This is a genomic window from Listeria weihenstephanensis, assembly GCF_003534205.1.
GTDB lineage: Bacteria > Bacillota > Bacilli > Lactobacillales > Listeriaceae > Listeria_A > Listeria_A weihenstephanensis.
The window spans coordinates 2,338,221-2,453,563 of sequence record NZ_CP011102.1 but is presented as its reverse complement, the minus strand read 5'-3'; the positions used below and the strand labels follow the sequence as shown (position 1 = coordinate 2,453,563).

The window sequence follows — 115,343 nt, the reverse complement described above, 5'->3', positions numbered from 1 at the left end:
GTTCACACCAGTTATCAACTACCCTGAGGTTGCCATTTTAGGTGTAGGTCGTATCGCAGAAAAAGCAATCGTTAAAGACGGTGAAATCGTAGCAGCACCAGTACTTGCTCTATCACTAAGCTTCGACCACCGCGTAATCGACGGCGCAACAGCTCAAAAGGCTATGAACAATATCAAGCGGTTATTAAATGACCCAGAACTTTTACTAATGGAGGCGTAAAAAAATGGTAGTAGGCGATTTTCCAGAAGAAAGAGACACCATCGTAATCGGTGCAGGACCCGGCGGATATGTTGCGGCAATTCGCGCAGCACAATTAGGACAAAAAGTAACAATTATCGAGAAAGAACATTACGGCGGCGTTTGTTTAAACGTTGGTTGTATCCCTTCCAAAGCTTTGATCACAGTTGGTCACCGCTTTGCTGAAGCGAAACATTCCGATAACATGGGTATCACAGCAGATGGCGTGAACCTAGACTTCACAAAAGCGCAAGAATGGAAAGGTTCTGTCGTTAGTAAATTAACAACAGGCGTAAAAGGCTTGCTTAAAAAGAATAAAGTGGAAATGTTAGAAGGAGAAGCTTTCTTCGTTGATGAGCACTCCTTGCGAGTTATCCACCCAGAATCAGCGCAAACTTATACGTTCAACAATGTCATTATCGCAACTGGTTCTCGTCCAATCGAGATTCCAGGATTCAAATTTGGCAAACGTGTTCTTAGCTCAACAGGCGCGCTAGCTCTTACAGAAGTACCGAAAAAACTTGTCGTAATCGGCGGTGGTTACATCGGTACGGAACTTGGTGGCGCATTTGCTAACCTTGGAACAGAGTTAACAATTCTTGAAGGCGGACCAGAAATCTTGCCAACGTACGAAAAAGATATGATTTCCCTTGTAAAACGCAACCTTAAAGGTAAAGGCGTGGAAATCGTAACAAAAGCTTTGGCGAAATCTGCCGAAGAAACTGAAAACGGCGTAAAAGTAACGTACGAAGCTGACGGCGAAACAAAAACCGTTGAAGCAGACTACGTATTAGTAACAGTAGGTCGTCGTCCAAATACAGACGATATCGGCTTAGAACAACTAGGCGTGAAATTAAGCGAACGTGGTTTGATCGAAGTTGACAAACAAGGGCGCACAAATATTTCTAACGTTTTTGCTATCGGCGACATCGTTCCTGGTGTTCCACTTGCCCACAAAGCAAGCTACGAAGCAAAAGTTGCCGCTGAAGCAATCGCTGGCGAAGCATCTGAAAATGACTACACAGCTCTACCAGCAGTGGTTTTCAGTGATCCGGAATTAGCAACAGTTGGTTTGACAGAAAAAGAAGCAAAAGAAAAAGGCTTCGACGTAAAAGCTGCTAAATTCCCATTTGGCGGTAATGGTCGTGCCCTATCCCTTGACGCTCCAGAAGGTTTCGTACGTCTCGTAACACGTAAAGAAGACGGACTTATCCTAGGCGCTCAAGTTGCTGGAATGAACGCATCCGATATCATCTCTGAAATCGGACTTGCAATCGAAACAGGCGTAACAGCGGAAGACATCGCGCTTACTATTCACGCTCACCCATCATTAGGCGAGTTAACAATGGAAGCCGCAGAGTTAGCGCTAGGCCGCCCAATCCATATGTAAACAGTTATATATTCCTGATAAATCGGCGACAAGCGTTCGCATTCAGGAGATTCAGCGGACTTCCGGTTCTCACGTACAGTCGTACGCTCCGCTTTGTTGAGATTCTTTGAAGCAAAGCGAAGTAGAACCTCAATATGCAAAGGAATGTAATGAGTTTGCCACCCTTTGTTCCACTGAATCTCCTGACTACAAACGCTTTCGCTCGATTTGTTGGAAGCGGAATGTACGTCTTACCCAGTTGAGGGTTTGGCGTTCTTTTGTTTGATGCAATTAACTATTGTGAAATCAAAAACAAAGTAGTATGATATAAATATAAAAAACTAAAGAATCCAGGTGTAAAATTGAAGAAACAGATGGAAAAAATTATCTTCGGTGTTGTCTATAGCTTCTCAGCGATTTTCTTTCTCGGTTTTATTGTTAACATTGTTCACGGTTTTATCATTCATATGCATGAGACCGACAGTTGGCGTGCAGTTTTGCGAATTTTAGCTAGTCCAGTAACAGATCCAGCCATTTTTCAAGTTCACATAGCAAATCCAGTGTGGTCCATGTTCCTAGCGATTATTATCTGTTACGTGATGCCAGCATTTTTCTGCGTTTCTACCTATTTCTTGAAGAAAGATTATCTTGAAACACACGAAAATAGCCGCTTTATTCATTAAAAAGGGCTTTTGTGTGATTTTACATAGTAAAAGGAGTAGAATGAGAAAGAAGACTTTAGTGTGACACAAAATACGACAGGTGGTTAGCTGAAAAAATGGGGACAACGAAGCGAGCGCTCTTTTGGGTGGCGTATGTTATATCAGGAATTTGCTTTGTACTGACGATTATAGCCTTTATTATTGGCTTCATTCACCACATGCACGATACAGGTGGCATCAAATCAGTCATACAAATTCTCGAAACACCAATCACTGGTTTTATTAAACTGACCAATGATAATATCCAAAAATCTGTGTTGGAAGTCATTTTACTGTGTATTGTTAGTTATGTTTTACCAACATTCTTCTGCATCGCAACACACTATTTACGAAAAAATAAACGTCTAGCCTTAGAGAACGACGAGGACTAGCGAGCAAAAGCATTGATTCTGCTAAAACGGAGTCGATGCTTTTTTTAAAGGCACAATATTTCTATCGCTATAGGATTCATGATAAAATAAAGAAGGACACATCAGAGAATAGGAGGCGTGCATATATGGCTACAGATCATAAGAAAATTGCTATTATTGGAACGAATAAGCTAAGTACAAACTATGCTTTCGCACTTATGAATCAACAACAAAATGTAGAGGTTTGCTTTGTGGCTGAGAAAAAAGCATTACCGCTAAAAGATCTGCATTATGGCGCTTACTTCAAGCCTAAAACACAACTTACAACCGGAAACTTCACGGAATGTCGCAACGCAACGATGATTGTTTTTACACATGACCCATTCGTCGCAACGGAGGATATGCAACAAGCTTCATCTGTAGTTCGCAAATACGTGAATCAGTGGATGGAATCAGGTTTTCAAGGGATTTGCGTCGTTGCGACACCGCAAAGTGAAATCGTCGCGCATTGGATTATGAAATTCTCAGGACTTGCCGAAGAGAAGATTATCGCGCTTGGGACGATGCTTGATACAGCCTATTTACGATCGGAGCTAGGTCGTCATTTTCAAGTGAATGCTAGAAATGCGCATGCCTATATGATTGGTAGTACCCTGGAGCTTGGTGTACCCGTTTGGAGCCGCGCTTATATTGGTGGCCGGCCGATCATGAGTTACATCATGGAAAATCCCGAGCGTTATTCTTTTGAAAAATTGGAGCCGATCACCAAACAAATACGCGAGTTGCCAAGTGAAGCACTAGCGGAAGATCGCTTGTTTGATTATAGCATCGCACTTGGGCTCGTCGAACTAACAACGACCATTTTACATGATGAGAATATTATTTTAACCGTGGGCGTGTATGTAGAAAAGCAATTTGGTATGGAGGCTGGGTTCATGAGTGTACCAGCCATTATCGGTGCTACCGGCGTTAAATCGATTGTTCCGCTAACGCTCTCAGACAACGAGCAAAAACAGCTGGGAGTTGTCGTGGCATCACTCGAAAAAGCGGCACAAGCAGGTTTACCAAACGAAGGAGGAAAGACACGTGGAGTATAGTTATCCGATCAACTTAGATTGGTCAACAGATGAGATGGCAACAGTTATTAACTTTTACCAAGCGGTTGAGAAAGCCTATGAAACAGGTATCGAAGCCGCAGAAATAAAAGCAAAATATAATGATTTTAAGCAAGTCGTGCGTTCGATTGGCGAAGAAAAAAGCCTCGGTAAAGAGTTTGAAAAAGCGAGTGGCTATTCGGCATATCGGGTCATGCAACTCGTGAAAAATGCAACGACAAGTAAAATCAAAATGCAACCCTAGGAGGAATTAGAAAATGGATATTAGTGAAATTATAGCAGGAAATGTAGGAACAGAAGCAGGAATTCATATTGGGAAAAGCGACGCACCGGTAAAAGTGATCACGTTTGTGAATGTACGGTGCCCATTTTGCCGCGAATGGCATGAGAAATCACGTGATATTTTAACGCGTTACTTGGAATCGGGGCGCATCGAATTAATCGTGAAACCATTCGACAAAGAAAAAGAATCATTGCAGCGCGGTAACGTATTCCATCATTATTTAGATTATTCGGCGCCAGAACAAACGCTTGAAATTCTGGATGAAATATACGCAAGACAAGATCTTTGGGGCTCTCTAACATTGGAAGAAGTCGCTAATTTCGCACAAGATGAAATCGGCCTTTCTGAGCAAGATAACAAGGAACAAGCGGAGAAAATTATTGCAGAAGCAAACGCTGCGAATATCCGCCTGGTACCAACCGTTATTATCGGCGAGCATATCTTTGACGAACATATTTCAGCGGAAGAGTTGGAACAGTTGATCTTAGAAGAAGCCGGAAAAGAATAAAACAAGTCTGGGACATAACCCAGATAAATCGGCGGCAAGCGCTCGCATTCAGGGAGTTTGGCGGACTTCCGGTTCTCACATACACGAGTATGCTCCGCTTCCGGCTTCCACCAAACTCCCTGAATACAAGCGCTTTCGCTCGATTTGTGTAAAGCAAAATTTTTCGTCTTACCCTAAAAAAGGGTGAGGCGATTTTGCTTTATCTTGAGTTTTGTCCCAGTCTCGTTTTGTGTGTATCCTATTTTTCATAACTAGTCGCAATGGAAACACCGTCTAGCGGATCGGCAAATTGACTCACAGAATAAACGGTTTTCTGATTCTGCCAGCGAATGCTGTTTCCATCTGCTCTATTCGGCTCAGCTTCCAATTTTACAGCGCCTAATTGGTGCGGAATCGGCAACGTTTCTTTCTCTAGTTTCGCGACCACTTTTTTAGCAAGATCAATCGAAACCTCCGGATCCGCGCTTGTCGTATTACGAACGCCTAAACTATAGCGACCTTCCGCCCAATTTAGAAAAGTAGAGCCCGCGCCAGCATCGGAATAGCCTGTGATGCCCGAACCGAGGTCAACGCCATTAACCCCAGTATTGACGTTATTCAAATGCCCCGTTGCCTCGCCAGCTTCCTCTTCGGTTTCGTAGTTCTGCCCAGAAACGGTGGCGATTGGCGTGGCTTTAGATGTATCCTTTAAGTCTGGACTATTCACAGAAGTTGGTTGCTTCGTTTCGTAAAATACAACGTCATATTTGTTGTCAGTAGATGTCGTCGCAGCACTGAGATAATGTTTATCAGAAGAAAGGGGAATACTCGTTGGTAATATAACGACAACATTAGAATCAAGCTTCGATTGCACCGTGGCTAAAACATCTTTTTGCGGCAATGCGTCCACCTGTGAAGTATCATCCTTACTTTTCGTCTCGGCTTTATCCATCGTTTTACCATAGTTATTATTACTGCTACCATATGAATTTGTTTTATCCGAAGTATCACTGACGCAACTTGCAAGAAGCACCACACTAAAAACGGCAGGAATGATCATCCATTTAAGATTCATCACTTTTCACCTCTTTGCTAAGCTTTTCCCGATTTTCACATAAAAAAACCACCTTCCATAAAAGAAAGTGGTTGGAGTTCAGAAAAATTTTCGCTTCCAAAAAACAAATCCGAGTAGGCTGGCAATCCCAAAGGAAATACCGATTACTAAAACCCAAGCCATTGTTGCACCTGAGAGGGGTAACTCGACGTTCATTCCGTAAAAACTAAACACCATTGTCGGTATCGTCAAGATGATCGTAAACGACGTCAGAAATTTCATCACGATATTCATGTTGTTCGAAATAATCGAGGCATAAGCGCCCATCATCCCGCTCAAAATATTCGAGTGAACTTCCGCCATCTCAATACCCTGCTGATTTTCAATGATAACGTCTTCCAGCAGATCTTGGTCTTCCTCATACATCTTCACAATATGTTGGCGCATCATTTTATCAAGCACCAGCTTATTTGATTTAAGGGCGGTCAAGAAGTAAACCAAGCTTTTCTCAATCCCCATCAAATCATAGAGTTGCTTATTTTTCATCGATTCATGTAGCTCTTTTTCGATATCATCCGTTTGGCGACTCATCCGTTTCAAATGACGGATAAATTGCGTGGAGATCGTATATAAAATTTGTAAGGCAAAACGCGTCTTCATATGCGTATGGAAGCCTCGAATGCGGTTTTTAATGAAAGACTGGACAATCGACGAATCAATCGAGCAAACCGTCACGAAATAATCTTTCGTCATAATAATCCCGAGTGGAATCGTTTCAAAAGAAGCATAGTGAATATCATCTTCATCCACGATCGGAAAGTCACAAATAATCAGAACGGCATCGTTATCGTCATCCCGCTCAATCCGCGCACTTTCATCTTTATCTAGTGGATCTTCCAAGAACTCAAGTGGAATATCGTATAGCTCCGAAATCTGGTTAATTTCCTCCGATGACGGCACCACAATATTAATCCAACAATTGCGCTCAGGTGTCTCTAGTTCTTCCAACTTACCCGCTGGATTCGACTTGAAAATTTGATGCATGGCGATTCCTCCTTTTTCTCAGGATTCAGCCATATGGAGTGCAGGTGCAAGCCATGTAGACGAATCCTCTCGTATTCTCTGATGCGGATCTGGTTCACTCGGCGCGATACTCGTTTTCATGGTGCTCAACTCCTTTTTCTCAAATAATCACAACTTCATCATTATACAGAGGTTTTACGCGTTTGTACATGCCAATTCATTAAATTTCTTGCATTTCAAAACTCATCTTATAAAGTGGTAACAATAAATCAACAGTGTTTTCGAGTTCTTTTGTAAATTGAGCATCATTTTTCAATGCCGCATCGCCTGGTTTAAAAATACGACCGACCATAAATTCGCCCTTCTTCACATCGCGGAATCTTTCCAGCACCTTGGTTACATCCGTATCTTGAATGAGACTTGTCGGTTTTTCGGTATGATCAGGCGAGATCGAGAAGTTTGCCGGCAAATTTTCTAATTGATCGAGATTTTCCAAGAAATTATGCACGACGATTTGGCGATTTTCCGTTTCGTATATAAAAGCAAGCCAGATAAAGACGTACTCATCCCAAATCCCAACTTGAAAATGAGGATGCTTCTTATATCCACGCTTATTATTTGCTACCGCGAGCCACGTACTATCAGGCGGATTTACCGAACGGCGCGCGTGACGAGCAATATGAAGGAACATTTCGTCGCCTGTTTTTGCGCTTAAATAAGTAGCAAGACCTTCACCAATCTCACGAAACTTCGGTTGAATCTGCGTTTGAATCGCCTCCATCCGATTTTCCAGACCAGGCGCTTGCATTGCTTTAAAATCTTTTTCAGTAAAAGTCATTCTGATTCCTCGCTTTCGTAAAAATAGACGTTAGTTTCATTATAACGTAAAACCGATCTTAGAGGCTGAATTTAGCTTGAATTTATGATAAGCTTGGAAAAATAGGAATGACACGAAGGAGTGAAGGCGAAGATGGTACTTGAGAAAATAGATCAACTAGCGCGAGAATGGTTAGAAGAAGCTGGAAATCGAATTTTTATGGCACTTGAACAAACGAATATTGAGGTAGAAGCAAAGTCGGATCGCAATGATTTAGTGACGAATGTGGACAAATCGACAGAACGTTATTTTGCGGAAAAAATTGCGGAACACTTTCCTGATCACCGTTTGCTAGGCGAAGAGGGGTATGGCGAAGAAATCACGAGTTTAGAAGGTGTCATTTGGGTGCTCGATCCCATTGATGGCACGGTGAATTTCGTGGAACAGAAGCGGAATTTTGCGATCTCGCTTGGCATTTATAAAGAAGGTATCGGCGAACTGGCGTACATTTACGATATCATTGGCGGGGAGTTTTACTTTGCGAAACGTGGCGAAGGAGCTTTCGTAAACGATGTGGAAATTCCAAAGCTTAGCGCAGATAAGAAGCTCGAGGATGCGCTCGTGATTATCAACACAGCCGCGATGCACAAATTCCCACAAACGCTGGCAATAATTAAAGAAGCGCGTGGATTGAGACTTTACGGTGCCGCGACGCTAGAATATATGGCGGTAGCAACAGGAAGAGCGGACGCCTACATTAGCGCCAATTTAGCACCATGGGATATCGGAGCAGGAAAAATCATCGCCGAAGAGGTTGGCGCGATTGTGACACGTGTGGATGGGACTCCAATGACTATTACAGAAAAAGGAGCCTCCTTTGTTGCAAGCCCAGGCGTTCATGCAGAGATTTTGCGCGATTATTTGGGTAAATAAGCCACTTTACAATAAATTGGATAAAAATTGTTCGGATGGAAGTGGTTATATAGCGCGTAGGCGTAAAGGTTCAGCAGCACATGCAAACCGTTGAGCCAACCCATTTCGTTCAAACGCTTCCAACAAAAAGATTCATTTTTTGGAATAAAAATCGTGCTAAACCGAAGAAAATGTGCTATAATTGGAAAGTTGATTAAAACTAAACGATCCAGAAACGGGGAAAATGAACTAATTTTCCTCTTTCTTTTGGCTCTGGTAGCTAAGTCGTATTACCATATAAGAAGAGCGCTTGACTTTAGTTAGGCCATTTTTGAGCAACTGAGCAAGGTTTCACATGCCAGTTTCGAGAAGGTAATTTAATATTAGGAGGAAATATTTTGAAATTAAGAGAAGATATTCGTAACGTAGCAATTATCGCCCACGTTGACCATGGTAAAACAACTTTGGTGGACCAACTTTTACGTAAGTCAGGAACATTCAACGATCATGAGCAGGTAGCTGAGCGTGCGATGGATAGCAACGCCATTGAAAAAGAGCGTGGCATTACAATTCTTGCGAAAAATACTGCCATCAATCATAATGGTGTGCATATCAATATTTTAGATACTCCCGGACATGCCGATTTCGGTGGGGAAGTAGAACGTATTATGAAAATGGTTGACGGTGTTGTCTTAGTCGTTGATGCGTATGAAGGTACAATGCCACAAACGCGTTTCGTATTGAAAAAAGCACTAGAGCAACATTTAACACCACTTGTAGTAGTAAACAAAATTGACCGCCCATCAGCGCGTCCAGCAGAAGTTGTAGATGAAGTTTTAGAATTATTCATCGAACTTGGTGCAGACGAAGATCAATTGGAATTCCCAGTTGTATACGCTGCGGCAGTTAACGGAACTAGTTCATTAAGCGATAAAGTAGAAGATCAAACAGAAACAATGGACCCGATTTTTGATCTAATCATCAATAACGTACCAGCGCCTGTGGATAACAGCGACGAGCCTTTGCAATTCCAAGTATCTTTACTTGATTACAATGACTACGTTGGTCGTATCGGTATCGGTCGTATCTTCCGTGGAACAATGGAAGTTGGTCAATCGGTTGCCTTGATGAAACTAGACGGTAGCGTGAAGAAATTCCGCGTAACCAAAATGTTCGGTTTCTTAGGTCTTAAACGCGTTGAAATTACACATGCAAAAGCCGGCGATCTAGTTGCCGTTTCCGGAATGGAAGATATCTTCGTTGGGGAAACAGTAACACCAGACGATCATCAAGAAGCCCTGCCAATTTTGCGTATTGATGAACCTACTTTGCAAATGACTTTCGTAACGAACAACAGTCCGTTCGCTGGTCGTGAAGGTAAACACGTAACAAGTCGTAAAATTGAAGAACGTTTACTATCTGAGTTACAAACAGATGTAAGTTTACGTATTGATCCAACTTCTTCACCAGACGCTTGGGTTGTATCTGGCCGTGGTGAGTTGCATCTATCAATTTTGATTGAAAACATGCGTCGTCAAGGGTACGAATTACAAGTATCTAAACCAGAAGTTATCATCCGCGAAATTGATGGCGTGAAATGTGAGCCAATGGAACGCGTACAAATTGATACTCCTGAAGAATATGTTGGTAGCATCATGGAATCTATCGGTTTGCGAAAAGGTGAAATGGCTGATATGGTCAATGACGGTTCAGGTCAAGTTCGCTTGATTTTCCTAGTACCATCACGTGGACTTATCGGTTACACAACCGAATTCCTATCGATGACTCGTGGTTACGGTATCCTAAACCACACATTCGATTCTTACCAACCAATGCAAAAAGGTCGTGTCGGTGGACGTAGCCGTGGTGTTCTTGTATCGATGGAAACTGGTAAATCAACTACTTACGGAACAATGCAAGTAGAAGATCGCGGTACTATCTTTATCGAACCAGGTACTGATATTTATGAAGGTATGATCGTTGGGGAAAACAACCGTGACGGCGATATCGCAGTAAATATCGTAAAAGCGAAACAAATGACAAATATTCGTTCAGCGAATAAAGACCAAACAAACGTTATCAAAAAACCTCGTACATTAACACTTGAAGAATCACTAGAATTCCTAAATGATGACGAGTATTGTGAAGTAACACCTGAAAGCATTCGTTTGCGTAAGAAAATCTTGAACAAAAACGAACGTGAAAAAGCAGCAAAACGTACAAAAGTTTCTGAGTAATATCATCTTAAGCCGTCCTTCATTGGGCGGCTCAGCGTGTCGACAAACACTCATTTTCGTCGTTAAAAGCTCTGTTCCGATGCTCAGGTACAGTCGTACATTCCGCTTCGGTACTCGCTTTTGCCTAGAAACTAAGCATTTGTCAACACGCTGAAGTTTAGCGGAGTACCATTTTAAGCCGTCCTTTATTGGGCGGTTTTTTCAATTCCCTAAAATATTACAGAATAAAATATTTTGTAACATGATTGTAATATGACGGTTTTTTTGGTATACTTGTAGGTAAGAAACAAGGTAAGAAAAGGAGGGATTTACATGAAGAAATTACTGATGGTAGGCACAATGAGTGTAATGATGTTAGGACTAGCAGCGTGCGGTTCAGAGGCAGATTCGAAGAGCGCTGAATCAGACAAAGCAACACCAACAACCGAAGAAAAACAAGTGCAAAAAGAAGAGGTAAAACAAGAAGCAAAGCAAGATGTAAATTCTGATGACTCGACAACAAAAAAAGAAGATATAGCAAAAGATGAAGAAGCAACCAAAAATACAGAAACAACAACAGATGCACCAGACACTAAGAAAGAGACAGTAACTGTAAAACCAAAAACGGAAACACCGAAAACAGAAGAGAAGACAACTGTGGAACAAAAACCCGCAGCAACCACGACGGCAGGGTTTTCTTTGACGCCAGAAGGCTTTAAACAATCAGCAGTTGCACCGAAAACAGGCGGAACAGTGGCACTCATTAATTTGAATACGCAACCTCAAACAGCCGATTTTGGCCCGCTGAAAGTAACCGTGAAACAATACAAAGTGGAAAGTGTCACAGGCGCTAACAAGAAAATGGATCCATACAGCCCAGAATCATATTTAGCGAATCAGGATGGCTTCGTTGTAACAGCAGATGTCATTATCGAAAATACGACAACGAGCAACATCAATTATTTAGCAGAACGAATTCAAATTAACGGCGGTGGCGTTTCCAAAGGGGCTAGCTTAGAAAACTTCGTGCCAACAGCCTATCAATTATCAGGTTCTACAGCATCACAAACGACCTTCCCAGCCAAATCAAAACGAGAAGGTGCGATAACGTATATGCTAAATAAAGAGAATTACTACACACTTGTACACTTAACAAAATTAGTCGTTCCAAACCCAAATGACTTTGCAGAAAAGCCGTTACAAACGAAAACAAACAAGGCGATTGATTTAGATTTTATTATCACCGAATAGGAAAAACCGGCTAAATCACAATTTAGCCGGTTTTTCGATGAAACTTTTTGTTTTTGGTTTATGGTATTCAAACTTACCAGAATTGATTCGAGCTACCGTTTTTTCAGCAATACGACCTTCACATTCAGGGCAAAGATACATTCGAATGGGCTTATTGCGTAGTTGTTTCGTTTTAAATTTCCTATCATCTAGTTCATCAATTGTTTCACATAAAATACATTGTGCCTTCATTGCGTTCACCTCGTGATTTTATTATAGCATGAAAAAAATGAAAGATAAACATTGGTATATCTACGGGAGGTTTTAGAAATGGTGAGAGAGAAAAAAGCGGGACATAAAGAGATGGTACTTACATTATTGGCATCAGTAGTAGCTTTTTTAGCGTTGGTATTTGTTCAGCAAGCGGTTTATTGGTTTGATAATTTTTACTTGGCGTTTGGCATTGCGTTTGTTCTGATTATTGGTTACGTTATCATGACGATGATTGCCTTTTTCAGATCGTTCAAGAGGCATTTTCAGTTTTTTGACATGATTATTATCTATTTTTCTATCCCGCTGAGCCTATGTTTCCTCGTTTTCATGTATCTAATGACTGTCATGTGGCTATCTTAAAAAATGTTAGGATATCAGGTTACAAGGCGAAAAAATTGTGATATACTTAAGAGGATAAAATTCGCAATATTATAGTTTTAGTGAAATAGATTAATTAAGCGCATACTGGTGTGCTTTGAATGGGGGTTCTGTGATGACAAAAGAGCAAATAGATCACAGAGAAGAGGCAATCACTCTTCTTAAAGAAGATGCGAAAAGAATTTTACAGTTAATTAAAGTGCAGATGGATAACTTAACTTTACCTCAATGTCCAGCATACGAAGAAGTCTTGGATACACAAATGTATGGGTTATCACGTGAGATAAACTTTGCTGTAAGACTGGGTTTAATTGATCAAGCAGAAGGCAAGAGCTTACTTAGCACACTCGAGAAAGAACTATCCGTATTACATGAATTATCGACAAGCAAATAGATAAAAGACCAGCGTGATGCATGCGTTGGTTTTTTTATTCGCATTTGTAATAGTTGAATTGTGATGCCATGTTTACGTTTAGGATTTCTTTTCAAGTCGATTTCATTTATAATGGGTAATATAATAAAGTAGGGACCTTGTAAACGAAGAGGCTCGAAATGATTGGAAGATGTATATGTTTAAAAAAATGTTGAAATCCTATGACTATCCTCTTTTGGCGGTATACATCATTGTATGTCTCTTTGGATTGATCATGGTGTACAGTTCCAGTATGTTTGTGGCGATAAATAAAGGCTATGATCCAGCCATATTTTACAATTCACAACTAAAAAATTGGATTATATCGCTCGTATTAATGGTTGGTTTTGCGGTATTTCCGTACAAGATTTTCCGAAATAATAAAGTTTTGATGCTAATTATGTTCGGCTCGGTAGCCTTGTTAGTGCTCGTTTTGATCTTTGGTGATGAAGCGAATAACGCGCAAAGTTGGTTAGTACTTGGACCAATTCGGATTCAACCGTCGGAGTTTATCAAGGTATCGATGATTGTTTATATGGCTGCCATTTATTCGAAAAAACAACGCTATATTGATGATTTTAATCGAGGCGTTTTACCACCAATCTTATTTTTAGTATTCATTTGTTTTCTGATTTTGTTACAGCCGGATATCGGAACAGCTGCGATTGTCTTTTTGACAGGTTGTGGGATTATTATGGCGTCAGGAATGCGACTGAAGACGATTTTAAAAATTGTCGGATTGGGTGTTTTGATTTTAGCGGTTTTGTGCGTTGTTGTATTCTTATTGCCAGAAGATGTTCGATCTAAACTGATTACGGAGAAGCGGATTGGGCGGATTACAAGTTTTCAAAATCCATTTACCGATCATGGTGCTAGTGGGTATCAGCTTGTGAATTCGTTCTATGCGATTGGTTCGGGTGGTTTCTTTGGGCAAGGTCTTGGTGAAAGTGTGCAGAAATTGGGATATTTGCCAGAAGCCTACACGGATTTTATTAGCGCGATTATCGCGGAGGAGCTTGGCTTTTTCGGGATTTTGATAACGGTTGGAGGAATTTTCTTTATCGTGTTACGTTCGATCACGAATGGGATGCGCTCAAATGATTCTTTCGGTTCACTGCTTTGTTATGGAACCGCCACGCTGATTGGGATTCAGGCTTTTATCAATCTAGGCGGTGCATCAGGAATGATCCCGCTGACCGGGGTGACGCTACCGTTTACTAGTTTTGGAGGCTCGTCGCTGATGTCGATGTCGATTTTGGTCGGGATTGTCTTGAATGTGTCGATGATGAATAAGTTTCAGAAGAATTACGGGTCGGAAAAGGATTTGGAAAAACCACCAAAACAAAAAATATAATAGTTAAAACTGGGAGGACGAGCTGTGAAATAGGGCTCGTTTTTCTTATAGTTGATAGTGGTTCAGAGGGGGAGATTATTGTTGCTGTAACTGGCTTTGACGATGACAAAACTAATAAATACAAAAAAATCAGCGAAAACAATTTACATTCGGGGTACTTTAATACTATAATTGACTGATATACCGTTTTTCTCCATGACGGTAAATAAGTTTAGCAGCTATGTGTATATAAAATTTTAGGTAGTGTAGGTTAGGAGGAAAAAAAATGAACAACATTAAAAAGGTATTAGTAGCCAATCGTGGCGAGATCGCGATTCGTGTACTTCGTGCGTGTACCGAGTTAAACATTAAGACAGTAGCGATCTATTCGCAAGAGGACACGGCGGCGTTTCACCGTTATAAAGCGGATGAGGCTTATCTCGTAGGGGAAGGTAAGAAACCAATCGATGCATATCTTGATATCGATAACATTATCGAAATTGCTAAAATAGCAAATGTTGATGCGATACATCCTGGTTATGGCTTTTTGTCGGAAAATATTGACTTTGCCAAGCGCTGTGAAAAAGAGGGTATCATTTTTGTAGGACCTAAATCGAAACACCTAGATATGTTTGGCGATAAGATTAAAGCGAAAGAACAAGCTTTACTTGCCGGCATTCCAGTTATCCCAGGTAGTAACGGACCTGTTGCGTCACCTGAGGAAGTAGCTGCTTTTGGAGAAGAACATGGTTATCCGTTGATGGTAAAAGCTTCTCTTGGTGGGGGCGGACGTGGTATGCGTGTCGTTCAAGGACCAGCAGATGTGAAGGAAGCGTTTGAGCGCGCCGGATCAGAAGCGAAGGCTGCTTTTGGTAATGATGAAGTGTACGTGGAGAAATGTGTTGTCAAACCGAAACATATTGAAGTGCAGATTTTAGGGGATTCTCACGGCAATATCGTCCATTTATTTGAACGTGATTGCTCTGTACAACGTCGTCATCAAAAAGTAGTGGAAGTAGCACCGTGTAACGCGATTACATCGGAATTACGTGAGCGTATTTGTGATGCTGCCGTGAAATTAATGAAAAATGTTAATTATTTGAATGCTGGAACGGTCGAATTTTTAGTTGCTGGCGAAGATTTTTATTTCATTGAAGTAAATCCGCGTGTTCAAGTAGAGCACACGATTACGGAGATGATTACGGGGATTGATATTGTTCAGTCGCAACTGTTTATCGCTGATGGCTGTGCGATGCATGACCAAATCGTTGGAATTCCGCAACAAGAAGATATTCGTATCAATGGTTCGGCGATTCAATGTCGGATTACGACGGAAGATCCTTTGAACAACTTTATGCCAGATACTGGTCGTATTAATACATACCGCTCAACTGGTGGTTTTGGGGTGCGTCTGGATGCTGGTAACGGTTTCCAAGGTACGGTTGTAACGCCGTTTTATGATTCTTTACTTGTAAAATTATGTACGTGGGGCATGACGTTTGAACAAGCGTGCCGCAAAATGATTCGTAACTTAATCGAGTTCCGGATTCGTGGCGTGAAAACGAATATTCCGTTCTTGCTAAACGTGGTACAACATCCTGATTTCATTAGTGGAAACTACAATACATCGTTTATCGATACGACGCCTGAATTGTTTGATTTCCCGAAAGTGCGTGACCGTGGTACGAAGACGTTGCGTTATATCAGTAACGTGACGGTGAACGGCTTCCCAGGTATTAAACATCGCGAGAAACTGGTCTATGATGATCTGCGAATTCCGAAGATTCCTTTCGACGCAAAAATCGAACCAGGAACGAAACAAATTTTGGATGCAAAAGGTCCTGCGGGAATCGTGGAATGGGTTAAATCGCAAAATGAGGTATTGTTGACTGATACAACATTGCGTGACGCGCATCAATCGTTGTTGGCGACGCGTGTTCGTTCGAAAGATATTTTCCAAATTGCCGATCCAATGGCGCATTTATTGCCGAACATGTTCTCCTTTGAAATGTGGGGCGGGGCAACGTTTGATACGGCTTACCGCTTCTTGAACGAGGATCCGTGGGTGCGTCTGGAAACGTTGCGTAAACAAATTCCAAACGTGATGTTCCAAATGTTGTTACGTGGAGCGAATGCTGTTGGTTACAAGAACTATCCGGATAACGTGATTCGCGAGTTCGTGAAGCAGTCTGCGCAAAGTGGCGTTGACGTGTTCCGTATTTTTGATAGCTTGAACTGGTTGAAAGGCATGGAAGTGTCGATTGAAGCGGTTCGTGATGCTGGTAAAGTTGTCGAAGCTGCGATTTGTTACACAGGCGATATTGAAGATGCCACACGTACGAAATATAACGTGGATTATTACAAAGATATGGCGAAAGAACTTGTGGCGCAAGGAACGGATATCTTGGCGATTAAAGATATGGCTGGACTTTTGAAACCGCAAGCGGCGTATCGTCTTGTAAGCGAACTGAAGGAAACGATCGATGTGCCGATTCATTTACACACGCATGATACGAGTGGTAACGGGATTTATACGTATGCTGCGGCGGTTAGTGCGGGCGTGGATATTGTCGACGTATCGTCAAGCGCGATGAGTGGCGCGACGTCTCAACCGAGCATGACTGGTCTTTATTACGGTCTTGAAAACGGGAAACGTCAAGCGATTCTTAATGCGCACAATTCGCAAATCGTTAACCACTATTGGGAAGATGTTCGTAAATATTATAAAGACTTTGATAACGCGCTGAACTCACCGCAAACCGAGGTTTATATTCACGAGATGCCAGGTGGTCAATATACGAATTTGCAACAACAGGCAAAAGCAGTAGGTCTTGGCGATCGCTGGGACGAAGTGAAAGACACGTACGCGACGGTAAACGAGATGTTTGGCGATATCGTGAAAGTAACTCCATCATCGAAAGTTGTCGGTGATATGGCGCTGTTCATGGTGCAAAACGATCTTTCGGAACAAGATGTCTTCGATAAAGGTGAAACGCTCGATTTCCCTGACTCGATCATTGAGTTCTTTATGGGCGAGATTGGCCAACCTTATGGCGGATTCCCAGAAAAACTGCAAAAACTTGTCTTGAAGGGCCGCACGCCTTTGACAGAACGTCCGGGAGCTTTGATGGAGCCTGTTGATTTTGAGGCAGTTCGCGCTGAACTTGCTGAGAAAATGACGACGGGAGCTCCGACAGACCACGATGTGATGTCTTATATTCTATATCCGAAAGTATTCCTTGAGTACTTGACGATGATTGAGAAATATGGTGACGTGACAGTGCTTGATACGCCGACCTTCTTTAAAGGCATGCGTTTAGGCGAGACGGTTGAAGTAGAGCTTGAAAAAGGTAAAACACTGATTATCAAGTTAAACTCTATTGGTGAGCCAATTGCTGATGGTACACGCGTGATCTACTTCGAATTAAACGGTCAACCGCGTGAAATCTCCGTGCAAGACTTTAACGTTCAATCGACAGTTGTGACGCGTCGCAAGATTGATACGACAAATCCAGAACATGTCGGCGCAACAATGACCGGTTCCGTGATTAAGATTGTCGCTGAGAAAGGCCAAGAAGTGAAGAAAGGCGATCCACTTATAATCACCGAAGCTATGAAGATGGAAACAACAATCCAAGCTCCATTCGACGGCAAAGTCAACGCGATTTTTGTCACAGACGGCGATGTGATTGAGTCAGCAGATCTATTAATGGAAGTAGGAAGAATTTGAAAAGCTGAAACGGCCCGTTCAGCTCCGAAAAAAACTGGAGCGGCCACAGGAAAAATCCTCACTTGATTTTTTTGGAGGGCGTGAAGTTTTCGAGGAGTTGGCCGTTGGAGGCTAGATCCGAAGGCACGAAACATGAGAAAAAGTCGGGATATCCAAACGCCCGACTTTTTCCATTTTTGAAAGGGAGAAGAATGATGAATTTAAAAAAAATAATCTCGATATTTAGCTTAGCCTTCATCCTTGTTTTAGCAGGCTGTGGTGCGCAAATGACATCTGAAAAAACAGCACAAAATCCAGAATACATAGCAAGCGACGCGACTGGTGCCAAAATTGAACTAGATGCGAAACCGAAAAAAATCGTCTCACTTATCCCGAGCAACACCGAAATCCTATACCGTCTTGGCGTTGGCGAAAACGTTGTTGGAGTCACATCGAGCGATGATTATCCAGCAGAAGTCAAAAACGTCCCGATTGTTGCGACGACAGAAATCAACGTTGAGAAAATTATCGGCATGAAGCCCGACTTAGTTCTCGGACACGCCTCCATGATGAGCTATAATAAAGATGCCTACGACCAAATCAAAAAAGCAAACATCCCGCTGTTCGTTGTGGCAGACGCGCAAGACTTCGATGCGGCCTACAAAACCTTCACACAAATCGGCGACCTAACCGGCAAAACAAAAGAAGCGGAGAAGCTGATATCGTCTATGAAAGCAACCGATAAATCAAGTCGCAAGGAAGCCGCAAAGAAAGTGCAAACAAAAGCAAAAGTCTGGCTTGAAATCAGTCCAGATCTCTACACAGCAGGCAAAGATACATTCATCAACGAAATGCTCACTAACATCGAAGCAACAAACATCGTCTCCGAAACAGGCTATCCGCAATACAGCGAGGAACAAGTCATAAAAGCCGCACCCGATGTCATCATTACAATCTATCCAAACGCCAAACAAGAAATTGCGAAGCGTTCCGCGTGGAAAAACATCCCGGCCGTTAAAAATAATCGCATCTATGAGGTCGATCCATCCATTGTCAGCCGACCAGGACCACGCCTTATCGAAGGACAAGAAGCCTTATTTAATGCAATCTATCCGACGAATAGATATATTTTGAATGAAACTATTGCTGATTTTTCTTTTTAAGTCGATTTTTTCTGCTATAATATATAAGATAGGCATATAGATTAAGTTTGGGATATAGCTATGATGAATTGGCGATATGAATTCTGCTTGTGGTTCTGTTTGAAACATAGGCTAGATGGAACCTATGGTATATCATTAGGGGTTCTTTGTTGTATTGGGAATTTCGCCTATCCCTGACTACTTAAATTATGAGAGTGAGTCGATTGAAATTGAGAAAAATAAAAGAATTAATTACTAATTTTAGAAGAGCGCATAAGGAATTGTACAGTATTATGATGTATATTATAATGGGTGGTTTTACTACGCTTGTGAATATTGTATCATTTTGGTTGTGTAACGATATTTTAGGGATTAATTATGTTGTCTCAAATACGGTAGCCTGGATATTATCGGTTATATTTGCTTACGTGACAAATAAGCGATTTGTTTTTGATAGTTATACACCAACATGGAGAGACCGAGTACGTGAAGCCACTTCATTTTTTGGTTTTCGTTTTTTGACATATTTAGTTGATATAGCAGTTATGATATTATTAATAAGTGGCTTAGGAATTGCTCCACTTTGGGCGAAAATTTGGACAAATATCATTGTTCTTATTTTAAATTATATATTTAGTAAATGGATTATATTTAAAATAAGAAATTAGAATAGATGAATAGACAGACGGATAGACTAAAGAAATTTTAAACAATTCAAGGATCTTACTTTACAAATGCCGGCTTTTGAGGTAATTTAACATAAGGTGAGTTTAAAAGTATTTACACTTACCACAAAATATAAAGAAATCGACTTACATTTATGGAAGAATCGACGGAAAGCACCCAGAAAAATCAGCTAGACAAGTAATTAAACATCAAGATGTAGCTTTTTCTAAGGAAACGAGGAGTGGGGCCTATACGTTATATGAAAGTGATTATCGGTTGCTGACTTCAAGTTAACCGTATTATTATTTCAGAAAGAAGTGTTTTTGTGAAACAAGTATTAGAAGTCCTAAAAGAACAATTTAAGTACGCGCCAATGATTTTTCGAATTGCGCGTTATGAAGATAAAGCCACCTACCAAAGCCATTACCTTGGGCTTGCGTGGCAAATTTTAAATCCATTAATTCAGATTGCAATTTATTATTTTGTATTTGGATTTGCGATGAGTGGTAATTCTGGAGTAGCAGGAGCAAGCTATATAGAATGGATGCTAGCTGGTATTATACCATGGTTTTTCATTAGCGCAGTCATTTTACAAGGAGCAAATAGCATATACAATAAGATTCATATGGTTTCAAAAATGAAATTTCCAATGAGTGTAATGCCAAATATAACAATCGTCTCTAATTTGACGAGTTATTTCACAATGATGGTAATCTTTTTCATTCTTCTATTTGTCAAAGGCGCACCAGTTACGATGTATTGGGCTCAATTTTTCTATTATTTCGTGGCGATGATAGCATTCTTATTCAGTGTCACATTATTGAATGCCACAATCAGTGTACTAGTTCGTGATTATTATGTGATGTTACAATCTGTCATGCGTGTTTTATTTTACGTTTCGGGAGTAGTTTGGAATTTAAATACCAAACTACCAGAATGGGTTGTTGACCTTTTAAAACTAAATCCCTTAGTATACATTATAAACGGCTTTCGAGATAGTTTTGTTGGGAATAAAGGGTTTTGGCAAGAACCTTCCTATACAGTTTATTTTTGGCTTGTAACACTAGTTTGCCTTTATGTGGGATCTGTATTACACATGAAATTCCGCGAACGTTTCGTGGATTATTTATAGGAGGTAAGGGCAAATGAGAAAAAATATAAAAGTAGCATTTAAACATGTATCAAAAGAATACGACCTATATCAAAATAAATCAGACAAAATCAAAAGTTTGTTCTTGCCTAAGAGCAAGCAATTACAGTCTTTTTGGGCTTTGCGTGATGTTAATTTTGATATCCATGATGGTGAAACAGTGGGATTGATCGGGATTAATGGATCAGGGAAGTCTACTATTTCAAATATAATGTGTGGTGTTGTTCCACCAACGCAGGGCGAGGTTGTTATAAAAGGTGAGACTTCTTTGATTGCGATAGCGGTGGGGTTAAAAGGGCCACTTACTGGTTATGAAAATATACGCCTAAAACTGTTGATGCATGGCTTTAAAACTTCTGAAATTGAGACAGTGTTACCTGGAATAGTTGAATTTGCAGATATTGGTGATTTTATGAATCAACCTATTCAAAACTATTCTAGCGGTATGCGTTCGCGATTAGGATTTGCTATCTCTGTCCATACAGATCCAGATATCTTGGTTATTGATGAAGCTTTGTCAGTTGGGGACTCTACTTTTTACAAAAAATGTGTTGATAAGATTACAGAATTTAAAGAAGCTGGTAGAACGATAGTATTTGTGAGTCATTCATTGGGGCAAATGAAAGGCCTATGCGATCGCATTATTTGGATGCATTATGGTCAAGTTCGAGAAGTTGGTGAGGCTCAAGAAGTTGCTGATAAATATGATGAATTCGTACGCTGGTTTAATAGTCAATCTAAATCATATAAAAAAGAATATCAAAATGACTACAAACGCAATCAAAAGTTACCACAAAAAGTAATATATCCAAATCCTAACGCCAACAAGTATAAGCTTAGTTGGTTTGACAAAATTGCACTTACAGTTATAATAGCGATGATGATATTTTTTGGCTACTGCATTGGAACTGGACAGTCTGTGTTAGGAATGTTTCAGGCAGGCAACGACGGACAGCATGTTATAACACAAGCACTTAATACTGCACCGAATAATCAATTTGATAAAAAATAAGTAAAGAGCTGTCGTATGTTTTCGGCAGCTCTTTACTTATGTGTAGGTTTATTTTAAAGAAGTGATATAAATAAGCTCTTTCAGAAAGTCTTTGTAATAGGTAGATTCAAAATGAGAAAAGGAGTGGCCAAAAGGGTAATAGAAATCTCCAATATATGGTTTTTTGGAAAAATCGATAACCCTAGCTTCTGGTAGTTGAGATAAGAAATAATTATTCAGACGATCCCAAAAATAGTTATTCCTCTCAATAGCCATCTTATTTGGATATTGAGTTACAACTCTATTCTTATCGTAATAAGAAGTTGTAAAGCCACCTAAATTTAAAATAATATGATCTGCGGGAATTATCTCGGTTAGTTTTTCAATAAATAAGTCAGCATAGTTTTTCCATTCATTAAAGAAAGCCTCATTATCAATATGGTCTATAATTCGTTCATAGGATAAATCATTTAATAACTGGCTCTGCTCAATAACATAAGAAAGCGTTATTGCCGATTTAGAATCTAACCAAATAACAGGTCTAACAGCATCAGGATATAAATCTATCAAGAAGTAGTCAGAGTTAGAATTTTTGAGATTGGTAAAGAAATCTTTTTTCACATCTTCTGCAACTGTCGTTTTTTCATTAGGAGACATGTCATCATATTTTTTTAAATTGATCGCACTATATGTTTCTGTCATAACACTAATGATTGATGAATGAAATTGAGTAAAGCTACACTCAAAGAACAATTTATAATCTGGATTAAAAAATGGAGAAGAATTGAAAGCATTACGACTAAAACATGTGCCCATGACGGCGACTTTTATAGGTTTTTCACCAATTTGAGGCGCAGCGATTGTATAACAAGAAAGCTTATTTGAGTTGTTCTTCTTTACTTTAGCTTTAAATTTTTTGTTATCTATTTCGAAATACTCCGTGTCGCTCAGGCTAATTTCATTGGATACCTCAATAGGCACATCAGGCATATCATTAGAACGAACATAAAAATCCCATACTGTGTTAGCTTTATTCAAAGGCCCCGAAAGAAAATCTTTTTTATTGATACTAGCAGTATATTTAGCAAGCCCTTTTTTCAGTAACCAAGATTGTTCGACAGTTGACTCAAACATGTTAGCCTTTTTATCCTGCCTTTTAGCTACCAAAAAAGGAACTGTCAAATTGCTATTTAGCCTCAAATGAAAGCGAAGGCTCGTATTATCTTCGTCAAATTTAGTTAGCGTAGCATGTCCTTGACGAGCTTTTTTTAAGTAAAAGGAAAGTCTGTTGGATCCTGTAACATAAGAGCGCAGTGAAGCCCATAGAGGAGACTGTATGCTGGCTTCTGATGGGATAGATAGCTTCAAATCAGGAGTTATTGATAGAAAAGCAGGAATACTTTGCTTTAGCTTCAGTGGCGAGATTTCAATAACTGCATCCAACACATTTGTATCATCAACTATGAATTCAGCTGATAAGGAACTAAGTGGAATAGAAAAAGTTAATTTATTATTATTTACAGTACCTAGTTGAAACATTTGCTTTTGTTCGTGGAATAAATAGAAACTTGCTGTAGGACGACGTTTTAACAGTAACGAACCAGTAAACAAGTTATCGGGAATAGCTGGTTGAATTTGCAATGTTCCAGATAAGCTCGTATCATCTAGTGAAAAGCTTGTCACAGAAGCGCTTACTTCTAGAGGAATACTATGGAATGTGAGAATTCCTTCTGGGAAGGTAAATTGGTATTGATACAAGGAGTTGCTGGGCCGGAATGGTTCGTTAGTGACAGGACCGTCAGTCACTAGATTTATATATGGGAAATCTGTATTAACTTTGAATCGCCACAACGTTTCTCGATCTGGGATAGAGAGCATCGCGATATCGTCTAGGTGGAATCGCGCTGTGAATTGATCACCATGTTGCTCAAAAGGTATTTGTAATTTTTTTTCAGGATGTTTATACTCACGAACCTCGGTGTAATAAGCCTGAATACTATGGATGTTGCCCTCGGTAGTCCCAGATATTTCCCACATATCATTATTTGTTAGCTGGATATTATTTATAAAATATTTCATCTGTATCTCCTTAAAAAAAGTTTTCATAATACTTGTTCTCTATATCCTATAGTTTAGCATAAAATAGAGAAACTCTCTAAAAAAAGATATTCCTTTCAAAAAGATTCTCATAAACACAAACCATTCATACATGTGGATAATACTAGTTTATATGTAATTTGTAATAATGCTGTAACCATGCTCCAACAAAATTTTGTTAGAATAAAGGATGGTGGAAAATTTAAAGGAGTGATGAAAAAATAATGGTAAACAAAAGCTGGATGAAAATCTTAATGGTTTCCGTTTTGATTACACCCACGTATTTTTTAGCAGAACAAATAGGCTCGTCTTCAGATGATTTAGTTAAAGCAGCAGCTTATAGCCCGATTAATGAAGTTAACGAGGTCTCCAATAATCCTGGCATGCTTAGAGCAAGTGTTTCACCTGTAGACCAACAAGCCTTTATTAATGAGGTGGTCCCTTATGCGCAGTCAACACAAGAGAAATATAAGGTCTTGTCCAGTATTACATTGGCACAAGCAATCTTAGAATCGGGATGGGGTAAAAGTCAACTGGCTGTCCAAGGTAATAACTTATTCGGTATTAAAGGTAAATATTTAGGACAATCAGTTATTATGCCAACACAAGAATTTGTAAATGGACAGATGGTTACAGTGAATGCAGAATTCCGCAAATACCCAACAAAAGCAGAATCAATAACTGATCATGCTTTACTTTTCGTTAATGGATTATCTTGGAGTAAGGATCATTATAAGAAAGTTGTGGATGCAAAAGATTATATTGAAGCTGCTAATGAATTACAAAAAGCTGGCTATGCAACTGATCCTAACTATGCATTAAAGCTTATACAAGTTGTAGAGAGTAATAATTTAGCAAAATACGATGTAATTTACGACAAAGTTACATCTCAAAAAACAATTTCTGAAAGAGCAGCAGTAACAACCACAAGCGGTCACACAGTATGGTCAAAGCCTTATAAAGTAGAGGGTGTAGGTTACGTTGATACTGCTGGGAATTATGCAGGGAAAGTAGTTGATTTAGTTTCGACAGCGACAACAGCTAGAGGAACGTATCATCAGTTTAAGTATGCTGGGAAAATGACGGGTTGGCTGGATGCGAGAGCTTTTACTATTTATGATAAACTAGAGTATGATAAGTCATTTGTTTCTAGAGCGACAGTAACAAGTCCTGTAGGAAACGGAATATGGTCAAAACCTTATAATCTAGAAGGCAGAGTATCTACCGGTGCGGGAACTACCTATGCAAATCAAGAAGTAAAGATAGAGCGTGAAGCTAAAACCGCTCACGGGGTCTATTACCAATTTAGTACCAATGGAAAAGTGATAGGTTGGATGGATAAAAAGGCATTTACATTGCACCCTTATGATTCCATTATTTCGAGTAAGCAAGTGAGCCTAGATGGTCAGATTACAAGTGATGTCGGAAATGCAATTTGGACGAAAGCATACAAATTAGAAGGCACCACACTTGTTGCCCCAGCATCGACTTATCGTAATAAAGATGTGACTATTAATCAAGAAGTGCAAACGCAACATGGCACGTACTATAGAATAAGCATTAATGGTAAATTTATTGGTTGGATTGATCAGAAAGCTATCACATTATATGATAAAGCATCTTATAATAAAGCTGTGACATTTGATGCGAATATAAATAAAACAAGTGGTCACGCTGTCTGGACACAACCGTATCGGACCATAGGGACTACACTAGTCTCGAGTGCTAGTAATTATGCTGGTAAGGATGTTCAGATAATCAGAGAGGCAAAAACGCCAAAAGGAGTCTATTACCAGTTTAAGTCAAACAACAAAGTGATAGGTTGGATGGATCAAAGAGCCTTTTTACCATATGATAAAATACTAACAAATATCAAAATAGATAAGGAAGCTACTATTGAGAATGTTACTGCTAATAGTATCTGGTCACACCCCTATTTTTCAGTAGGTACGAAATATATAGCTGGTGCAAGTGCATATCAGAATAAGACTGTAAAACTTATTCGAGAAGCAAAAACAGCTAAAGGTACGTACTATCAATTCAGTATAGATGGAAAAGTGATAGGTTGGTTAGATCAAAAAGCCTTTAAATTCTATAATAAATTAGAATCTGATATAGTATTTAAAGCTTCTGGGAAAATAACGAATGTTACTGGAAATGCAGTTTGGTCAAAACCATACCAACTTCAAGGAACTACACTTGTTAGTGCGGCATCAGTATATCAAAATAAACAAGTGAGTATACTAAGAAAAGCGAAGACAGATAGAAGCATTTATTATCAATTTAGTGTAAATGGAAAAGTAATAGGCTGGTTAGATCAAAAGGCTTTTACAAACGTTAAGTAAAAAAAGTAGCATGACATATCCACAACAAGGATAGTTATGCTACTTTTTTTCTATAGATCAATCCTAGGAAAAGGAATTTTTCTTACTAAAGCATATTTCCTCTTACAGCTATTGATAAAGTATTATAAATAAGATATGCTGTATACATTGGAATTTTTATCATAATTAATAGTTAGGAGTTTTAGAAAATGAAAAAGCCATTTTTAACCATCGTTGTTCCTTGTTATAATGAGGAAGAGGTTTTAGAAGAAACATCATTGCAATTAATGGGGATTGTGGAATCATTAGTAGTAAGTGAGTCGATCAGCAGTGATAGCCAAATTATGTTTGTAGATGACGGGAGTAAAGACAGAACGTGGGAACTTATAGATAGTTACTCACAATCAAATAAAAATATATCTGGAGTGAAGCTTAGTCGTAACTATGGGCATCAAGGTGCATTGTTGGCGGGATTAACAGAAGCATACAAGATATCAGATTGCGTTGTTTCAATTGATGCAGATTTGCAAGATGATGTTCATGCAATCATTGAATTTATGGAGAAGTATCATGAAGGGTTTGATGTTGTTTATGGAGTACGTGATAAACGTGAGACTGATACATTCTTTAAAAGAAATTCCGCATTGGCATTTTATAATATCATGAGTAAGTTAGGTGTTAATATGGTTCCTAATCATGCAGACTATAGATTGCTTAGCAAACGGGCATTGGCAGAATTTTTGAGATACAAAGAAGAGAATATGTTTATTCGCGGTATAGTACCTTTGCTGGGCTTTAAATCTACAAAAGTATACTATAATCGAAATGAACGTTTTGCTGGGGAATCTAAGTATCCGTTGAAAAAAATGATACTTTTTGCTGTAGATGGCATAACTTCATTTAGTATAGCGCCTATCAGATTACTGCTTGTTGTCGGTGTAGTGATGTTTTTAGTTGGTATAGGACTAGGTATTTATGCAATTGTGCAAAAAGTGGTAGACCAGGTAGTTCCTGGTTGGACATCTCTTATGATTTCGCTTTGGATGATTGGTGGAGTTCAACTAATAGGCATAGGTGTTTTAGGAGAATATGTTGGAAAAATATTCAAACAAGTCAAAGCAAGACCTCGTTTTACGATTGAAGAAAATGTTTTCGCGAGTAAGTTTGAGAATAATAAAACTAACTAAAGTAGGGAGCAAAGAAAGTGAAAAATAGGTTAGCTTATATTTTTTATGGATTTTTTATACTTATTTTTGGATACCTACTTGTCATGAGTACATTAAAACCATTTGATATCAGTTTTAATAATGCTGGAACATTGATATTACTTACTGCTGTTGCCCTATTGATTTTAGTTGGTATTTTCCAATTTACCGGTAAATTAAATCGAAAGGGAGATACTTTTATAACAATATCCCTAGTGTTAGCAATCATAATGAGTCAAGTATATGTTATTAGCTCGTTACATATGGATGCTTTTGCTGATGGCTACGTTATAAAAGGTGAGGCTCTAAAAATGCTTGCCAATGGGGGGCATGCTACTGGACAAAACTATTTTATGATGTATCCCAATAATATATTCATAACGATAGTTAGATATTGGTTGTATCATATTGGTGATATTATAGGAATTACAAACACGTATATATTGGAAAATATATTTATTTTTGTTTGCATGAACATAACCATCTTTACACTGTTTTGGATTGTTTTAAAGGAACTTGGTCGTAAGTTTGCGAATATTTTTCTACTTATTATTCTGTTCTGTGTACCGTTATTAGGCTATGTATTGTATTTTTACACAGATACAATTGTGTTGCCCTTTACTGCGCTGATCTTGTTATTTTACTATTTGTATACGAAAAATAATAAATGGTGGTATTTTATATTTATTGGTTTTTTATTTGTTGTTGGATATCATGTAAAACCAAACATTATTATTTTATTGCCAGCAATGTTTATTCATCTGTGCTTTATATCTAATTGGCGAAAGATTATTTTGAATATGGCTATACTTGTCGTATGCTTTTTAAGTTTGAATACTGTTTTTACCCCTTTAGCTGAGCGCTATGGATTTGAGAAGAATGACGCTGTAGAGTTCCCTCAGACTCATTGGGTCATGATGGGATTAGGGGAACCTGCTGGTCGTTATAATAGGGATGATGTCGCTTATACAATGCAGTTTAAGTCAAAGGCGGAGAAACAAGAGGCAAATATTAATGTAATAAAAGAGAGATTAATTACCTATGGTCCTATTCGAACGCTAAAGCTATACAATAATAAAGAGTTGAATACTTGGACAGATGGTACAAGGGCTTATAGTTGGTATATCAATTCAGCTATCAATTATCCAACTACTTATGACTATTTGTTTGGTGACAAAAGAGTTTTCGCTGAGGTAGCATCGCAAATATTTCATACGGTTAACCTGTTACTAATTTGTTTATCTGCGCTAAGGTTCTATAGGAAGCGAGAGTATGATATCTCGTTCTTTATCAATATTTCATTGATAGGTGTGTGGCTATTCCATATACTATGGGAGGCAAATCAACGCTATATTCTCTTCATTACACCATTGATGATTGTATCTTCTTTATTTGGATTTAAACTACTGATCGAATTATTTTATACAGATAAGCTAATATTAAAAAATAAAATTCGAAAACCTTTCTTAATACTAAGTTTTGTTGTGTTTTTGCTTTGCACAAGTTTGCTGGCCTTTGGTGGGAAAGTTATCGCAGGAGAACCTGTCATTATTAACAACTATATTGTTGATCAAAGCTATGCAACGATAGCCCTACCAGTAGATCATAAAAATAGTATCAAACAAACGTTTAAAACGGGTGATAAGTTCAATAGTATAGGGATATATGTTATGAGGATGCCTTCTAATGACAGCATGTATCGTTTCCAAGTAAAGGATGAAGGCTCCAAAAGTATAATATACGATGAGATAAAGAGTGGCGCATCACTTCAGTCGAATACTGATTTTCAGTTACAAGTGAACGAGGTACCTCAAGCTAGTACAAGCTACAGTATTGAAGTTTCTGAAATCAGTAATAGTAATCAAGCAGAACCACTCGTCCTGGGAACTAACATTAAAAATGATGTTGACCTATATCCATATGGGAATTTATATATTAATAATGTTAAGCAGGAAAATGCTGACCTAGGCTTTAAAGTAGCACAACAGTCAGAGAAGCCGTTGATTCCATGGTATAGCTATTTAATACTAAGCTTCTTAGCTGTAGGTTTATTCATAGGAATATATTTTGTATTTAAAAGGAAAAAATAACTATATTATTAGAGGAGAGTTTACTTGGTAATTGAGTAGGGTCTCCTTTAATTACGTGATGAGGAAAATTGTTCATTTTAAATAGGTTGACTTGTGTGTAGTGAATAGATAGAATTGAGAAAGATACAATATATATTTAATTTTAGGGAGAGTCTGCAGAATGAATGATGATTCAAACATATATTTAGGAAAAGACAGAGAGTCAGGTATAAGTATTATTATTCCTTTATACAATGTGGAGGAAGTTATTTTTGAGACGCTTGAGAGTATAGAAAATCAGACTTTTGATGACTTTGAAGTAGTAATGATTAACGATGGTTCAACAGATAAGACGATGGAAATTGTAGAGCAATATATAAAGGATAAACCTAGGTTTAAGTTGTACACACAACCTAATGCTGGTCCAGCTTCTGCTAGAAATCATGGCTTACGCATATCAAAAAAGATGTACATTTGTTTTGTAGATAGTGATGACATTGTACCAGAATACGCATTAAAATTAATGTATGATGCTGCAGTTACAACAGGATCTAAATTAATTACTGGAGCGACAAAACGCTTTAATTCAAGTAGGGAATGGTTTATTCCAATGCATATAAAACATAATATTGCTAAACCCGGGTTAAAGACTTTGTTGAAAAATCCTGAGTTATTTTACTCTATTGGACCGTGTGCAAAACTGTATCACTATTCATTAATAGACGGAGTATTCTTCCCAGAAAATATTCGTTATGGCGAAGACCAACCTTTTGTGTTACACGCATTACTACAGGCAGAAAACATATATACGGTGGAGCGAGTAGTTTACTATTACCGTTTGAGAGATGGAGAGTCTCAATCATTAACACAATCTGTTAATCAGGATCCCATTCGAATTCTAAAATCGGTGTTTCAAATATTCGACTACGGAGAAGCTGAGCTAATTAAAAATAATACAGAATATGAAATTGCTTTAAAATACTATCAACGCGTATCAAGTATTGAGTTATGGGGGGCGCTGAGAGCTTCGATTGAAAGTAAGAATAGTAAAAATCAGCAGATTGCGTTTACCATGGTATTGGAATGGTTTAAGACAAAGTCTGAATCATTTTTGAATACCATTTCGTCTTTCAGGTACTTTTTATTGCATAGTGGCATTGAGAGGTCAAGATATATCACAAAGGATAACAGGGAGAATTATCGTCAGTTGATTGCATACCTATGGGGGCAACAGGGGAATGAAGCTAAGCAAGCGTTTAAAAAAACGTATCCATTGCATAGCTATGCTGCTTTGCAAATAATAGAAATAAATAATTGGCGTCCAGCTCTGAAAATATCTCTTAAATTTGTATTACGTCGGCAGTTAAAAACTCCTTTACTAATCCGAAAAGTAAGTAGACGAATTGTGTTTAAAATCGCAACATGGATGCCTCGTAAAAAAAATCAAGTTATTTTGGCTACGGAGCGTGGCACAAATTTAGAGGGAAATTTGTTAGCGATTTATGATTATTTATTTTATAAAAACATGCCGCAAAAAGTATATGTTTTTCTAAGGAAAAATAGGAATTGGTTTGAAATGTTTCAGCTTCATTATGCCCTAGGAAGAGCTCAAACCATTGTATTAGACGATTACTATAATAAAATCTATGGATTGAAATTCAACAAGAAGACACATGTTGTGCAGTCATGGCATGCTACGGGTGCATTTAAGAAATTTGGATTCAGTTCGTTAGGAGCAACAGATTCTAACACGGAAGAATTCGAAACAAGAGCGCACTCTCCATATACAGATGTATTGACCAGCTCAGAAGGAATTATCCCTGAATACGCTGAAGCATTTAATAAACGAGAGGATCAAATTAAGCCTATCGGGGTACCTAGGACAGATATGTTCTTTGATGCAAACTATATCGAATATATTAAAAGGAAATACAGCAGAAGATATCCACAATTACGAGATAAAAAAATATTGCTATATGCACCTACATTCCGTGGGGGGCCAAATGAACGATTTAACTACAGTGTTGTATTGGATATTGCGGCTTTAAAAGCAAATCTTGGCGATACGCACATTTTAATTTTAAAATTCCATCCCGTTATAAAGAATGTATCTTTTAATGTTGAGAAGGATGATCCTTTTATCTTGGATTTAACTGCAGGCCATGATATAAACGATTTAATGTTATTTAGCGATGCTTTGATTACTGATTATTCTTCTGTTATTTTTGAATTTAGTTTGATGAATAAACCAATCTATTTTTTTGCGTATGATATTGATGGCTATTTAGATGAGCGCGGTTTCTATTTTGACTATATAAAAACAGTGCCAGGGGATATATTTAAAGAAACGGATCTGCTTATTCGCGCCATAAAGTCAAACAGCTACGACTACGAAAGGTTAAATAAGTTTAAGGCTAAATTTGTGGGTAGCTTAGATGGCAACTCGACAAGGCGTTTTGTTGAAACATACATTGGAAAAGCAGATGAGGATGTGAATGATTTATGAAAATAATACAGATCATATTGGATGATGAAGCACGTGAAAATAATGGGATGGGTTCAGATGATGCAGGATGTTGGAAGTATCTAAAAGAGCATATAAATGTAATAGATGCTGATTTTTTAGTACTCTGCACGGAGTCAAGAAGAAAATTATTATCGCAAATGATAGACTATATTAATCGTTTTCCTGGAAAAATAGAAGAAGCTGATGTTCATATTTTTTCCCAAAACCCAGTGTTTTTACAATACATGCGTAAATTATCAGATGAAGCTTCTTATGAGATGACAGAGGAACTATTATTCTTAGATGAGGGCAAGGAACCAAGTGTTTCAAGTACTTATTTAGAGAATGATCCACACATTCTTCTGCAAGAGATGGCTCCTTATATTCTATACAAAAAATCTTTCTTAGAAAATTATTTTGAGGAAAAGGGCGAGGAAGAAGGGATGATTGATATCTTTCAACATGCCAATGCAATTTGGAAACATAGAGTATTAGAAGAAGTTGAAGAGAACGAGAATAACTTTGATGATATTGGAATAGAGGAGATACTTTCTTGCTGGAAGCATTATAGAAGTAAGGAAGAAGTATATACTTCGCTAAATTTAGAATTACAAGATTTCGATAAAAACTTTCTTAATTATTTAATTCGTAATAAATTAGGCCCTTGTTTCCAAAAATTACAAATCGAAAAGGATATAACATCTGCGACGAGGGCATTAGTTTATTTTACGGAATTTCTAGAAAGTGAAGATAAGAAATTGATAAGCGGGTTAGTATCTATCGGGTATTTTTATATTCAGAACCCAATTGAAAACTATGCACTTTGGCATACTGATAAAAAATTTTCAGAGACGTATATAGCTTTTCTAAAAATACTATTCAATAAATCACATTATCAAACAAAACAATATTATTTGAAATATTATAGACGGGCGACCAATGCGGCTTATAAAGCTGCCGGTCTAAACTCACTAAAACCTGTTGCCAAGTGCTATAAACTTTATTATACACACTGAGAATTCGTATAGTGGGCACAAAAAAAGTTGAAATAGAATAACATTTCAACTTTTTTTGTATTCTATTTTTTCTTAATGTCGTTTTTATGGATATCATGATAAAGCTGATCAATTAATTTAGCAACATCATCCTTGATTTCTGGATGTTTTAGTGCAAATTGCATTGTAGTTTGAATGAAACCAAATTTATCTCCAACATCAAATCGTTCTCCTTCAAAATCATAAGCGAAAACACGTTGAACTTCATTTAAACTATTAATGGCATCAGTTAATTGAATTTCTCCACCAGCCCCAGGTTTTTGTGTTTCTAAAAAGTCAAAAATTTGTGGGGTTAATAAGTAACGTCCAAGAATTGCTAGGTCTGAAGGGGCTTTATCTGGATCAGGCTTTTCAACAAAACCTTTTACGTTATACAAGTTTTTGCTGTACTCATTAATAGGATCTATGATGCCATAACGATAAGTTTCTTCATGAGGAACCGTTTGTACACCAATGACAGAGCTATGTGTTTTTTCATATTGGTTCATTAATTGTTTAGAACATGGAATTTTTGATTCTACAATATCATCACCTAGCATAACAATGAAGGGTTCATTCCCAACGAAGCCTTTTGCTTGAAGAATAGCATCACCAAGGCCCTTTGGTTTAGCTTGACGAATGAAATGTAGATTAATATTAGTTGTTTGTTCTACTAAATGTAGTAATTCTAGTTTGTTTTTTTCACGAAGATTATTTTCGAGCTCAGGAACAGAGTCAAAATGATCTTCAATTGCACGTTTTCCCTTACCAGTAACGATTAAGATGTCTTCGATTCCAGATGCAACCGCTTCTTCTACAATATACTGAATGGTAGGTTTATCTACAATTGGTAAAATTTCTTTTGGCATTGCCTTTGTTGCTGGTAAAAAACGAGTTCCAAGTCCTGCCGCTGGAATGACTGCTTTTTTAACTCTCATAATAACATTCTCCTTCAATTGAATTTCATATAGACTTCTTAATTATACGTTATATAGCTTCAAGTTTACAAGTTTTTGAATAAAGGCCTGGGAAAAGGAGACGATATAAACTTTAAAATTAATGGATTGGCACATAAACAGAATAACGTAACAGGCAGAACTAGTTTGTTATAGGGGTTTTATGTTACAATAAACCTATGAATATAAAAAGCAGTTAAAGGAGATTAGAGAATGATATACGCTCAAATTTTAGCTGGAGGAAAAGGTACGCGGATGGGAAATGTCAGCATGCCAAAACAATTTCTATCCTTGAATGGTAAGCCAATTATTGTACACACAGTGGAGAAGTTTATTTTGAATAACCGGTTTGACAAGATTATTATTTCGTCACCAAAGGAATGGATCAACCACGCGGAAGACAATATTAAAAAGTATATTTCGGATGATCGCGTTGTTGTGATTGAGGGTGGCGCTGATCGGAATGAAACAATTATGAACGGCATTCGTTACATCGAGTCGAATTTTGGCTTGAAGGAAGAGGATGTTATTATTACGCATGACGCGGTTCGTCCATTCTTGACGCACCGGATTATTGAAGATAATATTGATGCCGCGCTCGAAACTGGCGCAGTGGATACGGTAATCGAAGCGATCGACACGATTGTGGAGTCATCGAATCACGAATACATTACGGACATTCCAGTTCGTGACCATATGTATCAAGGCCAAACACCGCAAAGCTTCAACATTAAGAAATTATACAGCCACTATCAAAAACTGACGGCGGATGAAAAACAAATTTTGACGGACGCTTGTAAAATTTGCTTGCTCGCAGGAGACCGTGTGAAGCTTGTGAAGGGCGAAATCTTCAATATCAAGATTACGACACCTTATGATCTAAAAGTGGCAAATGCGATCATTCAGGAGCGTATAGCCAATGATTAACCAAGTATACCGATTAGTATCGGAGCGACAATTCGAAGTTGCCAATGTCGATGAGTCTTTGAGTGAAGAGGTAGTCGTTGTTCGTCCGACGCATTTATCGATCTGTGCGGCAGACCAACGCTATTACACAGGATCTCGCGGTAAAGAAATGCTATCGAAAAAATTACCGATGGCGCTTATCCACGAAGGTATCGGTGAAATAGTTTACGACGCAAAAAAAGAATTTAAACCAGGAACAAAAGTGGTAATGATTCCAAATACGCCGATGGAGACTGATCCAGTCATCGATGAGAACTATTTGCGCACAAGCAAGTTCCGTTCGAGTGGCTATGACGGATTGATGCAGGATTATGTTTTCATGCGTCGCGACCGCGTTGTTGTTCTCCCAGATGACATCAATCCACGAGTTGCGGCCTTCTCTGAATTAATTTCAGTAGCCGTACATGCGATTTTACGTTTTGATGAAAAGTCGAATGAAAACCGCTCATCCTTTGGCGTTTGGGGTGACGGAAATCTAGGTTTCATTACAGCCTTATTATTGAAAAACTGGTACCCAGAAAGTAAAGTTTACATTTTCGGGAAAACACCGTATAAATTAGATTTCTTCTCGTTTGTCGACGGCGCATTCTCGATTGATGACGTACCGGCAGATCTAGTCATTGATCAAGCATTCGAATGTGCAGGCGGACGCGGAAGCCAGTATGCAGTTAGCCAAATTATCGATTTAATCAAACCAGAAGGCACGATCTCTTTATTGGGCGTTTCCGAATACCCGATTGAATTCAACTCCCGGATGGTATTAGAAAAAGGGCTAACCGTTTATGGAAGCAGCAGAAGCGGACGCGTTGATTTCGAGAAGACAGTAGAATTTCTTTCCGAAAACAAGCGCGGCGTTGAATACCTCCAAAATCTAGTAGGCGAAGTTCGCACCGTGAAATGCATCCAAGACGTAATAGAAGCCTTCGAAGCAGACCTCCGCAGTCCATGGGGTAAGAGCGTGATGGAATGGAAAATCTAAAGTGCTAAAACAAAGTGCTGAACGGGCTCGTTTAGCTCCGAAAAAATTTGTTAGAGGGCGCAGTAAAAGTCCTCAATTGACTTTTGCGGAGGCCACGAAAATTTCGAGGAGCTAGCCCGTGAAGCCGGATTCGGAGACACCTGAGTGTGACGCAGAGCAAGGAACGAATGCTCACTGCGTTCACACTCATATTGAGGCTCTAAATCAGCAAGAGATGCCTCATAAGAGCCACAACAACTACGTTTTCATGCATTATGAGGCTCTAAACTAGCAAAAAATGCTTCATAAGAGTTTCAACAAAATCGAAAGAGCTATATCATCAAAACCAGATATAGCTCTTTTCTAATGGGGTGAACAAATGAATTTTGCAATCATAATACCGTTTTATAACGCAGAAAATCGCCTAGCAACATCAGTCGAAAGCATAATTAAACAATCATATGGATTTGCTGAAAACATCCAAATCCTGCTTATCAATGACGGTAGCACAGATAAAAGTGGAGATATAGCGGAAGGACTCGTCCGAAAGCATCCTAAAAATATTTACCAAATTCATGTTAAGAACGGCGGTCCAGCGCGTGCACGTAATATTGGTTTAATGCATGTTCGCAAAGATACGGATTTTGTTGGCTTTCTAGATGCAGATGATGTATATTCGTTACATATGATACGTGAAATCGCGAATTTTGCGCAAAGCCATCAAGCGATAAACATGATCGTTCCGCCGTTTTATTATTTAGATGATTTCGGTGGGAAACAAAAGATTGGCGCGCACAAGCTGAATACTCGTTTTGAGCAGGGGAGTCGTGTGATTAATATTCAGCAGGATTACAAAGCAATCCATTTTTATATTGGTGGTACGTTCTTGCGCTTTGAACGGTTGAAACAGTTGGCGTTTGATGAATCGCTTCGTTTCGGTGAGGACCAGTTGCTGATTACGAATTTACTGCTAAATGACGAGGAATATGGCGTTGTGGCGGATGTTGGTTATTTTTATTATCGCGATATGCAGGGGAAAGCGTCCCTTGTGAATAAATCATGGCAAGACAAAACGCGTTACCAACCTTTTCTAGAGGCGGTTTATCAGACGTATTTGCATGAGTCAAAAGCGAAATTTGGTACAGTAATTCCGTTCGTTCAATATTTAATCAGTTATCACGCGAAATTATATTTTTACAAGGAGAATACGTATTTTCGTGAAGTACTGACAGAATCTGAGCAGGAAGCATTTGTGTTAGCCTTCCAGAAGATCTTGGGTGAGATCGACGAAAAATATATTTGGGAGCTTGATACGCCTCAAGTTGTGCAGGAAATGATGATGTCGATTCGTAAAAATGGTTGGCCGATTCATTTTGAAACAGCGCCACTTGCGGAGGTTCCAATTGTATCTTTACACAAAAATTGGCGGCCAAATGGTCACGCTGAACTGATTTGTGACATAGAAGAATCACGAACGGCATTGCCTGAGAAAAGCTTTTTTGCAGCGAAAACGTTATTTGCAACGAAACAAGCGGAGTTGCTGAAGCGGAATCAAGACGTGTTGATTTGGGATGTAGTTGTGAGGCCAGCAGGGACGATTTCCAAAGCGAAGATAAGATTGAAACCGTGGGAATTGCGCGGGAAGTGGTTTTATCAAGATGCGAATAAAAAAGTAGAGCTGGAGCAATTCCGATTGACGGCTGAACTCAAACAAAAAGTACAACGGCGACTGAAGCTAAAACGAGCGCTGAATCAATAAAGATAAGAGGGTCAACGATGGCAAAATTAATCCAAACGATATACTATTTTTTATTTAGATTGGCAGGATTTTTACCGCGCAAACAAAAGTTGGTGATGTTTGAAAGTTTTTCTGGTAAGCAGTATAGCTGTAATCCGCGTGCTATTTATGAATATATGCAAAAAGAAGAACCAGAGTACGAATTATTGTGGAGCGTGAATCCTCGGCACACGGCGCTTTTTGAAGAACATGGCGTACCGTATGTGACGCGTTTTTCTGTCAAATGGTTATTCACGATGGGGCGGGCGAAATATTGGATTTCTAATAGCCGATTACCACTGGAATTACCAAAACCAGCAAAAACAATATACGTGCAAACATGGCATGGGACGCCACTTAAGAAGCTTGGAGTGGATATTGATGAGGTGCATATGCCAGGTCAAACAACGGCACAGTATAAAGCGGATTTTGTGCGAGAAGCTGGGAAATGGGACTATCTGATTTCTCCAAATGCGTATTCCAGCAAGATTTTCCGTAGTGCTTTTGGTTATAAGGGGCCGATGATTGAGTCGGGATATCCGCGTAATGATCTGCTTTTTAGTCCAGACAAGGGGCAGCTGATTGCAGATATTCGCCAAAAATTGGAGATTCCTGATGGGAAACGTGTGGTACTTTATGCGCCAACTTGGCGGGATAACGATTTTCACAAAGCAGGCGAGTATAAGTTTGATTTGAAATTTGATGTGGCGGAAATGAAGGCGCGATTTGGGGATGATGTCGTACTTTTAGTGCGGATGCATTATTTGGTGGCGGAGCAATTTGATTTCGCGCAGTACGGCGATTTTATCCGAGATGCCTCATCGTATGACGATATTCGTGATCTGTATTTGGTGAGTGATATGCTGATTACCGATTATTCTTCCGTCTTTTTTGATTATGCGAATTTAGACCGGCCGATGATCTTTTTCACGTATGATTTGGCCGAATATCGCGATACATTAAGAGGTTTTTATTTTGATTTTGAAAAAAATGCACCAGGTCCATTAGTCGAGACGAACGCGCAGCTAATGGAGGAAATTGCAACGACATTGAAGCAGCCAGCCAAGAGTAACAGCCAATTCTTCCAGCAATTTTGTGAATGGGAGGACGGGCACGCAGCGGAAAAAACTGTGAAAATCGTCTTTAAAAAGTAGGTGTCCAAATGAAGAAAATAGCAATTAAGCTTTATATGATGATGATTCAAATATTAGGATTTGTATTCGGGCGTTTTCCAGTTCAACAAAAAGTGGTGATGCTGATCTCATTTTCAGAAAATCCGACAGCGGTATTACGCGAAATGGATAAATTACATTTTACTCCGGAGACAATTGTTTTCTATGATCCACGTATGAATGTGGACGGTATGTCGCGCAATTTTATGCGATCTTTGCCAAAAACGAAAGCTAATTTGATACGATTGATGTTTCATTTAAGTACGGCAAAAGTGGTCGTTACTGATAATTATTTTGCAGAATTAGCGGGTGTAAAATGGCGCGAAAATATGACGTGTGTGCAAATTTGGCATGCGAATGGTGCTTTAAAGAAATTTGGCTGGGAAGATAAAGCCGCACAAAAACGATCAGAATCGGATAAAAAACGTTTTCAAGCGGTATATCAGACTTTTTCAAAGGTGCTGGTGGGATCTGATGAGATGGGCGATATTTTCAAACGCTCCTTTTTACTAGATGACGCGCGCTTATTGAAATTAGGCGTGCCACGCACAGATTACTATTTTGATGAAGCTACCCTAGCATTGAATAAACAAATAGGGCTTGAAAAATACGGAATCAATGGTAAAAAGGTACTTTTGTACGCACCAACATTTCGTGATGAAGCATTATCTGAAACGAAATTAGCCCTGGACATCGCGGCAATGAAGCAAGCACTTGGCGAGGAGTACAAATTATTGCTGAAAGTGCACCCTTCGATGGTAAGCGATTTAGAAAAGACGCAAGATGATTTCTGTGTTTATGCGGATAAGGAAACGGAGATAGAGGCTTTGCTGCCGATGACGGACGTGCTTATTACTGATTATTCATCGATACCCTTCGAATTTTCGTTTTTCGAGAAGCCAATGATCTTTTTCGCGTATGATTTAGAGGAATATGATGGGAATCGCGGGCTCGCCGATCATTATTTGGAGACAATACCTGGACCGCTATGTAAGACGACGGCGGAAGTTATCGAAGCTGTGCAGAATCCAGCAGTGGATCTAGAGCAAATTCGAGCGTTTGGAGCGAAATGGAACAAGTATTCCGACGGGGAATCAAGCAAGCGTTTCGTAGACTTTTTGCAAGTGGAGTTGGACCGCGAATAGACTGGCGGAAAGTGTGATTTCTTGTTATACTATGGACTAGGAAAGTAGGTGTTTTCATGAAAAAAGTGATTACATACGGCACATTTGACTTGCTACATTGGGGCCATATTAAGTTACTCGAACGTGCAAAAGCGCTGGGTGATTACTTGGTGGTCGCGATTTCAACAGATGAATTTAATCGGATCAAGCATAAAGAGGCGTACCATAGTTTTGAGCATCGCAAGCTCATTTTAGAGGCAATTCGCTACGTGGATGAGGTTATTCCTGAGCGCGATTGGGATCAAAAAGTGCAAGATGTGAAAGAACACGATATCGATATTTTTGTGATGGGCGATGACTGGAAAGGCGAGTTTGATTTCCTGAAAGATCATTGCGAGGTCGTCTATCTACCGCGTACAAACGGTATTTCGACGTCTAAAATTAAAGATGATTTAAGTTAAATGAAAAGGTAGACAGTGAAGTGAAAAACATTGTCTGCCTTTTTGCATGTCGTACTTTCTTAAATTCTCATTAAATCTAGTCAAAATCCCTTGTTAAAATCATGTTTCCACTATATGCTTGCTATAGATAAGACGAAATGAGGAAACAGTATGTCTATTAAAAAGCGATTTATGTTATCTTATATAGCCGTAATAATCCTGACTGGAACGTTTTTGATTTCAGCGTTTGTCCTTGGAATTTGTACGTTGACAGGCGCTTCACCAGGTCAGTTATATAAAACGGCAACCCTGCAGCGCCCACTTTCTACGGATGAGGAAAATGTTTTTTTAGAGCTGAAAATGTTATCTAAAAATACGCCAGATAAGTTATAAGAATATCAAAATTTTGAGGGATTAGAAAAAAGTGGGATTCAAGTGGTTGTGCGAAAGAATAATGCAATTGTATATTCATCTGCAGATTTATCCAAAAAATCACTGCTTGCACACATGCCAGACTACGAGCTGAACAATCTAAATATGCGTGGAACAATCGATAATCAAGGCGATTTATTTCGCTATATTAAGTTCGATTTTTCTTACAGTGATGATACGAAAGGAAGCGTGATGGTACTTCAATCAGAAAATTCCTACACAGAAATATTACAAAAATGGGGTGCGCTAATCGTTGGTGCGATTCTGTTATTCGGATTTTTAGTGGTTGCGTTGCTCAGTTATTTTGTTGCTAAAAGTGTGATTCGACCGATTGTTCATCTCAAAGAAAGCGCAGAAAAAATTGAGGCAGGAAATCTTGATTTTGAAATGGAAGCGCCAAAAGGGAAAAATGAAATTTCAGCGTTGATTACCACATTTGAAAAAATGCGAATCCGCCTTAAAAAATCACTAGAGGTACAAGAACAATATGAAAAAAACCGTAAAGAGCTATTATCTAATATCTCGCATGACCTTAAAACGCCGATCACATCGATTGTAGGCTACATTGAGGGAATTCAAGATGGTGTCGCTAATACACCAGAGAAACAAGCAAAGTACCTGGAGATTGCGCATATGAAGGCGAAAGATATGAATGCATTGATTGACGAACTATTCTTATTTTCCAAGCTTGATCTGCATAAAGAGCCGTTTTATTTTAGGGATGTGGATTTGAACGCATTGCTTGCTCAAGTTACGGAAGAGTCGGAGTGGAGTTTTGAGAAAGCCCAATTTAGACTCGTTACACCAGAAGACAAACTCATTGCAGAAGCCGATCGCGAAAAATTAAAGCGTGTTTTTGAGAATTTGATTCATAATAGTATCAAATACATGGATAAAGAACAGGCAAATATCATCATTAAACTTGAAAAACAACAGATGGATGCAATAATCACGATTCAAGATAATGGTAAGGGAATTTCTGACGCTGGTTTGGCAGCCATGTTCGATCGTTTTTATCGGGAAGAAGTATCGAGGAACTCAAGCACAGGTGGGAGCGGACTTGGATTATCGATCGCGAAACAAATAGTGGAAGAGCACAGGGGGCAGATTTGGGCAACGAGTAAGCTTGATTTTGGAACGACAATATTCATGAAGCTGCCGTTAAAAGGGAAAGAGGAGGATAAGTGATGAAGCGAATTTTATTGGTAGAAGATGAACTCGAGATTGCTGAATTAGAACGAGATTATTTGGAAATAAACGAGATGGAAGTAGTGATGGAATCTAATGGGGTGCGTGGTTTGGAGCGCGGATTACGTGAGGATTTTGATCTAATTATTCTCGATATTATGTTGCCAGATATGAGTGGTTTTGATATTTGTCGTGAAATTCGAGCGAAAAAAGAAGTGCCGATTTTGCTTGTTTCCGCGAGAAAAGAAGATATTGATAAAATTCGCGGACTCGGCCTTGGCGCGGATGATTACATTACCAAACCATTTAGTCCGAGTGAACTAGTAGCGCGAGTGAAGGCACATTTAGCTCGCTACGAACGGCTAGCAAAAAGTAATATCGAGCCCCAAAATGAGATTTTACAAGTGAAAGATCTGACGCTTGATCTAGATGGCCGTAAAGTTTTCATCAAGAATCAAGAAATTATTTTTACAACGAAAGAATTTGATTTACTCGTTTTCTTTGTAAAACGGCCGAATCGGGTTTGGAATAAAGAACAACTTTTTGAACAGATTTGGGGGATGCAAGCAGCGGGCGACGTATCAACGGTGGTCGTGCACGTCCGGAAAATCCGTGAAAAACTCGAAAATAACGGTGGCTTTTCGGAGTCCATCGAGACGATCTGGGGCGCGGGATATCGCTTTAATTTGTGATCCCATAGACTACCAATATGAGCATTGGCTCCCGCAGAACGCTAAACAAAGAAGAAACTGTTTAGCAGAGCCTTTATAGTTAGCTTTTCTCTCCGATTTAGGCTATGATGTTTTATAAGAAAACATAGACAGGAGTATGTAGCATGACTTTATTTCCAGATGATAGTAAAACATTACACACCGATTTATACCAAATTAATATGATGAAATCGTATTGGGATGACAATATCCACGAACGACGCGCTGTTTTTGAGGTGTTTTTCCGCGATATGCCGTTTGATACGGGTTTTTGTGTATTCGCTGGTCTTGAGCGAATTATCGACTACATGGAAAACTTGCATTTCACCGAAACCGATATGGCGTATTTGCGTGAAGAATTAGGTTTTGAAGAAGAATTTTTAGATTATCTGACCAATTTACGATTTACAGGAACGATCCGATCGGTTGTTGAAGGCGAATTCGTGTTTAAAACAGAACCGATTATTCAAGTAGAGGCAAACCTTGCTGAGGCACAATTGATCGAGACTGCGCTACTTAATATTGTGAATTTCCAAACGTTGATTGCTACAAAGGCGGCACGTATCAGAAATGTTATCGAGGACGAACCGCTTTCAGAATTCGGTACGAGAAGAGCGCAGGAAATGGATGCAGCGCTTTGGGGCACACGTGCAGCTTACATCGGCGGCTGTGATTCTACCAGTAATATTCGAGCAGGCAAAATTTTCGGCATCCCAATTTCGGGAACAATGGCGCATTCGATGGTTCAGGCCTACCGTGATGAATATAAAGCTTTCAAACGCTATGCGCAGACACATAAAGATTCCATTTTCCTAGTCGACACATATGATACGCTGAAATCAGGTATTCCAAATGCGATTAAAGTGGCACAAGAAATGGGCGATGACATTAATTTTATCGGTATTCGTCTAGATAGCGGAGATATGGCCTTCCTATCCAAAAAAGCGCGCCAAATGCTAGATGAAGCTGGATTCCCTGATGCGAAAATTTTTGCATCAAGTGATCTCGATGAAATCACTATTCTTCATTTGAAAGCACAAAAAGCGAAAATCGATGCATGGGGTGTGGGCACAAAATTGATCACTGCCTACGATCAGCCAGCATTGGGCGCTGTTTATAAACTCGTTGCTATTGCGGACGAAAATGATGTATTGCAAGATTCCATCAAACTTTCCAGCAATACCGAAAAAGTAACGACACCAGGCAAAAAACACGTTTACCGAATTATCACAAATGAGGACGGTCCAAAAGCAGAAGGTGATTACATTTGTTTAGAAAATGAATCACTAGACGGCGTAGAAACATTAACCATGTTCCACCCTGTCCATACCTACATCACAAAAGAAGTCACGAATTTCACCGCAAAAGAATTATTGGTTCCAATTTACGAAAAAGGGGAACTAGTATATCAAAGGCCTTCTTTAGAAGAGACAAAACAATATAAAGAAGAAAACTTGGCCTTGCTTTGGGATGAATATCAAAGAACCGTGCGGCCAGAACAATACCCCGTAGATCTAAGCGTGAAGTGTTGGAAAAATAAAATGCAAAATATCGAAAATGTTCGCAAAACGGTACAAAAACATTCACCGGTAAATTTTGATATTCCATTTTAAGCAAAGGGAAGGGGTAAAAGAATGAATTTACAAAAACAAATTATTGAAGAAATGCACGTGTTACCAAAAATCGATGAAACCACTGAAATTCGCCAAAGTGTAGAGTTTTTAAAAGCATACTTGACGAAATATCCGTTTATTAAATCGCTCGTTTTAGGTATCTCCGGCGGGCAAGATTCCACGCTTGCAGGAAAGCTATCACAAATGGCGATTAGCGAACTGCGCGAGGCAACAGGGGATGAGTCGTATCAATTTATCGCGGTACGCCTGCCATACGGAACACAGTTTGACGAAGAAGATTGCCAAGATGCCATCAATTTTATCGGTGCTGATCGCGTGGTAACGATTAACATCAAGGCAGCTGTCGACGCTAGTGCTGCAACGTTACGCGAGGCTGACATTGAACTTTCCGATTTTGCCAAAGGGAACGAAAAGGCACGCGAACGCATGAAAGCACAGTATAGCATTGCCGCGATGAATCACGGAGCAGTGGTTGGAACAGATCATTCTGCTGAGGCTGTCACTGGCTTTTACACGAAATATGGTGATGGCGGAACCGATATTAACCCCTTATTTCGCTTAAATAAACGTCAAGGCAAAGCACTTTTAAAAACGCTCGGTTGCCCGGAACATCTGTATTTGAAGAAACCGACAGCAGACCTCGAAGAAAATAAACCGGCTCTGCCTGACGAAGTAGCGCTAGGCGTCACATACGACGATATCGATGACTATTTAGAAGGTAAAAAACTACCGACTGAAACAGCGATTACGATCGAAAATTGGTATTTAAAAACACAACATAAGCGCCACATGGCAATCACAATCTTTGATGACTTTTGGAAAAAATAGTTCGAGGAGGAGATTACGATGAAAGTTGCATTTGGTCTAATTACGAAATTCAAAGCCCATCCAGGTAACCGCAAAGCACTCGTGAATATTTTGCTAGAGGCTGCCACAGGACTCGATGAATATAATTCGTGTATTCAATATGTCGTGAGCGTGAATGAAGATGATCCCGATACTGTCATCGTCACCGAAGTTTGGGTAGACGCAGGTCACCACCGAGCTTCACTGGATAACGAGGAAGTAAAAGCCGTGATCGAACGCGCGAAACCACTCATTGCCTCTATTGAAAAAAGCTTGAAAATGGATGTAGTTGGCGGAAAAGGACTATAATTTGATAAAGACTGTTCTTGCTTTTTAAATCGCGAGGACAGTTTCTTTGTTAAGGAGGAAAACCTAATGAAAAAGCTATTAATCGTCTGCGCGGGCGGTGCCACTTCAAGTTTAATGGCACAAAATGTCGTCAAAGAAGCCGAAAAACAAGGATTAACCGCCAAACTCTTATTTCCCGAAGATCTAACATACAATCGCGTGGATCAATACGCGGACAAAGATCTCGTCGTTATTATGGGACCGATTGGAATGGTTGTCACAACGCGTCTGAAAGGTTACAGCAAGGTTGACGCAGTTCTTGTTTCCCCACAAGTAAAATATCTGTTTAAAAACGCAGAAAAAGTCTTAAACGAGCTCGAAATTCCGTGCGCCAACATCGATTCTCTAGCATTTGGCAGAATGCGCGGAGACATCGTTTTAGCGCAAGGGCTTACATTGATGAAAGTATAATTTTACGGTTGCAAGAATGATTGGCAAACGTTACAATAAAGAGAAGTACTTGAAAATCGCGCAGCATACATAAATAAATTTTAAAGGGGTTTTGAGAAAAAAGATGAAAGATTTTACAGAGCAAGAGAAAATTATCGTTCTTGATTTTGGCAGTCAGTATAACCAATTGATCACGCGTCGCATCCGCGAATTCGGTGTTTACAGTGAGTTACATCCGCACACAATTACCGTGGAAGAAATGAAAGCACTGAATCCAACAGGAATTATTTTCTCAGGCGGCCCAAATAGTGTCTATGACGAAGGCGCATTCCGCTGTGACGAAGATCTATTCGAGATGGGGGTTCCAATCCTAGGAATTTGCTACGGCATGCAATTAATGACGAACCACTTCGCTGGGAAAGTAGAACCCGCAAAAGACCGCGAATACGGCAAAGCAACAATCAATGTTGAGAAACCATCTCGTCTTTTTGCAGGACTTCCAACTGACCAAATCGTCTGGATGAGCCACGGCGATCTTGTTGTTGCTGAACCAGCAGGCTTTGAAGTAACCGCAACGAGCGCATCATGCCCAATCGCAGCGATTACAAACGAAGATCGCAAAATGTACGGCGTGCAATTCCACCCAGAAGTACAACATTCTGTTCACGGTAACGAGTTGTTGAAGAACTTCGCGCTAAACATCTGTGGTTGTAAGGGTGACTGGACAATGGAGAACTTCATTGACGTGGAAGTTGCTAAAATCCAAGAACTAGTTGGCGACAAAAAAGTATTGCTAGCCCTTTCTGGTGGCGTAGATTCCTCTGTTGTTGGAGTCCTAATCCACAAAGCAATCGGCGACCAGTTAACATGTATTTTTGTCGATCACGGCTTGCTACGTAAAGGTGAAGCGGAACAAGTGATGGAAACATTATACGGCGATTTCAATATGAACATTATCAAAGTCGATGCCAAAGAACGCTTCATGAGCAAACTTGCTGGTATTTCTGACCCCGAGCAAAAACGCAAAACGATCGGCAACGAGTTCATCTACGTTTTCGATGACGAAGCGACAAAGCTTGACGGCGTTGAATTCTTGGCACAAGGCACGCTATACACTGATATTATCGAAAGCGGAACAGCAACAGCACAAACAATCAAGTCCCATCATAACGTTGGCGGCTTACCAGAAGACATGCAGTTCCAATTGATTGAACCACTAAATACATTATTCAAAGATGAAGTCCGCGCTCTAGGCTTAGAACTAGGAATGCCAGAAGCAATCGTTTGGCGCCAACCTTTCCCAGGCCCAGGACTAGGCATCCGCGTACTAGGTGAGATCACCGAAGAAAAACTAGAAATCGTCCGCGATTCCGATTACATTCTGCGCGAAGAAATCAAAAACGCAGGCTTAGATCGCGAAATTTGGCAGTATTTCACAGCCTTACCAAACATCCGCAGCGTAGGTGTTATGGGCGACGGCCGTACGTATGATCACACCGTCGTTATCCGCGCGGTAACCTCTATTGATGGTATGACAGCTGACTGGGCACGGATTCCATGGGAAGTGTTGGAGTTGATTTCGACGCGGATCGTGAATGAAGTGGCGCATGTGAATCGCGTTGTTTATGATATTACGAGTAAACCGCCAGCTACGGTGGAATGGGAGTAAATAAGAAAATCAAAAAAGCCCTTATTTTAAGGGCTTTTTTTGCGTCTATAGGAGTCTCTGATACTGTTTTGATACTATTTATTATTTTTCCATTGGGCATTTGGTGTATATTTTCCACCTTCATCAGCAGAAGAAGGCCAATTAATTTTCCATTCAGTGTACTCATCTTTGGTGATTAAACCGTCTTTCAATTCTTGCTTTCTAAGTTGCCATTCTTTTAAGAAATTTTGGAGTATACGATATTTAATTACTACACCAATACGAGTTTCAGGTAAATCAGGATCACTATCATCTTCAACGTCAAAAAGATTTAAGCCACCTTCATCATCTAACTCAAATAATATACTCATTATATCCTCAGCGGCATACAATTTAGTATCGGGTTCTCTCAGGGCTAAAATATTTACGTTTAAAACTTCTGCCATTGCATTTAACACATCTATTTTAGGTGTTCTTGTACCAGTTTCATATTGAGTAATACGAACATCAGCACTTTTTTCATCATAGCCTAGCGCAATGCCCAATTCTTTTTGAGTCATATCTCTAAACTTTCTAACGCGCCTAATTCTTGAGCCAACTGACATAGCTATGCGCCTCCCTTATCTAACTTATATTGCCATTATATCATCGCAATAAAAATAAGTAAACAAATTTGTTTAATTTCAGTTGACTTAAACAAAAAAGTTTAGTATGATATATAAATAAACATAAACAAATATGTTTAATATAATTTTAGGATAAATCAAAGGGAGAGGTGAATGGATGGCAAATGATTTATTTATTAGTGCGGGTGAGGTTGCCAAAATAACTGGAATGTCAAAGCCCTATGCTTATAAATTGATTCAAAAATTAAATAAGGAATTAGAAAAGAAAGGCTACTGTACTATTCGTGGCAAAGTAAGTAAAAAGTATCTGGAAGAACAATTTTATGGAATGTAATGAAGGGAGGAAGTATAAATGCCAGCATATCGAGACGAAGACAAAGGAAATTGGTTTTCTTCTTTCTATTATCAAGATTGGAAGGGAAAACGAGTTAAAAAATTAAAAAGAGGATTCAAGACAAAAAAAGAAGCACAAGAGTGGGAAAATAATTTCAAGTTACAAAGTGAGAACAGCTTAGATATGAAGTTTAAGGATTTTGTAAATATTTATAAGAGCGATATAAAAACTAGAGTTAAGTACAATACATGGGTGAGCAAGGAATATATTATAAACCTAAAAATAATACCTGCTTTTGGTGAACGAAAGATTAACGAAATAAAACCATCAGATATTATTCAATGGCAAAATGAATTGATTGGGTATCGAAATGATAAAGGTAAAGGATTTTCACCAACGTATTTGAAAACAATTCATAATCAACTAACAGCAATATTTAATCATGCAGTTCGATTTTATGAATTGAAATCTAATCCTGCAAGAACGGTAGGATGTATGGGGAGTAAAAAATCGGATAAAGAAATGCTTGTATGGACAAAAGAAGAGTATCTCAAGTTCGCAGATTCAATGATGGATAAAGATATTTCTTTCCATGCCTTTGAAATCTTATATTGGTGTGGTATTCGTGTAGGAGAGTTGTTGGCTTTAACGCCAGCCGACTTTAATTTTGAAGACGGAACAGTTTCAATCACTAAATCGTATCAGCGAATTAAAGGGGAAGACATTATTACAACACCAAAGACTGAAAAAGGAAAGCGCATCATTAATATGCCTGACTTCTTAGTTGACGAGATGCAGGATTATATTGCCCGATTATATGGTTGCAAACCAAAAAGCAGAATATTCCCTATCACGAAAGCTGTATTATATAGCGAAATGAGACGAGGAGCCACAGAACAGAATATCAAAAAAATACGAATTCATGATTTGCGCCATTCTCACGTATCTTTACTCATTGATATGGGATTTTCAGCTGTAGCAATTGCCGATCGAGTTGGGCATGAAAGCATCGATATTACGTATCATTATGCTCATCTTTTCCCAACGAAGCAAAATGAAATAGCTAATTCGTTAAATAATTTGAAAGAAGGGAATTAATCATGTCAGTAAAAACATTAGACAGACAAGGACGTTGGAGAAATAAAATAGTTGCCTTTAGAGTATCACCAGAAGAAAATGAGCACTTGAATAAGTTGGTCAAACTATCTGGTCTCAATAAACAAGAGTATTTGATTCATAGGATTTTAAAAGAAGAAATAACAGTAAATTATAGTCCAAGAGTATTTAAAGCGTTCAGAAATCAAATAAATGAGTTTAACGAACTATTGAAGAACGCACAATCAATTGATAAAGAAACCGCAGAGCTAATAGCTTACACAATTGACTTGCTTCAAAAATTTAGAGAAGAAGAGTGAATTTCATTCTTCTTTTTATTATCACTTAAATTTGAAAAGTAACAGAGAAGCAAGCACTGGATATGGTACCCCATATCCAAATTTCACCCCGTTTCGCATTCGCGACTCGTGTTTGAAATTGCTTGTTGGGGAAATCCCCAAACCCCTTGTTTTTAAAATGAAATTGGAAAGGAAGAAAATGAAAGAATGGCGAATAGAAATCGAAATATAGATTTAAAGTTTAGAGTTAATGAAGAAGAAAAAACATTTATTGAAATGAAAATGAAAGAAGCAGGAATAACAAATCGTGAAGCTTACCTAAGAAAGATGGCAATTGATGGTGCAATTATTGTTTCAAATTATGATGAAACTAAAAAGCTTACTATGGAGCTAAATAAAATTGGCACTAATATTAACCAGATTGCACGGGTAGCAAACATAGATAATAAAATTTCAAATGAGAATGTCAAAAAAATAGAGGAGATGATGCAAAAGGTATGGCGATTACAAAGATATGGTCTATCAAAAAAACGCTTGATAAAGCAATAAATTATATTCTTGATCCAATCAAATCGAAATATGTTTATAGTTATGCCTGCGCACCCGAAACTGCCGACTTAGAGTTTGAATTAACATTAGACCAAAATAGTCGTTCGGGAGGTAGCAATAAAGCGTATCATATTATTCAATCTTTTAAACCAGAAGAAATTAGTCCAGAACAAGCACATGAAATCGGAAAACAATTACTGGAGCAACACTTGCAAGGTAAACATGAATATATATTAACGACACATATAGATAAAGAACATATTCACAATCACGTGATATTTTGCGCATCTAGCTTTGTAGATCATAAAAAATATAATGATTGCACCAAAACATATTATCAACTGAGAGAGGCGAGCGATATATTGTGCGCAGAACATGGACTTTCTGTGATTCCGCCAAACCAAAATAAAGGCAAGAGTCACTATGAGTGGCAAATGGCTCAGCAAGGAAACAGCTGGAAAACACAACTGAGAACTGTCATTGATATGTGTATACAAAGTAGTAGAACATTTGAAGATTTTACAAGCCAAATGCAAGCACATGGATATGAGATTAAATATGGAAAACATATTGCTTTTCGTGCTGATAAACAAAAACGATTCACACGGGCGATGCAATTAGGCGAAAACTATACAGAAGAAAATATCAAATTACGTATCACACAAAAAGATAGGCTGCCAATCAAAAAAACTAAGAAAATAAGCCTGAAAAACGAGCCGCTTAGTGTTATGGTTGCACTGGAGAATAACAAAAAAGTCATTAAAAGTAAAGGCTATGAGCATTGGGCAAAATTGCATAACCTTAAACAAAATGCGAAGACAGTAAATTTATTGAAGGAGCTTGGTATTACTTCTCTTGAAGAATGGGAGCAGAAAAAAATAAACAATCAAGAAATGATGAATGCTAACATTTCAGATATTAAGGCGATTGAAACAAAACTAGCTAATACACAATTTATTTTGAAGCAACTTGATATTTATGAAAATACAAAAGGAATATATAATTCTAGAGAAAAGCAAATGGTGAACTCCAATAAACAAGAGTCAGCTATCCGATTATATAAAATTGCTGTTAAGGCGCTTAAACAAGCTAATATAAAGCCAAGTAAGCAGATAAAACATGAGTTACATCGAAAAGTTCAAGCATTGAAAAATCAGCGAGAACAGCTATATGAAAAGCATAAAGAGTGCAAGAAAGTTCAAAAACAAGATCAAATTATTGAACAAAATTTGATGCAACTTTTAGAATCAGTGAAGAAAGTTGCTGTGGAGAAAGAACGTTAATATAAGCAAACAATTTCCCTCTAATATTCTTAATTTTGATAGTGTCTAAAAAACTTATTGTTGGGGGAAAAAGCGTTTGAATCCAATATTTGCCCATGCTATAATTAAATAAAGGGAGAGGAAGTTCTGTGGAAAACAAAATTTTTTATTCATGGCAGTCTAGTTTGCCAAACAAAGATAATAGAAATTTTATTGAGTCATGTTTGAAGAAAGCTATTAAAGGTACAACTGGAAATTTAGTGATAAATTATTCAATTGATAAAGATACCTTTAATGAGTTCGGTAGCCCAGATATACCAAATACTATTTTAAAAAAAATTGATAACTCTATATTCTTTATTGCGGATATCTCAATAACAGAGAATGGCTGTCCTAATTCAAATGTTCTTTTAGAATTAGGATATGCCATTTCAGTACTGGGTTGGGAGAGGATAATTTGTCTTTTTAATTCAAAATATGGAAATTTAGAAGACTTGCCTTTTGACTTGAAATTTCATAGGATTTCAACTTATGATTCAGATGAGCCAGCTGATAAAAAACGGATTACTCAAATTTTAGTTGACACTATACAAAATAAAAATATAATCGCAGATGGTTGGATAAGCAATGATATATTGAGTAAGCAAAAGCTCGATAGACAGATTGTGTATATTCTTAATGCTATTTGCCGCATTTATAACTTCGAAACATATCAATATGAAGATTTATTGATAGATAATAGCGAAGAAAGTTTATCTAACAGGCTTGTAGATAGAAAAATTATTGGTTTTTACGTATTTAAAAAATTTGATAATGTTCTAGATGAATTAGAAATATTAATTGACTCTACTAGTCCCTTCTTTTTACGAAGAAATATTAAATCAACAATATCAAGCTTGATATTATCTATAAAAGAATTTGAATATTTTTGTTCTGAACGCCAAAATCCCAAGTTGTTCCTTAATACTTTTGAAGTGGATGATGACTATAAAGTCGTTCATGGCTCAGAACTTAATAACAGTAATAAAGATGGGTATATTTTATTCGAAAAATATGATTTAAACCATGTAAAGGTAATAGATTTTGGAAATATTCATGGAATAAAGCACGTAGAATTATCCACGAACTACATTGTATTAAATAAAACTTTTACAAAGAGGTATAATTACTATATATTTAAAATCATAAAAGTAATTAAACAATATTTGGATCAATTTGACAGTGTTTTAGATATTGATTTATTGAGAGATTTTGATATGAAAAAAACTCAAAACATTGAGAGAATATCTAAAAATAAAGAAGATATATTTTCATCGTCTGCAGATAAAAAAATTGATTTAAATATATTGAAATTGTTTCCGTATGAAGATATTATTCATTATAATTATTTGTTCCAGTTGATAAAGACAGGAATGGTACTAAAAGAGCAAAAAAATATAGAGTATGCCATACAAACTTTTTTTCTAAATGAATTTAACATTGAGACAGATAAAATAAAATCTACAAATCATCAAATTCTTTCAAAAAATGAATTTAATGATTTGAAAAATGGTGGATTATATTCAATTAAGGAAATTTTAATACCTAATAATATATTGAGTTTTTTTGAAATAATGCAAAATGAGGATGCAAGAAATAATGATCAATATATGAAGGTGTTATATATTGATATGAAGTATAATTTATTTGAATTATTGCCCACATTGATTGAAAGAGATATAAATGATAATTTTATAAATTATTTAGGTAATTTTATTGATGTATCCGATGCTCTTTATAAGCTTAAAATCTCTTTTTACTCTAGTTTTAAATCTATCGAAGGGACATTAAATCTATTTCAGTTAAATTTAGAATATAAAACAATGAAGTGTGATGAAAAATAGATAAAAACTATGATAATAAAAGTCAAAGAGCGAATAGCAATAGTGTTGATTTGAAAGAGTTGTAGGAAAATAAAGTGAAATATATGAATCTGAGACAAAAAAGGCTCAAAAATGAAAAACAAGTAGGAATCTTATGTATACCATTTTTTAAATGGTTCTATATAAAGGTTCCTGCTTTTCTATTTTTATGCTTTTCGGCACTGAATTTTAGTTTTGTCTCAGTTTCACTAACATTATTTCAGGTTTAAATTCTCAAAGAAATCATTAAACTCAGCATTGAAAATTATTTTCAGTGCAACAAGTTCACTTACGCGTATATTCATGCGATTAGTTTCTAATTTTGCATATGTACTTTTTGAAATATTTAATCCCATGACATTCATCTTTGCTACTACTTGATCTTGTGTCATTTTGGAATCATTTCTTAGTCGTTGAATGTTCTTTCCAATATCCATATCTGGTCTTATCTTTTGCATCGTAATTTCACCACCTTACGTATAATTTCGTCATAACGAATTATTATATTGATTTTACTATCTATTTCCATTATAATGTTTCGTAATAGGGAAATATTTCGCTATGAAGAATTTTTTTGGAGGAGGTGAGCAAATCTTGAGTGATTTTATAGAAAATACTGCACAGAATTATGTTAAGGAGCAATATCATCAAAAATCGGAGGAGCAGCTAACTGAATTAGTTGCAACGTTTACACATGGTTTTAAGTTAGGGATGCAAATAGCTTTTGATGCAATAGTGGCTAAAGAGGAGGGGAAAGAGAATGAAATTTGAAATTAAGACAGACCGTTTTTCATTATTAGTAAAACCAGATTTATCGGTGCATCTTCAAAATATACATGGAGTTACTGACAAGATAGAGTTAGTTGTACAGACTAAAGCTTGTAGTTATTCGATTGATATTCAGGATACGGAACGTTTGCAGAGGTTATTGCCAATTTTACAATTAGAAATACAAGATATCTTAGCAACTTATCATTTGCAATTGGTAACCAACAACTTTCGTTTACAAGGGAGTACCTGCTATTTTGACTTTACTACTAGAGAGGTGAGTATGTGATGGAGAGTCATACAATAGAACAAGATTTTGACCAGTTTTGCCTGGCACGTATAGAAGGTATTTGTGAGGCAGTCAGTAATCACGAAGAGTTCCAGGAAAAAAGCAAACGTTATTATCAAATGCGTGATCAACTAGAAGAATTCTGGAACCCAGAAGTAATTGCTTATCTGGATGCTTTGGAGAAATATCAAGTTGAAGCCTTTCTTTATATCTATAGAGAAGCATTTAAAGAAGGCGTAGATTTTTTTCGAAAAAGATAAAGCAGTAATCATTCTATAAAAATTTATATGTTACTGATAGATAACAATTTAAGGCAGATAAATCCCTTTCGCTATGTTGATAGAGCCTGAGGGATTTTTGTCGTTATAAATTATTCAATAAAGGCGGATTCTCATTTTATCAATGAATTTCACAATATTATTCTTCTAATGTACGAGGGAATTAGTAAATTGTTTAAATTTAGGATATTTTGTGATAGTATGGAGTCAAGAATATAATTCAATTCAAATTTAAGCCAATAGTATATAAGCCATATTTTAATCATAAGGGGATTGAAGGAAAATGATGATACTAGTGCATTATACGACACAGGAATTTGTATTTAATACATTTAAAGCTTCTGGAGAGATTACGTATCAAGATCGCATTGAAGAGGTGAAAAATTATTATGAACGATATCATAGAACTCAAGAAAATTTATTTCTTATTATATCTTTTACTAATAATTCAAAAGTTGATTATAGGGTAGGGAAAATTACGGCTATTAATGACAGCTTTATTTTTAATAAAGTTGCTAAAGAATTATCGAATATTCTTATAGAAGAGTTGGGCATTAGGAATAGTAATACATATGATCTAGGTGTTTTTTACAAGGTATTACGGATTGAAAACAAGCTAGAATTTAGGAATAAGAACTTAGATAGATATTCAAGTAAAATAAGACTTAAATATTTTACTTGGAAAGAGTTAATATCGAATAATGAGATTTTGTTCAAAAAAATATCAGATATCATTTTTAATAAAGATAATGTTATAAAGTTAGCAAGTACCTATAATCCTGATTTAACATATAGTCAAGCTTTAATTACAAAAAAATATTTTAGTGCTTTACAAAATATAGGATTTATAAGCGAAGATCGAATAAACATTAATCATACAGTGCTACATGGAGATATAGGTGAATTTCTTATGCACACTTTAGTAAGTGAGTTTATTGAAAGTATTGGTGATAAATATATATATCCTAAGCTTATATTTAAAACTAGCCCTTCAATGGCTGTATATGGAAATGATGGTTCAATATATATACCAGAAAAAAAAGAAATATATTATTTAGAAGCAAAATTTTATAGTAGTTTGAATCAAGCAATAAATAAGGCTGTAGACTCACTTGAAAAACATAATGATGATTTGCATGAGGATATGAATTATAGTGCTGAACTTTTTAGAAATATTAAAACTAATAGAACAAATGAATTGGTTGAAATAACAGATGATGTAACAGAAAAACTAATTATTTTTTTAATATGTGATGATATTTATAAAGAAGACGAAGTAAAAAATATGATTGAAAAAAACAGTAATTTTTTAGAACTTAAAGAAAAATTTGAAACCTTAGTATTTGTACTACCAATCTTAGATAAAAATGATTTTTTAGAATTCTTTCAAGCCCAATCTATGTTAGAAGGGAAAGAATATTATGAATGAGAATGAACAGAAATATTTAGATAAAAGTATGAAAAATCTTAGAATTAAGGTAATAAGACAAGTATACAACGACGAATTTGTTGATGAAGCATTATTAGGCATTACTGATTTAGATATTTATTCTACAAGTGACAGCTTTTTTACTAAAGTGAATAAAGCAGCTAGGCAATCTTTGATTAACAAAAATATAACCATGACAAGTGAACAAGAACAATGTTTACAGTTACTTCAAAAAGGAAATCTCTTTATAAGCGCTCCAACTAGTTTCGGGAAAACATTTATCGCTTTAGAATACATCATGCGTAATACCTCGAAAATTGATGATGTAGTTTTTGTTGTACCAACTATTGCATTGATGAATGAAATAAGGGAAAAATGTTTCTCTTATTTTGGTAGAATCTATACATTGATAACGTCTGATGCGGAACTAAAACAGTATTATGATACTTCAAAAAAAATAATAATAGTTGTACCAGAGCGGATTAGTACAAGATTATTCCAGCAATATTTAAGTGCAAACAAGATAGACTTGTTGGTTTATGATGAGATATATAAACTTAATTCAATTGATTCTGCTGAAAAGAGTGATAAAAGAAATGAGCACAGTAGATTAATTAAGATGAATTACATATATAAGTATCTAATTCATAGAGCCAATAAAATATTATTATTAGGACCATTCATAAAGAGTGTTAGTTTTGACAGATCTAACATAAAGATTGAAAAATTCATAACAAATTTAAATATTGTATATAATAAGATAAATTATACCCCTGAGTTGATGAACTACTTTGGAGAGAGTGATGAAAAAAGATTTGTGTACTTTTTAACTCCAGGGCGTATAAAACGTTTTTTGGAGAATAATAGTCATATGAATTTCGAATATGAAGGTTACGATGATGAAATAATTGAATGGATTTCGGAAAACATACATCCTGAATGGTATTACGTTGAATACCTAAAGCAAGGAATTGGAATTCATCATGGAAAGACCCCTATTTTTTTAAGAAAATATATAGAAAATGAATATGCCAAATTAGATGGATGTATACATACTATACTGTGTACCAGTACTTTAGTTGAGGGAATAAATACTCCAACTAATAATTTAGTGATTGTAGACAAACCTCGAAATGTTTTTGAATTAAATAATCTTATTGGAAGAGTAGGTAGATTAAATATAGAAAATCCAAAACGTGGAGAAGTATATATAACAAATAAAGAGACCTATGAGATGTATAATCCTGATGATTGGATCGATTTGAAAATATTATTCGAAAGTTCTGAAATAAGCACTGATAGTATTGAAGATGAATGCTTATACTTGGATAAAGAATTACCACAGGAGGCGCAAGAGAGCGTAGATAGTTTATCTAATAGACTTGATGAAAAGTTTGGTATTAGATATGCCGAAATTATAGAAGCTGGTATTGAATTTAAGATATTGGATAGATTCATAGACAATTTTGATGGGATAACTAATCATGAAAAGGAAATTAGGGTAATATCAGATATCAAATTCAAAATATTGAATGTGGATAATAAGTATTTAAATGGAACAAAATTAAAAACATATTCGTTTTATAATCAAAATAGCGAGGAAAAATATATTTCATTTGATCCTGTATACAATATGCTTGTTTCTACTAAAGGAATGAAATTTGTAATTGATAAATTTATCAAGACATACAGTGAATATACAACAGAAGATATAAATCTATTTATCGATACGTTATTTCAAATTGATGAGTTCATAAAGTTTAAGATGATGAAAATAATTACCATTTATGAATTATTTGATGAGAAAGGGATATTTAATAGAGAACAAAATAGGGCATTTATACAAAGTATGAATATGATAAAAGCTTATTCTGATTCAGAAGATGGATATGAAAGAATTTTGGTTGATCTAGGATTTCCTAAAGAAGATATAAATTTAATTAGTAACAAAATAGTTAGGTATCTTGATACTAACGGAACTGAGAATAAGTTAATTAAACTAAAAAAAGATAGAACGGTATTTAACCAACTATCTCCATTTGGGAAAGGTATAATTAATAAAATGAGAAGTCATGATTAATGTTTAGTTACTGATACTATTTTGATACTATTAATTTGAAAACCATAAATAATAGCGATAATATATATAAATAAAGGGCTTTTTACGGCATTAAAATAAACAAATATGTTTAATATTTGGATATTAGAATCGAATGGGAATAAATAGCTAAAGACATTTGAGGCGTTAAACGGCTTATGTATGCGTTTGAAGATGAATAAATATGTTCTTAGTAAATTTAGATAGGCTGAACAAACAATTACTTGAGGGCGGTTTCTCTAGTGAAGGCTTAGAAGCTTCTATGAAATTACTGGGGAATAATGATTGGGAAGCACTCAGATATTTTGGTTGGACTTGCGCGTTGATATTAGTAGGGCTGCTTTATGGGTGTATGTGCATATATGTTGCTTCTAGACATGGATTATAAGGTGTAGAAATTCTAATTTTCACATTGAATATTCTAGTGCTTATTGCTACGATAATATGCTTGATTGCGTTTATAAGGATACCTATATCCAAGCTATCTTATCAGTTATTGTAGCTGGTGGTTTTATTGGTTGTGCCGTCTACTTTTATAGACAGTAATCAATGTGCATGTTGATTATATTTAAACAACAATCTGTTATTTGAAGAATATCGAAATAAAATATGTTAAGCAGAGCTTCCTTTGTTAAGGAGGCTTTTTGCTTTACTAAAATTGAAAGGGTGTTACTAATGCATAGTAGAGTGTCAAAAGATGATTTGATAGAGCTTGGATTTAGACCATATCAAGCTAAGACCATTATTAGGGAAGCAAAACACTATATGGTAGCGCAAGGATATCCATATTACAATAATAACCGTTTGGGTTGTGTACTAAGCTATGCTGTTGATAATATAGTAGGACTTTTACCAGAAAAGGGAGCAAAAGAACATGCCTAAGACGAAATATTCATGTGTGTATCAAGATAGTAATGGAAATTTTTTTATCAAATAGAGCTAGGCATAGATAGAGTTACAGGGAAAAGAATTCAAAAAAAGGGCGAAAAGATAAGAATGGAAAGCCGTTTAGTTCTGCTCATGATGCAAATAAAGAGGTAACTAGAATTAGAAACGATTTTCTTGCACAAAGTGGGTATTCTAATTACAAATTGACATATGAATAATTCATATATTCCTTACTATGAAGCTAGCGTAGAATGGAGTACATGGCGGTCTAGAGAAAGTGGTTTGAAAATGATGCGTGATCGATTTAAAGCGTGAAGTTAAGAGATATTACAGTGCAGGATTGTGAATCTTTTAGGGTATGGCTGTTATCTTCTTCTGGTTATTCTCAAGCATATTGTTCCTTAATGTATGGTATGTTCAGGAAAACCTTAGATTATGCAGTTATGCTGCAATATGTAGATGAGAATATATCCAAAAGAACAAAGGCAATTGCTAAAGGAAGATCGGTTGTTTCGTTTTGGACGAAAGAAGAGTTTGAAAAAGTTCTTTCTGTAATTTTCATAAAGGATTTCTATGAAAATATGTGCTTTGTTATGATTTGGTTGTATTATATGACAGGATTCGTGTTAGTGAGGGGCTAGCACTGAATTGGAACGATATCGATTTAGAGTAGAAAAAGCTTCGTGTGCATCATACTCTGGATATGGTTAATCAAAATAATTTTGAGCGAAAACCATACACTAAAACAGAGGAAGGTAGGCGAATGGTGTCTTTAGATGATGATACGATTAAAATTTTGAGGCAATGGAAACAGGTTCAAAAATAGCAGGGGGTTGAGAATTTTGTTATAAGTTACACTGATTTGCCTTTGTATCGCTCAACGGTGCAGCGAATTATTGAGCGTTACGCGAAGATTGCTAAAGTCCATAAAATTCAAGGGAAGGGATTAAGGCATTCGCATGTTAGTTACTTGATTAATGAGTTTAATGCAGATGTATTAATCGTTTCGAAGCGTCTAGGACATTCTAGTCCAGAAATTACGTTGAAACATTATGCTCATTTGTGGAGTCGTAATGATGAAGGATTAGCAGATTTGATGACTGGTAATATTAGTATTTCAACGTCCGATAAGAAATTGATTCAGTTTGAGGGGAATCATGCTGTAAAGATGAATGATTCCAGTATGGAAAAATAATATGAAAAAGAGCTCTCTTCCGAAATTTGGAATTGAGCTTTATTACTTATGTGCACTTGTGATTTTTTCCAAAAGAACTAAATTGAGGTAAGTCGAAGTGCAATGTCAAAGAAAATACATTTTAGCTGCAATCAATTTGGGCTATAATCATGGATTATTTCATTCATATTATCTAAAATTAAACGGAAATTTTCAAAATTTATTTTGGTGTAATTATCCAATATATATTTTGAAAAAATTTCTTTTCCGTAATGATCCTTATTGTCACCATTTTTAGAAAAAGTTTTCCCTTTAATTATATGCTTTAATGTTTTTGCATCGAACAAATCTTCCATTTCATTCTCTGTAAAGCCATCTAATAATTGATTTGTTAATAAATACAAGTTATCTTTAAGTTGTAAATTTAATTTTTCTTTTAGGAGTTTTAATTGAGCGTCAGCATTTTCTTTTTCTACAGAACAAACGTGGTTGACAAAGTTTCTTAGCGGTTTATTTTTATTTGAAAGCTCATTATCGAATATAAAAAAAATTGGATTCACAGAACTGGATGAATTAAGAGCATCAAAATACTGCCAATAGTTTGGGTATAATTTATTGTTGTTATCTGAAAAAAAATTATGCAAGTTTTTCATTGAGTCTGCACCATCTAATGAAAAATTAAAAAAATATCTGAAACGTTTACTTCTTTTAAAAAATGAGACCTTAAAAATATATTTAGTCCCTTTCTTTTCTATCATTTCGGGGTAATCTTTATACAAACTTTTTAATGCTGCTTTTAAATAACGAATATCTGTTTTTCCTTCTGTAACAATAGTTGGTTTTTGGTTAGCGTAGAAATATTTATAAAATAAGAATTTTTGGTATTCTTTTTCGCGAGCATTAAGCAATAGTAACATATTATGATTACTGTTTTCTTTTAATTGTGTCGATAAAAGGGATTTTTGATATTCAATGGAATTTTTTCTAAGCGAAGAATTATATTCTAAAGAATTATTAAATTTATCTAATTGATTAATAAATGCAAATCGTCCTTCTAACTGGTTTATTGTGCCCCACTCATTATTTATAAAAAATTTCTCATTTTTATAAAGACTGTTGGCCATGGCACGAGTGTTTCTATAGTATTCTTTAGGTACGTTAATTTTTTTATTTACAATCAGACCAGTTACTTCCTGACGAGAGTTATTAAATTGTAATCTAGTTTTTTTGGTATTTATTTTAAAACCTGCTCGTTTTATTTCTGTTTCTAATACTGATAAGAATTCCTTTTCTTGGGCATCAAATGATCGGATGTTAGTTGAAAATGTTAGGTCATCTGCATATCTTGAATAGTCTAATTTATATTTTTTTGCTAGCTTTAAAATTCTGAGATCTAGTATTCTACATATAAGGTTGGTGATTATTGGAGAACTAGGTGCACCTTGTGGTAAAACTCCTTGATAACATGTTAGTTGAGCTATAATCAATGCTACATCTGGAGGGACTTTGAAGTTTTTATCTTTTTCAAAAAAGCCCTTAACTCTACCAAAATGAAAACTATTAAAAAAATTTTCTAAATCTATATTTAGGACAAATCGTTTATTTCTATGAATTTGAGCATTTGTTATAATACTTTTTTCTTTTTGAAAGGCGTGTGAAATATTTGGATGCAATGAAGAATTGTTCCAAATATTTTTTTGAGCCTTCCACAATAAAGAAGTTAGTTGTTTTTGTACAAATTTTAATTCATCATTAGGAGTATTTATAATCCGTACACCACCACTTTTCTTTTCAAGTTCAAATGTGTAGTAAGAATTCTCAGTCCCTTTTTTTTCTTTGTTATACAATAGGTATGTCATATGTTGCTTTGGGATATTTAGTAGTTTAAAAAAATCATCTCGAGTCTTAATATCAGAAAAGCTTGGCATAGTATCACTTCCTAAAAATAGTAGCGTGTGGCAACTCATTAGGCTCATTCAGCGTAGAAAATTGCTGAAAAATATAGTACAAAGAAGCTAGAATTCCCAGCTATTTAATCAAAACTTGCGAATCACAAGTGCAAAATCTAGCCACACGCATAGCAATCATACCACAAATATACTAAATTTGGAATCTGATTTTATTTTTTATATACATGTGGTATAATTTTCCTCATAAGTACTAAATTAAGGTAAGGTGAAGCAAAATGTCGAAGGAAATACAACTACCAAGTGGACCATTAGCCGAACATGCGACAAACATTGGGAAAAATACCGAAGCGCTGGCTTTAAAAATAGAACCACAGGTAGCATATTCTACTGGTACAGCACAAGAATTAGTGTATGACTGCATGGAAATGACGCAATTTCTACAAGCGTTTCCAAGTGTCTTTACAACGGATGTTCAAAATTTGAAAAATGTAGAAAAGGCTTTTGTTGCGTCTGAAAAGCACATTGCTAGTATGCTTCAAACCGGAGTCGATTTTACTTTTAAAAAATAAGCTGGGGGAGCGAAGGAAGATGGATAAAGAGAAAAAAATAGTAGAAAAACAAATAGCGGATACTGTCGATAAACGACGGAAATTAGAGGATATACACATAGAATTAATTGAACTGAATCGACAAAAAGCGAGTATTCTAAACAGTTATAGTGATGCTTGGCAAGGAAATTTAGCAGATAATACGATTCGTAAGCTGGAGGACGAAATGGATGCTGAATGGCGAGAAACAAGGAAACACGTCAATGCATTAGAAGACCAATTAATAACGGAGGCATTAGCTAACATGATGACGGAGCCGTTGTATGGTGAAATCACGGGTAAATTTATTGATAGAGGAACCGAAAAATTATCTTCGCCTCTTTCGTATAGTGAATCAAACGCAGAAGAATTGTGGGAGAAAAGTGTGGAATATACGGGCCTTACTCCTAATGAAACGCTACCCAATTTGTTAACTATATAACTTTGGATTCATCTATAAAATAAATGTCGTCATGATGCCAGAAATCGGGTTTCATGACGATTTTTTATGTTATAATGCAATCAAGATAGCGCTTACGAAAAAGCTATAAAAAATAGAAACTCAAACAAAGGAGAGGAATACAATGCAAGAAGTTCTATTCGTTCTACTCGATCGATATGCTGATTGGGAGGCAGCCTCACTCGCAGCAGTGCTCAATAGCAAGCCCGATGATACCGAACAGAAATACTGCGTCAAAACAGTTGGGCTAACAAAAGATGGTGTTCGGTCTATCGGTGGTTTTACAACATTGCCTGATTACACGTTAGATACAGCTCCAAGCGAGTTTGCAGGAATTATTTTAATTGGCGGAGAATCTTGGCGAAATCCTGAAGCAGAATTGGTGCTTCCTTTACTAAATCGTGCAGTAGCCCAAAATGCTTTAATAGCTGCAATATGCGATGCCACAACGTTTCTTGGTAAAAATGGTTTGCTCAATGAGGCGAAACATACAAGCAGTGGTTTGACGGTGTTACAAGAATGGGCGAAAGAGAATTATACGGGCGCGCCGTTATACCTTGAAGAGGAGGCGGTACGTGAAGGGAATTTAGTTACTGCAAATGGTACCGCATTTTTAGAATTTGCCCGTGAAGTTATGCTTGGTTTAAAAGCCGCGCCCGACGCAGAGGTTTTGGAGTGGTACGATTTTTATAAATTAGGATACTACGAAGCTATGAAAAAAATGCATAAATAAGATAATCAGCAAAAAAGCTAGAAGCAGTTCAATTCTGACTTCTAGCTTTTTTCAATTTAGTAATCTAAAAGACGGCCATTATCATGCCACGTGCCATACATCTTATTCATCCTCGTGTTCTCGATAAATTTATCTAACCTGCGCTCAAATAAATCGATTTGCTTTTTATTGCTCTGAATGGTATCAATTCGCACGCGCTTATACAAATCTGGAAATGCCATAAATGCTTCGTAAACCTGAATATCATCTTTCAAGCGCTGTTCGATTATTGAATCTAGCTCAAAAGATTCTATCGCCATATTAGGTAGAATCTTTCTTCCTGAATCGGTCATTAAGCCTAATTTTTCAAGTCTACGCACGCGCTCTTTATTCAGCTCCGTCCAGCTACTATTCTTTGATCTAGGTGATAATCTTTGCGCTAACTCCGTATCCGATATTTTTTTCTTCACACCATCAATCCAGCCAAAGCACAAAGCCTCCTCAACCGCATCTAAATACATAATTTTTCCGGGCTCTTCCTTAATACTGACAATGACCCAACAACATTTTTCAAAATCACTATTTTCCTGCAACCAATGTCGTAATGCACCTCTATCTGAAATAGAGAGCAAGTTATTCATTTCCATCCAATCAAATCCTTCCGAAGCAAAAAACCTACTAATGTCAGTAGGCAGTTCTGCAGATATTACCTTCTTAGTAATCTACGCAAGATGTAAGAAAGCCCAAACCATAAAACAAGACTAATCCCGATCGTAATAATCCATCCTGTTGCGTTATGTTCAAGGGGCAAGGGCATGTTCATCCCAAAAAATCCAGTAACGATCGTAGGTATGGTTAGCAAAATCGATAAAATAGTTAGTATTTGGATCGTATCATTTAGATTGTTATTCAAAATATTGTTATACGTGCCAGATAATTGCTGCAAAATTTGCGAAGATAGTTGCGTCATTTCAACTAACTGTCTGGCTTCAATCGATGCATCTTCTAATTGTTCTTTCTCACTTACACTCAACGTACGGTAAATGATATGCGTTCTTACTTGTTCCAGTAAAACGAGATTTTGCTTAGATGCCGCTACAAAATAAACAACGCCCGTTTCTAAATCCGATAAGGAAAGCAAATTCTTTTTCGTGGTTTTCTCCTTTAGCTTATCATTGATTCGTTTTCTATCCGCATCTAGCTCTTCTACAAACGGGAAAAAAGCATCTGTAATCATAAATAAAGAGCTAAATAAGAACTCGAAAAGGCTGATACTATCGTTATTTTCTACATAATTCTTCATTTTCGCGACAATGTATTGATTTTTATCATTCGTAACAGTAATCAATTGCGTACCTTTAATGACAAATGTTATCGGAACCGTTTCATAATGATCATCCCGCTTCATCGGGTCAGGAACATTAAAAAATATGGCAAAAGTATTTGTCGAAGGTTCATATTCGATATGTGCCCGCTCGTTTCTATCAAGAGAGTAAGCCACAATCTCATCGTCAATATCATATTCTTTATAGAAGCTTTTTAATTCATTCGAATCATCAATGTCTATATTAATCCAATCGCACGTTGAATTATTAAAAGACGTTTTAGTAATCATAGCGTTATCTCCCTTTTTTTCTGAGTTAGTCCATTTTCATTATAGCAGAATTCTTGAATAAGAAAGTATTATTTTTCGAGCAGCATTTAAAACCATTGAATTAGCAAAACGCCGCCGAGCATTGAAAGGACGCCAAGCACACGATAGCGATTAATTGGATGTCGAATGATTCCGAACCAGCCGAAATGATCTATGGTGAGCGCGATAATCATCTGTCCGCAAAGCGCTAAGACAACTGTAAGCGCGGACCCTAGCAGTGGTAATAGTAAAATATTCGACGTTACAAAAATAACACCGAGCGCGCCGCCAGTGAAAATCCACCACGGAATTCGGCCGACACCACGTAATGGAAATGTGAGTCTGCGTTCGACAATGAGAGACAAGAGCAGCAGGAGCGTCATCCCAACTAAAAATGAAATCATCGAAGCAATAATAGGCGAGTCGACGGCCACTCGAAGTCGGCTGTTAATCGATGTTTGAATCGGGGACATCATTCCCGCCGCAAGTCCCATACACATAAAAGCGATCATTGATTTAGATCTTTTGTTTGCCATGAAAAATCCCCCTTAATACCGTTGCATCAAAATAACACCGAAAAACATCATCGCAATTCCAATGACTCTCGGCAAATTTAATTCATGAATCGGCACGCTAAACCAACCAAAATGATCAATCAAAAGCGCCATCACCATTTGGCCGCAAAGCGTGATAACCACAGTCAACGCAGATCCAAGTCGTGGCATCAATAAAATATTCGACGTTAAGAAGAAAACGCCGAGCGCGCCACCGCCAAACCAAATCCACCAAGGATTCACCGCGAGCATATGTAAGTCAAATGTCCAACCGTGCTCAAAGATAAGTGCCAGCGCAATCAAGATGATACTTCCAATTAAAAAAGATACCCATGAAGCGATAAAAGGCGATTTTGTATAAGTTCGCAGTCGTGAATTTACGGCAGTTTGTACCGGAATCGTCATGCCGGCCATAAGCCCTGCAAACATCAGTAATAATGTCATTTGAAAATCCCCCTTTTTCAGTAGTATCCCCATTATAGAACAAATGTGCGAATCTGTCGTTTAAAATGTACCTGTCGTTATAATTGGATGGATTAATTTTTGCGGATATGTCATGTGAATCACTCCCAAACTTGAACTTTCTGCTATTAAATTATAACATGGGAGAAAGACAGGAGGAATACAGATGCGATTTCTAAAACTTTTCTTCAATGCTTTGGTGATTATCGGCCTTATTTTATTGGTCGCGCGATTGATAACAGTTGGTTTGCAGTTCGCAGGAATTGAATTTACAACTTTCTTTATCGATTACTCCGTGCCATCCCTAGCTATTCTACTAATCGGAGCGCTAGGCAGTTGGATTATTGATAAGCGTAAATAAGAAATGGGATATAACCCAAATAAATCCCCTGGATGCGAGCGCTCTTGTTCAACTTATGTAAAGCTTAATTTTCGTCTTACCTAAAATTAATTGGCGATGTGATTTTTATCTCGATTGAAGTTTTTTCCCAGACCACTTTTTTATATTACTTTCATGGCGATTTTGCCGATTCTAATATTCGTTATCCGCTTGACTCTCCACCTGTGTGATAGTTTATAATAGCTTGAAAAGGAGGCACATCATGTTCCAAATCGGTGAATTTTCCAAATTAGCCAATGTTAGTATCCGATCTCTACGCCATTACGATAAAATAGGTCTGCTCATCCCGGAAAAAATAAACACAGAAACCAATTACCGTCACTATTCCGCGAGTCAGTTGCAAACAATCAATAAAATTCAAAAACTAAAAGAAATCGGTCTCAGCCTTTCGGTGATCAAAGAAATTTTAGCATCAGGTTCAAACACAGAAACTATCCAAGCCCATTTTGCGATACGCGAACTAGAACTACAGGAAGAACTGGAAACCATCAAACAACAAAATCTACTTCTAGAAAGTTCACTGGCGGTTTTAAAAGACGACAGCGCCAAATTAAATTATCATGTTGTCCAAAAGGAAATACCAAAACGCTTCGTTGCTAGTGTGCGCGATACGATTCCAACGTTTGCGAATGAAGGTTGGCTTTGGGAACGGCTATACAAAGAAATCATCCCTCAACAAGTCCAATTTTCAAAAGAACCTTACAATATGGCGATATTCCATGATGAAACATATCTGGATGCAAATGTTGACGTTGAGGTTCAAGTAGCGCTGAAACAAAGCGATTATCAAGCAGTAAACGGCGTCATTTTTAAAGAAGTTCCAGCAGAAACCGTAGCTTCTGTTATAATAAATGGTAGCTATGAACAGATGACAGCAGTGACAGAAACCGTTGCCATCTGGCTCGAAAACCACAACTATCAACTAAATGGGCCGATGTTCAATATTTATCACGTATCGATCGCGACGGACCCGAATCCACAAAACTGGGTAACCGAAGCATGTTTCCCAATAAAGGAGCAGAACAATGAAATATGAATGGCGAAAACAAGACAAAAAAATTTATTTACCAAAAGCAACTCCCGAGATCATCGAATTAGAACCGATGAAATACATCACAATAAGCGGTAAAGGAAATCCAAATGCACCACTTTTTTCTGAATTGGTAACAGCGCTATACGCCACATCTTACGCCATAAAAATGATGCCCAAAAAAGGCGTAACACCAGAGGGTTATTACGACTACACTGTGTTCCCATTAGAAGGTTTCTGGAGTTTAGAAGCGGGCAGCATAGGGCTTGATAAAGATCAACTTATCTATAAAATTATGATCCGCCAACCTGACTTTATGACATCTGAATTGCTGGAAATTGCGCGCGAATCGATCGCAAAAAAAGTTCCAGCTGAACATCGCGAACAATTGAAATTCGAGGAGATAACAGAAGGTCTTAATTTACAAATGCTGCATCTTGGAAGTTACGACGATGAACCAGCAACATTCGCCAAGATGGAGGCATTTTGCGCGGAGAATAACTTAGAACGACTCAGCAAAAATCACAAGGAAATCTATTTATCAGATGCCAGTAAAGTTGCTCCAGAGAAATTGAAAACAACATTGCGATTTCAAATAAAATACAAATAAAGTTCCGCTACTATCTCCATTCATTAAAAACGAGTGGAGATAGTTTTTTTATGAAGGCAGAAACAACTTCTATATAGAAGAAAGACGGATTTTTTATTCGCATTTTTTACATAATAATTGTTTTCTACCCTTTTTTCATACTATAATGGGTACAGGGAAAGTAAAGAAATTTATATCATAGTTGTTAGCAAGGTTTGTAAGAAATGAGGTCAAGATTGTTATGAGGACACAAACGATGTCAAAAGAATACAACATTGTTGACGACAAAAAAAGAATGCAACTTATCAAAATAATGGCCACTACTCTCATTGCGATCATGTTAATCGTTGGCTTAATACTTGCTTTGCGCGAGTCTGTACCAATGAACTTCACAGTAGCTGGAATTATCTTATTTTGCATTGCACTATATATTGTTTTCACGTTTCACGAACTTATCCACGGCCTTCTTTTTTGGGTATTGAGCAATGGCAAATTAAAAATAAGCTTTAAAAAGGGTGTTCTTTATTTCAATTGTCCCAATCAATTATTTTCAAAATGGCAGTTCCAAATTATTAGTATTGGACCGTGTGTATTTTTAACCCTGATTCTAGTTATTTTAGCGTTAGAATTCCCAGTATATCTTGTTGGTATTTATCTATTGATTGCCGCACATTCTGGCCTATGCATAGCAGATTTTTATACAATGAAAATCGTATCTTCCGCACCCAAAAAAGCAAAAATAAAAGATACGAAAGAAGGCCTTGTTATTGTATCAGAAAAGTAATGGAAGTTTTGATTTATCGGTCTTAAGTTGGTTGCAATTACCACTACTTTTCAGATACAATACAAGGATAGGATAAAAAGGGCATCGAGGTACAGAAAGTAGGTTTTTGACAGAATGAGACGTCGGAAAAAAGCGCCACTTCTTATTGGAATTATACTCGCAGTCGTTTTAGTCGGCGGAATGCTCTTCATCGCAGTGGATAAACTATTTTTTACAGATGATGAGCCTGTCGAAGTGACACGGGTGGATTCACAACAACAGTTTATCGAACTACTAGCCAAACATGCGCAACAAATACAAGATGAAGAAGGAATTTTGACAAGTATCACGCTCGCCCAAGCCATTTTAGAGTCTGACTGGGGGAACAGTGGACTCGCAACAGAAGGACGAAATCTCTTTGGTATCAAGGGGCGATATCAAAATGATTCTGTAACGATGCCAACCCAAGAATACCAAAATGATACATGGATTACCGTGGATGCAGATTTCAGGAAATATCCAACATGGTTTGAGTCGCTAGATGATCACGCCAAGCTATTTTTAAAAGGAACTTCCTGGGATAAAAATAAGTATCGCAGTGTTGTCCAAGCTAAGGACTATAAAGTAGCAGCGAATGCACTGCAAAAATCGGGTTACGCGACGGATCCAGAATATGCTACGAAATTAATCGAACTCATTGAGCAAAGAAATTTAGAAGCGTACGATGAAATTTATGATCCAATTATTTCGCTCAAACCGATGCAAGAAACTGGTTCGGCAATACTTACAAAAGATACCGCTATTTGGTCGACACCACCCAGAACTAAAAAGGCGGAAAAGGTAAATAATTTAGCTAAATATGGAACGGAAAAACTAGAAATCGTTCAAGAAATGCAGCTGAAAAATGACACTTGGTACCAGATAAAAGATGCTGGAAAAATCTTAGGTTGGGTAAATAAAGATGTGATTCGCATTAAAACGCTATAATAATATAGCGTTTTTTTGATGTGTTCAAAAAAAAAACATATATTTAAACCCGCTTTATATAGCGGTCTAGACAAGTTCTGTAATATTATAAACAGAAACGACACATTCCTGTAACCTAAATGCAACACTAATTTTGCTAGAATGAACCCTGTTGATTTGAAAAGATACATGAAAACAAAAATACTATAAATAAAATCAGAAAGAAGTGTAGAATAAACGAATGAAAAAATCACTCAAGCGCAGCGTGGCTATTTTAGGAACAGTTGGAATGATAATGGGTACAATTGGTCTTCCAGTTAGCACATATGCAGCAGAACGAGAAAATAATTCACAAATAAGCTACACAAATTCCCAAGAAAAATTCCTAGATAAAATAGTTCCCGATGCCCAGAAATTACAACGCGAACATGGTATTCTAACAAGCGTTACGATTGCCCAAGCTATTTTAGAGTCTGGATGGGGCAACAGCGGTTTAACAAAACAAGCCAACAACCTATTCGGTATCAAAGGTAGTTATGAAGGTCAATCCATAACGATGAATACGAAAGAATTTTTTAACAATAGTTGGACGACGGTAGATGCCCCGTTCCGAGCATATCCAAGCTATTATGAATCGCTAGAAGATCATGCTTTGCTATTTGTAAATGGCCCATCGTGGAGCCCGAATAAATATGCAAGTCTAGTAGGTGAGGAAGACTATAGCAAGGCCGCCAACATTATCGAAGCGGGAGGCTATGCAACCGATCCTAATTATGCAGAGCAGCTTATTGAAACTGTAGAAACATACAACTTGGCAAAATACGATCAAGTCTATGACACGATTACAGCTAAAACAAGTATTTATGCATACGGCCAAGTGAAGTCAAATCAAAATGCTGCCATTTGGAGCACACCAGACACAGTAAAAGGTGCCATAAAAAAAGCTTCTCTAACAAATTATAAAGGCAAAGATTTACGCCTTATGAACCGAGCGACGGTGAGCAACGGTTCGACTTGGTATGAAGCCTCGTTAAACGGTAAGAATATCGGTTGGATAAATGCTACTAACTTGAACCTCGTATACACGACGTCGATGGAACAAAGCGTCAACTTAATCAGAGGTGTTGAAAATGCAAACGGTCAAATTTATGCTTTCCCAATCGTGGATACTAGTACGGTAAAAGGTTCACTTGCTGGACTAAAAGAAGTACACGTTGATAGCCAAGCAGTAGTTAACAATAAGATTTGGTATCGCGTAAATGATGGCGATAAACGACTTGGTTGGGTTGAATCCCCAATGTTAAAATAAAAGCTAAAAAATCTCGTATCCAGTAAAAATGGAACGAGATTTTTTTATTTAAAGGATTTAATAAAAGTTTGGCGAATATAGATACTATAGAGTTACATATCGATAACAAGCTCAACTGGACAATGATCCGACCCTAAGACATCCGCATGTATCGAGGCTTCTTCAATTTTATCCGCAATACGAGTAGATACAACAAAGTAATCAATGCGCCAACCAGTATTTCTAGCACGTGCATTCATTCGGTAAGACCACCAAGAGTAAGCTCCTTCTAATTCTGGATACAAATGTCGGAATGAATCTGTAAATCCTGCCGCAAGTAAGTCTGAGTATTTGCCACGTTCTTCATCAGAGAATCCAGCATTTTTGCGATTGGTTTTTGGATTTTTTAAATCGATCTCCTGATGCGCTACATTCAAATCACCACATACGATAACAGGTTTCACTTCATCTAATTTTTTCAAATGCGCCAAAAAGGCATCTTCCCAGTCCATCCGATAATCGAGGCGCTTTAGCTCATTTTGTGAATTAGGTGTGTAAACAGTAATCATATAAAACGCTGGAAACTCAAGTGTAATAACGCGACCTTCCTGATCATGCTCCTCCATATCCAGACCATATTGCACAGAGAGTGGCTTTACTTTCGAAAATATCGCTGTACCAGAGTAGCCTTTTTTCACAGCATAGTTCCAATAATCATGATAACCTGACAAATCTAATTCAATCTGACCTTGCTGTAGCTTCGTTTCCTGAAGGCAAAAAATATCCGCATCTACTTCTCTGAAATAATCCATAAATCCCTTTTTCTCAGCAGCTCTAAGTCCGTTCACATTCCAAGAAATTAATTTCAATTTTACCACTCCTTTAATAACTAATATTATACCTTACAATAATTATTAGGTATAATATGAAGGTGGGGAGGGAGCCGATGAAATACATTATATTTTTAAGAGCGATTAACGTTGGTGGAAACCGTAAGATAAAAATGGCGGATTTGAGAGATGCCTTTTTAAATGAAGGATACAATGATGTTATGACCTACATTCAGACTGGAAACATAATAGCAGAGCATGAAGAAACAAATCACGAAACTATCCAAAAAGACGTCGAACGATTCATCAAACACCATTTTGACTTGGATGTTCCAGTCGTCGCCTTTCATGTAACTGAATATGAAGGGGGAATTGAACAAAACCCTTTTAAAGGTGAGAAGCTGATGGTTCATTTTCTAGATATATTGCCTGAACAAGTGAATGTTGATAAATTAAAGGACCTAAGCCAAGCTGGGCAAGACGACTGTGAAGTAGTAGGTAGATTTTTATACATCTCTTTAAAAGCGGGTGTGTCAGACAGTCTATATTCTAATAACCTTGTAGAAAAAACATTACAAGTGAAGGCGACCGCAAGAAATTGGAACACCGTTTTAAAAATGGCTGAGAAAAGCAAGCAATGAAAGAATAAGAAATAAAGGAGACTGGAAAATGAAAAATGAAATAATGGAACGTTTTATAAAGTATGTAAAAATGGATACCCAATCAAATGAAGCAAGTTCTACCATCCCAACGACACCAGGACAACTTGAATTAGGTAGAGTACTAGTAGCAGAATTGAAACATATTGGACTGGAAGAAGTAACAATGGATGAGAACGGCTATGTCATGGCAACACTTCCAAGCAATTCAACCAAAAAATTAGCAACGATTGGCTTTTTAGCGCATCTCGATACAGCTACAGATATGACTGGTACTAATGTATCCCCACAAATTCATGAAAATTTTGACGGAAAAGCCATTGTGTTGAACGAAGGTTTAGGAGTTGTTTTATCTCCAGAATCATTCCCTGAATTGCCTACATATAAAGGACAGACGCTAATTACGACTGATGGCACAACTCTTCTCGGAGCAGATGACAAGGCTGGAATAACCGAAATAATCGTTGCGATGAACTATTTAATCAATCATCCTGAAATAAAACATGGAAGAATTCGCGTGGCATTTACGCCTGATGAAGAAATTGGAAGAGGTCCACAACAATTTGACGTGGAAGCTTTCGATGCAGAATTTGCGTATACAATGGACGGAGGGCCACTTGGGGAGTTAGAATATGAGAATTTCAACGCAGCTGCAGCTCGTATTACATTCAAAGGGAATAGTGTTCATCCAGGAACAGCTAAAGATAAGATGGTAAATGCCAATAAAATAGCTATGGAATTTCATAGTTATTTACCGGCAGAGGAAGTACCAGAAAAAACAGAGGGTTATGAAGGCTTCTATCATTTGATTTCGTTGAATGGTGATGTGGAGGTAGCAAATTCTTATTATATTATTCGAGATTTTGACCATGAGGGCTTTCTTGCAAGGAAAGCGACTATTTCCGATATAGCAAAGCAATTGCAAGCGAAGTATGGTGAGTCTGCTATTGAGTTAGAAATGAATGACCAATATTACAACATGAAAGAGAAAGTGGAACCAGTCAAAGAAATTGTAGATATAGCATATAAAGCAATGAAGAATTTAGATATTGAACCTGATATACGCCCAATAAGAGGTGGAACAGATGGTGCACAGCTTTCTTTCAAAGGCCTGCCAACACCGAACATCTTTACTGGTGGAGAGAATTATCATGGGAAATTTGAGTATATATCCGTAGATAGCATGGTAAAAGCCACACAGGTTATCATTGAAATAGCTCAATTATTTGAACAAGAGGCGTAAAGTTATGAAATAATTTTGTTTCTGAGGAATGGCGGATTCTAAAATACCTACCTCAGAAACAATGTTTTAAATCATATTACTATTTTGGAAAAACAGATATTTGTCCGTTTTCTAAAGTAATGACATCTACATCATGATTATAAAAAGAAGATAGCTTTTCTGTTGTAAGCATAGTACTTGTTAGCCCAGAATCGTATTTTTTACCACCTCTTAGTAAAAGCGTATGACCAAAACAGGGCAATATTTCTTCGGTATGATGAGTTACATAAAGAATTGTAGGGGCAGAAGGCAGTTTTGCAATAGTACTAATGCGATCTAATAACCGTTTCTTTGCAAAGATATCTAATCCAGTACATGGTTCATCCAGAATCAATAACTCAGGGGTTGCCATAAGCGCTCTAGCAATCAACACAATTTGTCGTTCTCCTTGCGAAAGAATGCTATACCTTTTCCCAATTAAATCTTCGCCACCGCAATCAATTAAAATTTTACGTGCAGATTCTCTTTCCTCTATAGTAGTTCCTTGATACAACCCTATACTTGCAAATTTTCCGCTAACAACAATGACCTCAGCAAGATCGTATTCTTTTAACTGCTGTTGTAAAGAAGAACTGACCCAACCAATTGATTTGCGGAGTTCAGGCAAAGAAGTTTCTCCAAATCTGTGACCTAGAACATCAAGTGATCCAGAACTAGGCCACAGATAACCGTTTAGCAATTTTAATAGCGTTGTTTTTCCTGATCCATTCAGACCAAGAACCGCCCAGTTCTCTTTATTACAAACTTTCCAATCGATAGACTCTAATAAAAATCGTCCATCACGCTTTAAACACACTTGATTAAACTCAAACATACTGATTCCTCCTAGCTAGTTAGTATATCTATATTTTACATAACAATTAGAAAATTTGGAAATATAAAGTGAGGTAATAATAAAATGGATAATTTAGTTTTTGAAAGAGCTGAGGAGTTTATTAAGAAAGAATTTATCAACGAAAAAACTGGACACGACTGGCATCACATTGAAAGAGTCTACAAAATGGCCCATTATCTCCAAAAATACGAGGGCGGGAACTTGGAGATAATTAAATTAGCAGCATTATTTCATGACTATACAGATAAGAAATTGAAAGATGATCCAAAGTGTGCGGAATTGAAGATGAAAGCTTGGTTTAAATTAAATGGCGTAACACAAATAGACATAGAAGCTATTTTAGTGATTATTCAAAACGTATCTTTTAGTAGTAAAGAAAGTAGCCACTCTAATTTAAGTTTAGAAGGAAAAATTGTGCAGGATGCAGATCGATTAGATGCCATTGGAGCAATTGGAATAGCTAGATGCTTTACGTATGGAGGCGCAAAAGGAAGGTATATCTATAACCCGAAAGATCAGAAGTCAACAAGTATACAACATTTTTATGATAAGCTTCTAAAGATCAAAGATAAGATTCAGACTGACACGGCTAAGGAGATAGCGGTACAGAGACACGAGATGCTTTTATTCTTTTTAAGAGAGCTCGAAGATGAATGCAATATACAATTTTAATGAATTAAAATAAAACAGTTGCATTTTATGAATATATATTATATACTTAAAAAGTTCTCAAGTGAGGGCGAAAAAAAATACTGAAAATAAGTTGTTGACACGCTAATATGTTATATGATAAGATATAAAAGTTGTGTTAAACAAATGACTGACCTTTGAAAACTGAACAGAAACAAAGATAAAACCAATAGAGACAGCAATGTTTCTAGGTAAGAATCGCAGGGCGGAAATAGAAAGCTATTTCCAAAAGTAATACTAGTAAAGTAATTTGCTAGCGAAGTCAATTTGACGCAAGGATCTTATTCACGGTGTTGAATAAGTATTCAGATTCATCTTTAATTTTAAAGAGAGTTTGATCCTGGCTCAGGACGAACGCTGGCGGCGTGCCTAATACATGCAAGTCGAACGAACCGAAGAAAGAGCTTGCTCTTTCCGACGTTAGTGGCGGACGGGTGAGTAACACGTGGGCAACCTGCCTGTAAGTTGGGGATAACTCCGGGAAACCGGGGCTAATACCGAATGATAACAAGCGTCGCATGACGCCTGTTTGAAAGATGGTTTCGGCTATCGCTTACAGATGGGCCCGCGGTGCATTAGCTAGTTGGTAGGGTAATGGCCTACCAAGGCAACGATGCATAGCCGACCTGAGAGGGTGATCGGCCACACTGGGACTGAGACACGGCCCAGACTCCTACGGGAGGCAGCAGTAGGGAATCTTCCGCAATGGACGAAAGTCTGACGGAGCAACGCCGCGTGTGTGAAGAAGGTTTTCGGATCGTAAAGCACTGTTGTTAGAGAAGAACAAGGATAAGAGTAACTGCTTGTCCCTTGACGGTATCTAACCAGAAAGCCACGGCTAACTACGTGCCAGCAGCCGCGGTAATACGTAGGTGGCAAGCGTTGTCCGGATTTATTGGGCGTAAAGCGAGCGCAGGCGGTTTCTTAAGTCTGATGTGAAAGCCCCCGGCTCAACCGGGGAGGGTCATTGGAAACTGAGAGACTTGAATGCAGGAGAGGTAAGTGGAATTCCACGTGTAGCGGTGAAATGCGTAGATATGTGGAGGAACACCAGTGGCGAAGGCGGCTTACTGGCCTGTAATTGACGCTGAGGCTCGAAAGCGTGGGGAGCAAACAGGATTAGATACCCTGGTAGTCCACGCCGTAAACGATGAGTGCTAAGTGTTAGGGGGTTTCCGCCCCTTAGTGCTGCAGCTAACGCATTAAGCACTCCGCCTGGGGAGTACGACCGCAAGGTTGAAACTCAAAGGAATTGACGGGGGCCCGCACAAGTGGTGGAGCATGTGGTTTAATTCGAAGCAACGCGAAGAACCTTACCAGGTCTTGACATCCTTTGACCATTCTGGAGACAGAACTTTCCCTTCGGGGACAAAGTGACAGGTGGTGCATGGTTGTCGTCAGCTCGTGTCGTGAGATGTTGGGTTAAGTCCCGCAACGAGCGCAACCCTTAATTTTAGTTGCCAGCATTTAGTTGGGCACTCTAAAGTGACTGCCGGTGCAAGCCGGAGGAAGGTGGGGATGACGTCAAATCATCATGCCCCTTATGACCTGGGCTACACACGTGCTACAATGGATAATACAAAGGGTTGCCAAACCGCGAGGTCGAGCTAATCCCATAAAATTATTCTCAGTTCGGATTGTAGGCTGCAACTCGCCTACATGAAGCCGGAATCACTAGTAATCGTGGATCAGCATGCCACGGTGAATACGTTCCCGGGCCTTGTACACACCGCCCGTCACACCACGAGAGTTTGTAACACCCGAAGTCGGTAGGGTAACCTTTATGGAGCCAGCCGCCGAAGGTGGGACAGATAATTGGGGTGAAGTCGTAACAAGGTAGCCGTATCGGAAGGTGCGGCTGGATCACCTCCTTTCTAAGGAAAAGGAAACCTGCTTTTGTTTTATCTTCTGTTTTGTTCAGTTTTGAGAGGTCAATTCTCTCTAAAGAAGAAAGTTGTTCTTTGAAAACTAGATAAGAAAGTTAGTAAAGTGCGGTATAAGTCTTTGACTTGTACCAACCAAGTAAGAACCGAGAATCAACTGAAAGTAACCTTTCAACTAACCGATACGGCCATCGCTGGCTCGTAGACGTTAGGAACATACCCGTGGCGAGTTCGAAAGAACAACGACCCACATGGTTAAGTTAGAAAGGGCGCACGGTGGATGCCTTGGCACTAGGAGCCGAAGAAGGACGGGACTAACACCGATATGCTTTGGGGAGCTGTACGTAAGCGTTGATCCAGAGATTTCCGAATGGGGGAACCCACTATCTTTAGTCGGATAGTATCCTTACGTGAATACATAGCGTAAGGAAGGCAGACCCAGGGAACTGAAACATCTAAGTACCTGGAGGAAGAGAAAGAAAAATCGATTTCCTGAGTAGCGGCGAGCGAAACGGAAAGAGCCCAAACCAAGAAGCTTGCTTCTTGGGGTTGTAGGACACTCTATACGGAGTTACAAAAGAAAGTGGTAAACGAAGTGGTCTGGAAAGGCCCGCCAAAGAAGGTAACAGCCCTGTAATTGAAATCATTTTCCCTCCAGAGTGGATCCTGAGTACGGCGGAACACGTGAAATTCCGTCGGAATCCGGGAGGACCATCTCCCAAGGCTAAATACTCCCTAGTGACCGATAGTGAACCAGTACCGTGAGGGAAAGGTGAAAAGCACCCCGGAAGGGGAGTGAAACAGTTCCTGAAACCGTGTGCCTACAAGTAGTTAGAGCCCGTTAATGGGTGATAGCGTGCCTTTTGTAGAATGAACCGGCGAGTTACGATTTGTTGCAAGGTTAAGCGGAAAAAGCGGAGCCGTAGCGAAAGCGAGTCTGAATAGGGCGCATGAGTAACAGGTCGTAGACCCGAAACCAGGTGATCTACCCATGTCCAGGATGAAGGTGAGGTAATACTCACTGGAGGTCCGAACCCACGCACGTTGAAAAGTGCGGGGATGAGGTGTGGGTAGCGGAGAAATTCCAATCGAACCTGGAGATAGCTGGTTCTCTCCGAAATAGCTTTAGGGCTAGCCTCGAGGTAAAGAGTCGTGGAGGTAGAGCACTGTTTGGACTAGGGGCCCTTCTCGGGTTACCGAATTCAGATAAACTCCGAATGCCATGTACTTATACTCGGGAGTCAGACTGCGAGTGATAAGATCCGTAGTCGAAAGGGAAACAGCCCAGACCACCAGTTAAGGTCCCAAAATATATGTTAAGTGGAAAAGGATGTGGGGTTGCATAGACAACCAGGATGTTGGCTTAGAAGCAGCCACCATTGAAAGAGTGCGTAATAGCTCACTGGTCGAGTGACCCCGCGCCGAAAATGTACCGGGGCTAAACATATTACCGAAACTGTGGATGAACATCTTTGGATGTTCGTGGTAGGAGAGCGTTCTAAGGGCGGTGAAGTCAGACCGGAAGGACTGGTGGAGCGCTTAGAAGTGAGAATGCCGGTATGAGTAGCGAAAGACGGGTGAGAATCCCGTCCACCGAATATCTAAGGTTTCCTGAGGAAGGCTCGTCCGCTCAGGGTTAGTCGGGACCTAAGCTGAGGCCGATAGGCGTAGGCGATGGACAACAGGTAGATATTCCTGTACCAGTGCTGTTTGTTTGAGCAATGGGGTGACACAGAAGGATAGGGAATCGCACGGATGGAAATGTGCGTCCAAGCAGTGAGTGTGAGAAGTAGGCAAATCCGCTTCTCGCGAAGCATGAGCTGTGATGGGGAAGGAAATTAAGTACGGAAGTTCCTGATTTCACGCTGTCAAGAAAAGCCTCTAGTTAGAATAGTACTGCCCGTACCGCAAACCGACACAGGTAGATGAGGAGAGAATCCTAAGGTGAGCGAGAGAACTCTCGTTAAGGAACTCGGCAAAATGACCCCGTAACTTCGGGAGAAGGGGTGCTCTATTAGGGTGAAAGCCCGAGAGAGCCGCAGTGAATAGGCCCAGGCGACTGTTTAGCAAAAACACAGGTCTCTGCAAAACCGTAAGGTGACGTATAGGGGCTGACGCCTGCCCGGTGCTGGAAGGTTAAGAGGAGTGCTTAGCGCAAGCGAAGGTACGAATTGAAGCCCCAGTAAACGGCGGCCGTAACTATAACGGTCCTAAGGTAGCGAAATTCCTTGTCGGGTAAGTTCCGACCCGCACGAAAGGCGCAACGATCTGGGCACTGTCTCAACGAGAGACTCGGTGAAATTATAGTACCTGTGAAGATGCAGGTTACCCGCGACAGGACGGAAAGACCCCGTGGAGCTTTACTGCAACCTGATATGGAATGTTTGTACCGCTTGTACAGGATAGGTAGGAGCCGAAGAGACGTGAGCGCTAGCTTACGAGGAGGCAATGGTGGGATACTACCCTGGCTGTATGACCATTCTAACCCACCACGCTTAGCGCGTGGGGAGACAGTGTCAGGTGGGCAGTTTGACTGGGGCGGTCGCCTCCTAAAGAGTAACGGAGGCGCCCAAAGGTTCCCTCAGAATGGATGGAAATCATTCGCAGAGTGTAAAGGCACAAGGGAGCTTGACTGCGAGACTGACAAGTCGAGCAGGGACGAAAGTCGGGCTTAGTGATCCGGTGGTTCCGCATGGAAGGGCCATCGCTCAACGGATAAAAGCTACCCCGGGGATAACAGGCTTATCTCCCCCAAGAGTCCACATCGACGGGGAGGTTTGGCACCTCGATGTCGGCTCGTCGCATCCTGGGGCTGTAGTCGGTCCCAAGGGTTGGGCTGTTCGCCCATTAAAGCGGCACGCGAGCTGGGTTCAGAACGTCGTGAGACAGTTCGGTCCCTATCCGTCGCGGGCGCAGGAAATTTGAGAGGAGCTGTCCTTAGTACGAGAGGACCGGGATGGACACACCGCTGGTGTACCAGTTGTTCCGCCAGGAGCATCGCTGGGTAGCTATGTGTGGCAGGGATAAACGCTGAAAGCATCTAAGCGTGAAGCCCCCCTCAAGATGAGATTTCCCATTTCTTCGGAAAGTAAGATCCCTGAAAGAAGATCAGGTAGATAGGTTTGGAGTGGAAGTATGGCGACATATGGAGCGGACAAATACTAATCGATCGAGGACTTAACCAAACGTAATATGGAGGCTCGGACTCCGAACGGTCATGCACAGACCGACTTTCTTATCTAGTTTTGAGAGAACAGCGTTCTTTCTATCAAAACATTGTCTGGTGGTTACGGCGAAGAGGTCACACCCGTTCCCATCCCGAACACGGAAGTTAAGCTTTTCAGCGCCGATGGTAGTAGGGGGCTTCCCCCTGTGAGAGTAGGTCGTCGCCGGGCAATGATAAAAGTACTCGTTTTTTATGAGTGCTTTTTTATTTTGTTAATGTATTGTTATTTAGTCTATTTATACGGTAGGTATATGTTTAAAAAATAGAAATTAGTGAAAAATATGTGTAAGAGCATGTACATAAGGAGGGGTTATTTTGGGAGATGCTGTTGGAATGGTGCTCACGATTTTCATTATCAATATTTTGTATGTATCATTAAATACGGTTAGATTGTTAATGACGATGAAAGGCTATCGATATCGTGCGGCTATAGTGAGTGTATTCGAGATAGTGGTCTATATTGTAGCGCTTGGGATGGTTATGAGTAATCTGAATGATATCGCGAATATAGCGGCGTATGCACTTGGTTTTGGTGTGGGTATTATTGTTGGGATGAAGATTGAGGAGCGATTGGCACTCGGCTATATCACCGTTAATGTGATTACGAAGGACTATAACATAGATTTAGCTAATCAGATTAGAAATGCGGGTTATGGGGTTACTAGTTGGTTGGCTAGCGGGCGTGATGGAGAGCGGATGATGCTTGAAATATTAACACCGCGGAAGAATGAGAATAAATTGTATCAGCGTATTATTGAGTTGGATGATAAGGCCTTTATCGTGTCTTCAGAGCCAAGGCAAATTTATGGCGGCTTCTGGGTGAAGCAAGTGCGTGGTGGGGTTAAGAAAAAGTAACTTTCTAATGGAAGTTACTTTTTTTGGTCTAAAATAGGATTAAACACGAACGTTACATAGTTGTTTGTTTTTATTGTTCGATTTTTATGGTTGACTTTACTGACAGCTATTGTTAGAATGAAGAGGTCAAATGATGTTGGATTAGATGAAATGAATGAGGAGTTGAACATTGAATGTGTGCACAAGTTGGTGTCATTATGGGAAGTACTTCTGATTGGGAGACGATGAGGAAGGCATGTGAGGTATTGGAAGAACTTGAAATTGCTTATGAGAAGAAGGTTGTTTCTGCACACCGCACACCGGATTTGATGTTTACATATGCAGAAAATGCGAGAAGTCGCGGGATTAAGGTCATTATTGCAGGGGCTGGAGGGGCCGCTCATTTGCCAGGTATGGTTGCTGCGAAGACGACTTTACCTGTTATTGGTGTTCCTATGAAGTCAAAAGCGTTAAATGGACTGGATTCTTTATTATCGATTGTGCAGATGCCTGGAGGGGTTCCAGTCGCTACTGTCGCAATAGGTGAGGCGGGTGCGGTAAATGCTGGATTACTCGCTGCGCAAATTTTATCGGTCGAAAATGAGGTAATTGCTAGCCGTTTGGAAAATAGACGTGATACACTAGAAGAAAATGTTCTAGAAAGTAGTGATTCTCTTGAGTAAAACGTATTTATTACCAAACAGCGTGATTGGAATTATCGGAGGTGGGCAGTTAGGCCGAATGATGGCTTTGGCTGCAAAAGCGATGGGATTCCGAGTGATTGTACTTGATCCGACTGTGGATGCTCCGTGTGGGCAAGTGGCGGATGAGCAGATTGTTGCGAATTATACGGATCTGGCGGCTTTGAAGGAATTGGCTGAGAAAAGTGATGTTGTGACATATGAATTTGAAAATGTGGATAATGATGCGATTCGTTCGATAGAGGACATTGTTCGTGTTCCGCAAGGTTCGGAGTTATTGTCGATTACGCAGGATCGTATTTTAGAAAAAGCGTATTTGGAGTCGATTAATATTAATTTGGCGCCTTATGCGGTGATTGTAGATAAGGATGATATTGTTCAGCATATTAGCAGTTTGGGCTATCCGGCGGTGCTTAAGACGACGCAGGGTGGTTATGATGGTAAGGGGCAGTATGTGATTCAGAGTGAGGATGATATTGATAAGGCGCTTGGCTTATTGCGTTTTGGGACGTGTGTGCTGGAGGCTTGGATTCCGTTTGAGCGGGAGGTTTCGGTGATTGTGGCGCGTAATGCTGCTGGACAAATTGAGACGTTTCCTGTAGCGGAGAATGATCATAAAAATAATATATTGCACACGACGGTTGTGCCGGCGACGCTTGATACGGAATCGGTTCATGAGGCGGAGTCGATTGCGGTGAAGTTGGCGGAATATCTTCATTTGGAAGGTGTGCTGGCTGTTGAGATGTTTGTGACGAGTTCAGGCGCGATTTATGTAAATGAGTTGGCTCCTAGACCGCATAACTCGGGACATTTTTCGATTGAGGCCTGTAATATTTCGCAGTTTACGCAGCATATCAGAGCGATTGCTGGATTGCCGCTTTTGGAAGTGGAGTTGTTGCGTCCGGCGATGATGGTGAATATTTTGGGGCAACATGTGGATGGTGTGAATGAGGTGTTGGACGCGCATCCGGAATGGTTTGTTCATTATTATGGAAAACAAGAGGCGAAGATTGATCGCAAAATGGGGCATATAACGGTGCTCAGTGATAATCCGCTTGTGGAGATAGAAAAATTACGTGCAATGCAAATTTGGAGTTAATTGGGGGATTTGAGAAACAATGATTGAACGGTATACGAGAGAAGAAATGGGCAATATTTGGACGGAGCAAAATCGTTTTCAGGCGTGGTTGGAAGTTGAGATTCTAGCTTGTGAGGCTTGGGCGGAGCTTGGTGAAATTCCGAAAGAGGATGTAGCGAAGATTCGTGAAAATGCGACATTTGATGTGGCGCGGATTCAGGAGATTGAGCTTGAGACGCGTCATGATGTTGTGGCGTTTACGAGAAGTGTGTCGGAATCGCTTGGTGATGAGCGTAAGTGGGTGCATTATGGTTTGACGTCAACGGATGTTGTGGATACGGCTAATTCGTATATTTTGAAACAAGCCAATGAGATTTTGCGTGCGGATTTGGAGCGGTTTATCGAGATTTTGGCGAACAAAGCGAAAGAGTATAAGCATACGGTTTGTATGGGGCGGACGCATGGTGTGCACGCGGAACCGACGACGTTTGGCTTGAAATTAGCGCTTTGGCATGAGGAAATGAAGCGGAATTTGGAACGGTTTAATCGTGCTGCGGATGGCGTGGAATTCGGGAAGATTTCTGGGGCTGTTGGGACGTACGCGAACATTGATCCGTTTGTGGAGGAGTATGTTTGTGAAAAGTTAGGTACGACGCCGGCTCCGATTTCGACGCAGACGTTGCAACGGGATCGTCATGCGGATTATATGGCGACGCTGGCTTTGATTGCGACTTCTGTTGAAAAATTTGCTGTGGAGGTTCGTGCGCTGCAAAAGAGTGAGGTCCGTGAAGTGGAAGAGTTTTTTGCGAAGGGGCAAAAAGGGTCTTCTGCAATGCCGCATAAGCGTAATCCAATTGGTTCGGAGAATGTGACTGGCTTAGCGCGTGTGATTCGTGGGCACATGGTGACGGCGTATGAGAATGTGCCGCTGTGGCATGAGCGTGATATTTCGCATTCTTCTGCGGAACGGATTATCTTGCCGGATGCGACGATTTTGCTTGATTATATTTTGAATCGGTTTGGTAATATCGTGAAGAATTTGACGGTGTTCCCGGAGAATATGAAGCGCAATATGGACCGGACGCTGGGTCTGATTTATTCGCAGCGTGTGTTGTTAACGTTGATCGATAAAGGGATGGCTCGTGAGGAGGCGTATGACACGGTGCAACCTAAGGCGATGGAAGCTTGGGAGACGCAAGTGCCGTTTAAGACGCTAGTTGAGGCGGAACCTAAGATTACGGATTTGCTTTCTCAGGATGAAATTGATGGTTGTTTTGATTATAATTATCACTTGAAACAGGTGGATATGATTTTTAAACGCTTAGGGCTTTAAGGAAATGCATCATGAAAAACTATGAGGGATTACGGTGTCTTCATGGTTTTTCATGCTTTATGGATTCAAAATTCGAAATTAAAAGGAGACTTTTTATCGTGGCGAATTTATTGTATGAGGGTAAGGCGAAACGGTTGTTTAGTACGGATCAGGATGGTGTGTTGCGGGTGGCGTATAAGGATGATGCGACGGCGCTGAATGGGGAACGTAAGGAGAGTTTTGCGAGTAAGGGGCGCTTGAATAATGAGATTACGTCGCGGATTTTTACATATTTGCGAGATGCTGGGATTAAGAGTCATTTTGTGGAGCAGTTGTCGGATACGGAGCAGTTGGTGCGCTCGGTGGAGATTATTCCGCTTGAGGTTGTCGTGCGAAATGTGATTGCGGGAAGTCTTGCTAAACGTCTTGGGGTTCCTGAGGGGACGCCGACAAAGAAGCCTATTGTGGAGTTTTATTATAAGGAAGATGCGCTTGATGATCCGTTTATTAATGACGCGCATGTGCTTTATTTAGAGGCGGCGACGGAGGATGAGATTGCGATTTTGAAACAGGCTGCGCTTGAGATTAATGTGGTGTTATGTGAATTATTCGCAAAAATGAATATTACGCTGATTGATTTCAAATTGGAATTTGGGCGTGATGAGAATGGAAATATTTTGCTTGCGGATGAGATTTCGCCGGATACGTGCCGATTATGGGATCGGGATACGAATGCCAAGCTGGATAAGGATGTCTTTCGTCGGAATATTGGGAATTTAACAGCGGTTTATGAAGAAGTTTTGAAAAGATTAAAGGAGGTTGTTTGAATGTATAATGTGAAGGTGTTTGTGACGTTGAAGAAAAGTGTGTTGGATCCGCAAGGGACTGCTGTGATGGGATCGCTGAAGAGTTTGAATTACGGCGAGGTTGAGGATGTGCGGATTGGAAAATATATGGAGATTCAAGTGGCGAAATCGGATCGGGATATTCATGCGGTCTTGGATGAAATGTGTGATAAGTTGCTGACAAACCCAGTGATGGAAGATTATCGTTATGAAATCGAGGAGGCTTAAGGATGAAATTTGCTGTCATTCAATTTCCAGGTTCGAATTGTGATTTAGATATGTTGCATGCGATAGAAGATGCGCTCGGGGAAGAGGCGGAATATGTGTGGCATGCCGAGACGAGTTTAGATGGTTTTGATGCGGTGCTGCTTCCTGGTGGATTCTCGTATGGGGATTACTTGCGGACGGGTGCGATTGCGAAATTTGCGAACATTATGCCGGAAGTGGTGCGGTTTGCGGAAACTGGGAAGCCGGTGCTTGGTGTTTGTAATGGTTTTCAGATTTTGGCGGAGAGTGGGTTGCTTCCTGGGGCTTTGATTCGGAATAATAATCTTCATTTTGTTTGTAAAACGGTGAGTTTGCGTGTGGAGAATGCGGAGACGATGTTTACGTCGGAATATGCGGGGGGGGAAGAGATTCGGATTCCTGTGGCGCATGGTGAGGGGAATTATTATTGCGATGATGCGACGCTTGCGGAATTGCGGGCGAATGGGCAAATTGTGTTCACGTATGCGTCGGAAAACCCTAATGGGAGTATTGCAAATATTGCTGGGATTACGAATAAGGCCGGGAATGTACTTGGTATGATGCCACATCCGGAGCGTGCTGTGGAGGATGTTGTTGGTGGAACGGCTGGACTTGGCGTTTTTAAATCGATGTTGAAGGCTTGGAAGGAGGAACAAGTACATGCTTAATGTGAATCAGGAACCGTCAGCGGCGCAAATTAAGGAACAGAAAATTTATGAGACGATGGGGCTCAGTGAGAGTGAGTATGGTCTTGTTTGTGATATTTTGAAGAGAAAACCGAATTATACGGAAACGGGTTTGTTTTCGGTCATGTGGTCGGAACATTGTAGTTATAAAAATTCAAAACCGGTGTTGCGCAAGTTCCCGACGGAGGGCCCGCAAGTGTTGCAAGGTCCTGGTGAGGGGGCTGGAATTGTGGATATCGGTGATGGTCTTGGTGTTGCTTTTAAAGTGGAGAGTCATAATCATCCGTCTTATGTGGAGCCGTATCAAGGCGCTGCGACTGGTGTTGGTGGCATTATTCGCGATGTATTTTCGATGGGCGCGCGTCCGATTGCGATGCTAAACTCGCTTCGTTTTGGTGAGATTGATAATCCGCATACGAAATATTTGGTGAATGAGGTTGTGGCTGGGATTGCTGGTTACGGGAATTCGATTGGGATTCCGACGGTTGGCGGCGAGGTGCAGTTTGATCCGTGTTATGCGAAGAATCCTTTAGTAAATGCGATGTGTGTTGGCCTGATTGCAAAAGAGGATATTCAAAAAGGTCAGGCGGTCGGTGTTGGTAATCCAGTGATGTACGTTGGTGCGAAAACAGGACGCGACGGGATTCATGGGGCTACTTTTGCTTCGGTGGAATTTAGTGAAGAGGGCGAGCAGCAGCGTTCGGCGGTTCAAGTAGGAGATCCGTTTATGGAGAAATTGTTGCTGGAGGCATGTCTGGACTTGATTCGTGATCATTCGGATATTTTGATTGGGATTCAGGATATGGGCGCCGCGGGCTTGGTGAGTTCGAGTTCGGAGATGGCATCAAAGGCTGGGTCTGGCTTGGAGCTTATTATGGATGATGTGCCGCAACGGGAAACGCATATGTCGGCGTATGAAATGTTGCTTTCGGAGTCGCAGGAACGGATGCTTTTATGTGTGAAAAAAGGACATGAGGCGGAGATCAAGGCGTTGTTTGAGCGTTATGGCTTGGAGGCTGTGACGATTGGAACGGTGACGGATGATAAGATGTATAAAATTGTACATCACGGGGAAGTTGTGGCAAATGTGCCGGTTGATGCGCTTGCTGAGGATGCGCCTGTGTATTATAAACCTTCATCGGAGCCGCAGCGTTATCGTGATTTCCAAACGGAAGAGGCTTATGCGCCGGTCGTGACGGATGTTATGGCGACTTGGAAAGCGTTACTTGGACAGCCAACGATTGCTAGTAAACGCCATATTTATGAGCAGTTTGATTATCAAGTTCGGACGAATACGGCGGTAGCACCTGGTTCGGATGCGGCGGTACTGCGAGTTCGTGGCACGAATAAGGCGATTGCAATGACGACAGATTGTAATTCGCGTTACTTGTATTTGGATCCTGAAAAAGGTGGTCAAATTGCGGTTGCGGAAGCTGCGCGGAATATTGTTTGTTCAGGCGCGAAACCGCTGGCGATTACGGATGGTCTGAATTTTGGGAATCCGGAGAAACCGGAAATATTCTGGGAGATTGAGAAAGCGGCGGACGGCATTAGTGCGGCTTGCTTAGAGCTTGATACGCCAGTTATTTCGGGGAATGTTTCGATGTATAATGAGACGGATGGTGAAGGAATTTATCCAACGCCGGTGATTGGAATGGTTGGTTTGGTCGAGGATGTGGCGCATATTACGACGCAAGGTTTCAAAGCGGCGGGCGATGTGATTTATTTAATCGGCGAAACGAAGCCGGAATTTAGCGGTTCGGAATTGCAAAAATTGGAGCAAGGCAAAATTAGTGGACGCGCGCCTGAGCTTGATTTGCAGGTGGAGAGACGTTATCAGCAGTTCTTGTTGACGGCGATTCGTGAGGGTCTTGTTGCTTCGGCGCATGATTTGGCGGAAGGCGGACTTGCGGTAGCACTTGCTGAGGCAGGTTTTGCGAACGATTTGGGCGCAGCAATCCAAGTACCTTTTGCGGAGGAATTGCTGTTTAGTGAATCGCAATCGCGTTTCTTGGTATCGGTGAAAGCGGATGATGCTGCGAAATTCGAGCAGTTGTTTGAAACGGAAAAAGTGGTGCGTTTAGGCGAAGTTACAGAGGTGCCGCAATTGGTGGTGCAAACGGAAAAATCAGCAATTACAGCCGAACTTAGTGAGTTAAAACAAGTTTGGGAAGGGGCTATTCCATGTCTACTGAAATAAGAGGATTGAATGAGGAATGTGGTATTTTCGGGATTTGGAATCATCCGAGTGCGGCGCAGATCACGTATTATGGTCTGCATAGTTTGCAGCATCGTGGGCAAGAGGGTGCTGGAATTGTGTCGACGGATGGCGTGACGCTAAAAGGGCATCGTAACTTGGGTTTGCTTGCGGATGTGTTTAAGCACGGGGAATTGGATGATCTTGTTGGGAAGTCGGCAATTGGGCATGTGCGTTATGCGACGGCTGGTGGCAAGAGTTTGAGCAATGTCCAACCGTTTTTATTCCACTTCCAAAATTCGAGTCTGGCGCTGGCGCATAATGGGAATTTGATTAATGCGCAGACGCTTCGTCAGGAGTTGGAAGAGGAAGGTGCGATTTTCCAAACGAGTTCGGATACGGAGGTGCTGGCGCATTTGCTCAAACGTAGCCAGACGGGATCGTTTGTGGAGGATTTGAAAGTGGCGCTGAACAAGGTCAAGGGCGGTTTTGCGTATATGCTTTTGACGGAGAATGAGTTGATTGCAGCGCTTGATCCGAATGGTTTTCGACCGCTTTCGATTGGGAAAATTGGAGATTCGTATGTGATTGCTTCGGAGACGTGTGCGTTTGATACGGTTGGCGCGGAGTTTGTGCGTGATGTGGAGCCGGGTGAGCTGATTATTATTGATGATGATGGCCTGCATATTGAGAAATTTACGGAAGACGTGAAGCATTCGATTTGTAGTATGGAATATGTGTATTTTGCGCGTCCTGACTCGAATATTGCGGGAATTAATGTCCATTCGGCGCGAAAACGGATGGGGAAACGGTTGGCCAAGGAGGCTTTTATTGAGGCGGATGTGGTGACGGGTGTTCCTGATTCGAGTATCTCGGCGGCGATTGGTTATGCGGAGGAAACGGGTATTCCGTATGAGCTGGGCTTGATTAAGAACCGGTATGTGGCGCGGACGTTTATTGAGCCGTCGCAGGAATTACGGGAACAAGGTGTGAAAATGAAATTGTCGGCGGTGCGCGGTGTTGTCGAGGGCAAACGGGTGGTCATGATTGATGATTCGATTGTGCGCGGAACGACGAGTCGCCGGATTGTGCAGTTATTGCGTGAGGCGGGTGCGGCAGAAGTCCATGTGCGGATTGCTTCGCCACCGCTTGCTTTTCCGTGTTTTTACGGGATTGATATTCAGACGCGGAGTGAGTTGATTGCGGCGAATTATTCGGTGGATGAGATTTGTCGGATTATCGGTGCGGATTCGCTGACGTATTTGTCGGAGGACGGCCTGGTTGAAGCAGTTGGTAAGCCGTATCCAGATGAGCCGTATGGCGGACTTTGTATGGCGTATTTTAACGGGGATTACCCGACGGAATTATTTGATTATGAAAAAGAATATTTGGCGAGTTTAGAAGCCGAGTCACGTTGAGAGGGGAATTTTGCAAATGGCAGAGAATGCGTATAGTAAGGCTGGCGTTGATGTAGAGGCGGGTTATGAGGTTGTGGAGCGGATCCAAAAGCATGTGGCTCGTACGAAGCGTAACGGTGTGATGGGCGCGATTGGTTCGTTTGGCGGGATGTTTGATCTTAGCGGGCTTGGCTTGCGTGAACCTGTGCTTGTTTCGGGGACGGATGGCGTTGGTACGAAGTTGCTGCTTGCGATTGAGGCGGATAAGCATGATACGATCGGCGTGGACTGTGTCGCGATGTGTGTGAACGATATCTTGGCGCAGGGCGCGGAACCGCTGTTTTTCTTGGATTATATTGCGACGGGGAAAACGATTCCGGGCAAGATGGAGCAGATTGTTAAGGGTGTTGCGGATGGCTGCGAGTTGGCTGGGTGCGCGCTTGTTGGTGGTGAGACGGCGGAGATGCCGGATATGTATGGTGCGGATGATTATGACTTGGCTGGATTCACGGTCGGTGCGGTCGAGAAGGCGGACGTGATTACGGGTGAAAAGGTGGCGGCTGGCGATGTCTTGATTGGCTTGCCTTCGAGTGGAATTCATAGTAATGGATACTCGTTGGTACGCAAAATTTTCTTTAAGGAGCATGACTTTGCGCTGGATACGGTTTTGCCGGAGCTTGGGGGCAAGACGCTTAGTGATGAGCTGTTGACGCCGACGCGGATTTATGTGAAGCCTGTTTTGGAAGTTATTAAAAATGTAACGGTGCACGGGATTTCGCATGTTACGGGTGGCGGTTTTATCGAGAATTTGCCACGGGTATTGCCAGAGGATTTGGCGGTGTCGATTACGCGTGATGCATGGCCGGTTTTGCCGATTTTTGATGCGTTGCAAAGTTATGGTGAAATTGATGCGGACGAGATGTATGGTATTTTTAACATGGGAATCGGCATGGTGCTTGTCGTTGCGGCAGACGATGCGGAACAGACGCTTGCTATTTTAGCAGAACAAGGTGAAAAAGCGTATACGATTGGAAAAGTGACGCCGAAAGAAGCTAGCGCACAAGTCGTTTTTACAGGGGGCAACTAGGATGAAAATAGCGATTTTTGCTTCGGGATCGGGTAGTAATTTTCAGGCGCTTGTGGACGATGCGATGATTAAAGAATCGGTGGCGTTGCTTGTTTGTGATAAACCGGGCGCGTATGTGTTGGAACGAGCAGAGGCAGCTGGAATTCCAGTGTTTGTCTTTGCTCCGAAGGCTTTTGCGGATAAAGCGGCTTTTGAACGGGAAATCGTGGCTAAATTGCAGGAATCAGGGGTAGAATTTCTCGTTTTGGCGGGATATATGCGCTTGATTGGGCCGACGTTATTGGGAGCGTATGAAAATAAGATTGTCAATTTGCATCCGTCGTTACTTCCGTCGTTTCCTGGAAAAGATGCGATGGGACAGGCGGTTGTCGCGGGTGTAACGGAAACGGGTGTCACCGCGCATTTTGTAGATGCTGGAATGGACACGGGGCCGATTATCGCACAGCAGTCGGTTGCTATTTTGCCAGATGATACGGTGGAATCGCTTGCGACGAGAATACATAAGGTTGAGCATGCGTTTTATCCAGAAGTGGTCAAAAAAATAATAGGGGGACAATCATGAAAAGAGCGTTAATTAGTGTGTCAGATAAAACTGGTGTTGTGGAGTTCGCGAAATCGCTTGTGGGGCTTGGTTTTGAGATTATTTCAACGGGTGGAACGAAGAAGGCGCTTGAGGATAGTGCGGTTCCAGTGATTGGAATTGAGGAAGTGACTGGTTTTCCAGAGATGTTAGACGGACGTGTGAAGACGCTACATCCGGCGATTCATGGGGGTTTGCTTGCTCGTCGCGATGATGCGGCGCACATGCAGGCGATCGCGGATCATGATATTGCTAAAATTGATCTCGTTTGTGTGAATTTATATCCGTTCCAAGAAACGATTGCGAAGCCTGGCGTGAAGCTGGGTGAGGCGATTGAAAATATCGATATTGGCGGTCCTTCGATGTTACGTTCGGCGGCGAAAAACTATGCGGCGGTGACAGTCGTAGTTGATAGCACGGATTATGCGCCTGTTTTAGCGGAACTTGGCGATCATGGCGCGGTCACTTTTGAAACGAATCAGCGTTTGGCCGCGAAGGTTTTCCGTCATACGGCGGCTTATGATGCGTTGATTGCGGGTTATTTAACGGAGATTGTCGGTGAGGAATTCCCTGAAAAATTAACATTGACTTATAATAAGAAACAAGATTTGCGATATGGCGAGAATCCGCATCAGGAGGCGGCTTTTTATACAGAACCATTGGGTACGCAAAACTCGATTAGTGAGGCGAAACAACTGCACGGCAAGGAGTTGTCGTATAATAATATTCGTGATACGGATGCGGCGCTTCGAATTGCATCAGAATTTACGGAACCTGTAGCGGTGGCTGTAAAACATATGAATCCGTGCGGTGTCGGTGTTGGTGAAACGTCAGAAGAAGCGTATTTGAAGGCCTATGAAGCGGATGAGACTTCGATTTTTGGTGGCATTGTTGCGATTAATCGGGAAGTCGATGCGGCGACGGCGACACATATGAGTCAGATTTTCCTGGAAATCATTATTGCGCCGAGTTTTTCGGAGGAAGCATTCGCGATTTTAGCGCAGAAGAAGAATATTCGCTTGTTGACAGTTCCTTTTGCGGGTCCTGTGAATGCGGTGGAAAAAACGTCGGTGATTGGTGGATTGTTGTTGCAAGATGGCGACGCGGTGGCAGAGGATGTGGCGACGTATGAAGTCGTGACAGATGCGCAACCGACAGAAAGTGAGTGGAAAGCTCTCGTTGCCCAATGGAAAATTGTGAAGCACGTGAAGTCGAATGCGATTGTTGTTGGGAATGCTTCACAAACGCTTGGCATTGGCGCGGGTCAGATGAATCGGATTGGTTCGGCGCTGATTGCCTTGAATCAAGCGGGAGATAAGGCGCAGGGAGCAGTTCTGGCTTCGGATGCCTTCTTCCCGATGGACGATACGGTGGAAGCTGCGGCTAAAGCTGGGATTAAAGCGATTATCCAACCAGGTGGCTCGATCAAGGATAAAGATTCGATTGCGATGGCGAATAAGTATGGTATTGCAATGGTTCTCACACATGTCCGACATTTCAAACATTAAAGGAGCGTGTCAATGCGATGAAAATTTTAGTTGTTGGAAGCGGTGGTCGTGAGCATGCGATCAGTAAGAAATTGCTTGAAAGTAACGATGTAGAAACGGTATTTTGCGCCCCTGGAAATGATGGGATGTTGGGCGATGGTATTGAAACGCACGCTATTTCAGAGACAGACGCGACGGCTTTGATTCTTTTTGCGAAAGAGCAGGCTGTCGATTGGGTCATTGTCGGTCCAGAAGTGCCACTGCTAAACGGTTTGGTGGATGAGTTTGAAGAAGCTGGGATCAAAGCTTTCGGACCATCGAAAAAAGCAGCCTTAATTGAGGGAAGCAAGGATTTTGCGAAACAGTTCATGAAAAAATACGCGATTCCGACAGCTGATTCGGAGTCGTTTACGGATTACGAGAAAGCGTATCTATACTTACAAGAAAAAGGTGTACCAATCGTGATAAAAGCGGATGGTTTAGCGGCTGGAAAAGGTGTCGTGGTCGCTTTTGATATGGAAGAAGCGGTACTTGCTTTAAAAGATATGATGTTGGACAGTAAGTTTGGCGAGGCTTCTGCGAAAGTGGTGATTGAGGACTTTTTAGCTGGGGAGGAATTTTCACTGATGGCTTTCGTACGCGGTGAAAAAGTGTACCCGATGGCGATTGCGCAAGATCATAAACGGGCATATGAAGGCGATAAAGGACCAAATACAGGTGGAATGGGCGCTTATTCGCCTGTGCCGCACATAGCGCAAACCATTGTCGATGAAGCGATTCAGAAAATTTTATTTCCAGCGGCAAAAGGGATGGTCGCAGAGGGGCGTTCGTTTTCTGGCATTTTGTATGCAGGCTTAATTGTGACCGAAGATGGGCCAAAAGTGATTGAGTTTAACGCGCGCTTTGGAGATCCTGAAACGCAAGTGGTGTTACCTCGCTTGAAATCTGATTTTGCGAAGGTTATCGATACTTTGTTGCGCGACCGGGAACCAGTGCTTGAATGGGAATCGGAAGGGGTTACGCTTGGTGTCGTCTTGGCGAGTGCTGGATATCCTGAGGATTACGCGAAAGGTAATGTGATTACTGGGCTTGCGGATGTGGAGGCTGAGGTTTTCCACGCGGGAACGAAGCGGGCAAAAGATGGCGATGCTTTTCTATCTAATGGTGGGCGAGTGTTGCTTGTGTCGACAACGGCTGAATCGATGACAGAAGCGCAAACACAACTTTATAAAGAAATGAAGAAGCTTGATAACCCAGATTTCTTTTATCGGATGGACATTGGAACGAAGGCTATGAGATAAGAAAAACGTGCAGTATAACTCAAAAATTTTGAGATGTACTGCACGTTTTTTAATAGATTAGAAAGCGCCGCCGCCTGAACCACCGCCACCTCCACCGCTGGAGCCGCCGCTGAATCCACCGCCACTTCCTGTGGTTGAGGATGTACTGCTTGCCAATGCACCACTAAAGGAGCTTTCGAAAGAGTTTTGGAAGCTTTCTGCAAACGCTGTGTCCATATTTGCGTGGTTTACACTGCCCAGCATTGCGCCACCGTAGTAATAGTAAAGCAATCCAGAATGCTGCTGTACTTGCTCTGGTGTGAAGTGAATCGATGCTGCTTTTAGGACTTCTTTTGTTAGTCCGAGCGAGATAGCATAGGACAAGTAATGATCCCAGATCGCAATCGATCCTACATCAGCAATATCCAGGTTTCCAACATCTTTAATGTAGCGCTTAAAGGCATGCCATTTTGCAAACTCTTCTGCACCTTTTTGATGTTTAACAGGAAGCAACGTTGCACTAAATACAATGATGATGGCAAAGGATAAAACACCTATGATTAACGCGAAGATAGAAAAATTGCTCGTAAAGATGCTGAATAACACGAGACCAAGACCAATCAGAAAATTGATAAGACTAGCGCTAGATAATAGCTTATTCGCCTTGGAAGTAGCTGATTTATTAATATAGCGATATGTTTTTGTTTCTTTTTCGACCGCCCTTTTCCAACTTGAAAATGAGCTAGTGAAGGCTTTACTATTTTTCTTTGCATAGCTGTTTATTTCTTTTAAAGTGACTTTTTCGCCATCTCCAACCTTATCTAACAACCATTTTATCAAGGTTTGTTCATGGTTTAAAAGCGTGTTAGGAGATGGTACAGGTACTCTGGATATGATGAATGTTGCCTTTTTCTTATTTCCAGAAGGATCAGGTAATTCTTCGATGGTCAGTTGTCTTTTGCGTACCAAGTCCATAATCGTTGCAACGATATCTTTAGCGCCAAGTTTGGAATATATCAGCTTATTCATGACGGCTGGTGACATGTCTGTTGGAATATCATGAAAATATCGATCTTGAAATACTGCTTTTTTTGGTTGTATAAACTTTACGTATATCCTGATGAGCGTGATGATTGTGAAAAGTAGCATCAGAATACTACCACCGTAAAAGATCCATTTCGTTAGTGCTCTTTTTGTATTGGCTTGCTCGGCAAGTTTGGCTTCCTGCGCTTGAATATCAGCTTTTTTATCAATCGCTTGGATATTTTGATTACTTGGTACAATATTATTTGGAAAAATGACGTGAGCTTCCACAAATTGTCCTGGTTTGACGTTATCCGCGTACAGTTTCACGATTTTGTTATCTTGCAGTGAAATGTTGCCATCTAGTGGTCCATGTGCCCAGGCTTGTAATTCGCCGTTTTGCGTTTCTTTTGGTAGCGTAATCGTAATCGCGACACGATCCAGCGTTTCTTCCCAATTCTTCCCGACGAGTTTTCGATTAAATTCTGCGGTATCGTTGTAGCTTGTAACGGCATTTTTTAAAGTATACTGGTAGACAAACTCTTTCGTTGCTGTATCAGTTGGGGAATACACACGGATTTTTAAGGTATCATTGCTATCGTAATCAGCTTTGAAAGTACCTGTCTTTCCAGAGTCGCTCTTGACGAAAGGTGTGCCATCAACAAATACTTGCAAATCGGTAATATCGGGAAGTCCTGATGTATCAATATCCATCGTCGCCCCATTAAACGAGCCATCGAAATCATAGCGGACATTTTCGGTGATAATTGCCGTTCCGTTTTGCTGAATTTGGACATAGTTTTCATAGTTTGGTATTGTAAAAGAGCGATCCGCCGAGACTGGCAGATGGAATGTTACGAGAATTGCGAATAAGAGTGAGAAAAATAAGATAATTTTAGTTTTCATGTTGAGCCTCCCTTTTATAAACATATTATAGCATGTTCATAAAGCTTTTTGAACCTTCTTGTTGTGTTATTCACACTAGTACGTTAAAATGGTAAAGAAGAGTCTAAAGTAAAATGGAGGTATACACATGCAAATAGAAAAATTGCGTGGTGAAGGTCTAGATACGTTTTTTAAAGGGATCTTAGCACTGGAGAATTTAGAAGAATGTTATGCTTTCTTCGATGATGTATGCACAGTAAATGAAATTCAATCTATGTCGCAGCGCTTTCAAGTAGCTAAAATGCTGCATGATGGCAAGACGTATAATGTTATTGAGGCTGAGACAGGTGCTAGTACAGCAACGATTTCTCGCGTAAAACGTTCCCTTAATTATGGAAATGATATGTATGAAGTAGTATTCGATCGAATGAAAGATAAATAAAAGCATAACCCAAATAAATCGGCGACAAGCGCTCCATTTATTTAAAGCAGGATGCACGTCTTACCCATAAAAGTGGGATTCGTGGCACCCTGCTTTCTTTATTTAGAAAGGTAGTAGTCCAATAGCGGATAGAAAGATGAGGATAATCGCGATTGGAGCAACATATTTTAGTAATAGCAACCAAGTCATAAATAATTTTTTCCCATATCGACTACTTGCTGTGAATTCATCCCATAGTAGTTGGCGAGGGAGTCGGAAACCAACGAAAATAGCGGTAAATAGAGCACCTAGAGGTAGAATGATATTAGATGCAACGTAATCAAATGCTCCGAAAATGGTCATTCCAAAGATACTTATTTCGTTCCAAATTCCCAAGCTAAGCGCTGCTGGGATAGCTAGCAAGAATACGATACCACCAACGATCCAGGTGGCTATGGAACGGCTTCCTAATTTTTTTATAAATGGAGCAGTAGCAGTCTCAAGCAGTGAAAAGCTGGAAGTTAATGCTGCAAAAAAGAAAAGGATGAGGAACACAATAAAGAAGAATGTGCCAAACGGTAATTGGTTAAAGATCGACGGCAATATCACGAAAAGGATACCAGGTCCTGCGTCGGGAATGACACCAAACGAAAAGACAGCAGGGAAAATAGCGAGTCCAACGAACAGAGAAATAATCATATTTATGACAGCAACGGATGTAGATGCAGCGGGAATGCTTATTTTTCGATCTAAGTAAGAACCGTATGTCACCATCACAGAAATCCCAACGCTGAGTGAGAAAAAGGCTTGCCCTAAAATAATGATTATACTTTTACTGTTAATTTCTGAGAAGTCAGGACGCAAGAAGTATTGAAGTCCTTCTATGGCATTTGGCAACGTTAACGAGCGAATAATTAGAATAATGAACAGCAGGAATAACGCAGGTATCATGATTTTGCTCATAGGCTCAATTCCCGTTCTAATCCCTTGCGATACAACGAGGATAACAAGGAGAAGGAAAATAGCCGTCCCAGCGATAGCGATAGCCGTATTTGCCGTTGCCATATCGAATTGAAGCGCAAGTTGTGCTTGATCGCCGTGGCTTACTGAACCGCTAATAGCCTTCACGATATAACTTAAAATCCAGCCACCGACAACTCCGTAGAAAGCGAGGACTAGAATCGAGCCAAACACGCCCAGCTTACCGAGCCAATTCCAGCGTGTACCAGGGGCCAGAATTCGGTATGAATGAATCGCATCGCTTTGTGAGTGTCGCCCGATGATATATTCCCCAATTAAAATAGGTAGTACGATCACAAAAGTGAGGATAGTAAAAAGAATAAAGAATGCGCCACCACCAGCTGTTGAAGCGACATAGGGTAATTTCCAAATCGCGCCAATTCCGATGGCAGAACCAGCAGAAGCAAGAATAAATCCCGATTTTGAGCTCCATTGTTCTCTATTATTTTTCATTTACGACTTCCTTTCCAATCAAAAAAGACCTGAAAAACATGAAAAGGTCTTCGATCATGTAGGATCCAAATTTATAAACTTATCATAGCACAGAATTTTTCCTATTGCATCCCTATATTGGGAAAGTTAAAGATTTTTATAAAAGCATTCGGGAAGTGATGCGAGATGGTGGCAAAAATGGTATAATTGTTGATAGCGTTCAAACAAAGTGAGTTACGCTATCAATATGCATAAGAGCGAAGCGAGTATGTAATCCCCCAGTGGCGTGAGACGCTAAACAGGAAAGCTTGGGAAATGGAGAGCAGAAGCGATTACGCTGCGCTAAGAAAACAAGACAAGTGAGTTACACTATCAATATGCATAAGAGCGAAGCGAGTATGCAATCCCCCAGTGGCGTGAGACGCAGAACAGGAAAGCTCGGTAAGTGAAGAGCAGAAGCGATTACGTTGCGCTAAGAAAACAAGACAAGTGATCAATAGGCATACGCGAGTATATCAAACAGATTATCCATCGATGGAGGGGCTTCATTGAGACATTTATTTAAATTAGATCCCGCAAAAAAGCTTCCTGATGGGGCAACCGAGCGATTGGTTCAGTCTGGGACGGATGGTTTTATTATTGGTGGATCAGATGGGCTGCTTTTAGAAGAAGTACAGGAATTGTTTCGAACTTTTTCAAGTTTTGGGTTACCCGTTTTTATTGAAGTAAGTGATGAGGCGATGGTTTTTCCCGGAGCGAGTGAATATTTGATTCCAATGGTGTTAAATACGACAGATGTAAATTGGCTGTTGGGTGCGCATCACAAGATTGTGAAGGATTATGGTGACTTTATTCCGTGGCCATATGTCTTAGTAGAAGGATATTGTATTTTAAATCCGGATGCAAAAGCAGCGCAACTTGCGAAGGCAAATACAGATTTGTCGACGGAGGATGTGGCGGCATACGCTAGCATTGCGGAAAATATGTTGAAGTTGCCGATTTTTTATGTGGAATATAGCGGCACTTTTGGTGATGTTAAGATGCTTTTGGCCGCGCGTGCAGAGCTTGTTAACACGAAGCTTTGGTATGGTGGAGGTATTAGGACAGTAGAACAGGCAGCACAGATGGGGAAAATCGCGGATGTGATTATCGTAGGTAATATTTTATATGAAGATTTTGAGCAGGCGTTGGAAACGGTGAGTGCGGTACGATAATTTTACTTGCTTTCGGTTGTTTAAAAAGTTAAAATAAGAACAAATGTTTGTATTGGTGGTGCGAGGATAAAATGCAATTAAATGCGGAAGATTTAGTAAAAGGATTGAATCCTGAACAGAAGAAGGCGGTTCAAGCAACAGAAGGACCCCTTTTAATTATGGCTGGGGCAGGTAGTGGTAAGACGCGGGTTTTGACGCATCGAATTGCTTATTTGATGAAAGAACGTGGCGTGAATCCCTATAATATTTTGGCGATTACGTTTACGAATAAAGCGGCGCGTGAGATGAAAGCGCGTGTAGGTAATTTACTTGGACCAGAAGCGGAATCTATTTGGATTTCAACGTTTCACTCGATGTGCGTGCGTATTTTGCGTCGTGATATTGAACGTCTTGGTTTTAACCGCAATTTCACGATTTTAGATGGTGGAGATCAGCTTTCTGTCGTGAAAGGTATTCTAAAAGAAAAGAATGTGGACACGAAGAAATTTGAACCGCGCGGCATTTTGGCGTCTATTAGTAATGCCAAGAATGAACTGACAAATGCGGAAGAGTACAAGAAGGAAGCGTTTGGTTTTTATGATCAGATGGTTGCGGATGTATACGTAGAATATGAGAAGAAACTGAAAAAGAATCAGTCGCTCGATTTTGATGATTTAATTATGGTGACGATTCAGCTATTTGAACGCGTTCCTGAGGTACTTGAATATTATCAACGGAAGTTCCAGTATATTCATGTAGATGAGTATCAAGATACCAATCATGCACAATATATTTTGGTGAAATTGCTTGCAGCGAGATTCCGTAATCTTTGCGTTGTTGGTGATTCCGATCAATCGATTTATGGCTGGCGTGGTGCGGATATTACGAATATTATGTCGTTTGAAAAGGATTATCCGAACGCGCAGACGATTCTTTTAGAAGAAAATTATCGTTCTACAAAGCGGATTTTAGAGGCAGCGAACCGGGTTATTGAGAATAATAGTAATCGTAAGCCGAAGAATTTGTGGACGAATAATGATGAAGGTAAGAAAATTTTCTATCACAAAGCATTGACGGAGAAGGAAGAAGCAGCTTATGTTGTGGCGAAGATTCAAGAAGAGGTTACAGCATCGAGTCGCCCACTTTCTGATTTTGCGATTCTGTATAGAACCAACGCACAATCTCGTGTTATGGAAGAATTTTTCATGAAATCGAGTATGGCGTACCAAATGGTTGGCGGTACGAAGTTCTACGATCGAAAAGAGATCAAGGATGTACTGGCCTATTTGCGCCTCATTTCGAACAATGCGGATGACATCAGTTTGGCACGTATTATTAATGTTCCAAAACGTGGTGTTGGTGCGGGTTCTATGGATAAAATTGCGAACATGGCGGTAGCGTATGACCTGACTATTTTTGAAGTGTTAGATCGGATTGAAATGGTTGGCTTATCTGCTAAAATTGCGAAACAGCTCGTAGAATTTCATGATTTGATTAATGGATTCACGCAAATGCAAGACTATTTATCTGTAACGGAGCTCGTGGAAGAGGTACTTGAAAAAACGGGATATCGTGACATGTTGAAAAACGAACGGACTATTGAAGCACAGGCACGTTTAGAGAATATTGACGAGTTCCTATCTGTGACGCAAAACTTTGAAAAAGAGAGCGACGATAAAACATTGGTTGCATTTTTGGAAGATTTAGCGCTTGTTGCAGATATTGATAAATTAGACGAGGATGAAGATAAATCACAAGGTGCCGTGACCCTGATGACATTACACTCAGCGAAAGGCCTCGAGTTCCCAGTTGTCTTTTTAGTGGGGCTAGAAGAAGGAATTTTCCCTCATAGTCGTGCTTTGCTTGAAGAAGACGAAATGGAAGAAGAACGCCGATTAGCTTATGTTGGGATTACGCGTGCAGAAGAGGAATTATACATTACGAGTGCGTATTCACGGATGCTTTACGGGCGATCTACAGCGAATAAAGAGTCGCGTTTTATTGATGAGATTCCGCATGATTTACTGGAATTAGCACATGAAAATAGCTTAACAGAAGTACCGTTTGCGAAGTCAGCAATGCACAGCAAATCGGTGGTTGGCTATAGTTCTTCTGGTGCGGAAAAAGAAGCGTGGACAGTTGGCGACAAAGCGAGTCACAAGAAGTGGGGCGTTGGAACGGTTGTCAGCGTGAAAGGAACTGGGAGCAACATGGAGCTTGATATTGCATTCCCAAGTCCAACTGGTGTCAAACGATTGCTGGCGGAATTCGCGCCTGTTGAAAAAGTATAAGTAGGTGAGTAAAAATGGCTGAAAGAGAACGTTATGAAGAATTGACGAGGGAACTTGAACGACTTAGTTATGAATACTATGTGGCGGATAATCCAACCGCACCAGATTCCCTCTACGATCAACTTTTGCATGAACTTATTGGACTGGAAGAAAAGCACCCCGATTGGATAACGCCTGAATCGCCTTCACAGCGCGTAGGTGGAGAGGTTTTGGCAGGTTTTCAAAAAGTAGCACATGAAACGCCGATGCTTAGTCTTGGAAATGCGTTTAATGAAGAGGATTTGCAGGATTTCGATCGTCGTGTCCGTGAAAAAGTAGGCGATGACGTAGCTTATATGTGCGAGTTGAAAATTGATGGTCTGGCGGTTTCACTACAGTATGAGGATGGAACGTATAAGCGCGGAGCAACGCGTGGTGATGGTACGGTTGGGGAAGATATCACGTCTAACTTACGAACCATCCGCTCGATTCCAATGAAGCTAAAAGAACCGTTTACGATTGAAGTTCGTGGCGAAGCGTTCATGCCAAAGCAGTCATTTCAAAGCTTGAATGAGAAACGAGAAGAAGATGGGTTAGAGGTCTTTGCGAATCCGCGGAATGCGGCGGCGGGATCTTTACGCCAGCTTGATACAAAAATTGCGGCTTCACGAAATCTTGATATTTTCTTATATGCTGTTGCTGATTTCGGTGAGATGGGTGTGGCGACACATAGTGAAGGTTTGGCGATGCTTGAGAAATTAGGCTTAAAAGTGAACAAAGAACGGCGTTTATGCCAATCTTTAGATGAAATTTTTGCATATATTGAGGAATGGACAGAGGCGCGTGCAGGACTTGCTTATGATATTGATGGTATCGTAATCAAAGTGGATAGCTTGGAGCAACAGCAAACGCTTGGTTTTACGGCTAAATCTCCACGTTGGTCGATCGCTTATAAATTTAAAGCCGAAGAAGTGGAAACAAAATTGCTTGGGATTGAACTCGGTGTTGGTCGAACGGGTGTCGTGACGCCGACTGCTATTTTAGAAGCCGTTCGTGTGGCTGGAACGACTGTCGGGCGAGCATCTTTGCACAATGAAGACTTAATTCGAGACAAGGATATCCGAATTGGCGATACCGTGATGATTAAAAAAGCGGGCGATATTATTCCCGAAGTAATTCGTGTCGTGGAAGAAGCGCGTACTGGCGAACAAGTTCCTTATCATATGCCGACACATTGTCCAACATGTGAGAGTGAACTCGTGCGTCTTGAAGGTGAGGTTGCTTTGCGGTGTATCAATCCAAAGTGCCCAGCTCAGCTAAAAGAAGGCTTGATTCACTTTGTTTCGCGAAATGCGATGAACATCGATGGCCTAGGCGAAAAAGTAGTCGTTCAACTTTTTGAACAAGAATTAATTGCCGATGTCGCAGATTTGTTTTTCCTTTCGGGCGAAAAACTGGTAGAATTAGAGAGAATGGGTGAGAAATCCGTTCAAAACTTGTTGGCATCGATTGATAAAAGCCGTGCTAATTCACTAGAAAAATTATTATTCGGCCTCGGTATTCGACATGTTGGAGCAAAAGCAGCGAAAGTTTTAGCGCAGTATTTTGAAACGATGGATGAACTCCGTAAAGCAGAAAAAGAAGCGTTGATCGAAGTACCAGACATCGGTGAAAAAATGGCAGATTCGATTGTTGCGTATTTTGAGAATGAAGAAGTACATGATTTGTTAGCGAAGTTAGAAAAAGCAGGCGTCAATATGGTTTATACAGGTCCTAAGTTGGAACTAATGCCAGAAGAGTCACTTGTTTTTGCGAATCAAAAAGTCGTTCTAACGGGGAAATTAGAGCATTTGAAACGCGAAGAAGCCAAAGCGTTAATTGAAAGTTTAGGCGGAAATGTAACGGGGAGCGTCAGTAAAAATACAGATGTTGTTGTGGCAGGCAGTGATGCTGGATCTAAACTGGCTAAAGCCGAGGAATTGGGCATACCAGTGTGGAGCGAGCAAAAATTAATGGAATATTTACCAGATGAAGGTGGTCAAAACGAATGAAAAAATTACTTGTAGTTTCCCTTAGCGCCGCACTTTTACTTGCAGGATGCGCCCCGAGCCTTAATTCGGATGAGCAGGTTGTACAGAAAAAAGATACGAAGCAAGCCGAAACTGGCATTATGACAAAAAATCAAATTTCAGCAGATTACTACAAAACCGTGTTACCGTATAAAGCGAGTAAATCACGTGGTTTAGTCGTATCAAACATCAACTCACGCTATGATATTAATGAGCTTGAATCAGGCCTGATGCGTGTTTCCCAACAAAATTATTCCCCTGATGATTATCTTTTTCAAGAAGGACAGTATTTGACGACAGAGACATTGACGAAGTGGCTCGACCGTGAAAGTGCGACAAATAAAGATGGATTGAACCCGAAGGATAATGGGAAAGATGGCGAAAACCGTGCGCCTATTTATTTAGCGCATATTTTAGAACAAGATTATTTAAAGAAAACGGATAAAAATACGGTTGGGCTTGGTGGAATCTCGATTGCCCTTGCGATGAACTCCGTCGATTATTATCAAAAAGAGAAGTATGGCGCGACGTATGAGCAAAATATTTCTGATAGTGCTTTATTAACACAAGGTAAAGAAATGGCTGCGACCGTTTTGAATCGAATTCGTGCTACAAAAGGATTGGATAGTGTTCCTGTAACGATTGCAATCTATAAACAAGGAAAGCGTGACGGCGTTGTTCCCGGTAATTTTATTGCGATGACCTCGGCGAACGGGGCAGACCTTGGCAAATGGAAAACAATCGATGAGAAAAGTTATGTATTACCTTCCGCTGATGCAAAAGCGGATCATAAAACAGACAATACATCGTTTGAAGACTTTAAAGCAGACATCGAGAAGTACTATCCTAACTATACAGGTGTCGTTGGACGTGCTCGTTATGAAGACGGCGAGATGGCAGATTTGAATATCGATATTCCGCTACAATTTTATGGAGAGGCTGAGATTATTGGTTTCACGCAGTATGTGACCGATTTGCTTGGAAAACATCTCTCGACAAATGCGGCGATTCAGGTTAATATTACTACAACCGATGGTACAGCGGCGCTAATCACGCGTAAAGCAAATGATGATACACCAACCGCGCACATTTTTGACTGACCATTAAGTTTTAGGAAGAAAAGTGCCTTTGGTGCTTTTCTTCTGATTAATAAAGGAGGAAAAAACATTGACAACTATTTCAAAAGAAACAGTAGAACGAGTTGCGAACTTGGCACGACTCGAAGTAAGTGACCAAGAAGCAGAAAACTTTGCGACACAATTGGAAAAAATCATTCATATGGTGGAGAAGCTAGAAGAATTAGATACGGCGAACGTGGAGCCAACATCGCACGCGATTGAAGTATCCAATGTGCTTCGTGAAGATGTATCGATGGAAGGCTTGCCACGCGAAGAAGTACTAAAAAATGCGCCAGATAAGCAAGACGGCATGTTTAAAGTACCAACGATTATGGAAGACTAATTTTAGACAAATCAGGAGGGAATTAATTTGGGATTATTTGAGCATTCAGTAAAAGACCTACATGAAAAGCTTGTAAAAAAAGAAATCGCGCCATACGATCTTGTCAAAGAATCATTTGACCGTATTGATGCTGTAGAAGATAAAGTGAAGTCATTTATTACATTGAATCGTGATAAGGCGCTAGATATCGCAGAAGAACTTGGCGATGCTGGGATCGATCCGAACAATATGTTAGCTGGCTTACCGATTGGTATTAAAGACAATATCGTAACGAAAAACTTAAGAACAACCGCTGCAAGTAAAATTTTGGAGAACTTTGATCCGATTTATGATGCGACAGTTATGCAAAAATTAAAAGCTGCTCAAACTATTAATATTGGAAAAGTAAATTTGGATGAATTCGCCATGGGTTCTTCGACAGAAAATTCATATTTCCACACGACGGCTAACCCTTGGAATTTAAATAAAGTACCTGGTGGATCTTCAGGTGGTAGTGCTTCAAGTGTTGCTGCAGGGGAAGTATTATTTTCACTAGGATCAGATACTGGTGGCTCGATTCGTCAACCAGCTGCATTTTGTGGTGTCGTTGGGATGAAACCTACATATGGCCGCGTTTCTCGTTATGGTTTAGTTGCTTTTGCGTCATCCCTTGATCAAATTGGACCGATCACGCGTACGGTTGAAGATAATGCTTATTTGCTTGAAGCAATTTCAGGCGTGGATCCGTATGATTCTACATCGATTGACCAACCTGTAGATAATTTTGCGGCGCATTTAACTGGTGATATCAAAGGACTTCGCATTGGTGTACCAAAAGAATATCTTGGTGATGGCGTAGAACCTGGCGTGAAAGAATCCGTGATGAAAGCATTGAAAACATTAGAAGACTTAGGCGCTACATGGGACGAGGTATCATTGCCTCACTCTGAATACGGCGTTGCGAGTTATTATATTTTAGCATCAAGTGAAGCATCTTCAAACCTTGCACGTTTCGACGGCGTACGTTACGGTTACCGTTCACCAAACGCGCATACACTTGAAGAGCTTTACAAAAAATCACGTGCAGAAGGATTTGGCGATGAAGTAAAACGTCGTATCATGCTCGGTACTTTTGCCTTGAGCTCAGGATATTACGATGCGTACTACAAAAAAGGTCAGCAAGCACGTACGCTGATTAAACAAGATTTTGCGAATGTGTTTGCGAACTATGATGTTATTATCGGCCCAAGTGCGCCAACTGTCGCGTTTGATATCGGCGGATTGATTCACGATCCAATCACGATGTATCTGAACGATTTGCTTACGATTCCGATTAACTTGGCTGGACTTCCAGCAATCTCGGTTCCTTGTGGATTTTCAGAAGGTATGCCAGTTGGTTTACAAGTGATTGGTAACTATTTTGACGAGAAGACGATTTACCGTGTCGCACACGCATTTGAACAAGCTACAGAATTCCATAAAGAAAAACCAAGTTTATAAGGGAGGGCGAGACATATGAATTTTGAAACAGTAATCGGGCTTGAGGTCCATGTAGAATTGAAAACAGAATCCAAAATATTTTCGCCGGCACCTGCCCACTTTGGCGCTGAGCCGAATACGAATACACATGTGGTCGACCTTGGAATGCCAGGCGTCTTGCCAGTTTTGAATAAAAAAGCAGTGGAATACGGTATGAAAGCAGCGATGGCAATCAACTGTGAAATCGCAGAACATACGAAATTTGACCGTAAAAACTATTTCTATCCAGATAATCCGAAAGCGTACCAAATCTCGCAATTCGATAAACCAATCGGCGAACATGGCTGGATTGATGTGGAAGTAAATGGTGAGAAGAAACGTATCGGTGTTACACGTCTTCACTTAGAAGAAGATGCTGGTAAAAATACGCATACATCGCACGGTTACTCACTTGTTGACCTTAACCGTCAAGGTACACCGCTCGTTGAAATCGTATCGGAACCAGATATGCGCACAGCAGACGAAGCTTATGCGTACCTTGAAAAAATCAAATCAATCATCCAATATACGGGCGTTTCTGACGTGAAAATGGAAGAAGGATCGATGCGTTGTGATGCAAATATCTCAATTCGTCCCGTTGGCCAAGAAGAATTTGGTGTGAAAACGGAACTTAAAAACTTGAACTCTTTCACAAATGTGCGTAAAGGTATCGAATATGAAATCAAACGTCAAGCAGAAGTATTGATGGCTGGTGGCATTATTGAGCAAGAAACACGCCGTTTTGAAGAAGCAACAGGGAAAACAACATTGATGCGTATTAAAGAAGGTTCCGATGATTATCGTTATTTCCCAGAGCCAGATTTGGTGGATTTATATATTGATGATGCTTGGAAAGAACGCATTCGTGCTGAAATTCCTGAGCTTCCAGATAAACGCCAAGTGCGCTACGTAGCTGATCTTGGTTTGCCAGCGTATGACGCGATGGTATTAACGCTAACAAAAGAGATGTCCGATTTCTTTGAAGCGACAATCCAAGCAGGGGCGGATGCGAAACAAACGTCTAACTGGTTAATGGGTGAAGTTTCTGCCTATCTAAACGCAGAACAACAAGAGCTTACTGATACGAAATTAACACCTGAAAATCTTGCTGGTATGATTGGCTTGATTGAAAAAGGTACCATTTCATCTAAAATCGCCAAAAAAGTGTTCCGTGAGTTAATTACAAATGGTGGGGACGCTGAGGAAGTAGTGAAAGCAAAAGGCTTGATTCAAATTTCTGATGCCGGTGAGCTAAGAAGTATTATTTCTGGTATCTTAGATCAAAATGAACAATCCGTTACAGATTTCAAAAACGGAAAAGATCGCGCCGTCGGATTCCTAGTTGGTCAAGTAATGAAAGCAACAAAAGGCCAAGCAAATCCATCGATGGTAAACGAAATTTTAGTAGATGAAATGAATAAACGCTAAATTTATGGATAAGTTATTAGGAGCATGAACCTGTGTTCCTAATAACTTTTTTGCATTATATAGCAATTTTTTCGGCTCTTTGTCAATTGTTGGGGTGAAATATCGAGGTACAAGCTAGGGAAATAGTGGCTTGTACCTCTTTTTAGCCTACAGAAATGTCAAAATTTTTGATAAAGTGCTGGGCAAGTATTTTGGCGCGGAACCGTGAAAAGTTTTGATAGCCATAAGAAGTACGCTTGATGACCTTGGTTCGGTTGTTAATTCCTTCTACGAAACCATTGGACAGATGTGGGTAAATGAAGGCATTGATGATTTCTGTTTCCCAGCGTCGGAAAGTACCGATAGCTTTTATGAATTCTGGAAGCTGTTTGTCTTGTACGAGTTGATAGAAATCGTGTAAGGATTGACGAACGTCGCGGCGTTCTTGTGCTTTATTGGCATCAAACCAAGCCTGATAGGCTTCCTTGATGGTGTAGGCGGTTTGTAGATCAGGGTGCAAGCTTAAGTAACGGCGAATGATGCTTTTTTGCGCTGTATCCAGCTTATGAGATCGCTTGAAAAGGAGTTTTTGTATCCGTTTCCCGTGTTTTCGATCTTTTTCTGAAAAACGCTGTTGGACACGAACGCGGACTTTATTCAGCGCCCAATAGATGTAGCGAGAGAAGTGGAAAGAATCGGCAATAATAACTGGTTTGTCAAGAGCTTGTTGCACAGCGTTTTTGAAGGTCGAGCTCAAATCCATGATAACCATCTCTACCTGATGCCCGCGTTCTCTTAAATAACGTTGAATGGTTTTGGCGCGACGGTTTTCTAAGATATCAATGGGGCGACGAGTCATGGGGTCAGCGATAATGAGTTGGAATTTGCCTTTGTCGGTATCTCCCTTGAACTCATCGATAGCGATGACTTTAGGAAGAGCGACGGGAGGCGTGGAAAAGGCTTCTGTACGCGCGTCGAATAGGCGCATAATTTTAGGTGCGGTGGTTCCAAACGTTCTGGCAGTATAGGTAAAGGAGGGGGCAGAGATACTATGGAAAAGGGCTGCTTGATGCCAAGATGTCGAAAAACGCTGATAGCGTGCCACAAGTCCTTGATTTTTTTCATCAAATGATTTTCCGCAGGAACAAGCATATCTGCGTTTTCGATAGTGCACATAGACACGTTTTTCTGCGACTTTTAGATGTTGGAAAGTGTGCGTACGATAGTCTTTAATGCGATCTGTCCGTGTTTTACAAGAGGGGCAGGCATGTTTTTTTCGTTTTAGTTGGATATGAATGTGGCAGATATGATTTTCAATCGAATAATCAAGAAGTTGGATGTTTTTATTTTCTAAACCGATGAGTTGTATGATAAAATGGTCTGGCATGGTAATATCGCTCCTTTGGATTGGGTTTCGTCACTTTTATCTTAAAGGATTTTGATATTACTGTGTATTTTTTTGTCTTGAAATGAGAACAAAAAAATGCGGAGGTAGATTATTTTCTACCCCAACATTTATTATAGAACCATTTTTTCGAGGAAATCTTAGCTTCAAAATGGGTTTTTGATGGGGAGTTTGGTATAATGGAAATGGAGAGAGCATTGTAAACTATGAGCTATTGCCATCTATAATATCTAGATGGGTGAACATATTTTTGGCGAAGCGTTTGTAAAATGAACGCCTATTCGTGTGCTTGTAGGCATACCGAGGCTGGACTTAAACAGCCCCAATAATTTTTTATAAAGGACGGGAGAGTATACCATGCAAAAGAGAGCGCGAGTTATCTATAACCCAACGTCGGGCAGAGAAATCATCAAGAAGAATTTAGCTGATGTATTGACAATACTTGAGAATGCGGGATATATAACGAGTGCCCATGCAACAACACCAGCTGAGAATGATGCAAAAAATGAGGCGCGCCAAGCAGTAGAAGATCGTTATGATTTAATTGTTGCAGCAGGTGGAGACGGGACGATCAATGAGGTTATTAATGGAATCGCGGAACAGGATTATCGGCCGAAAGTGGGAATTATCCCGACTGGAACGACGAATGATTTTGCGAGAGCTTTAAAAATTCCGCGTGATGTGATAAAAGCGACGGAAATCATCGCTAAGGGTGGCAGTGTGGCGATGGATATCGGAAAAGCTAACGACACCTATTTTATTAATATCGGTGGTGGTGGACGCCTTACTGAGCTGACGTATGATGTGCCAAGTCGTCTCAAAACGATGTTAGGGCAGTTGGCATATTATTTAAAGGGTATTGAGATGTTGCCTTCTTTAAAAGCAACACAGGTCAAGGTGGAATATGATGACGGCGTGTTTGAAGGAGAAGCAATGTTTTTCCTGCTCGGTTTGACGAATTCTATTGGCGGTTTTGAAAAAATTGCGCCGGATGCAAAATTGGATGATGGTAAGTTTTCATTAATTATCGTCAAAAAAGTAAATTTGCCCGAGTTTATTAGACTGGTAACACTGGCTCTACGTGGTGATCATATTAAAGAACCGAATGTGATTTATGTGAAATCAGAGAAAGTTATTGTTAATTCAGATGATCAGATGTTGATTAATTTGGACGGCGAGTTGGGTGGGGAAACACCGATGGCTTTCCAAAACTTGAAGCAACATATTTCCTTTTTCGCGAATGTAGCGGAGATTCCTGCTTCTGATTTAAATAATAAACAGATGGAAATGATTGACTAAGCTTGTGAATGAAGTCGTATTGCTCTTTGAAATTAAAAAAAGAGGGATATGGCTTTTTTATTACATAAGAGGTGGAAACTGTAATTTTTGTAAAGAACTTGTATTAATCCGTAAAATGAGATATAATGGTGGGAGCTGTTACAAAACAGTTAGTACAAGAAAGAGGGTGTTTACGACTTGAAGAACAGTCGTGTAAGCCGTTTTATTATTGGTTTATTGGCATGCATAGCAATTGGTGGTGCAGCCTTTCTTATATTTTGGAATGTTCAGGCGGAAGAAGTAATGCCTGAGGTTGATCAAGCGAAATTAATAGATAGTAATAGAACTTGGATTAAAACAAATACGAGCATTTTTATTGCACCAAATCTCACGGTCCCAATAAAAGGGGATAACACCGTGACGAGTATTGCGAACAATGGTGATTTAATTTTAGATACAACGAATCAAGAGGTTATGGCAAAGATGGCACATGCGGATGCGAAGTATAAATCTATGGATCGTTTCCGAATTAGAATTTTTGCGAATAAGGTATCGACCGTGATGAATCCATCGGCCTTTCAATATACACGCGATAAAGTAGACGGTTTTTTAACGAGTTATTCGATTTTGAATGGTACGCTTGATAAAGTGGCTGGAAAAAGTCTTGAACTTACGAGTGAGTCTGGAACGACGCTACGTGTGAATGAGAAGTTAAATACAGTTTATTCTAGTGATTTAGCGGAGACGGTTGCGCCTGTTTTAGGTATAAATCCAAAGGTATCTAGCCAATATTTAGAAGATGAATTTAATATTATGCCTGGCGAAAAGGTCGTTGCTTATCCGAGACAATTGGATTATAAATTCAGTGTAGAGAAGACGTCACTGGTCTTTTTCAAGGGAGATAGTGATGAAAGAATTGAGCAACCGGTTGGATTAGAGTATGTGATTAAGAAATAAAAGATAAGAGTATAGCTACTAAATTCTAGCGTGAGTTGGTTATTTAGAGGGTATCCGCTTATCTTTTTTTTTGTTATAATGAAGAGTCGAGAAAGAAAGGGAGGGCAAATGATGGGTGCTCCAGTGAGTAAGAATGAGTGTTTAGATGTTGTTTTTGAAGATTTAACGCATGATGGTAATGCGGTTGCTAAGATAGATGGTTATCCGATTTTTGTGCCGCAGGGTTTGCCTGAAGAGAAGGCGCAGATTAAAGTTATTAAAACGAATAAAAACTACGGATTTGGCAAAATTATTGAGTTGACGCAGGAAAGTGCGGATCGTGTGCGGCCTCCTTGTGCGGTTTATTCGCAATGCGGTGGTTGTCAGTTGCAGCATTTGAGTTATGATGGGCAATTGCGGGTGAAGCAAAAACAAGTGGCGCAAGTGATGAGGCGGATTGGGAAACAGGACGTGGAAGTGTTGCCGACGCTTGGTATGGCGGAGCCTTGGCGGTATCGGAATAAGGCGCAAGTTCCAGTTGGGTTTGTGAATGGGAAATTGGTCGCGGGATTTTATCAGCAGCGGTCACATCAGATTATTGATATGGATACGTGTTTGATTCAACAGGAGCAAAATGATGCGGCGATTCAGATTGCGCGGGGTATTTTTGCGAAATATCATATCGAGCCTTACGATGAAAAGACGCGAAAAGGTGTGTTACGGCATTTGATGACGCGATTTGCGACCACGACGGGTGAATTGATGCTTGTCATCGTGACAACGAAGCCGAATTTCCCGAATAAGGATCAGATTGTGGCGGAATTACAAACGGAGATTCCGGGATTGACATCGCTTGTTCAAAATGTGAATATGGCGAATACGAATGTTATTTTTGGCGAGCGGACGGATGTTTTATGGGGACGCGAGTATATTATGGACACGATTCATGGGATTTCTTTTGCGATTTCTGCGCGGTCATTTTATCAGGTGAATCCAGAACAGACGGAAGTTTTGTATGCGGAGGCGCTTCGTTTGGCAGGGCTTACGGGGGATGAAACAGTCATTGATGCGTATTGCGGAATTGGCTCGATATCGCTGTGCTTGGCGAAAGAAGCGAAGCATGTATATGGCGTGGAGATTGTGCCACAAGCGATTGAGGACGCACGCGCGAATGCTAAATTGAACAAAATGGAGAACGTCACGTTTGAAGTTGGGAAAGCAGAAGAAGTGATTCCGGCTTGGTTTAAGCAGGGAATTGTGGCGGATGTGCTTGTGGTTGATCCACCGCGCAAAGGCTGTGACGAGGCGCTACTTGAGACGATTCTGAAAATGAAGCCGAAGCGTGTGGTCTATGTGTCTTGTAACCCATCGACATTGGCGCGAGATATGTTGGTGCTCACAGACGGTGGATACAAAGCAACCGTGGTGCAGCCAGTAGATATGTTCCCTCACACGACGCATGTGGAGTGTGTAACGGTGCTACAAAGACAAAACTGCTAGAAATCCTTAGTTTTAAACACTTTTATAGACATTTGGAGTTTGTTAATAATCCTGATGGATCTCGCCAAAAGGTCATGAGGGAGCATATAAACGTTTCGATAGCTATTGAGGTAGTATGTGGGGATACGTTAGAAGAATAGTAATGTTATGCTAAAATAACTGAAAATATGAAGGTATAATTTTTAGAAACTGAGGCTAAATAATAAAATATAAGACACTGAAAAATAATGATTCAGTGTCTTTTTTTATGTTAAAAATGCAGAGAGGTGACTTAATAGCAAAGATGATTTTAATCAAGGAGAATGAAAATATGTTAAATCTTTGGGATGAGAAGAAACGAAAACAACTAAATAGGCACGCTGACTTTTAATGAGGATATATCGGAATAGAAGTCCGCCAAGTAGAGATGTTAAATGAAAAATTTGATGTCTTTTTTTATTGCCTAAAATACCAAAAAATATGAAATTAAAAGTGAGGAACAGACAAATGAACTTTCTGAAAAATAAGGTACAACAAGTAAAAATAATCGCCATTATGTTGGTGACGATGATTTTGATTAATTTATTACAACCACTGGATGCGATGGCAGCATCGTTGCAACTGGACGAGACAGGCTACAATTATACAGGAATTAGTTTTACGCATGGGAAGAAATTAGAGAACAAGATTATCTGGAATATGAAGATGGATGGGGCGGATGTGTTTTGTGTGGATTCTGGCGCACACGCTAATACAGAAACGGGATATAATCCTGAGACGTATGTAAGTGATAAGAAGGATTTGCTATCTAAAATTGCTTATTACGGATTTTCGCAAACGGATCAAAGCTATAAAGAATTTGCGACCACGCAATTATTGATTTGGGAAGTCCTTGGTGAGCAATTGGAATGGACATCGTTGCCAAATTACTGGTCGGATAGAGAGGTTATTTTAGCGAAGGTGGAGAAGCATGATACACAACCTTCTTGGGATAATCAAACTATCACTTTAATTGAAGGGCAAGAGTTGGTGTTGGAGGATGCGAATAAAGTTGCGGATTGGTTGAGTATAACAAATAATGCGACTGGAATCAGCGTAACTAAGGATGGACATAAACTAAAATTGAAAGCTGATAAAAATGCCAAATCAGGAGAAATCGCTTTTGCTAAAGTTCCTGACACGGCAATTGGCACGTCAATTATCTATAACAAAGCGGATCGTCAAAGTCTTGTAAAATTTCATTTGCAAGATACAGCAAGTGCACAATTGAAAGTGAATGTGAAAAAACTCGGTGGTGTGAAAGTTAAGAAAATCGATGAGAAAACGAATCAAGCGTTGCCAAATACAACGATAAAATTTGAGTATAATAATACATCAAAGGAAGTCGTAACAGA

104 protein-coding genes, 3 rRNA genes and 1 pseudogene (2 of these 108 cut by a window edge) are annotated in these 115,343 nt (G+C 39.6%); 90 read left to right on the top strand and 18 right to left on the bottom strand.

What is annotated here, in order from left to right:
- From UE46_RS11930 to UE46_RS11900, 7 genes are all read left to right on the top strand, one after another.
- Positions 1 to 220 carry the final stretch of a dihydrolipoyllysine-residue acetyltransferase gene (locus UE46_RS11930; RefSeq protein WP_036063351.1) on the top strand. 1,415 nt of this gene lie to the left of the window's left edge, so the window shows 220 of its 1,635 coding nt (coding positions 1,416-1,635); the start codon falls outside the window, past its left edge; its stop codon occupies positions 218 to 220.
- A 4-nt stretch (positions 221 to 224) separates the two neighbouring features.
- Entirely contained in the window at positions 225 to 1,628 is a 1,404-nt protein-coding gene (lpdA, locus tag UE46_RS11925; protein WP_036063352.1) for a dihydrolipoyl dehydrogenase, read from the top strand.
- A gap of 353 nt (positions 1,629 to 1,981) precedes the next feature.
- Positions 1,982 to 2,290, top strand: coding sequence for a hypothetical protein (locus UE46_RS11920; protein ID WP_051493082.1), 309 nt, complete (start codon positions 1,982 to 1,984; stop codon positions 2,288 to 2,290).
- Between the two features lie 95 nt (positions 2,291 to 2,385).
- Positions 2,386 to 2,700, top strand: a complete 315-nt coding sequence (locus tag UE46_RS11915) for a hypothetical protein (RefSeq protein WP_036063354.1) — start codon at positions 2,386 to 2,388, stop codon at positions 2,698 to 2,700.
- Positions 2,701 to 2,825: 125 nt separating this feature from the next.
- Positions 2,826 to 3,776 (top strand): Rossmann-fold NAD(P)-binding domain-containing protein, encoded by a 951-nt coding sequence (locus UE46_RS11910; protein ID WP_036063357.1) that lies wholly within the window; start codon positions 2,826 to 2,828, stop codon positions 3,774 to 3,776.
- On the top strand, positions 3,766 to 4,038 hold the full coding sequence (locus UE46_RS11905; RefSeq protein WP_118907655.1) for a UPF0223 family protein: 273 nt from the start codon (positions 3,766 to 3,768) through the stop codon (positions 4,036 to 4,038). Before UE46_RS11910 ends, UE46_RS11905 begins: the two co-directional genes overlap by 11 nt.
- Before the next feature lie 13 nt (positions 4,039 to 4,051).
- The gene (locus UE46_RS11900; RefSeq protein WP_036063358.1) at positions 4,052 to 4,585 is read left to right on the top strand and encodes a DsbA family protein; all 534 of its coding nucleotides are present in this window, start codon (positions 4,052 to 4,054) and stop codon (positions 4,583 to 4,585) included.
- Between the two features lie 238 nt (positions 4,586 to 4,823).
- Here the strand turns inward: UE46_RS11900 and UE46_RS11895 are convergent, their stop codons facing one another.
- The 3 genes from UE46_RS11895 to UE46_RS11885 form a co-directional block, all read right to left on the bottom strand.
- The gene (locus tag UE46_RS11895; RefSeq protein WP_036063360.1) at positions 4,824 to 5,639 is read right to left on the bottom strand and encodes a hypothetical protein; all 816 of its coding nucleotides are present in this window, start codon (positions 5,637 to 5,639) and stop codon (positions 4,824 to 4,826) included.
- A gap of 78 nt (positions 5,640 to 5,717) precedes the next feature.
- A complete protein-coding gene (locus UE46_RS11890) occupies positions 5,718 to 6,662 on the bottom strand; it encodes a magnesium transporter CorA family protein (protein WP_036063363.1) in 945 nt (314 codons plus the stop codon).
- A 199-nt stretch (positions 6,663 to 6,861) separates the two neighbouring features.
- A complete protein-coding gene (locus tag UE46_RS11885) occupies positions 6,862 to 7,479 on the bottom strand; it encodes a YktB family protein (RefSeq protein ID WP_036063365.1) in 618 nt (205 codons plus the stop codon).
- 132 nt (positions 7,480 to 7,611) lie between these two features.
- Between UE46_RS11885 and UE46_RS11880 the strand changes: the two genes are divergently transcribed.
- From UE46_RS11880 to UE46_RS11870, 3 genes are all read left to right on the top strand, one after another.
- On the top strand, positions 7,612 to 8,391 hold the full coding sequence (locus tag UE46_RS11880; RefSeq protein ID WP_036063367.1) for an inositol monophosphatase family protein: 780 nt from the start codon (positions 7,612 to 7,614) through the stop codon (positions 8,389 to 8,391).
- A 377-nt stretch (positions 8,392 to 8,768) separates the two neighbouring features.
- Positions 8,769 to 10,607 (top strand): translational GTPase TypA, encoded by a 1,839-nt coding sequence (gene typA, locus UE46_RS11875; protein WP_036063369.1) that lies wholly within the window; start codon positions 8,769 to 8,771, stop codon positions 10,605 to 10,607.
- A gap of 312 nt (positions 10,608 to 10,919) precedes the next feature.
- The gene (locus UE46_RS11870) at positions 10,920 to 11,837 is read left to right on the top strand and encodes a DUF5068 domain-containing protein (protein WP_118907654.1); all 918 of its coding nucleotides are present in this window, start codon (positions 10,920 to 10,922) and stop codon (positions 11,835 to 11,837) included.
- A gap of 15 nt (positions 11,838 to 11,852) precedes the next feature.
- On the opposite strand, the gene UE46_RS11865 is transcribed toward UE46_RS11870, so the two are convergent.
- On the bottom strand, positions 11,853 to 12,068 hold the full coding sequence (locus tag UE46_RS11865) for a YlaI family protein (RefSeq protein WP_036063372.1): 216 nt from the start codon (positions 12,066 to 12,068) through the stop codon (positions 11,853 to 11,855).
- A gap of 78 nt (positions 12,069 to 12,146) precedes the next feature.
- Here UE46_RS11865 and UE46_RS11860 point away from each other — a divergent pair, with 78 nt between their 5' ends.
- The 8 genes from UE46_RS11860 (at position 12,147) to UE46_RS11825 (ending at position 21,891) form a co-directional block, all read left to right on the top strand.
- Positions 12,147 to 12,449: a hypothetical protein gene (locus UE46_RS11860; protein ID WP_036063374.1), complete on the top strand. Its 303-nt coding sequence runs from the start codon at positions 12,147 to 12,149 to the stop codon at positions 12,447 to 12,449.
- Positions 12,450 to 12,582: 133 nt separating this feature from the next.
- Positions 12,583 to 12,861, top strand: coding sequence for an Fpa/YlaN family protein (locus tag UE46_RS11855; protein WP_036063377.1), 279 nt, complete (start codon positions 12,583 to 12,585; stop codon positions 12,859 to 12,861).
- Positions 12,862 to 13,036: 175 nt separating this feature from the next.
- Positions 13,037 to 14,233: a putative lipid II flippase FtsW gene (gene ftsW, locus UE46_RS11850; protein WP_118907653.1), complete on the top strand. Its 1,197-nt coding sequence runs from the start codon at positions 13,037 to 13,039 to the stop codon at positions 14,231 to 14,233.
- A 265-nt stretch (positions 14,234 to 14,498) separates the two neighbouring features.
- On the top strand, positions 14,499 to 17,942 hold the full coding sequence (pyc, locus tag UE46_RS11845; protein ID WP_036063381.1) for a pyruvate carboxylase: 3,444 nt from the start codon (positions 14,499 to 14,501) through the stop codon (positions 17,940 to 17,942).
- Positions 17,943 to 18,136: 194 nt separating this feature from the next.
- Positions 18,137 to 19,084: an ABC transporter substrate-binding protein gene (locus UE46_RS11840; protein WP_118907822.1), complete on the top strand. Its 948-nt coding sequence runs from the start codon at positions 18,137 to 18,139 to the stop codon at positions 19,082 to 19,084.
- A 272-nt stretch (positions 19,085 to 19,356) separates the two neighbouring features.
- Positions 19,357 to 19,731, top strand: a complete 375-nt coding sequence (locus UE46_RS11835) for a GtrA family protein (protein WP_233231022.1) — start codon at positions 19,357 to 19,359, stop codon at positions 19,729 to 19,731.
- 323 nt (positions 19,732 to 20,054) lie between these two features.
- Complete coding sequence (locus UE46_RS11830) at positions 20,055 to 20,861, top strand: ABC transporter permease (protein WP_036063384.1); 807 nt, start codon at positions 20,055 to 20,057, stop codon at positions 20,859 to 20,861.
- Between the two features lie 13 nt (positions 20,862 to 20,874).
- Positions 20,875 to 21,891, top strand: a complete 1,017-nt coding sequence (locus UE46_RS11825; protein WP_118907652.1) for an ABC transporter ATP-binding protein — start codon at positions 20,875 to 20,877, stop codon at positions 21,889 to 21,891.
- A 48-nt stretch (positions 21,892 to 21,939) separates the two neighbouring features.
- Here UE46_RS11825 and UE46_RS11820 read toward each other — a convergent pair whose 3' ends face one another.
- Positions 21,940 to 23,949, bottom strand: coding sequence for a DUF6270 domain-containing protein (locus UE46_RS11820; RefSeq protein WP_036063473.1), 2,010 nt, complete (start codon positions 23,947 to 23,949; stop codon positions 21,940 to 21,942).
- A gap of 242 nt (positions 23,950 to 24,191) precedes the next feature.
- Here UE46_RS11820 and UE46_RS11815 point away from each other — a divergent pair, with 242 nt between their 5' ends.
- The 5 genes from UE46_RS11815 to UE46_RS11795 all read left to right on the top strand — a co-directional run bounded on the left by UE46_RS11815 (position 24,192) and on the right by UE46_RS11795 (position 33,087).
- Positions 24,192 to 26,312, top strand: a complete 2,121-nt coding sequence (locus tag UE46_RS11815) for a GW domain-containing glycosaminoglycan-binding protein (RefSeq protein ID WP_036063388.1) — start codon at positions 24,192 to 24,194, stop codon at positions 26,310 to 26,312.
- Positions 26,313 to 26,500: 188 nt separating this feature from the next.
- Positions 26,501 to 27,478 (top strand): glycosyltransferase family 2 protein, encoded by a 978-nt coding sequence (locus UE46_RS11810; RefSeq protein WP_036063391.1) that lies wholly within the window; start codon positions 26,501 to 26,503, stop codon positions 27,476 to 27,478.
- Between the two features lie 17 nt (positions 27,479 to 27,495).
- On the top strand, positions 27,496 to 29,586 hold the full coding sequence (locus UE46_RS11805; RefSeq protein WP_036063392.1) for a glycosyltransferase family 39 protein: 2,091 nt from the start codon (positions 27,496 to 27,498) through the stop codon (positions 29,584 to 29,586).
- Positions 29,587 to 29,746: 160 nt separating this feature from the next.
- Positions 29,747 to 32,071, top strand: a complete 2,325-nt coding sequence (locus UE46_RS11800) for a bifunctional glycosyltransferase/CDP-glycerol:glycerophosphate glycerophosphotransferase (protein WP_118907651.1) — start codon at positions 29,747 to 29,749, stop codon at positions 32,069 to 32,071.
- A gap of 17 nt (positions 32,072 to 32,088) precedes the next feature.
- Positions 32,089 to 33,087, top strand: coding sequence for a hypothetical protein (locus UE46_RS11795; RefSeq protein WP_143812889.1), 999 nt, complete (start codon positions 32,089 to 32,091; stop codon positions 33,085 to 33,087).
- Positions 33,088 to 33,149: 62 nt separating this feature from the next.
- Here the strand turns inward: UE46_RS11795 and galU are convergent, their stop codons facing one another.
- Positions 33,150 to 34,043: a UTP--glucose-1-phosphate uridylyltransferase GalU gene (gene galU / locus UE46_RS11790; RefSeq protein ID WP_036063394.1), complete on the bottom strand. Its 894-nt coding sequence runs from the start codon at positions 34,041 to 34,043 to the stop codon at positions 33,150 to 33,152.
- A gap of 231 nt (positions 34,044 to 34,274) precedes the next feature.
- Here galU and UE46_RS11785 point away from each other — a divergent pair, with 231 nt between their 5' ends.
- The 14 genes from UE46_RS11785 (at position 34,275) to guaA (ending at position 47,715) form a co-directional block, all read left to right on the top strand.
- A complete protein-coding gene (locus UE46_RS11785; RefSeq protein ID WP_036063397.1) occupies positions 34,275 to 34,988 on the top strand; it encodes an IspD/TarI family cytidylyltransferase in 714 nt (237 codons plus the stop codon).
- Positions 34,981 to 36,006: a ribitol-5-phosphate dehydrogenase gene (locus UE46_RS11780; protein WP_036063399.1), complete on the top strand. Its 1,026-nt coding sequence runs from the start codon at positions 34,981 to 34,983 to the stop codon at positions 36,004 to 36,006. Before UE46_RS11785 ends, UE46_RS11780 begins: the two co-directional genes overlap by 8 nt.
- 358 nt (positions 36,007 to 36,364) lie before the next feature.
- Positions 36,365 to 37,744, top strand: coding sequence for a glycosyltransferase family 2 protein (locus UE46_RS11775; protein ID WP_036063400.1), 1,380 nt, complete (start codon positions 36,365 to 36,367; stop codon positions 37,742 to 37,744).
- A 17-nt stretch (positions 37,745 to 37,761) separates the two neighbouring features.
- Positions 37,762 to 38,916, top strand: a complete 1,155-nt coding sequence (locus tag UE46_RS11770) for a CDP-glycerol glycerophosphotransferase family protein (protein WP_036063401.1) — start codon at positions 37,762 to 37,764, stop codon at positions 38,914 to 38,916.
- 8 nt (positions 38,917 to 38,924) lie between these two features.
- Positions 38,925 to 40,079 carry a CDP-glycerol glycerophosphotransferase family protein gene (locus UE46_RS11765; RefSeq protein ID WP_118907649.1) on the top strand — a complete coding sequence of 385 codons (1,155 nt, stop codon included), beginning with the start codon at positions 38,925 to 38,927 and terminating at the stop codon, positions 40,077 to 40,079.
- Positions 40,080 to 40,135: 56 nt separating this feature from the next.
- Entirely contained in the window at positions 40,136 to 40,519 is a 384-nt protein-coding gene (gene tagD / locus UE46_RS11760) for a glycerol-3-phosphate cytidylyltransferase (RefSeq protein WP_036063402.1), read from the top strand.
- Between the two features lie 150 nt (positions 40,520 to 40,669).
- Positions 40,670 to 40,891 carry a hypothetical protein gene (locus tag UE46_RS11755; RefSeq protein ID WP_118907648.1) on the top strand — a complete coding sequence of 74 codons (222 nt, stop codon included), beginning with the start codon at positions 40,670 to 40,672 and terminating at the stop codon, positions 40,889 to 40,891.
- A gap of 48 nt (positions 40,892 to 40,939) precedes the next feature.
- Positions 40,940 to 42,118: a sensor histidine kinase gene (locus tag UE46_RS11750; RefSeq protein ID WP_143812888.1), complete on the top strand. Its 1,179-nt coding sequence runs from the start codon at positions 40,940 to 40,942 to the stop codon at positions 42,116 to 42,118.
- Positions 42,118 to 42,810, top strand: a complete 693-nt coding sequence (locus UE46_RS11745) for a response regulator transcription factor (protein WP_036063404.1) — start codon at positions 42,118 to 42,120, stop codon at positions 42,808 to 42,810. The genes UE46_RS11750 and UE46_RS11745 overlap by 1 nt, the downstream gene beginning before the upstream one ends.
- A 143-nt stretch (positions 42,811 to 42,953) precedes the next feature.
- Positions 42,954 to 44,441 carry a nicotinate phosphoribosyltransferase gene (locus tag UE46_RS11740; protein WP_036063406.1) on the top strand — a complete coding sequence of 496 codons (1,488 nt, stop codon included), beginning with the start codon at positions 42,954 to 42,956 and terminating at the stop codon, positions 44,439 to 44,441.
- Between the two features lie 21 nt (positions 44,442 to 44,462).
- Positions 44,463 to 45,290: an ammonia-dependent NAD(+) synthetase gene (gene nadE / locus UE46_RS11735; protein WP_036063409.1), complete on the top strand. Its 828-nt coding sequence runs from the start codon at positions 44,463 to 44,465 to the stop codon at positions 45,288 to 45,290.
- Positions 45,291 to 45,308: 18 nt separating this feature from the next.
- The gene (locus UE46_RS11730) at positions 45,309 to 45,617 is read left to right on the top strand and encodes a putative quinol monooxygenase (protein WP_036063412.1); all 309 of its coding nucleotides are present in this window, start codon (positions 45,309 to 45,311) and stop codon (positions 45,615 to 45,617) included.
- Positions 45,618 to 45,683: 66 nt separating this feature from the next.
- Positions 45,684 to 46,067: a PTS sugar transporter subunit IIB gene (locus UE46_RS11725; protein ID WP_036063414.1), complete on the top strand. Its 384-nt coding sequence runs from the start codon at positions 45,684 to 45,686 to the stop codon at positions 46,065 to 46,067.
- Between the two features lie 91 nt (positions 46,068 to 46,158).
- Positions 46,159 to 47,715 carry a glutamine-hydrolyzing GMP synthase gene (gene guaA / locus UE46_RS11720; protein WP_118907647.1) on the top strand — a complete coding sequence of 519 codons (1,557 nt, stop codon included), beginning with the start codon at positions 46,159 to 46,161 and terminating at the stop codon, positions 47,713 to 47,715.
- Between the two features lie 74 nt (positions 47,716 to 47,789).
- On the opposite strand, the gene UE46_RS11715 is transcribed toward guaA, so the two are convergent.
- Entirely contained in the window at positions 47,790 to 48,299 is a 510-nt protein-coding gene (locus UE46_RS11715) for a helix-turn-helix domain-containing protein (RefSeq protein WP_036063418.1), read from the bottom strand.
- Between the two features lie 178 nt (positions 48,300 to 48,477).
- Between UE46_RS11715 and UE46_RS11710 the strand changes: the two genes are divergently transcribed.
- The 6 genes from UE46_RS11710 to UE46_RS11685 all read left to right on the top strand — a co-directional run bounded on the left by UE46_RS11710 (position 48,478) and on the right by UE46_RS11685 (position 53,742).
- On the top strand, positions 48,478 to 48,654 hold the full coding sequence (locus UE46_RS11710; protein WP_036063421.1) for a transcriptional regulator: 177 nt from the start codon (positions 48,478 to 48,480) through the stop codon (positions 48,652 to 48,654).
- 18 nt (positions 48,655 to 48,672) lie between these two features.
- Positions 48,673 to 49,752 carry a site-specific integrase gene (locus tag UE46_RS11705; protein ID WP_118907646.1) on the top strand — a complete coding sequence of 360 codons (1,080 nt, stop codon included), beginning with the start codon at positions 48,673 to 48,675 and terminating at the stop codon, positions 49,750 to 49,752.
- Between the two features lie 2 nt (positions 49,753 to 49,754).
- The gene (locus UE46_RS11700) at positions 49,755 to 50,069 is read left to right on the top strand and encodes a plasmid mobilization protein (protein WP_036063424.1); all 315 of its coding nucleotides are present in this window, start codon (positions 49,755 to 49,757) and stop codon (positions 50,067 to 50,069) included.
- A 186-nt stretch (positions 50,070 to 50,255) separates the two neighbouring features.
- Positions 50,256 to 50,597: a plasmid mobilization protein gene (locus UE46_RS11695; protein WP_036063427.1), complete on the top strand. Its 342-nt coding sequence runs from the start codon at positions 50,256 to 50,258 to the stop codon at positions 50,595 to 50,597.
- Entirely contained in the window at positions 50,546 to 51,880 is a 1,335-nt protein-coding gene (locus UE46_RS11690) for a relaxase/mobilization nuclease domain-containing protein (RefSeq protein ID WP_118907645.1), read from the top strand. Before UE46_RS11695 ends, UE46_RS11690 begins: the two co-directional genes overlap by 52 nt.
- 128 nt (positions 51,881 to 52,008) lie before the next feature.
- Positions 52,009 to 53,742: a hypothetical protein gene (locus UE46_RS11685; RefSeq protein WP_051493089.1), complete on the top strand. Its 1,734-nt coding sequence runs from the start codon at positions 52,009 to 52,011 to the stop codon at positions 53,740 to 53,742.
- Positions 53,743 to 53,975: 233 nt separating this feature from the next.
- Here the strand turns inward: UE46_RS11685 and UE46_RS11680 are convergent, their stop codons facing one another.
- Entirely contained in the window at positions 53,976 to 54,218 is a 243-nt protein-coding gene (locus UE46_RS11680) for a helix-turn-helix domain-containing protein (protein ID WP_036063428.1), read from the bottom strand.
- Between the two features lie 136 nt (positions 54,219 to 54,354).
- Here UE46_RS11680 and UE46_RS16340 point away from each other — a divergent pair, with 136 nt between their 5' ends.
- The 7 genes and pseudogenes from UE46_RS16340 (at position 54,355) to UE46_RS16500 (ending at position 60,705) form a co-directional block, all read left to right on the top strand.
- Positions 54,355 to 54,531, top strand: a complete 177-nt coding sequence (locus tag UE46_RS16340; protein WP_199897192.1) for a hypothetical protein — start codon at positions 54,355 to 54,357, stop codon at positions 54,529 to 54,531.
- Positions 54,521 to 54,817: a hypothetical protein gene (locus UE46_RS11675; RefSeq protein WP_036063429.1), complete on the top strand. Its 297-nt coding sequence runs from the start codon at positions 54,521 to 54,523 to the stop codon at positions 54,815 to 54,817. The genes UE46_RS16340 and UE46_RS11675 overlap by 11 nt, the downstream gene beginning before the upstream one ends.
- Positions 54,817 to 55,077: a hypothetical protein gene (locus UE46_RS11670; RefSeq protein ID WP_036063431.1), complete on the top strand. Its 261-nt coding sequence runs from the start codon at positions 54,817 to 54,819 to the stop codon at positions 55,075 to 55,077. Before UE46_RS11675 ends, UE46_RS11670 begins: the two co-directional genes overlap by 1 nt.
- Before the next feature lie 301 nt (positions 55,078 to 55,378).
- The gene (locus tag UE46_RS11665) at positions 55,379 to 56,524 is read left to right on the top strand and encodes a Hachiman antiphage defense system protein HamA (RefSeq protein WP_118907643.1); all 1,146 of its coding nucleotides are present in this window, start codon (positions 55,379 to 55,381) and stop codon (positions 56,522 to 56,524) included.
- Entirely contained in the window at positions 56,517 to 58,604 is a 2,088-nt protein-coding gene (locus UE46_RS11660; RefSeq protein WP_118907642.1) for a DEAD/DEAH box helicase, read from the top strand. The genes UE46_RS11665 and UE46_RS11660 overlap by 8 nt, the downstream gene beginning before the upstream one ends.
- A 705-nt stretch (positions 58,605 to 59,309) precedes the next feature.
- Positions 59,310 to 59,504 carry a DUF3173 family protein gene (locus tag UE46_RS11655; protein ID WP_335645463.1) on the top strand — a complete coding sequence of 65 codons (195 nt, stop codon included), beginning with the start codon at positions 59,310 to 59,312 and terminating at the stop codon, positions 59,502 to 59,504.
- Positions 59,497 to 60,705 (top strand): annotated as a pseudogene (locus UE46_RS16500) (tyrosine-type recombinase/integrase). The gene UE46_RS11655 and the pseudogene UE46_RS16500 overlap by 8 nt, the downstream one beginning before the upstream one ends.
- A 131-nt stretch (positions 60,706 to 60,836) precedes the next feature.
- Here the strand turns inward: UE46_RS16500 and UE46_RS11645 are convergent.
- Positions 60,837 to 62,612, bottom strand: a complete 1,776-nt coding sequence (locus UE46_RS11645) for a retron Ec67 family RNA-directed DNA polymerase/endonuclease (RefSeq protein WP_118907641.1) — start codon at positions 62,610 to 62,612, stop codon at positions 60,837 to 60,839.
- A 257-nt stretch (positions 62,613 to 62,869) separates the two neighbouring features.
- Between UE46_RS11645 and UE46_RS11640 the strand changes: the two genes are divergently transcribed.
- The 3 genes from UE46_RS11640 (at position 62,870) to UE46_RS11630 (ending at position 64,374) form a co-directional block, all read left to right on the top strand.
- Positions 62,870 to 63,163: a DUF3130 family protein gene (locus tag UE46_RS11640; RefSeq protein WP_036063438.1), complete on the top strand. Its 294-nt coding sequence runs from the start codon at positions 62,870 to 62,872 to the stop codon at positions 63,161 to 63,163.
- A 19-nt stretch (positions 63,164 to 63,182) separates the two neighbouring features.
- Positions 63,183 to 63,623 carry a hypothetical protein gene (locus tag UE46_RS11635; protein ID WP_036063439.1) on the top strand — a complete coding sequence of 147 codons (441 nt, stop codon included), beginning with the start codon at positions 63,183 to 63,185 and terminating at the stop codon, positions 63,621 to 63,623.
- Between the two features lie 142 nt (positions 63,624 to 63,765).
- Entirely contained in the window at positions 63,766 to 64,374 is a 609-nt protein-coding gene (locus UE46_RS11630) for a type 1 glutamine amidotransferase family protein (RefSeq protein ID WP_036063441.1), read from the top strand.
- Between the two features lie 56 nt (positions 64,375 to 64,430).
- Here the strand turns inward: UE46_RS11630 and UE46_RS11625 are convergent, their stop codons facing one another.
- From UE46_RS11625 to UE46_RS11610, 4 genes are all read right to left on the bottom strand, one after another.
- The gene (locus UE46_RS11625) at positions 64,431 to 65,000 is read right to left on the bottom strand and encodes a YdeI/OmpD-associated family protein (protein ID WP_118907640.1); all 570 of its coding nucleotides are present in this window, start codon (positions 64,998 to 65,000) and stop codon (positions 64,431 to 64,433) included.
- 59 nt (positions 65,001 to 65,059) lie between these two features.
- Complete coding sequence (locus UE46_RS11620; protein ID WP_036063443.1) at positions 65,060 to 65,968, bottom strand: magnesium transporter CorA family protein; 909 nt, start codon at positions 65,966 to 65,968, stop codon at positions 65,060 to 65,062.
- An 86-nt stretch (positions 65,969 to 66,054) separates the two neighbouring features.
- Positions 66,055 to 66,522, bottom strand: a complete 468-nt coding sequence (locus UE46_RS11615) for a DMT family transporter (RefSeq protein ID WP_036063446.1) — start codon at positions 66,520 to 66,522, stop codon at positions 66,055 to 66,057.
- Positions 66,523 to 66,534: 12 nt separating this feature from the next.
- Positions 66,535 to 66,984 carry a DMT family transporter gene (locus tag UE46_RS11610; protein WP_036063448.1) on the bottom strand — a complete coding sequence of 150 codons (450 nt, stop codon included), beginning with the start codon at positions 66,982 to 66,984 and terminating at the stop codon, positions 66,535 to 66,537.
- A gap of 184 nt (positions 66,985 to 67,168) precedes the next feature.
- Between UE46_RS11610 and UE46_RS11605 the strand changes: the two genes are divergently transcribed.
- The 6 genes from UE46_RS11605 (at position 67,169) to UE46_RS11580 (ending at position 72,059) form a co-directional block, all read left to right on the top strand.
- A complete protein-coding gene (locus UE46_RS11605) occupies positions 67,169 to 67,363 on the top strand; it encodes a hypothetical protein (RefSeq protein ID WP_036063450.1) in 195 nt (64 codons plus the stop codon).
- Between the two features lie 241 nt (positions 67,364 to 67,604).
- A complete protein-coding gene (locus tag UE46_RS11600) occupies positions 67,605 to 68,438 on the top strand; it encodes a MerR family transcriptional regulator (protein WP_036063452.1) in 834 nt (277 codons plus the stop codon).
- Positions 68,428 to 69,042 carry a GyrI-like domain-containing protein gene (locus UE46_RS11595; protein ID WP_118907639.1) on the top strand — a complete coding sequence of 205 codons (615 nt, stop codon included), beginning with the start codon at positions 68,428 to 68,430 and terminating at the stop codon, positions 69,040 to 69,042. The genes UE46_RS11600 and UE46_RS11595 overlap by 11 nt, the downstream gene beginning before the upstream one ends.
- A gap of 235 nt (positions 69,043 to 69,277) precedes the next feature.
- A complete protein-coding gene (locus UE46_RS11590) occupies positions 69,278 to 69,805 on the top strand; it encodes a DUF3267 domain-containing protein (RefSeq protein WP_036063454.1) in 528 nt (175 codons plus the stop codon).
- A 114-nt stretch (positions 69,806 to 69,919) separates the two neighbouring features.
- A complete protein-coding gene (locus UE46_RS11585; protein WP_036063456.1) occupies positions 69,920 to 70,771 on the top strand; it encodes a glucosaminidase domain-containing protein in 852 nt (283 codons plus the stop codon).
- A 220-nt stretch (positions 70,772 to 70,991) separates the two neighbouring features.
- Positions 70,992 to 72,059, top strand: coding sequence for a glucosaminidase domain-containing protein (locus tag UE46_RS11580; protein WP_118907638.1), 1,068 nt, complete (start codon positions 70,992 to 70,994; stop codon positions 72,057 to 72,059).
- Positions 72,060 to 72,151: 92 nt separating this feature from the next.
- On the opposite strand, the gene UE46_RS11575 is transcribed toward UE46_RS11580, so the two are convergent.
- A complete protein-coding gene (locus UE46_RS11575) occupies positions 72,152 to 72,907 on the bottom strand; it encodes an exodeoxyribonuclease III (RefSeq protein ID WP_118907637.1) in 756 nt (251 codons plus the stop codon).
- Between the two features lie 77 nt (positions 72,908 to 72,984).
- On the opposite strand from UE46_RS11575, the gene UE46_RS11570 reads away from it, so the two are divergent.
- Together UE46_RS11570 and pepT are read left to right on the top strand one after the other, a co-directional pair.
- The gene (locus tag UE46_RS11570) at positions 72,985 to 73,509 is read left to right on the top strand and encodes a DUF1697 domain-containing protein (protein ID WP_036063457.1); all 525 of its coding nucleotides are present in this window, start codon (positions 72,985 to 72,987) and stop codon (positions 73,507 to 73,509) included.
- A 28-nt stretch (positions 73,510 to 73,537) separates the two neighbouring features.
- Positions 73,538 to 74,770 (top strand): peptidase T, encoded by a 1,233-nt coding sequence (gene pepT, locus UE46_RS11565; protein WP_036063459.1) that lies wholly within the window; start codon positions 73,538 to 73,540, stop codon positions 74,768 to 74,770.
- Positions 74,771 to 74,849: 79 nt separating this feature from the next.
- Here pepT and UE46_RS11560 read toward each other — a convergent pair whose 3' ends face one another.
- Positions 74,850 to 75,623 carry an ABC transporter ATP-binding protein gene (locus UE46_RS11560; RefSeq protein WP_036063461.1) on the bottom strand — a complete coding sequence of 258 codons (774 nt, stop codon included), beginning with the start codon at positions 75,621 to 75,623 and terminating at the stop codon, positions 74,850 to 74,852.
- An 84-nt stretch (positions 75,624 to 75,707) separates the two neighbouring features.
- Here UE46_RS11560 and UE46_RS11555 point away from each other — a divergent pair, with 84 nt between their 5' ends.
- The 17 genes from UE46_RS11555 to purD all read left to right on the top strand — a co-directional run bounded on the left by UE46_RS11555 (position 75,708) and on the right by purD (position 95,194).
- Positions 75,708 to 76,316, top strand: a complete 609-nt coding sequence (locus UE46_RS11555) for an HD domain-containing protein (RefSeq protein ID WP_036063463.1) — start codon at positions 75,708 to 75,710, stop codon at positions 76,314 to 76,316.
- A gap of 340 nt (positions 76,317 to 76,656) precedes the next feature.
- A 16S ribosomal RNA gene (locus UE46_RS11550) occupies positions 76,657 to 78,208 on the top strand.
- A gap of 262 nt (positions 78,209 to 78,470) precedes the next feature.
- Positions 78,471 to 81,402 (top strand): 23S ribosomal RNA (locus UE46_RS11545).
- A 94-nt stretch (positions 81,403 to 81,496) separates the two neighbouring features.
- Positions 81,497 to 81,612, top strand: a 5S ribosomal RNA gene (gene rrf / locus UE46_RS11540).
- The 16S, 23S and 5S rRNA genes sit together here, the layout of an rRNA operon.
- A gap of 164 nt (positions 81,613 to 81,776) precedes the next feature.
- Complete coding sequence (locus tag UE46_RS11535; RefSeq protein ID WP_411431067.1) at positions 81,777 to 82,298, top strand: DUF2179 domain-containing protein; 522 nt, start codon at positions 81,777 to 81,779, stop codon at positions 82,296 to 82,298.
- A 173-nt stretch (positions 82,299 to 82,471) separates the two neighbouring features.
- Entirely contained in the window at positions 82,472 to 82,960 is a 489-nt protein-coding gene (gene purE, locus UE46_RS11530) for a 5-(carboxyamino)imidazole ribonucleotide mutase (RefSeq protein WP_036061604.1), read from the top strand.
- Positions 82,953 to 84,077: a 5-(carboxyamino)imidazole ribonucleotide synthase gene (gene purK / locus UE46_RS11525; protein ID WP_036061605.1), complete on the top strand. Its 1,125-nt coding sequence runs from the start codon at positions 82,953 to 82,955 to the stop codon at positions 84,075 to 84,077. The genes purE and purK overlap by 8 nt, the downstream gene beginning before the upstream one ends.
- Positions 84,078 to 84,096: 19 nt before the next feature.
- Positions 84,097 to 85,389, top strand: a complete 1,293-nt coding sequence (gene purB, locus UE46_RS11520) for an adenylosuccinate lyase (protein ID WP_036061607.1) — start codon at positions 84,097 to 84,099, stop codon at positions 85,387 to 85,389.
- A gap of 59 nt (positions 85,390 to 85,448) precedes the next feature.
- Positions 85,449 to 86,195 (top strand): phosphoribosylaminoimidazolesuccinocarboxamide synthase, encoded by a 747-nt coding sequence (purC, locus tag UE46_RS11515; protein ID WP_051492988.1) that lies wholly within the window; start codon positions 85,449 to 85,451, stop codon positions 86,193 to 86,195.
- Positions 86,196 to 86,441: a phosphoribosylformylglycinamidine synthase subunit PurS gene (purS, locus tag UE46_RS11510; protein ID WP_036061611.1), complete on the top strand. Its 246-nt coding sequence runs from the start codon at positions 86,196 to 86,198 to the stop codon at positions 86,439 to 86,441. It begins immediately after the preceding gene.
- A 2-nt stretch (positions 86,442 to 86,443) separates the two neighbouring features.
- Positions 86,444 to 87,127 carry a phosphoribosylformylglycinamidine synthase subunit PurQ gene (purQ, locus tag UE46_RS11505; RefSeq protein WP_118907635.1) on the top strand — a complete coding sequence of 228 codons (684 nt, stop codon included), beginning with the start codon at positions 86,444 to 86,446 and terminating at the stop codon, positions 87,125 to 87,127.
- A complete protein-coding gene (gene purL, locus UE46_RS11500) occupies positions 87,120 to 89,345 on the top strand; it encodes a phosphoribosylformylglycinamidine synthase subunit PurL (RefSeq protein ID WP_036061613.1) in 2,226 nt (741 codons plus the stop codon). The genes purQ and purL overlap by 8 nt, the downstream gene beginning before the upstream one ends.
- On the top strand, positions 89,330 to 90,760 hold the full coding sequence (purF, locus tag UE46_RS11495; protein WP_036061614.1) for an amidophosphoribosyltransferase: 1,431 nt from the start codon (positions 89,330 to 89,332) through the stop codon (positions 90,758 to 90,760). Before purL ends, purF begins: the two co-directional genes overlap by 16 nt.
- Positions 90,761 to 90,776: 16 nt before the next feature.
- Positions 90,777 to 91,826 carry a phosphoribosylformylglycinamidine cyclo-ligase gene (purM, locus tag UE46_RS11490; RefSeq protein ID WP_036061615.1) on the top strand — a complete coding sequence of 350 codons (1,050 nt, stop codon included), beginning with the start codon at positions 90,777 to 90,779 and terminating at the stop codon, positions 91,824 to 91,826.
- A gap of 1 nt (position 91,827) precedes the next feature.
- On the top strand, positions 91,828 to 92,388 hold the full coding sequence (purN, locus tag UE46_RS11485) for a phosphoribosylglycinamide formyltransferase (RefSeq protein ID WP_036061617.1): 561 nt from the start codon (positions 91,828 to 91,830) through the stop codon (positions 92,386 to 92,388).
- A complete protein-coding gene (purH, locus tag UE46_RS11480) occupies positions 92,385 to 93,914 on the top strand; it encodes a bifunctional phosphoribosylaminoimidazolecarboxamide formyltransferase/IMP cyclohydrolase (RefSeq protein WP_118907634.1) in 1,530 nt (509 codons plus the stop codon). Before purN ends, purH begins: the two co-directional genes overlap by 4 nt.
- A gap of 17 nt (positions 93,915 to 93,931) precedes the next feature.
- The gene (gene purD / locus UE46_RS11475; RefSeq protein WP_118907633.1) at positions 93,932 to 95,194 is read left to right on the top strand and encodes a phosphoribosylamine--glycine ligase; all 1,263 of its coding nucleotides are present in this window, start codon (positions 93,932 to 93,934) and stop codon (positions 95,192 to 95,194) included.
- 57 nt (positions 95,195 to 95,251) lie between these two features.
- Here the strand turns inward: purD and UE46_RS11470 are convergent, their stop codons facing one another.
- Positions 95,252 to 97,102 carry a DUF2207 domain-containing protein gene (locus UE46_RS11470; RefSeq protein WP_036061619.1) on the bottom strand — a complete coding sequence of 617 codons (1,851 nt, stop codon included), beginning with the start codon at positions 97,100 to 97,102 and terminating at the stop codon, positions 95,252 to 95,254.
- A gap of 127 nt (positions 97,103 to 97,229) precedes the next feature.
- Here UE46_RS11470 and UE46_RS11465 point away from each other — a divergent pair, with 127 nt between their 5' ends.
- Positions 97,230 to 97,523 (top strand): YerC/YecD family TrpR-related protein, encoded by a 294-nt coding sequence (locus UE46_RS11465; RefSeq protein ID WP_118907632.1) that lies wholly within the window; start codon positions 97,230 to 97,232, stop codon positions 97,521 to 97,523.
- A 102-nt stretch (positions 97,524 to 97,625) separates the two neighbouring features.
- Here UE46_RS11465 and UE46_RS11460 read toward each other — a convergent pair whose 3' ends face one another.
- The gene (locus tag UE46_RS11460) at positions 97,626 to 98,975 is read right to left on the bottom strand and encodes a sodium-dependent transporter (RefSeq protein ID WP_036061620.1); all 1,350 of its coding nucleotides are present in this window, start codon (positions 98,973 to 98,975) and stop codon (positions 97,626 to 97,628) included.
- Positions 98,976 to 99,502: 527 nt separating this feature from the next.
- Between UE46_RS11460 and pcrB the strand changes: the two genes are divergently transcribed.
- The 7 genes from pcrB (at position 99,503) to gatB (ending at position 108,872) form a co-directional block, all read left to right on the top strand.
- The gene (pcrB, locus tag UE46_RS11455; RefSeq protein WP_036061622.1) at positions 99,503 to 100,168 is read left to right on the top strand and encodes a heptaprenylglyceryl phosphate synthase; all 666 of its coding nucleotides are present in this window, start codon (positions 99,503 to 99,505) and stop codon (positions 100,166 to 100,168) included.
- A gap of 71 nt (positions 100,169 to 100,239) precedes the next feature.
- Entirely contained in the window at positions 100,240 to 102,438 is a 2,199-nt protein-coding gene (gene pcrA / locus UE46_RS11450) for a DNA helicase PcrA (RefSeq protein ID WP_036061623.1), read from the top strand.
- Between the two features lie 14 nt (positions 102,439 to 102,452).
- Positions 102,453 to 104,468, top strand: coding sequence for an NAD-dependent DNA ligase LigA (gene ligA, locus UE46_RS11445; RefSeq protein WP_036061624.1), 2,016 nt, complete (start codon positions 102,453 to 102,455; stop codon positions 104,466 to 104,468).
- Positions 104,465 to 105,586 (top strand): CamS family sex pheromone protein, encoded by a 1,122-nt coding sequence (locus UE46_RS11440; RefSeq protein WP_118907631.1) that lies wholly within the window; start codon positions 104,465 to 104,467, stop codon positions 105,584 to 105,586. The genes ligA and UE46_RS11440 overlap by 4 nt, the downstream gene beginning before the upstream one ends.
- A 67-nt stretch (positions 105,587 to 105,653) precedes the next feature.
- Entirely contained in the window at positions 105,654 to 105,947 is a 294-nt protein-coding gene (gene gatC / locus UE46_RS11435; RefSeq protein ID WP_118907630.1) for an Asp-tRNA(Asn)/Glu-tRNA(Gln) amidotransferase subunit GatC, read from the top strand.
- A 27-nt stretch (positions 105,948 to 105,974) separates the two neighbouring features.
- Positions 105,975 to 107,426 (top strand): Asp-tRNA(Asn)/Glu-tRNA(Gln) amidotransferase subunit GatA, encoded by a 1,452-nt coding sequence (gene gatA, locus UE46_RS11430; protein ID WP_036061625.1) that lies wholly within the window; start codon positions 105,975 to 105,977, stop codon positions 107,424 to 107,426.
- Positions 107,427 to 107,441: 15 nt separating this feature from the next.
- Positions 107,442 to 108,872, top strand: a complete 1,431-nt coding sequence (gene gatB, locus UE46_RS11425; protein WP_036061627.1) for an Asp-tRNA(Asn)/Glu-tRNA(Gln) amidotransferase subunit GatB — start codon at positions 107,442 to 107,444, stop codon at positions 108,870 to 108,872.
- A 142-nt stretch (positions 108,873 to 109,014) separates the two neighbouring features.
- On the opposite strand, the gene UE46_RS11420 is transcribed toward gatB, so the two are convergent.
- A complete protein-coding gene (locus UE46_RS11420; RefSeq protein ID WP_118907367.1) occupies positions 109,015 to 110,238 on the bottom strand; it encodes an ISL3 family transposase in 1,224 nt (407 codons plus the stop codon).
- A gap of 375 nt (positions 110,239 to 110,613) precedes the next feature.
- On the opposite strand from UE46_RS11420, the gene UE46_RS11415 reads away from it, so the two are divergent.
- From UE46_RS11415 to UE46_RS11400, 4 genes are all read left to right on the top strand, one after another.
- Positions 110,614 to 111,555, top strand: a complete 942-nt coding sequence (locus UE46_RS11415; protein WP_036059544.1) for a diacylglycerol kinase — start codon at positions 110,614 to 110,616, stop codon at positions 111,553 to 111,555.
- Positions 111,556 to 111,732: 177 nt separating this feature from the next.
- A complete protein-coding gene (locus UE46_RS11410; RefSeq protein ID WP_036059542.1) occupies positions 111,733 to 112,491 on the top strand; it encodes a hypothetical protein in 759 nt (252 codons plus the stop codon).
- 111 nt (positions 112,492 to 112,602) lie between these two features.
- Positions 112,603 to 113,970, top strand: a complete 1,368-nt coding sequence (gene rlmD, locus UE46_RS11405; RefSeq protein ID WP_411431053.1) for a 23S rRNA (uracil(1939)-C(5))-methyltransferase RlmD — start codon at positions 112,603 to 112,605, stop codon at positions 113,968 to 113,970.
- Positions 113,971 to 114,456: 486 nt separating this feature from the next.
- Positions 114,457 to 115,343, top strand: the start of a protein-coding gene (locus UE46_RS11400) for an MSCRAMM family protein (protein ID WP_036059539.1). The gene runs 1,261 nt beyond the window's last position; only the first 887 of its 2,148 coding nucleotides appear in the window; the start codon lies at positions 114,457 to 114,459; its stop codon lies off the right edge, out of view.

Excerpts from the sequence above, each read along its gene's own strand:
- lpdA (WP_036063352.1), top strand. The coding sequence starts at position 225 with ATGGTAGTAGGCGATTTTCCAGAAGAAAGAGACACCATCGTAATCGGT.
- UE46_RS11920 (WP_051493082.1), top strand. The coding sequence starts at position 1,982 with ATGGAAAAAATTATCTTCGGTGTTGTCTATAGCTTCTCAGCGATTTTC.
- UE46_RS11915 (WP_036063354.1), top strand. The coding sequence starts at position 2,386 with ATGGGGACAACGAAGCGAGCGCTCTTTTGGGTGGCGTATGTTATATCA.
- UE46_RS11910 (WP_036063357.1), top strand. The coding sequence starts at position 2,826 with ATGGCTACAGATCATAAGAAAATTGCTATTATTGGAACGAATAAGCTA.
- UE46_RS11900 (WP_036063358.1), top strand. The coding sequence starts at position 4,052 with ATGGATATTAGTGAAATTATAGCAGGAAATGTAGGAACAGAAGCAGGA.
- UE46_RS11895 (WP_036063360.1), bottom strand. The coding sequence starts at position 5,639 with ATGAATCTTAAATGGATGATCATTCCTGCCGTTTTTAGTGTGGTGCTT.
- UE46_RS11890 (WP_036063363.1), bottom strand. The coding sequence starts at position 6,662 with ATGCATCAAATTTTCAAGTCGAATCCAGCGGGTAAGTTGGAAGAACTA.
- UE46_RS11885 (WP_036063365.1), bottom strand. The coding sequence starts at position 7,479 with ATGACTTTTACTGAAAAAGATTTTAAAGCAATGCAAGCGCCTGGTCTG.
- UE46_RS11880 (WP_036063367.1), top strand. The coding sequence starts at position 7,612 with ATGGTACTTGAGAAAATAGATCAACTAGCGCGAGAATGGTTAGAAGAA.
- UE46_RS11870 (WP_118907654.1), top strand. The coding sequence starts at position 10,920 with ATGAAGAAATTACTGATGGTAGGCACAATGAGTGTAATGATGTTAGGA.
- UE46_RS11865 (WP_036063372.1), bottom strand. The coding sequence starts at position 12,068 with ATGAAGGCACAATGTATTTTATGTGAAACAATTGATGAACTAGATGAT.
- UE46_RS11860 (WP_036063374.1), top strand. The coding sequence starts at position 12,147 with ATGGTGAGAGAGAAAAAAGCGGGACATAAAGAGATGGTACTTACATTA.
- UE46_RS11855 (WP_036063377.1), top strand. The coding sequence starts at position 12,583 with ATGACAAAAGAGCAAATAGATCACAGAGAAGAGGCAATCACTCTTCTT.
- ftsW (WP_118907653.1), top strand. The coding sequence starts at position 13,037 with ATGTTTAAAAAAATGTTGAAATCCTATGACTATCCTCTTTTGGCGGTA.
- pyc (WP_036063381.1), top strand. The coding sequence starts at position 14,499 with ATGAACAACATTAAAAAGGTATTAGTAGCCAATCGTGGCGAGATCGCG.
- UE46_RS11840 (WP_118907822.1), top strand. The coding sequence starts at position 18,137 with ATGAATTTAAAAAAAATAATCTCGATATTTAGCTTAGCCTTCATCCTT.
- UE46_RS11835 (WP_233231022.1), top strand. The coding sequence starts at position 19,357 with ATGATGTATATTATAATGGGTGGTTTTACTACGCTTGTGAATATTGTA.
- UE46_RS11825 (WP_118907652.1), top strand. The coding sequence starts at position 20,875 with ATGAGAAAAAATATAAAAGTAGCATTTAAACATGTATCAAAAGAATAC.
- UE46_RS11820 (WP_036063473.1), bottom strand. The coding sequence starts at position 23,949 with ATGAAATATTTTATAAATAATATCCAGCTAACAAATAATGATATGTGG.
- UE46_RS11815 (WP_036063388.1), top strand. The coding sequence starts at position 24,192 with ATGGTAAACAAAAGCTGGATGAAAATCTTAATGGTTTCCGTTTTGATT.
- UE46_RS11810 (WP_036063391.1), top strand. The coding sequence starts at position 26,501 with ATGAAAAAGCCATTTTTAACCATCGTTGTTCCTTGTTATAATGAGGAA.
- UE46_RS11800 (WP_118907651.1), top strand. The coding sequence starts at position 29,747 with ATGAATGATGATTCAAACATATATTTAGGAAAAGACAGAGAGTCAGGT.
- galU (WP_036063394.1), bottom strand. The coding sequence starts at position 34,043 with ATGAGAGTTAAAAAAGCAGTCATTCCAGCGGCAGGACTTGGAACTCGT.
- UE46_RS11785 (WP_036063397.1), top strand. The coding sequence starts at position 34,275 with ATGATATACGCTCAAATTTTAGCTGGAGGAAAAGGTACGCGGATGGGA.
- UE46_RS11780 (WP_036063399.1), top strand. The coding sequence starts at position 34,981 with ATGATTAACCAAGTATACCGATTAGTATCGGAGCGACAATTCGAAGTT.
- UE46_RS11775 (WP_036063400.1), top strand. The coding sequence starts at position 36,365 with ATGAATTTTGCAATCATAATACCGTTTTATAACGCAGAAAATCGCCTA.
- UE46_RS11770 (WP_036063401.1), top strand. The coding sequence starts at position 37,762 with ATGGCAAAATTAATCCAAACGATATACTATTTTTTATTTAGATTGGCA.
- UE46_RS11765 (WP_118907649.1), top strand. The coding sequence starts at position 38,925 with ATGAAGAAAATAGCAATTAAGCTTTATATGATGATGATTCAAATATTA.
- tagD (WP_036063402.1), top strand. The coding sequence starts at position 40,136 with ATGAAAAAAGTGATTACATACGGCACATTTGACTTGCTACATTGGGGC.
- UE46_RS11755 (WP_118907648.1), top strand. The coding sequence starts at position 40,670 with ATGTCTATTAAAAAGCGATTTATGTTATCTTATATAGCCGTAATAATC.
- UE46_RS11745 (WP_036063404.1), top strand. The coding sequence starts at position 42,118 with ATGAAGCGAATTTTATTGGTAGAAGATGAACTCGAGATTGCTGAATTA.
- UE46_RS11740 (WP_036063406.1), top strand. The coding sequence starts at position 42,954 with ATGACTTTATTTCCAGATGATAGTAAAACATTACACACCGATTTATAC.
- nadE (WP_036063409.1), top strand. The coding sequence starts at position 44,463 with ATGAATTTACAAAAACAAATTATTGAAGAAATGCACGTGTTACCAAAA.
- UE46_RS11730 (WP_036063412.1), top strand. The coding sequence starts at position 45,309 with ATGAAAGTTGCATTTGGTCTAATTACGAAATTCAAAGCCCATCCAGGT.
- UE46_RS11725 (WP_036063414.1), top strand. The coding sequence starts at position 45,684 with ATGAAAAAGCTATTAATCGTCTGCGCGGGCGGTGCCACTTCAAGTTTA.
- UE46_RS11715 (WP_036063418.1), bottom strand. The coding sequence starts at position 48,299 with ATGTCAGTTGGCTCAAGAATTAGGCGCGTTAGAAAGTTTAGAGATATG.
- UE46_RS11710 (WP_036063421.1), top strand. The coding sequence starts at position 48,478 with ATGGCAAATGATTTATTTATTAGTGCGGGTGAGGTTGCCAAAATAACT.
- UE46_RS11705 (WP_118907646.1), top strand. The coding sequence starts at position 48,673 with ATGCCAGCATATCGAGACGAAGACAAAGGAAATTGGTTTTCTTCTTTC.
- UE46_RS11700 (WP_036063424.1), top strand. The coding sequence starts at position 49,755 with ATGTCAGTAAAAACATTAGACAGACAAGGACGTTGGAGAAATAAAATA.
- UE46_RS11695 (WP_036063427.1), top strand. The coding sequence starts at position 50,256 with ATGGCGAATAGAAATCGAAATATAGATTTAAAGTTTAGAGTTAATGAA.
- UE46_RS11690 (WP_118907645.1), top strand. The coding sequence starts at position 50,546 with ATGGCGATTACAAAGATATGGTCTATCAAAAAAACGCTTGATAAAGCA.
- UE46_RS11680 (WP_036063428.1), bottom strand. The coding sequence starts at position 54,218 with ATGCAAAAGATAAGACCAGATATGGATATTGGAAAGAACATTCAACGA.
- UE46_RS11675 (WP_036063429.1), top strand. The coding sequence starts at position 54,521 with ATGAAATTTGAAATTAAGACAGACCGTTTTTCATTATTAGTAAAACCA.
- UE46_RS11670 (WP_036063431.1), top strand. The coding sequence starts at position 54,817 with ATGGAGAGTCATACAATAGAACAAGATTTTGACCAGTTTTGCCTGGCA.
- UE46_RS11665 (WP_118907643.1), top strand. The coding sequence starts at position 55,379 with ATGATGATACTAGTGCATTATACGACACAGGAATTTGTATTTAATACA.
- UE46_RS11660 (WP_118907642.1), top strand. The coding sequence starts at position 56,517 with ATGAATGAGAATGAACAGAAATATTTAGATAAAAGTATGAAAAATCTT.
- UE46_RS11645 (WP_118907641.1), bottom strand. The coding sequence starts at position 62,612 with ATGCCAAGCTTTTCTGATATTAAGACTCGAGATGATTTTTTTAAACTA.
- UE46_RS11640 (WP_036063438.1), top strand. The coding sequence starts at position 62,870 with ATGTCGAAGGAAATACAACTACCAAGTGGACCATTAGCCGAACATGCG.
- UE46_RS11635 (WP_036063439.1), top strand. The coding sequence starts at position 63,183 with ATGGATAAAGAGAAAAAAATAGTAGAAAAACAAATAGCGGATACTGTC.
- UE46_RS11630 (WP_036063441.1), top strand. The coding sequence starts at position 63,766 with ATGCAAGAAGTTCTATTCGTTCTACTCGATCGATATGCTGATTGGGAG.
- UE46_RS11625 (WP_118907640.1), bottom strand. The coding sequence starts at position 65,000 with ATGGAAATGAATAACTTGCTCTCTATTTCAGATAGAGGTGCATTACGA.
- UE46_RS11620 (WP_036063443.1), bottom strand. The coding sequence starts at position 65,968 with ATGATTACTAAAACGTCTTTTAATAATTCAACGTGCGATTGGATTAAT.
- UE46_RS11615 (WP_036063446.1), bottom strand. The coding sequence starts at position 66,522 with ATGGCAAACAAAAGATCTAAATCAATGATCGCTTTTATGTGTATGGGA.
- UE46_RS11610 (WP_036063448.1), bottom strand. The coding sequence starts at position 66,984 with ATGACATTATTACTGATGTTTGCAGGGCTTATGGCCGGCATGACGATT.
- UE46_RS11605 (WP_036063450.1), top strand. The coding sequence starts at position 67,169 with ATGCGATTTCTAAAACTTTTCTTCAATGCTTTGGTGATTATCGGCCTT.
- UE46_RS11600 (WP_036063452.1), top strand. The coding sequence starts at position 67,605 with ATGTTCCAAATCGGTGAATTTTCCAAATTAGCCAATGTTAGTATCCGA.
- UE46_RS11595 (WP_118907639.1), top strand. The coding sequence starts at position 68,428 with ATGAAATATGAATGGCGAAAACAAGACAAAAAAATTTATTTACCAAAA.
- UE46_RS11590 (WP_036063454.1), top strand. The coding sequence starts at position 69,278 with ATGTCAAAAGAATACAACATTGTTGACGACAAAAAAAGAATGCAACTT.
- UE46_RS11585 (WP_036063456.1), top strand. The coding sequence starts at position 69,920 with ATGAGACGTCGGAAAAAAGCGCCACTTCTTATTGGAATTATACTCGCA.
- UE46_RS11580 (WP_118907638.1), top strand. The coding sequence starts at position 70,992 with ATGAAAAAATCACTCAAGCGCAGCGTGGCTATTTTAGGAACAGTTGGA.
- UE46_RS11570 (WP_036063457.1), top strand. The coding sequence starts at position 72,985 with ATGAAATACATTATATTTTTAAGAGCGATTAACGTTGGTGGAAACCGT.
- pepT (WP_036063459.1), top strand. The coding sequence starts at position 73,538 with ATGAAAAATGAAATAATGGAACGTTTTATAAAGTATGTAAAAATGGAT.
- UE46_RS11560 (WP_036063461.1), bottom strand. The coding sequence starts at position 75,623 with ATGTTTGAGTTTAATCAAGTGTGTTTAAAGCGTGATGGACGATTTTTA.
- UE46_RS11555 (WP_036063463.1), top strand. The coding sequence starts at position 75,708 with ATGGATAATTTAGTTTTTGAAAGAGCTGAGGAGTTTATTAAGAAAGAA.
- UE46_RS11535 (WP_411431067.1), top strand. The coding sequence starts at position 81,777 with ATGGTGCTCACGATTTTCATTATCAATATTTTGTATGTATCATTAAAT.
- purE (WP_036061604.1), top strand. The coding sequence starts at position 82,472 with ATGTGTGCACAAGTTGGTGTCATTATGGGAAGTACTTCTGATTGGGAG.
- purB (WP_036061607.1), top strand. The coding sequence starts at position 84,097 with ATGATTGAACGGTATACGAGAGAAGAAATGGGCAATATTTGGACGGAG.
- purC (WP_051492988.1), top strand. The coding sequence starts at position 85,449 with ATGGATTCAAAATTCGAAATTAAAAGGAGACTTTTTATCGTGGCGAAT.
- purS (WP_036061611.1), top strand. The coding sequence starts at position 86,196 with ATGTATAATGTGAAGGTGTTTGTGACGTTGAAGAAAAGTGTGTTGGAT.
- purQ (WP_118907635.1), top strand. The coding sequence starts at position 86,444 with ATGAAATTTGCTGTCATTCAATTTCCAGGTTCGAATTGTGATTTAGAT.
- purL (WP_036061613.1), top strand. The coding sequence starts at position 87,120 with ATGCTTAATGTGAATCAGGAACCGTCAGCGGCGCAAATTAAGGAACAG.
- purF (WP_036061614.1), top strand. The coding sequence starts at position 89,330 with ATGTCTACTGAAATAAGAGGATTGAATGAGGAATGTGGTATTTTCGGG.
- purM (WP_036061615.1), top strand. The coding sequence starts at position 90,777 with ATGGCAGAGAATGCGTATAGTAAGGCTGGCGTTGATGTAGAGGCGGGT.
- purN (WP_036061617.1), top strand. The coding sequence starts at position 91,828 with ATGAAAATAGCGATTTTTGCTTCGGGATCGGGTAGTAATTTTCAGGCG.
- purH (WP_118907634.1), top strand. The coding sequence starts at position 92,385 with ATGAAAAGAGCGTTAATTAGTGTGTCAGATAAAACTGGTGTTGTGGAG.
- purD (WP_118907633.1), top strand. The coding sequence starts at position 93,932 with ATGAAAATTTTAGTTGTTGGAAGCGGTGGTCGTGAGCATGCGATCAGT.
- UE46_RS11470 (WP_036061619.1), bottom strand. The coding sequence starts at position 97,102 with ATGAAAACTAAAATTATCTTATTTTTCTCACTCTTATTCGCAATTCTC.
- UE46_RS11465 (WP_118907632.1), top strand. The coding sequence starts at position 97,230 with ATGCAAATAGAAAAATTGCGTGGTGAAGGTCTAGATACGTTTTTTAAA.
- UE46_RS11460 (WP_036061620.1), bottom strand. The coding sequence starts at position 98,975 with ATGAAAAATAATAGAGAACAATGGAGCTCAAAATCGGGATTTATTCTT.
- pcrA (WP_036061623.1), top strand. The coding sequence starts at position 100,240 with ATGCAATTAAATGCGGAAGATTTAGTAAAAGGATTGAATCCTGAACAG.
- ligA (WP_036061624.1), top strand. The coding sequence starts at position 102,453 with ATGGCTGAAAGAGAACGTTATGAAGAATTGACGAGGGAACTTGAACGA.
- UE46_RS11440 (WP_118907631.1), top strand. The coding sequence starts at position 104,465 with ATGAAAAAATTACTTGTAGTTTCCCTTAGCGCCGCACTTTTACTTGCA.
- gatB (WP_036061627.1), top strand. The coding sequence starts at position 107,442 with ATGAATTTTGAAACAGTAATCGGGCTTGAGGTCCATGTAGAATTGAAA.
- UE46_RS11420 (WP_118907367.1), bottom strand. The coding sequence starts at position 110,238 with ATGCCAGACCATTTTATCATACAACTCATCGGTTTAGAAAATAAAAAC.
- UE46_RS11415 (WP_036059544.1), top strand. The coding sequence starts at position 110,614 with ATGCAAAAGAGAGCGCGAGTTATCTATAACCCAACGTCGGGCAGAGAA.
- rlmD (WP_411431053.1), top strand. The coding sequence starts at position 112,603 with ATGGGTGCTCCAGTGAGTAAGAATGAGTGTTTAGATGTTGTTTTTGAA.